The 115,343-nt window shown below is 66.1% G+C and carries 87 protein-coding genes (1 of these 87 cut by a window edge); 42 read left to right on the top strand and 45 right to left on the bottom strand.

Features of this window, described 5'->3' with window-relative positions; genetic code table 11:
* The 4 genes from LJ737_RS09495 to LJ737_RS09510 form a co-directional block, all read left to right on the top strand.
* A protein-coding gene (locus LJ737_RS09495) for a helix-turn-helix domain-containing protein (RefSeq protein ID WP_227765043.1) crosses the window boundary here: on the top strand, positions 1-245 show its 3' end. The gene continues 958 nt to the left of window position 1, outside the view; the window shows 245 of its 1,203 coding nt (coding positions 959-1,203); the start codon falls outside the window, past its left edge; the stop codon is at positions 243-245.
* A gap of 145 nt (positions 246-390) precedes the next feature.
* Entirely contained in the window at positions 391-954 is a 564-nt protein-coding gene (locus LJ737_RS09500) for a hypothetical protein (protein ID WP_227765045.1), read from the top strand.
* 40 nt (positions 955-994) lie between these two features.
* Positions 995-1,573 (top strand): YceI family protein, encoded by a 579-nt coding sequence (locus LJ737_RS09505; protein ID WP_227765047.1) that lies wholly within the window; start codon positions 995-997, stop codon positions 1,571-1,573.
* Positions 1,574-1,679: 106 nt separating this feature from the next.
* Complete coding sequence (locus tag LJ737_RS09510) at positions 1,680-2,084, top strand: DUF3224 domain-containing protein (RefSeq protein ID WP_227765048.1); 405 nt, start codon at positions 1,680-1,682, stop codon at positions 2,082-2,084.
* Between the two features lie 15 nt (positions 2,085-2,099).
* Here the strand turns inward: LJ737_RS09510 and LJ737_RS09515 are convergent, their stop codons facing one another.
* Positions 2,100-5,639, bottom strand: a complete 3,540-nt coding sequence (locus LJ737_RS09515) for a PAS domain-containing protein (RefSeq protein WP_227765051.1) — start codon at positions 5,637-5,639, stop codon at positions 2,100-2,102.
* A gap of 139 nt (positions 5,640-5,778) precedes the next feature.
* The gene (gene proC, locus LJ737_RS09520) at positions 5,779-6,597 is read right to left on the bottom strand and encodes a pyrroline-5-carboxylate reductase (protein ID WP_227765053.1); all 819 of its coding nucleotides are present in this window, start codon (positions 6,595-6,597) and stop codon (positions 5,779-5,781) included.
* Between the two features lie 150 nt (positions 6,598-6,747).
* Between proC and LJ737_RS09525 the strand changes: the two genes are divergently transcribed.
* Positions 6,748-9,786: an ATP-binding protein gene (locus LJ737_RS09525; RefSeq protein ID WP_227765054.1), complete on the top strand. Its 3,039-nt coding sequence runs from the start codon at positions 6,748-6,750 to the stop codon at positions 9,784-9,786.
* Between the two features lie 154 nt (positions 9,787-9,940).
* Here LJ737_RS09525 and LJ737_RS09530 read toward each other — a convergent pair whose 3' ends face one another.
* Positions 9,941-10,681 (bottom strand): LytR/AlgR family response regulator transcription factor, encoded by a 741-nt coding sequence (locus tag LJ737_RS09530; RefSeq protein ID WP_227765056.1) that lies wholly within the window; start codon positions 10,679-10,681, stop codon positions 9,941-9,943.
* 166 nt (positions 10,682-10,847) lie between these two features.
* Between LJ737_RS09530 and LJ737_RS09535 the strand changes: the two genes are divergently transcribed.
* The 3 genes from LJ737_RS09535 (at position 10,848) to LJ737_RS09545 (ending at position 12,120) form a co-directional block, all read left to right on the top strand.
* Positions 10,848-11,174, top strand: coding sequence for a hypothetical protein (locus LJ737_RS09535; RefSeq protein ID WP_227765058.1), 327 nt, complete (start codon positions 10,848-10,850; stop codon positions 11,172-11,174).
* Between the two features lie 78 nt (positions 11,175-11,252).
* Positions 11,253-11,669 (top strand): carboxypeptidase-like regulatory domain-containing protein, encoded by a 417-nt coding sequence (locus LJ737_RS09540; protein ID WP_227765060.1) that lies wholly within the window; start codon positions 11,253-11,255, stop codon positions 11,667-11,669.
* Between the two features lie 49 nt (positions 11,670-11,718).
* Entirely contained in the window at positions 11,719-12,120 is a 402-nt protein-coding gene (locus LJ737_RS09545) for a hypothetical protein (protein WP_227765061.1), read from the top strand.
* A 95-nt stretch (positions 12,121-12,215) separates the two neighbouring features.
* On the opposite strand, the gene LJ737_RS09550 is transcribed toward LJ737_RS09545, so the two are convergent.
* The 6 genes from LJ737_RS09550 to LJ737_RS09575 all read right to left on the bottom strand — a co-directional run bounded on the left by LJ737_RS09550 (position 12,216) and on the right by LJ737_RS09575 (position 18,135).
* Positions 12,216-12,929: a DUF421 domain-containing protein gene (locus LJ737_RS09550; protein ID WP_227765063.1), complete on the bottom strand. Its 714-nt coding sequence runs from the start codon at positions 12,927-12,929 to the stop codon at positions 12,216-12,218.
* A gap of 115 nt (positions 12,930-13,044) precedes the next feature.
* Positions 13,045-14,346, bottom strand: a complete 1,302-nt coding sequence (locus LJ737_RS09555) for a T9SS type A sorting domain-containing protein (RefSeq protein WP_227765066.1) — start codon at positions 14,344-14,346, stop codon at positions 13,045-13,047.
* Between the two features lie 183 nt (positions 14,347-14,529).
* On the bottom strand, positions 14,530-15,534 hold the full coding sequence (locus LJ737_RS09560; protein ID WP_227765068.1) for a pectinesterase family protein: 1,005 nt from the start codon (positions 15,532-15,534) through the stop codon (positions 14,530-14,532).
* Positions 15,531-16,481: a pectinesterase family protein gene (locus LJ737_RS09565; protein ID WP_227765069.1), complete on the bottom strand. Its 951-nt coding sequence runs from the start codon at positions 16,479-16,481 to the stop codon at positions 15,531-15,533. Before LJ737_RS09565 ends, LJ737_RS09560 begins: the two co-directional genes overlap by 4 nt.
* Positions 16,478-17,314 (bottom strand): rhamnogalacturonan acetylesterase, encoded by an 837-nt coding sequence (locus LJ737_RS09570; protein ID WP_227765071.1) that lies wholly within the window; start codon positions 17,312-17,314, stop codon positions 16,478-16,480. The genes LJ737_RS09565 and LJ737_RS09570 overlap by 4 nt, the downstream gene beginning before the upstream one ends.
* Positions 17,315-17,355: 41 nt before the next feature.
* The gene (locus LJ737_RS09575; RefSeq protein ID WP_227765073.1) at positions 17,356-18,135 is read right to left on the bottom strand and encodes a rhamnogalacturonan acetylesterase; all 780 of its coding nucleotides are present in this window, start codon (positions 18,133-18,135) and stop codon (positions 17,356-17,358) included.
* Positions 18,136-18,397: 262 nt separating this feature from the next.
* On the opposite strand from LJ737_RS09575, the gene LJ737_RS09580 reads away from it, so the two are divergent.
* Both LJ737_RS09580 and LJ737_RS09585 read left to right on the top strand, forming a co-directional pair.
* A complete protein-coding gene (locus tag LJ737_RS09580) occupies positions 18,398-18,868 on the top strand; it encodes a hypothetical protein (protein ID WP_227765075.1) in 471 nt (156 codons plus the stop codon).
* Between the two features lie 74 nt (positions 18,869-18,942).
* Complete coding sequence (locus LJ737_RS09585; protein ID WP_227765077.1) at positions 18,943-19,740, top strand: CPBP family intramembrane glutamic endopeptidase; 798 nt, start codon at positions 18,943-18,945, stop codon at positions 19,738-19,740.
* Between the two features lie 179 nt (positions 19,741-19,919).
* Here LJ737_RS09585 and LJ737_RS09590 read toward each other — a convergent pair whose 3' ends face one another.
* The gene (locus tag LJ737_RS09590) at positions 19,920-20,873 is read right to left on the bottom strand and encodes an aldo/keto reductase (RefSeq protein WP_227765079.1); all 954 of its coding nucleotides are present in this window, start codon (positions 20,871-20,873) and stop codon (positions 19,920-19,922) included.
* A gap of 211 nt (positions 20,874-21,084) precedes the next feature.
* Here LJ737_RS09590 and blaOXA point away from each other — a divergent pair, with 211 nt between their 5' ends.
* The 3 genes from blaOXA to LJ737_RS09605 all read left to right on the top strand — a co-directional run bounded on the left by blaOXA (position 21,085) and on the right by LJ737_RS09605 (position 25,369).
* Positions 21,085-21,909 (top strand): class D beta-lactamase, encoded by an 825-nt coding sequence (gene blaOXA, locus LJ737_RS09595; RefSeq protein WP_227765082.1) that lies wholly within the window; start codon positions 21,085-21,087, stop codon positions 21,907-21,909.
* Between the two features lie 89 nt (positions 21,910-21,998).
* On the top strand, positions 21,999-23,639 hold the full coding sequence (locus LJ737_RS09600; RefSeq protein WP_227765084.1) for an N-acyl-D-amino-acid deacylase family protein: 1,641 nt from the start codon (positions 21,999-22,001) through the stop codon (positions 23,637-23,639).
* Positions 23,640-24,226: 587 nt separating this feature from the next.
* Positions 24,227-25,369 (top strand): serine hydrolase domain-containing protein, encoded by a 1,143-nt coding sequence (locus tag LJ737_RS09605; RefSeq protein ID WP_227765086.1) that lies wholly within the window; start codon positions 24,227-24,229, stop codon positions 25,367-25,369.
* A gap of 111 nt (positions 25,370-25,480) precedes the next feature.
* Here the strand turns inward: LJ737_RS09605 and LJ737_RS09610 are convergent, their stop codons facing one another.
* Complete coding sequence (locus LJ737_RS09610) at positions 25,481-26,833, bottom strand: alpha-amylase family glycosyl hydrolase (RefSeq protein ID WP_227765088.1); 1,353 nt, start codon at positions 26,831-26,833, stop codon at positions 25,481-25,483.
* 323 nt (positions 26,834-27,156) lie between these two features.
* On the opposite strand from LJ737_RS09610, the gene LJ737_RS26905 reads away from it, so the two are divergent.
* Positions 27,157-31,599, top strand: a complete 4,443-nt coding sequence (locus LJ737_RS26905; RefSeq protein ID WP_262907874.1) for a GEVED domain-containing protein — start codon at positions 27,157-27,159, stop codon at positions 31,597-31,599.
* 99 nt (positions 31,600-31,698) lie between these two features.
* Here the strand turns inward: LJ737_RS26905 and LJ737_RS09625 are convergent, their stop codons facing one another.
* The 8 genes from LJ737_RS09625 to LJ737_RS09660 all read right to left on the bottom strand — a co-directional run bounded on the left by LJ737_RS09625 (position 31,699) and on the right by LJ737_RS09660 (position 42,918).
* Positions 31,699-32,178: a DinB family protein gene (locus tag LJ737_RS09625; protein ID WP_227765090.1), complete on the bottom strand. Its 480-nt coding sequence runs from the start codon at positions 32,176-32,178 to the stop codon at positions 31,699-31,701.
* A gap of 32 nt (positions 32,179-32,210) precedes the next feature.
* Positions 32,211-33,554, bottom strand: coding sequence for an alpha-amylase family glycosyl hydrolase (locus LJ737_RS09630; protein ID WP_227765092.1), 1,344 nt, complete (start codon positions 33,552-33,554; stop codon positions 32,211-32,213).
* A 218-nt stretch (positions 33,555-33,772) separates the two neighbouring features.
* On the bottom strand, positions 33,773-34,945 hold the full coding sequence (locus LJ737_RS09635) for an acyltransferase family protein (RefSeq protein WP_227765094.1): 1,173 nt from the start codon (positions 34,943-34,945) through the stop codon (positions 33,773-33,775).
* A gap of 849 nt (positions 34,946-35,794) precedes the next feature.
* Complete coding sequence (locus tag LJ737_RS09640) at positions 35,795-36,919, bottom strand: acyltransferase family protein (protein ID WP_227765096.1); 1,125 nt, start codon at positions 36,917-36,919, stop codon at positions 35,795-35,797.
* 459 nt (positions 36,920-37,378) lie between these two features.
* Positions 37,379-38,500, bottom strand: a complete 1,122-nt coding sequence (locus LJ737_RS09645) for an acyltransferase family protein (protein WP_227765098.1) — start codon at positions 38,498-38,500, stop codon at positions 37,379-37,381.
* A 398-nt stretch (positions 38,501-38,898) separates the two neighbouring features.
* Positions 38,899-39,354 carry a hypothetical protein gene (locus LJ737_RS09650; protein WP_227765099.1) on the bottom strand — a complete coding sequence of 152 codons (456 nt, stop codon included), beginning with the start codon at positions 39,352-39,354 and terminating at the stop codon, positions 38,899-38,901.
* A gap of 12 nt (positions 39,355-39,366) precedes the next feature.
* Positions 39,367-39,810, bottom strand: coding sequence for a hypothetical protein (locus LJ737_RS09655; RefSeq protein WP_227765101.1), 444 nt, complete (start codon positions 39,808-39,810; stop codon positions 39,367-39,369).
* Between the two features lie 6 nt (positions 39,811-39,816).
* Positions 39,817-42,918 (bottom strand): TIM-barrel domain-containing protein, encoded by a 3,102-nt coding sequence (locus LJ737_RS09660; RefSeq protein WP_227765103.1) that lies wholly within the window; start codon positions 42,916-42,918, stop codon positions 39,817-39,819.
* A gap of 375 nt (positions 42,919-43,293) precedes the next feature.
* Between LJ737_RS09660 and LJ737_RS09665 the strand changes: the two genes are divergently transcribed.
* From LJ737_RS09665 to LJ737_RS09675, 3 genes are all read left to right on the top strand, one after another.
* Entirely contained in the window at positions 43,294-44,001 is a 708-nt protein-coding gene (locus LJ737_RS09665) for a phage tail-like protein (RefSeq protein ID WP_227765105.1), read from the top strand.
* A gap of 192 nt (positions 44,002-44,193) precedes the next feature.
* The gene (locus tag LJ737_RS09670; RefSeq protein ID WP_227765107.1) at positions 44,194-45,426 is read left to right on the top strand and encodes a BamA/TamA family outer membrane protein; all 1,233 of its coding nucleotides are present in this window, start codon (positions 44,194-44,196) and stop codon (positions 45,424-45,426) included.
* Positions 45,427-46,016: 590 nt separating this feature from the next.
* Entirely contained in the window at positions 46,017-46,571 is a 555-nt protein-coding gene (locus tag LJ737_RS09675) for a YceI family protein (protein ID WP_227765109.1), read from the top strand.
* Between the two features lie 32 nt (positions 46,572-46,603).
* On the opposite strand, the gene ggt is transcribed toward LJ737_RS09675, so the two are convergent.
* On the bottom strand, positions 46,604-48,424 hold the full coding sequence (ggt, locus tag LJ737_RS09680) for a gamma-glutamyltransferase (protein WP_227765111.1): 1,821 nt from the start codon (positions 48,422-48,424) through the stop codon (positions 46,604-46,606).
* A gap of 143 nt (positions 48,425-48,567) precedes the next feature.
* On the opposite strand from ggt, the gene LJ737_RS09685 reads away from it, so the two are divergent.
* Entirely contained in the window at positions 48,568-50,670 is a 2,103-nt protein-coding gene (locus LJ737_RS09685; protein ID WP_227765113.1) for an OmpA family protein, read from the top strand.
* A gap of 165 nt (positions 50,671-50,835) precedes the next feature.
* Here LJ737_RS09685 and arsS read toward each other — a convergent pair whose 3' ends face one another.
* From arsS to LJ737_RS09710, 5 genes are all read right to left on the bottom strand, one after another.
* Positions 50,836-51,882: an arsenosugar biosynthesis radical SAM (seleno)protein ArsS gene (gene arsS, locus LJ737_RS09690; protein WP_227765267.1), complete on the bottom strand. Its 1,047-nt coding sequence runs from the start codon at positions 51,880-51,882 to the stop codon at positions 50,836-50,838.
* Between the two features lie 127 nt (positions 51,883-52,009).
* Positions 52,010-52,861, bottom strand: a complete 852-nt coding sequence (locus LJ737_RS09695; RefSeq protein WP_227765115.1) for an SDR family oxidoreductase — start codon at positions 52,859-52,861, stop codon at positions 52,010-52,012.
* Positions 52,854-53,861, bottom strand: coding sequence for an NAD-dependent epimerase/dehydratase family protein (locus tag LJ737_RS09700; protein WP_227765117.1), 1,008 nt, complete (start codon positions 53,859-53,861; stop codon positions 52,854-52,856). The genes LJ737_RS09695 and LJ737_RS09700 overlap by 8 nt, the downstream gene beginning before the upstream one ends.
* Positions 53,861-54,553: a TIGR04283 family arsenosugar biosynthesis glycosyltransferase gene (locus LJ737_RS09705; protein ID WP_227765119.1), complete on the bottom strand. Its 693-nt coding sequence runs from the start codon at positions 54,551-54,553 to the stop codon at positions 53,861-53,863. Before LJ737_RS09705 ends, LJ737_RS09700 begins: the two co-directional genes overlap by 1 nt.
* An 11-nt stretch (positions 54,554-54,564) precedes the next feature.
* A complete protein-coding gene (locus LJ737_RS09710; protein WP_227765120.1) occupies positions 54,565-55,659 on the bottom strand; it encodes a BamA/TamA family outer membrane protein in 1,095 nt (364 codons plus the stop codon).
* Between the two features lie 121 nt (positions 55,660-55,780).
* On the opposite strand from LJ737_RS09710, the gene LJ737_RS09715 reads away from it, so the two are divergent.
* The 4 genes from LJ737_RS09715 (at position 55,781) to LJ737_RS09730 (ending at position 60,667) form a co-directional block, all read left to right on the top strand.
* Positions 55,781-56,593, top strand: coding sequence for a DUF547 domain-containing protein (locus LJ737_RS09715; protein ID WP_227765123.1), 813 nt, complete (start codon positions 55,781-55,783; stop codon positions 56,591-56,593).
* Between the two features lie 118 nt (positions 56,594-56,711).
* A complete protein-coding gene (gene arsM / locus LJ737_RS09720; RefSeq protein WP_227765125.1) occupies positions 56,712-57,680 on the top strand; it encodes an arsenosugar biosynthesis arsenite methyltransferase ArsM in 969 nt (322 codons plus the stop codon).
* A gap of 66 nt (positions 57,681-57,746) precedes the next feature.
* Entirely contained in the window at positions 57,747-58,394 is a 648-nt protein-coding gene (locus tag LJ737_RS09725) for a DUF6134 family protein (RefSeq protein ID WP_227765126.1), read from the top strand.
* A gap of 209 nt (positions 58,395-58,603) precedes the next feature.
* Positions 58,604-60,667 (top strand): alpha amylase C-terminal domain-containing protein, encoded by a 2,064-nt coding sequence (locus LJ737_RS09730; RefSeq protein WP_227765128.1) that lies wholly within the window; start codon positions 58,604-58,606, stop codon positions 60,665-60,667.
* Between the two features lie 266 nt (positions 60,668-60,933).
* Here the strand turns inward: LJ737_RS09730 and LJ737_RS09735 are convergent, their stop codons facing one another.
* Both LJ737_RS09735 and LJ737_RS09740 read right to left on the bottom strand, forming a co-directional pair.
* Complete coding sequence (locus LJ737_RS09735; protein ID WP_227765130.1) at positions 60,934-61,422, bottom strand: YdeI/OmpD-associated family protein; 489 nt, start codon at positions 61,420-61,422, stop codon at positions 60,934-60,936.
* Between the two features lie 12 nt (positions 61,423-61,434).
* On the bottom strand, positions 61,435-62,586 hold the full coding sequence (locus LJ737_RS09740) for a glycosyltransferase family 4 protein (protein ID WP_227765131.1): 1,152 nt from the start codon (positions 62,584-62,586) through the stop codon (positions 61,435-61,437).
* Between the two features lie 232 nt (positions 62,587-62,818).
* Here LJ737_RS09740 and LJ737_RS09745 point away from each other — a divergent pair, with 232 nt between their 5' ends.
* On the top strand, positions 62,819-65,293 hold the full coding sequence (locus tag LJ737_RS09745) for a glycoside hydrolase family 31 protein (protein ID WP_227765132.1): 2,475 nt from the start codon (positions 62,819-62,821) through the stop codon (positions 65,291-65,293).
* Between the two features lie 230 nt (positions 65,294-65,523).
* On the opposite strand, the gene LJ737_RS09750 is transcribed toward LJ737_RS09745, so the two are convergent.
* From LJ737_RS09750 to LJ737_RS09760, 3 genes are all read right to left on the bottom strand, one after another.
* A complete protein-coding gene (locus LJ737_RS09750) occupies positions 65,524-66,642 on the bottom strand; it encodes an esterase/lipase family protein (protein ID WP_227765134.1) in 1,119 nt (372 codons plus the stop codon).
* A gap of 196 nt (positions 66,643-66,838) precedes the next feature.
* On the bottom strand, positions 66,839-67,786 hold the full coding sequence (locus tag LJ737_RS09755; protein ID WP_227765137.1) for a T9SS type A sorting domain-containing protein: 948 nt from the start codon (positions 67,784-67,786) through the stop codon (positions 66,839-66,841).
* Positions 67,787-67,945: 159 nt separating this feature from the next.
* Positions 67,946-68,728, bottom strand: coding sequence for a rhomboid family intramembrane serine protease (locus LJ737_RS09760; protein WP_227765138.1), 783 nt, complete (start codon positions 68,726-68,728; stop codon positions 67,946-67,948).
* A gap of 133 nt (positions 68,729-68,861) precedes the next feature.
* Here LJ737_RS09760 and LJ737_RS09765 point away from each other — a divergent pair, with 133 nt between their 5' ends.
* The 5 genes from LJ737_RS09765 (at position 68,862) to LJ737_RS09785 (ending at position 71,850) form a co-directional block, all read left to right on the top strand.
* The gene (locus tag LJ737_RS09765) at positions 68,862-69,221 is read left to right on the top strand and encodes a hypothetical protein (protein ID WP_227765140.1); all 360 of its coding nucleotides are present in this window, start codon (positions 68,862-68,864) and stop codon (positions 69,219-69,221) included.
* A 122-nt stretch (positions 69,222-69,343) separates the two neighbouring features.
* The gene (locus LJ737_RS09770; protein WP_227765142.1) at positions 69,344-69,556 is read left to right on the top strand and encodes a hypothetical protein; all 213 of its coding nucleotides are present in this window, start codon (positions 69,344-69,346) and stop codon (positions 69,554-69,556) included.
* Between the two features lie 33 nt (positions 69,557-69,589).
* Entirely contained in the window at positions 69,590-69,811 is a 222-nt protein-coding gene (locus LJ737_RS09775) for a hypothetical protein (RefSeq protein WP_227765143.1), read from the top strand.
* A gap of 85 nt (positions 69,812-69,896) precedes the next feature.
* Positions 69,897-71,162 (top strand): serine hydrolase, encoded by a 1,266-nt coding sequence (locus tag LJ737_RS09780; RefSeq protein WP_227765146.1) that lies wholly within the window; start codon positions 69,897-69,899, stop codon positions 71,160-71,162.
* A 19-nt stretch (positions 71,163-71,181) separates the two neighbouring features.
* On the top strand, positions 71,182-71,850 hold the full coding sequence (locus tag LJ737_RS09785) for a M15 family metallopeptidase (RefSeq protein WP_227765148.1): 669 nt from the start codon (positions 71,182-71,184) through the stop codon (positions 71,848-71,850).
* A gap of 148 nt (positions 71,851-71,998) precedes the next feature.
* Here the strand turns inward: LJ737_RS09785 and LJ737_RS09790 are convergent, their stop codons facing one another.
* On the bottom strand, positions 71,999-74,428 hold the full coding sequence (locus tag LJ737_RS09790; RefSeq protein ID WP_227765150.1) for a glucuronyl esterase domain-containing protein: 2,430 nt from the start codon (positions 74,426-74,428) through the stop codon (positions 71,999-72,001).
* Between the two features lie 573 nt (positions 74,429-75,001).
* Between LJ737_RS09790 and LJ737_RS09795 the strand changes: the two genes are divergently transcribed.
* Positions 75,002-78,208 carry a serine hydrolase domain-containing protein gene (locus LJ737_RS09795; protein WP_227765151.1) on the top strand — a complete coding sequence of 1,069 codons (3,207 nt, stop codon included), beginning with the start codon at positions 75,002-75,004 and terminating at the stop codon, positions 78,206-78,208.
* Positions 78,209-78,477: 269 nt separating this feature from the next.
* Here the strand turns inward: LJ737_RS09795 and LJ737_RS09800 are convergent, their stop codons facing one another.
* The gene (locus LJ737_RS09800) at positions 78,478-78,972 is read right to left on the bottom strand and encodes a DUF2059 domain-containing protein (RefSeq protein WP_227765154.1); all 495 of its coding nucleotides are present in this window, start codon (positions 78,970-78,972) and stop codon (positions 78,478-78,480) included.
* Positions 78,973-79,230: 258 nt separating this feature from the next.
* Here LJ737_RS09800 and LJ737_RS09805 point away from each other — a divergent pair, with 258 nt between their 5' ends.
* The 3 genes from LJ737_RS09805 (at position 79,231) to LJ737_RS09815 (ending at position 83,396) form a co-directional block, all read left to right on the top strand.
* Positions 79,231-79,902: a hypothetical protein gene (locus LJ737_RS09805; protein WP_227765156.1), complete on the top strand. Its 672-nt coding sequence runs from the start codon at positions 79,231-79,233 to the stop codon at positions 79,900-79,902.
* Positions 79,903-80,091: 189 nt separating this feature from the next.
* Positions 80,092-81,486, top strand: coding sequence for a T9SS type A sorting domain-containing protein (locus LJ737_RS09810; protein ID WP_227765157.1), 1,395 nt, complete (start codon positions 80,092-80,094; stop codon positions 81,484-81,486).
* Between the two features lie 272 nt (positions 81,487-81,758).
* Positions 81,759-83,396, top strand: coding sequence for a 3-(methylthio)propionyl-CoA ligase (locus LJ737_RS09815; protein ID WP_262907879.1), 1,638 nt, complete (start codon positions 81,759-81,761; stop codon positions 83,394-83,396).
* 303 nt (positions 83,397-83,699) lie between these two features.
* Here LJ737_RS09815 and LJ737_RS09820 read toward each other — a convergent pair whose 3' ends face one another.
* The 6 genes from LJ737_RS09820 to nagB all read right to left on the bottom strand — a co-directional run bounded on the left by LJ737_RS09820 (position 83,700) and on the right by nagB (position 93,619).
* The gene (locus LJ737_RS09820) at positions 83,700-84,878 is read right to left on the bottom strand and encodes an acyltransferase family protein (protein ID WP_227765159.1); all 1,179 of its coding nucleotides are present in this window, start codon (positions 84,876-84,878) and stop codon (positions 83,700-83,702) included.
* Between the two features lie 181 nt (positions 84,879-85,059).
* A complete protein-coding gene (locus LJ737_RS09825) occupies positions 85,060-86,247 on the bottom strand; it encodes an acyltransferase family protein (RefSeq protein WP_227765161.1) in 1,188 nt (395 codons plus the stop codon).
* Positions 86,247-86,648: a hypothetical protein gene (locus tag LJ737_RS09830; RefSeq protein WP_227765163.1), complete on the bottom strand. Its 402-nt coding sequence runs from the start codon at positions 86,646-86,648 to the stop codon at positions 86,247-86,249. The genes LJ737_RS09825 and LJ737_RS09830 overlap by 1 nt, the downstream gene beginning before the upstream one ends.
* Positions 86,649-86,767: 119 nt before the next feature.
* A complete protein-coding gene (locus LJ737_RS09835; protein ID WP_227765165.1) occupies positions 86,768-88,084 on the bottom strand; it encodes a RagB/SusD family nutrient uptake outer membrane protein in 1,317 nt (438 codons plus the stop codon).
* Positions 88,085-88,109: 25 nt separating this feature from the next.
* Positions 88,110-91,352 (bottom strand): SusC/RagA family TonB-linked outer membrane protein, encoded by a 3,243-nt coding sequence (locus LJ737_RS09840; protein WP_410779948.1) that lies wholly within the window; start codon positions 91,350-91,352, stop codon positions 88,110-88,112.
* Between the two features lie 344 nt (positions 91,353-91,696).
* Positions 91,697-93,619, bottom strand: a complete 1,923-nt coding sequence (nagB, locus tag LJ737_RS09845; RefSeq protein ID WP_227765167.1) for a glucosamine-6-phosphate deaminase — start codon at positions 93,617-93,619, stop codon at positions 91,697-91,699.
* 352 nt (positions 93,620-93,971) lie between these two features.
* Here nagB and LJ737_RS09850 point away from each other — a divergent pair, with 352 nt between their 5' ends.
* The 3 genes from LJ737_RS09850 (at position 93,972) to LJ737_RS09860 (ending at position 100,067) form a co-directional block, all read left to right on the top strand.
* The gene (locus tag LJ737_RS09850) at positions 93,972-97,079 is read left to right on the top strand and encodes a SusC/RagA family TonB-linked outer membrane protein (protein WP_227765169.1); all 3,108 of its coding nucleotides are present in this window, start codon (positions 93,972-93,974) and stop codon (positions 97,077-97,079) included.
* A gap of 105 nt (positions 97,080-97,184) precedes the next feature.
* Positions 97,185-98,729, top strand: a complete 1,545-nt coding sequence (locus LJ737_RS09855; RefSeq protein WP_227765171.1) for a SusD/RagB family nutrient-binding outer membrane lipoprotein — start codon at positions 97,185-97,187, stop codon at positions 98,727-98,729.
* A gap of 51 nt (positions 98,730-98,780) precedes the next feature.
* Positions 98,781-100,067 carry a hypothetical protein gene (locus tag LJ737_RS09860; RefSeq protein ID WP_227765173.1) on the top strand — a complete coding sequence of 429 codons (1,287 nt, stop codon included), beginning with the start codon at positions 98,781-98,783 and terminating at the stop codon, positions 100,065-100,067.
* 109 nt (positions 100,068-100,176) lie between these two features.
* On the opposite strand, the gene LJ737_RS09865 is transcribed toward LJ737_RS09860, so the two are convergent.
* From LJ737_RS09865 to LJ737_RS09880, 4 genes are all read right to left on the bottom strand, one after another.
* Positions 100,177-101,991: a glycoside hydrolase family 10-like protein gene (locus LJ737_RS09865; protein WP_227765174.1), complete on the bottom strand. Its 1,815-nt coding sequence runs from the start codon at positions 101,989-101,991 to the stop codon at positions 100,177-100,179.
* Positions 101,992-102,125: 134 nt separating this feature from the next.
* Positions 102,126-102,569, bottom strand: coding sequence for a BLUF domain-containing protein (locus LJ737_RS09870; protein WP_227765177.1), 444 nt, complete (start codon positions 102,567-102,569; stop codon positions 102,126-102,128).
* 192 nt (positions 102,570-102,761) lie between these two features.
* Positions 102,762-103,601 carry an alpha/beta hydrolase gene (locus tag LJ737_RS09875; RefSeq protein WP_227765179.1) on the bottom strand — a complete coding sequence of 280 codons (840 nt, stop codon included), beginning with the start codon at positions 103,599-103,601 and terminating at the stop codon, positions 102,762-102,764.
* A gap of 388 nt (positions 103,602-103,989) precedes the next feature.
* Positions 103,990-104,163, bottom strand: a complete 174-nt coding sequence (locus LJ737_RS09880; protein WP_227765181.1) for a hypothetical protein — start codon at positions 104,161-104,163, stop codon at positions 103,990-103,992.
* A gap of 474 nt (positions 104,164-104,637) precedes the next feature.
* On the opposite strand from LJ737_RS09880, the gene LJ737_RS09885 reads away from it, so the two are divergent.
* The 4 genes from LJ737_RS09885 to LJ737_RS09900 all read left to right on the top strand — a co-directional run bounded on the left by LJ737_RS09885 (position 104,638) and on the right by LJ737_RS09900 (position 108,609).
* Complete coding sequence (locus tag LJ737_RS09885; protein WP_227765183.1) at positions 104,638-105,237, top strand: hypothetical protein; 600 nt, start codon at positions 104,638-104,640, stop codon at positions 105,235-105,237.
* Between the two features lie 119 nt (positions 105,238-105,356).
* Entirely contained in the window at positions 105,357-107,360 is a 2,004-nt protein-coding gene (locus LJ737_RS09890) for a galactose oxidase-like domain-containing protein (protein WP_227765186.1), read from the top strand.
* A 185-nt stretch (positions 107,361-107,545) separates the two neighbouring features.
* Positions 107,546-108,181: a flavin reductase family protein gene (locus LJ737_RS09895; protein ID WP_227765188.1), complete on the top strand. Its 636-nt coding sequence runs from the start codon at positions 107,546-107,548 to the stop codon at positions 108,179-108,181.
* Positions 108,181-108,609 carry a DoxX family membrane protein gene (locus LJ737_RS09900; protein WP_227765190.1) on the top strand — a complete coding sequence of 143 codons (429 nt, stop codon included), beginning with the start codon at positions 108,181-108,183 and terminating at the stop codon, positions 108,607-108,609. Before LJ737_RS09895 ends, LJ737_RS09900 begins: the two co-directional genes overlap by 1 nt.
* Positions 108,610-108,786: 177 nt before the next feature.
* Here the strand turns inward: LJ737_RS09900 and LJ737_RS09905 are convergent, their stop codons facing one another.
* Positions 108,787-109,503 (bottom strand): 3-ketoacyl-ACP reductase, encoded by a 717-nt coding sequence (locus LJ737_RS09905; RefSeq protein WP_227765192.1) that lies wholly within the window; start codon positions 109,501-109,503, stop codon positions 108,787-108,789.
* A gap of 198 nt (positions 109,504-109,701) precedes the next feature.
* Between LJ737_RS09905 and LJ737_RS09910 the strand changes: the two genes are divergently transcribed.
* Positions 109,702-110,961, top strand: coding sequence for a tol-pal system protein YbgF (locus LJ737_RS09910; RefSeq protein WP_227765194.1), 1,260 nt, complete (start codon positions 109,702-109,704; stop codon positions 110,959-110,961).
* A 3-nt stretch (positions 110,962-110,964) separates the two neighbouring features.
* On the opposite strand, the gene LJ737_RS09915 is transcribed toward LJ737_RS09910, so the two are convergent.
* Positions 110,965-111,387 carry a hypothetical protein gene (locus LJ737_RS09915; RefSeq protein WP_227765196.1) on the bottom strand — a complete coding sequence of 141 codons (423 nt, stop codon included), beginning with the start codon at positions 111,385-111,387 and terminating at the stop codon, positions 110,965-110,967.
* Positions 111,388-111,758: 371 nt separating this feature from the next.
* On the opposite strand from LJ737_RS09915, the gene LJ737_RS09920 reads away from it, so the two are divergent.
* Together LJ737_RS09920 and LJ737_RS09925 are read left to right on the top strand one after the other, a co-directional pair.
* Positions 111,759-113,045 carry a fibronectin type III domain-containing protein gene (locus tag LJ737_RS09920; protein WP_227765198.1) on the top strand — a complete coding sequence of 429 codons (1,287 nt, stop codon included), beginning with the start codon at positions 111,759-111,761 and terminating at the stop codon, positions 113,043-113,045.
* A gap of 206 nt (positions 113,046-113,251) precedes the next feature.
* Entirely contained in the window at positions 113,252-115,060 is a 1,809-nt protein-coding gene (locus LJ737_RS09925) for a DUF885 domain-containing protein (protein WP_227765199.1), read from the top strand.
* A 79-nt stretch (positions 115,061-115,139) separates the two neighbouring features.
* On the opposite strand, the gene LJ737_RS09930 is transcribed toward LJ737_RS09925, so the two are convergent.
* Positions 115,140-115,304 carry a hypothetical protein gene (locus tag LJ737_RS09930; protein WP_227765202.1) on the bottom strand — a complete coding sequence of 55 codons (165 nt, stop codon included), beginning with the start codon at positions 115,302-115,304 and terminating at the stop codon, positions 115,140-115,142.
* Between the last annotated feature and the right edge of the window lie 39 nt (positions 115,305-115,343).

The following is a 115,343-nucleotide window of genomic DNA, read 5'->3' on the forward strand; positions in this document are numbered from 1 at the left end:
ACACCGACCTGCCCACTCGGCTAATTTCTTTTACCGTCAACCAGGGCTTCGGCAAGTCCTTCAACGACTTGGTCAACGGCTACCGCGTGGCCGAGGTGCAGCGCCGCCTGACCCGCACCGACGACGCCCAGCGCCTGACCCTGCTCGGCATTGCCTTCGAGAGCGGGTTCAACTCCAAGACTACCTTCAACCGCATTTTCAAGCAGGTTACCGGCGTGGCACCGAGCGAGTTTGGCAAGCAGTGAGTGGATGACGTTCAGGGTTATCCGCTCACCACCAGCTACAGGTCCCAAAATATGTTTTGGGACGTTCCACTTCCGCCGCTGGGGCGCTTCGGGCTGGCTGAGCGGGCACTTTTGGGTCGTTGTTTAACCCCAATCGAACCCGCTCATGAAGCACCTGATTTTCATCCTGCTGCCCGCCTGGGGCCTGCTCTTAGGGCAGTGCGCCCAAGCCCAAACCACGCCCGCCACCCCGGCCGCCAGCGGCTGGACCGACCACTCGCGCGTCCTGCCCGACAAGCTGCGCCGCGTGCCGGTGGGCCTCTCGCTCTGGCACGCTCCCAACCCCAACTACCCCGAGCCCAACCCTGAGCGGCCCGGCGGCTACGTGTGGAAGCACCAGACCACGGTGCGCGCTGACGTGGCCGACCTGGAAATCGTGGAGTGCGGTAGCTTTATCTGGTACAGCGCCGCTGGCTGGCAGCAAAATATGCGCGAGACGCCCGCTGAGTTTGCCGAGCTGTTTCAGTGCCCCGGTGGCCGCCTGCAGCAGGGCCGCAGCTACACTTTCCCCCGCAATTACCGCTACGCCGACAGCGCCCAGCGCCTTTACGGCGGTGATGCGCTCTGGTACATCTTGGCCAAGGACAAACAGGGCCGCCTTTACAAGGGCATGGGCCTGATCGAAACCGAAGCCGACGTACAGCCGGCTGCGCCTACCGCCGGCCGCTAGGCAGCTTCCTGTTTTCCGTCAGCCTTATTCCGTGCTCGTCATGAACACTCGCGTGTTTCCCGTTCTGCTGGCCTGCCTGACGCTGGCCGCTCACCCCGCCACCCAGCTCTACCACGCCCAGCCCGCCGCCAGCCGCCTCACCTGGACGGGCCACGCCGAGGTGGGCAGCTACGCGCCCAGCGGCAGCCTGCAGCTGCGCGCCGCCACGTTTGGCTGCGCGGGCAGCCGCCTGCGCAGCGCCCGCGTTACCGTCGATATGGCCAGCCTGCGCCACGACAACGCCCAACTGCAGGAGCACCTGCGCGGCACCGACTTTTTCGACGTGGCCCGCTTTCCCACGGCTGAGTTTCGCCTGCAGGCGGCCACGGCCACCCAGGCCACGGGGCTGCTCACCATTAAGGGCGTCAGCCAGCGCGTCACGTTTCCCTACACCCTCGGGCCCGGGGCGGCTGGCGAACTGCGCCTGCGCGGTACCCTCACGCTCGACCGCACCCGCTTCGGCATCCGCTACAACTCGCGCAGCTTCTTCGCCGACCTCGGCGACCAAGCCATTCGCAACGATTTTCAGCTGGACTTCGACGTGCTGGCGGTGGATGAAAATCAGGGGGCTAGGCGCTGATTGCTAATGCGTCGCCATTGATTTGCTATTTTTATTAGTAAGTGCATGGCTATATATTTTAGTGCGCGTATCTTGCAGCCCTGACCACGCTAACGGGACAACGGCTATGAACGAACGCGCTTTGAGTACCCTGGAGCTAGAGGCTTGGCTGGAGCAAGCCTGCCACGAAATCGACGGGCAGCCGGTGCTGGCCCGTGCCAGCGCCACCCAGCAGTTTCGCGGCGACATTGAGGGCACCGGCCAGCTGGAAGTGCTGCTGACCTACCACGCCGACGGTTCGGCCAGCTCGGTGGGGCTGGAGCGGGTGGTGGGCCGGGTGGGCGGCCGGGCGGGCACGTTCGTGCTGGAGCACACCGGCTGCGTGGAAGACGGCGTGGCCAAGGCTCAGCTGGCCGTGGTGCCCGGCTCCGGCACCGACGACCTCGACGGCCTGCGCGGCCGCGGCTGGTTTGTGCGCCGGCCCGGCCGCGCCGCCGCCCTGACCCTGGACTACGAATTTTTGGAGCAGTAAGACCGTCGCTTTTGGCTACAGCGTCGGTTCTTCTGCCTTGACGGAGCGGGGCGCCGCCGATTGGGGCCGGGCCACGAGCGTACCGGGCAACTGCAGCCGGAAGGCGGTGCCCTCGTGCACCACGCTCGCCACGCTGAGCGTGCCGCCGAGCTGTTGCACGATGCGGTTGACGAGGTAAAGGCCGATGCCCGAGCCTTCCACGTGGTCGTGGAAGCGGCGGAACATCTGAAACAGCTCCCGGCCGTGGCGCTCCAAATCGATGCCCAAGCCGTTGTCCTGCACCAGCAGCACCGGTTCGTTGTCGACGAGCTCGGTGCGCACCAGCACCACCGGCGGGCGGTCGGGGTGGGCGTACTTGAGCGCGTTGGAGAGCAGGTTGTAGAGGATGCTCTGCAAGTTGGGCCGCACAAACTGCAGGGTCGGCGCGGCGTCGAAGTCCAGCGTGAACGTGGCCCCGGCCACGGCCGCCGCGGGTTGCAGGCTGCGGATGATTTCCTCGGTGAAGGCGCGCAGCTCCACCGGCTCGGCGGGCAGCTGCTCGTGGCGGCGCTGCACCTGCACCACGTCCGAGAGGTCTTCCACGGTGTCGTGCATCTGGTGCATGGCCCGCTCAAACATGCCGCGCAGCTCGTGGGCGGCCGGGTCGTCGAAGCGGGCGGTGCGCATGAGCTCCTCGAAGATGCCGGCCATGTTGTTGACGGGCTGCTTCAGGTCGTGGGAGGCGGTGTAGACGAAGTTGTCCAGGTCCTCGTTGATGCGCCGCAGCTGGGCATTCTGGGCCTGCAGCTGCTGCTGGGCCTGCTTGAAGTCGTGGATGTCGGTGCTTGTGCCAAACCACTTCACGACCTCACCCGCGGCGTTACGCATGGGCATGGCCCGGTGCAAAAACCAGCGGTACTGCCCGTCCTGGGCCGAAAGCAGCCGGCTTTCCTGTTCGTAATCGGTGCCGGAGCGCATGCTCGTGAGGTACTTGCCCACCACCACGGCCACGTCGTCGGGTGGCACCAGCTCGGTCCAGCCAAAGCGCAGGGAGTGCTCCACCGGCACGCCCGTCAGCTCCTGCCAGCGTTGGTTGAGGTAGTCGATGCGGCCGTCGGGCTGGGCCGTCCACACCACCTGCGGTATGCTCTCGGCCATGAAGCGGAACCGCGCTTCGGAGCGCAGCAGCTCGTCGCGCAACTCCTTCTGTTCGTGGTTGTCGACCACGGTGCCGTACCAGCGCACGGCCTGCCCGTCGGGGCCAAGCTCGGGCACGGCGCGGCACACCTGCCAGCGGTACTGCCCGTCGTGGTGGAGCAAGCGGTACTCAAACTCCAGCGGCGTGTTTTGCGCAATGGCCCGCTCGTAGGTGGCGTAGGCGGTGGGCCGGTCGTCGGGGTGGATGAGCGTGGGCCAGACGGCGTCGGCATCGGTGCCGGGCGGGAAACCGGTGAGCTGGTGCCATTGCGGGCTGAAGTACTCCAGCCGCATGTCGGGGGTGAGGATAAAGGAAATGGCCGGCAGCGCCTCGGTCATGCGGCTGAGCTTGACGGCGTGGCGGTTCACCTCGGCCTGCAGCTCCTCGGTCCGCTGCCGGGCCCGCACCTGCTCCGTCACGTCGAGGGCGAAGGAGAGGATGCCGCGCGAGGCCGGCCGGTTGTCCACTTCGGGCAGCAATTGGTAGCTGAAGTTGAAGTAGCGCGTTTCCAGCTGTCCGGTGTCGGGGCTGAGCAAATCAACGCGCTGCTCCAGGGCCACGAACGGCTCCCCGCTCTGGTACACGCGGTCGAGCACCTCGACAAAGCCCTGCTCGGCAATTTCCGGCTGGGCCTCCACCACGCGCAGGCCCAGTTGCACCCGCTGGCCCACCAGCGCCTGCATTTGCGGTGAGATGTACGTGTAGCGGTGTTCGGGGCCTTCCATGGTGTTGATGATGGCCGGCAGCGTGCGCAGCATGCGTTGCAGCTGCTCGTCCTGCTGCTCCAGCCGTTGCTGCAGCCGCTTCTGGTCGTCGATGTCGACGCTGGAGCCGTACCAGCGCTGCACTTGGCCCTGCGCGTCGAACAGGGGCACGGCGTGGGTGAGCACCCAGCGGTAGTGGCCGTCGTGGCGGCGCAGGCGGTACTCCCCGCTCCAGGGCCGGCGCAGCAGCCGGCCCTCGGCAAACAGCTCGCGCATGCGCGGCGCATCGTCGGGGTGCACCGGTTCGTCCCAGTGGGTGAGGGCGCGCACCGCGTCCTGGCCGGTGTAGGCCCGGCGCTGGGGGTTGACGTAGAGCATGCGCCCCTCGGCATCGGTGATGTACACGTAGAGCGGCAAGGACTCCACCAGCAGCCGGAACTGCTCGTTTTGCTGGCGCACCTCTTCCTGCAGCTCGGCGGCGCGCTGCTGGGCCTGCACCCGCGGCGTCACATCGACGCCGAACACGAGCACGCCCGTCGACTGGCCCTGCTCGTCGGTGAGGGGTTGAAATACGCCGTCGAAGTAGCGGGGGTGCTCGGCCGAGGCCGCCGGCGGCGCACTGACGGGCATTTCGTTGAGCACGTGCGGCTGCTGGGTGCGGTACACCAGGTCGAGCACCTGGGCCAGGCCGCTGGGCTGTAGGTCGGGCAGCACCTGGGCGGCGGGCCGGCCTAGCTCCGCGTCGGGCCCGAGCAGGTCGCGGCTGCGCTCGTTGACGAAGGTGTAGATGTGCTCGGGTCCCTGCAGGGTGGCCACGTAGGCCGGTAGCAGCTGCAGAATCTGCTGCAGCTGGCGGTCCTTCTCGCTCACCCATTGCTGGCTGAGCTTTTGCTCGTGGATGTCGGTGCCGGTGCCTACCCAGCTGGAAATGCGGCCGTCGGCGCTGCGGCGGGGCACGGCCTGCACCAGCAGCCAGCGGTACTCGCCGTCGTGGCGGCGCAGGCGGTATTCCACCTGGTAATCGGTACCAGTGGCCAGCGCCTGCTGCCAGGCCTGGTTGACGTGGGCGCGGTCGTCGGGGTGAATGTCGTCGAGCCAGCCCCATTCCCGGGCCTGGTCCAGGGTGCGGCCGGTGAAGCGCAGCCAGCCCGGGTTCTGGTAATCGGCCGTGCCGTCGGCGCGGGTGGTCCAGAGCATCAGGGGCAGGGCTTCGAGCATGAAGCGAATCTGCTCCTGGCTTTCGGCTAGGTCTTGCTGCGCCAGCCGGGCGCGCTGCTCGGCCAGGTGGCGCTCCGTTACGTCCTCGGTTTGCTGCAGGATGTAGCGCAACTGGCCGTCGTCGCCCACGATGGGGTAGTGCTTGGCTTGCCAGTAGCGCTCCTCCAAGCCGCCGCCCAGCGCGGCGGGCCGCTCCAGGTCGTAGCGGATCAGCGGCATGGTGTGCGGCTCGTGGTGGTGGCGCACATGCTCGATGGAAGCGCGCAACACCGCGGCCTCGTTGTGGTCGGCGGCCGGGAAGGCCTCGAACAGCGGCCGGCCGGCCACTTCGGCGCGGCTTTTCAGGGCCACGGCCGCGTGCTGCTCGGTGTTGTCGACGATGGTTATGGCTTCGTCGGGGGCCAGCAATAAATAATTGCCCGGCAGGTGCCGAAACAGGGCCAGGTAGTCAGACAAAGCAGTGGGAGGCACCATAAAAGACCGGCGAAGCGGGCAAGGACGGGGAGGAGCGCGGCGCGGTCAGCCCCAAGGGGGTGGCCGAAGATAAATGTACCGAAAAATTGCCGCGTCGGGGCCGGGGCGGGCCGCCGGCTGCTCAGCCCTCGTGGTAGAGCTTGCCCGCTTTGTCGGCCGACACCTTGATGCCCTTGATCAGAGCCGAGCTAAACCCCTGGTGCTCCATCTCGTTCAGGCCCGCAATGGTGCAGCCCTTGGGCGAGGTCACCTTGTCGATTTCCTGCTCGGGGTGCGAGGCCAGCTGCAGCAGCAGGTCGGCAGCGCCCTTGGCCGTTTGGGCGGCCATTTTCAGCGCGTCGTGGGCGTGAAACCCGATTTCGGTGCCGCCCTGCGAAGCCGCCCGGATGGCCCGCAGGAAAAACGCCACCCCGCAGGCGCACAGGGCCGTGGCCGAGGTCATCAGTTCCTCCTGAATGCGCACGCTCACGCCCACCGTGTTGAAGAGCCGCTCCACCAAGTCCATATCGGCGGCCGGCGCGTCGTCGGTGGCCAGGCAGGTCATCGACTGCCCGATGGCAATGGCCGTGTTGGGCATGGCCCGCACCACCCGCACGGGCAGCTGCAGGCGCTGGCGAATGGCCGCGCAGCTCACCCCCGAGGCCACCGACACGAGCAGGTGGCGCGCCGGGTCGAGGGCCGGGGCAATGAGGTCGAGTAGCTGGTCGAGCTGCTGCGGGAGCACGGCCAGCACCACCAGGTCGGCCTGCTGCAGAGCGGCGCGGTTGTCGGCCGTGACGCGGTAGCCGACCGCGGCCAGCGGGGCCAGGGCGGCCACGTTGCGGCGGGTAAGGGTAATGGCCGCGGGCGCAGTCAGGCCGGCTTTTACCAGGCCCTTGGCCAAGGAAAGGCCGATATTGCCGCTGCCCAGAATGGCAATGCGCGGGGAAGTGGTGTCCATAGGCTACAATAGTAGGGGAGAGGACGGGTTCTTTCGCAGGGCGTTGCGCGTCGTTCGCCCAGCAAAACCCATCATTGAGCGAGAAACAGCCGGCCACCCCCGGGCCGGCGGCTAATTTCGAAGGATTGCATTGCTACTGATTGCCCCAACATGCCTATTCCGACCGCCGAGGAGTTGATTGAATTACAAGCCGCGCTGGCTCGCGCCGAAGCGCGCAGCGTTGAGTTAGCGGCTGCCCTTCACCAGGCCACCGACCACGCCGCGCAGGCCGAACAGCAGCTGCGCATCCTGGCTGGCCACCTGCCCGTGGGCATGTTGCACGTCGGCCCCGACCAAGTAGTGCGCAGCGTCAACGCGCTGTACTTCGCCCTGCTCGGCATCGACGGCGACGCGGCCGACTGGCCGGGCCGCCCCGCCGCCGGGCTGGTGGAGCTGGTGGGCCGCCACCACACCGGGGCCAACGGCCAGCCCCTGGCCACCAGCGCCGACGACACGCTGGTGCTGCCCGACGGGCGGGTGTTGCGCCGCGCCCAGCGCCCCTTGCCGGGCGGCGGGTACCTGGAGCACCTCTACGACATCACCCGCGAGGACCTCGACGAAGGCATGCTGGCCGCCGCCAGCATCCCCGAGCAGAGCCCGTACCCCATGATTCGCTACGCCCTCAGCGGCGAAGTGCTGTACGCCAACCCCGCCGCCTGGCGCCTGCGTCAGCGCCTGACGCCCGACGAGCAGCAGGCCGCCCGCGTGCAGTACTACCGGATGGCCGCTGAAGCTGTGCAGGCCGGCGAGGACCGGCAGATGGAGCTGCAGATCGGGGAGCGGCAATACATAGCCTACGCCGTGCCGTTTGCCGCCGCGGGCTACTACAACCTCTACCTGCTCGACATCACCGAGCGCCACCACGCCCAGGCCCAGTCGCGCGCCAGCGAAGCCAAGCTCGACGCCCAGCAGCGCTTCACCCAGCACATCCTCGACTCCATCCCGAACACGGTGATGGTGCGCACGGTGGCCGGGCACGAGCTGTTCTCGAACCGCGCCTTCCGCGAGCTGATGCAGCAAAGCCTGCAAACCAACGAGGCCATCATGGCCGAGTACCGGGCGGCCTGCGAGCGGGTGCTGCGCACCGGCCGCGACGAAGCCCTGAACGTGCCCTTTACCCTGCACAGCGGGGAGGTGCGCTGGCTGCACGTGGAGCTGCGCCGCTTGCCCCGCCCCGAAGAGGAAGCGGCCATTCTCATCGTCTCGACCGACGTAACGGACCTGACGGAAGCCCAGCGCGAGCTGACCCGCAATGAGCGGCGCTACAACGAGCTGATGGACTACGCCCAGGCCCTGATCTGGACCCACGACCTCGACGGGCGCCTTCTCTCGGCCAACCCGGCCCTGAGCGCCATGCTCGGCCTCGGCACCCAGGACATCACCGGCCGCCCCCTGCAGGATGCCATCGACGACGACCGGCGCACGGCCGTGGTGGAGTACCTGCGCCTGATCCGGGAGCAGGGCGAGTATGCCAGCGTGGTGAAGCTGCGCGACCAGCAGGGCGGCCTGCACTACGTGCAGCAGTACAGCCGCTTGGTCGACGAGCCGGGGGAGGAAGCCCACGTCATGGCCTTCGGCCACGAAATCACCGAGCGGGTGCTGGCCCAGCGCGCCACCCAGCAGGCCAAAGAAGCCGCCGAAGCCGCCGCAACGGCCCGGGCCAACTTCCTGGCCAATATGAGCCACGAAATCCGCACGCCGCTCAACGGGGTGCTGGGCATGGCCACCTTGCTGAGCAAAACCCCGCTCGACGGCCGCCAGACCCAATACCTCGACGTCATTCGCTCCTCGGGTCAGCACCTGCTGGGCGTCATCAACGACGTGCTCGACATTGCCAAAATCAGCTCGGGCAAGGTGGAATTTGAGCAGCGCGTGTTCAACCTCTGCGACTCCATGGGCGCGGCCATTCAGCCCCTGGTGCTGCAGGCTGCCCAGAAAGGCCTCACCTTCAGCGGTACCCCGCTGCGCACCACCTGCTCGTACCCCTGGGTGCTCGGCGACGCGCACCGGCTCAACCAGATCCTGATCAACCTGACGGCCAATGCGGTGAAGTTCACCGACGCCGGCGGGCACATCGACGTGGTGGGCGAGCTGCTGAGCGAAACCGACAGCACCATCACCGTGGAATTTCGGGTGAAGGACAGCGGCCCGGGCATTGCTCCCGAGCGCCTGGAGCGCATCTTCGACTCCTTCACGCAGGCCTACGCCGACACCTCGCGCAAGCACGGCGGCACCGGCCTGGGCCTGACCATCTCGCGCGCCCTGGTGGAGCAAATGGGTGGGCAGCTCGCCGTGACGAGCACCCTGGGCCAGGGCAGCACCTTCGCCTTTCAGGTGACGCTGCCCAAGGCCGACCGCGCCCAGCTGCCGGCGGCTACCGCCCCGGCCACGCTCGATACCGGCGCCCTGCAGGGCAAGCGCGTGCTGCTGGTGGAAGACAACGAAATCAACCGCGACGTGGCTCGCCTGCTGCTGGAAGAGTGGGGCGTGGTGGTCGACGAGGCCGTGAACGGCGAAGCCGGGGTGCAGCAGTTCTACGCTCAGCCCTACGACGCGGTGCTCATGGACATTCAGATGCCGGGCATGAACGGCCTCGACGCCACCGCCCGCCTGCTGCAGCACCCCGACCCGCAGCGCGCCCGCACGCCCATTGTGGCGCTGACGGCCAACGCCTTCCGCGAAGACAACGAGCTGTACTTGGCCGCCGGCATGACGGCCACCTTGGCCAAGCCCTTCGAGGAAGCCGACCTTTACCGTACCCTCGTGCAGGTGCTCCACCGGCCGGCTGCGCCCGCCGCCCCGGCCTACGACCTGCAGCCCCTGCGCGACATGGCCCGCGGCAAGGAAGCCTTCGTGACCAAGATCATCCGCTCCTTCCTCCTCAACATGCCCGACAGCCTGCAGGAGCTGCAGGCCGCCGCCGCCGCCGCCAACTGGCCGGCCGTGGCCCGCATCGTGCACCACATCAAGCCCAACCTGACGGCCCTGCGCGTGCCGGGCACCGAGGGCCCGGTGGCCCAGCTGGAGCAGTTCCGCCACGACGTGCCCGTGCACCTGCCCGACGCGGAGCTGCGCGCCGCGGCTGCCCAACTGGCCGAGGCCGTGCAGCGCGCCCTGCAGCAGCTGCCGCAGGAGCTGCCGGCGGAGTAGGAGAAGGGCCGGCTTGCAGCAGCACCGCGGGCCTGACGGCCGGCCGGCAATTTGTGGTGAGCCGCCAACCGCTGAGTCTTCCCAAAACGGCGACGCCCGCACTAGTTAAGGTGCGGGCGTCGCCGTTTTGGGGAAGACCTGAAACCGTGGCGTCTTACAGCCCGCGCAACTGCTTCATAAACTCCTCGGCGTAGGATTTGCCCACCGGCACCTCGTAGGAGCCGAGCTGCAGCATGTTGTCCTGCACCGCGTCGATGCGGCGGGTGTTGACGATGTAGGAGCGGTGCACCCGGCGGAAGTGGGCGAAGGGCAGGCGCTCCTCCAGGGCCTTGAGGGTGATGTAGACGATGTGCTTCTGCGTCTCGGTGACCAGGATGGAGTACGTCGACATGGCTTCGATGAAGAGCACTTCGTTGAAGTCGAGCCGCAGCAGCTTGTTGTTGACTTTCACGAACAGGTGCGAGTCCTCCACGTTCAGGGCCGAGGCGTCGGCAGCAGGGGCCGCGGGGGCGGCCGCGCGGCGCTGCTCGCGCACGCGGTCCACGGCCTTGAGGAAGCGGCCGTAGTCGACGGGCTTCACCAGGTAGTCGGTCACGCGCAGGTCGAACGCGTCGACGGCGAAGCTGGGGTGGGAGGTGACCATGACCACGTCCGGGGCGGGCGAGGGCAGCAGCGGCACCAGCTCCAGGCCGCTGAGCACGGGCATTTCGATGTCGAGAAAGAGCACGTCGACGGGCGGCTCGGCCGCGCGCGTGAGGGCCAGCGCGGCGCGGGCGTCGGGCAACGAAGCCACCAGCTCCAGGTTGTCGGTGAGGCTCACGTAGTGCTCCAGCGTGAGGCGGTTGATTTCGTTGTCGTCGACGATAACGACGCGCAGGATGGCGGAAGAGGGCATAAGGTGCAAGAGGTGTGGGGCGCGCAGCGGCTTGGCAGAGCGGGCGCCGTCATTCGCATAGAGATACGAAGCTCCGGGCAAAATATCCAACTCGGCTATTGAGGCGAAACTAAGTTTGAATCGAATCAAGTACGCAGCTTTTCGATAAACCCCCCGTTCTCGCCCGATGAAACAGCTTCTACTCCTGCTTGGGTTGCTGGCCGTCCTCGCCACATCGGCCGCCGCCAAGCCGCGCCGTCCCGGCCGGCCCGCCGTGCAGCCGGCCGCAGTCGACTCGGTGCAGCAACGGGCGGCTTGCTACACGCAGTACCTGACCGATGCGCTGCGCCTGAGCAGCCGGCAGGCCCTGGCCGTGCACCGCTTTGCCGCCGAGCAGGCCCACGCAGCTGCCCCGGCCGCGGCTTGGCAGCGCTTCGACGAGCAGATGCTCGGCATTCTCAGCCCCGGTCAGTACAATGCCTTCGCGTGGCTGGCCGGGCGGCTGCCCCGCTAGCCGCCGAACTGCCGCCCGCCGCCCGGCAGCACCTCGTTTGCCCCGCTTCTTCCTCCGACGCTTCCACCACACCTGATTATGCGTCTTGTCCTCTTGCTCGCCGGCGCCCTGCTGAGCGTTGCCGCCCTCGGGCAAGGGCGCGCCAGCGGCCCGGGCCGCACCCAGCCCGCCGCCAAACCGGCCGCGCCCCCCGCCAAAGCCGCTCCGGCCCCGCCCGCCGCCCCCGAATCGTTTGCCGTGACCGTATCGGGCAGCATCACCGACGGGGAGGGGCTGCCGCTGCCCGGCGCCACCGTCTGGAACCCGACCACCCGCGAAATTCTGGCCGTGACCAACTCGCAGGGCGAGTTCACCCTGAACCTGCCCACCAACGCCGCCGTGACGCTGGTTTGCGGCTACGCCGGCTTCGGCGACCAATCCATCAAGCTGAGCCGCCCCCACCGCCACAACGACTTCGTCATCAGCCTAGAGCGCGTGGCGCCCCGCCCGCACTAGCTCCGGCTGCTTCCTGCCCTTTTTCCACACCACTTGCCGCACGCACACCATGCAACGTAACCGCCGCATCCTCCTCGCCCTTTCCTTCACCGCCCTGCTGCTGCCCGGCCTGAGCTTTACCAGCTTCGGGGCCAACGAGCCCGTGCTCAACCCCGGCGCCAAAGACGCCGCCGGCCAGGGTGCCCTCTCCATTTCCCTCTACCTGACCGACGCGCTGCACCTCACGCAAGCCCAGGCCCAGGCCGTGCGCGAATGCACCCGCCACGAGCTGGAGCAGCTGGCCACCACGCCCGGCGCCGCCAGCCCGGCCGACGCCCCGCTGCAAGTGCAAAAGGAGTACGAGCTGGCCATGGCCCGCATCCTGAACCCCGAGCAGTACCGCGCGTTCCAGCAACTGGAACGTGGTCCGCTGGTAATATCCACCGTGTCGCGGGTGCTGGCCGCCCGGTAAGGTAGAGCTGCCCGCCAAACAAGGGGTCGGGGGCTCGTGTCGTTCTTTATCCGGACGACACGGGCCCCCGACCCCTTGTTTGACTGTCACCTGCGCTACGCCTGGCGGCGCGCGGTGCAGGCGGGCACCCACGCGTCGGCGCGGCAAACGGGGCAGGGGCGGACGCCGCCGCGGGGCAGCGCCAGCACGTGGCCGCACTGGCAGCAGGCGTGCTGGCCTTCTTCCTCCACCCGGCGGCGCTCCTGCTGCAGCCGCTCAGGCCAAATGGGCAGGCCGGGGCGCACGTCGTCGTCGGCGAAAAAATAGGCGCTGATGTTGCCGGTGGCTTCGATGTAGGCGCGCCGCACCTGGCCCAGGTGCTCCACCTGCTGCTGGCGCAGCTCCCCGAACAGCTCCTTCTGCGTCAGGTTCTGGCGGCGGAAGTTGGGCATGTTCACTTCGCCGTCCGCCACCAACAGCACTGGCGCGCCCTCCAGCCAGTCGCTGAAGCGCGGGTACCGTTCGGTGAGGCGGTTGAAGAGCAGGTACAGCCCCGATATGAGGGCAAACACCACCGCCACGTGGGTTAGCGGCACGTCGTCGTAGAACATGGCGTCGCCGGCGGCCGAGCCCAGGGCCAGGATGATGCTCAGCTCGAAAATGCTCAGCTGCCGCACGCCGCGCCGGCCCGTCACGCGCAGGGCCGCGAGGGTGAGCAGGTAGGTGATGACGCAGCGTGCGGCTACTTCGAGCAAAAACAGCGGCGGGGCATCGGCCCAGAGCAGGCGTTGCCAGTCGAAAGGTGTGATGGGAGCTTGCAAAAACAGCATGGCGGCGGGCAGGCTGGCGGGTCCGCCCAAGCGGCGGCCCCAATAAAAACGCGGCCCCCGAACGACGGGAGCCGCGTAGTCTTACGAAGCTCAGCGGTAATGGGCTGCGTCCCAGCTATTGTTTGACGAAGCGCTGCACGGTGGTGCCCGCCGCCGTGCGCATCCGCAGCACGTAGAGCCCGGCGGGCCAGGCCTGCACGTCCCAGGTTTCGGCGAGGGTGCGGCCCTGGGGCCGGACCTGGCGCCGCGCCACCACCTGCCCGAGGGCGTTGACGACCTCCAGCTCGACGGGCAGGCCCGGCGCCGGCAGGTCCGGGGCCGTGAGCAGCAGGTGCCGGCTGACCGGGTTGGGGCTGAGCGTGAGCTGCAGCGGAGCCGCGGCCGGGGCGGCTGCCGTCACGGTGCCGGGCGCGTAGTAAAAGGAGAGGAGCAACACGACCGGCGCGGGGTTATAGTCCTCGTGCCGCGTCCATTGGTAGCGCAGGTGGTGGTCGGCGCTGTAGCGAAATTCGCTGGAGTCCTGGTGCAGCACGGACGACGAGGCCACGAAGTTGCCGTGGGCGTCAAAGCGGCCCCGGTAGGGCGTGGCGGCCTGCCAGCCGCCGGGGTGCAGGAACTGCGCAGTCCGGAATACCACGGTATCAGTGCCGCTAGTCGTAAAGCGCACGGTGTCGCGGGCTTCGGAGGCCGTCACGCCGCCGTAATCGGTCCAGCGGCTGGCGTTGAGCCGCCGCAGCGGCCAGTTGCGCCAGTTGTAGCGGTGAACCTGGCGGCGCAGCACCCAGCTGCCGTTATCGTATTCTTCCTGCACGCTGCTCTGCCAGCGGCCGTTTTGCAGCGCGAAAGTAATGCGCCCCACGGGCTGGCGGGGTTGCCCGCCCAGCTGCATGTAGTACACCATGCTGGTAATGGTGCCGGCCGCGTCGTAGGTGTAACTGCTCTCGAAGAGGTTAGTCTGCCGGCCGTCGTTGGCTTCGTTGCGGGTCAGGTTGCCGTGCGCGTCGTAGGCGTAGGTAAAAGTGTAGGTGACGGGCGGCGCCGGCGGCGCGTTTTCCCACCGCTCCATCGTGACGCCAACGAGCTGGTTGTTGGCGTTGTACGTGCTGTTTTGCCGGTACTGCAGCTGGCCGCTGAGCGAGTCGGTCCCGACCAAGAAGGCAAGCTGGCCCGCGGCGTTATAAGTGTACCGATACAGCGTAATGCCGCCCGTAGCGTAATGGAACGACACCCAGGCCGGCCGCTGGTTCATAAAATTGTTCGCCGACCACTCGACGGGACGACCCGTCACCATCGGCGGCACGACCTGCGGAACCGCCCACAGGAGGTTCGGCCTGCTCACGCCGGAGATGGTAGTGCCCTGCGCCAAGGCGCCGTAGCCAAGAACCTGCAGACTTAGTAAGAGTAACAGGTGCTTCATAAACAACTGGAACGAGGAATGAAGCCAGCCCTGCGCAATAACCGTACCTCCGGAACCGCCCCGCTGCGCCTGCGCACCGGCGCGCAGGCGCAGCGGGGCGGTGCGGTGCAGGCAATGCCCGAAAACAAGGCCGCCGGCCGCCGCAGCTGCGGGGCCGGCGGGACCGAGTTGCCGAAAAGCAAGTTACCGGGCTGGCGTGGGGTTCCAGTCGCCGAATACTTTCTGCGTAGTGTACTGCCGCGCCTCGCGGCGCGTCAGCTGCCGGCTCCAGGCCGCGCGCTGCCCCGTCGGCGCGCCCGGGCCCGTCGAGTGGTACTCGGCGTAATAGGCCGTCTTTTCGTTGTCGGGCTGGCCCCAGTTGTGCCAGCCCTCGGGCCGGATGTGGGCGCCCAGCTCGCAGCCGATAAACACCGTGCGGGCGTGGGGGCGCCAGGGCCGGCCCAGGTACACCGTGGTGGCCGCCGGCGCCGCCGTCAGCCGGCAGTGCAAAAACACCAGTCCAAAGGCCTGCCGGGGCGTGGTGGAAGCGGCGGTGACGTAGGAGTTGGACTTGCTATGGATGACGCAGCGCTCAAACACGGCCGTGGCCGCGCCGAAGATAAAGTCGGTGGTGCCCTCGATGTAGCAGTCTTGGTAGAGCTGCCGGCTGTTGTCCTGGGCCAGAAACAGCGTGTCCTGGTGGCCCAGCAGCCGGCAGTTGCGCACCTGCGCCCGGTCGCCTTCCACGTGCAGGGCCACGGCCTGGCCCACCGGCCCGGCCGCGTTTTCGATGGTGAGGTTTTCGGCCCGGAAGTCGTTGCCCTGCACCCGCACCGTGGACGAGGTGTAGGTCGTGTGCTTTTCGGCGTCGCCGGAGTAGTCGCTCCAGCTGATGACCACGCCCTGCTGGCTCTCCCCGAGCAGGGTAATGTGGGTTTTCTGGGACGGAATCAGCAGCTTCTCGCGGTAGGTGCCGTTTTTGAGGAAGATGACGGCCTCCACCTGCATAAAGTCGCGCACGGCCATGACGGCCTCCTGCACGGTGCGGTAGTCGCCCGTGCCGTCGGCGGCTACCACCAGCCGCACCGGTTGGTTGAACGAGGGCGGCGCGGGGGCTTTGGCCGCGGGGGCGGGCGTAGTCTGGGCGCGCAGGGCCGGGCCGCTCAGCAGCAAGGCCGCCGTCAGCAGGGGCCAAAAGAGCTTGCTCACAGGTCGAGTTTGGGGTTCCAGTTGCGGAATACGTGCTCCACGGTGTACTGCCGGGCTTCCTCGTCGCTGAGCTGGTGGCTCCACATCACGCGTTTGGCCGGCTGCGCCCCGGGGCCGCGGTTCTGGTACTCGGCGTAGCGGGCGGTCTGCTTGTTCGACTCCTTTTCCCAATGGTCCCAGCCCAGGGCGCCAATCTGCGGGCCCAGCTCGCAGCGCAGAAACACCGTTTTGGCGTAGGGCCGCCAGGGCCGGCCGAGCAGGAAGGAGCCCGCCGGAGCGTCGCCGCTCACGCGGCAGTTGTTGAACACGTAGCCGTAGCGCACGCTGTCGGGGGTAGAGGCGGCCGTCACGTAGCCTTTCTGCTTGCAGAAAATGGTGCAGCCCTCAAACCACGCCGTCGAGGAGCCGAAGATGAAATCCACCGTGCCCTCGATGTAGCAGTCCTGGTAGTACTGGCGCGAGCCGTAGCCGTAGGTATACAGCGTGTCCTGGAAGCCGAGGAAGCGGCAGTTCTTGAAGCGCATCCTGTCCCCAGCTACCCACAGCGCCACGGCCTGGCCCACCGGCCCCGAGGAGTTCTGGAAGGTCAGGTTTTCGGCCGTGAAATCGGTGCCGTAGAGGTAGCAACTCGCCGAGCCCGACGTGCCCTTCTCCTCGCCGAAGATGTTTTTCTTCTGGTTGTAGTCGTCGTAGGTCAGGATGGTCCGGTCCCGGTCCTCGCCGATAAGGCGCACCAGGTTTTTGGAGCCGGCCAGGATGAGCTTCTCCTTATATGTCCCCCGCTTGACGAAGATGGTGGTGACTTTCTTGCGGAAGTCGGGCACGGCGTTGAAGGCTTCCTGCACCGTGCGAAACTGCCCGGAGCCGTCCTGGGCCACCACGAAGTCGTAGGCCAGGGCCCGGCCCAGCGTAAGCCAGCTGAAAACGAGAACGAGGAGGTACTTCACGGCGTGGTCGGTTGAGCGTCTTTGGCACCGGCGGCGGGCGGCACGGCGTTTTTGGGCAGGGGCTGGGCCATCCGCTCCGAGAGCAGCGGCAGCTGCTGCGCTTTGATTTCACCCACAACCAGCTGGGCCATCTTGCGCGCCCCCAGCTCCGAAAAGTGCGTGTTGTCCTGGCGGCCGTAGGGGTAATTGGGATGGTCGCCCGGGGCCAGTTGCAGAAACAGCAGCTTGGAGTTTTCCTCGCCGAACTGCTGCAGCAGCTCCCGGCTCAGCTTGTCGAGGTCGATGAGCGGCACGCGCTCGGCTTTGGCTAGCTCGGCGGTGGCGGCCGAATAGGCCACGTGGGTTTCCTGCTGGCGGCCGTCCTTGAACTTGCGCCGCGTCACCGGGGTGATGAGCACCGGGTAGGCCTTTTTGGCGCGCGTTTCCTGCACGAACTTCAGCAGGTTGCGGCGGTAGTCGGCCGGGGAGGTGTAGCGGTCCGGGTGCGCTTCCGATTCGTCGTTGTGGCCGAATTGGATCAGCACGTAGTCGCCGGGCTGCAGGGCGTCGACGATGGGCTGCCAGCGGTTTTCGGCCAAAAAGGTGCGGGTGCTGCGCCCGTTCTGGGCGCGGTTGTCCACCACCACCGTCGTGTCGAAAAACGTGCCCAGTGGCATGCCCCAGCCGGTTTCGGGGAAGGTCTGCCGCACTTTCTGGGCAATGGTGGAGTCGCCGATGAGGTAGAGCTTGAGCTTCTTGGGCGGGGCGGGGGGCGCCGTGAAGGCCGCCAGCAGCAAGAGCAGCAAGCTCAGCGGCCAGAAGCGGCGCAGCAGGACGCGGTGGTGGGTGGGCATAGGGAAACGGAATGGAGATGACGCGCTGGGCAAACCGGCGGTTACTTCGCCTGCGCGTCGACGGTCTTTTTCGACTCGCGCTTGACGATGCGCTCGGCCAGTTCCAGCCTGAGGGCGCGCACGTCGGCCAGTACCAGCTCGGCCATGCGGCGGGCGCCCAGCTCCGAGAAGTGGGTGTTGTCGTCGCGGCCGTCGGGGTAGTTCGGGTGCTCCCCGGGCACGAGCTGGTTGAAGAGCAGCTTGGAATTTTCGACCCCAAACTGCTGCAGCAGGGCCATGCTGGTCTGGCTCAGGTCGATGAGCGGCACCTGGTTGGCGCGGGCCACTTTGCGCACCAGCTCGGCGTAGGCGGCGTGGGTGTCCTCCACCTTGCCGGCGGCGTCGAACTTGCGGCGGGCCACCGGCGTGAGCAGCACCGGCATGGCCTTCTTGGCCCGGGTTTCCGTCACGAAGCGCAGCAGGTTCTGCTGAAACTCGGTTTCGGTGGTGTAGCTGCGCTTGGTGGGCACCTCGTCGTTGTGGCCGAACTGAATGAACACGTAGTCGCCCGGCTTGAGCGCGTCGACCACGGCCTGCCAGCGGTTTTCGGTGATAAAGGTTTTGGTGCTGCGCCCGTTCTGGGCGCGGTTGTCCACGGCCACCGTCTCGTCGAAGAACACGGCGAAGGGGGTGCCCCAGCCGGTTTCGGGGTAAGCCTTGACCTCCTTCTGGGCCATGGTGGAGTCGCCGACGAGGTAGACCTTGATGGACGTGGGGGCCGGGGCGGTGAAGGCGGCCAGGAGCAGCAGGAGCAAGGCGCCGGCCGCAAAACGAATACGCATAGTGCAAGCCAGTGAGCGAGAAAAATGCAAGCACCCGCGGCGCCAACCCGCCTGCCCGAAAGCAGCGGCCGGCGCCGGGGCATTTCACTCACCACCCGATAGTTGGGGCTTTCCCGGGCGGCGTGCAAGCGGGCCCGCGCATTTTTCTGCGCAATCGTTATCGGGAACGTTGCCATCTTTAGCGCGTAGTAGGGCGCAACCCACCGGCCCACCGCCGCGTCTGTGGCCGAAGTTGCCGCCCCGTTTTTCCGCGCTATTGCTAATGACTGCTTCTTCTTCCTCTTCAGCCGCCCCCACGCAATACTTCGATAATCCCGCCGGAACTATCTGGTATTATCCCGCGGGCTACCTCCGTCTGGATTGGCACCGCACGCCCGGCCGCGAGGCCAACGTGCGCGACCTATACAAGGCTACCGCCGAGGCCTTGAAGCAGTTCGGCGTAACCCGGATTCTCTCCGACCACCGCCACATGCCGCCCATTTCGCCGCCCCTGCAGCGCTGGCTGGCCGAGCAGTGGGTGCCCGATACCGCCCGCGAAACTGGCTACAACCGCGGGGCCGTGGTGCAGGCCTTTAATCTGTTCAATCGCATGGCTACCAATCAGATAGTCACGCAGATGACCAACACCAACGTGCCGGTCGCCGTCGATTACTTCGACAGCGAGGAGGCGGCGGAACGCTGGCTGCTGAGCGACGACGCTCCCCAGTCCGGGGCCGTCGGCAGCGGGGTGTAGTGCCGGCGCGCCGGACAAATAATCGACTAGATCTATATTCGCGGTCTACGCTTACTGCTAACGTTCCGCGACTCGTGCTTACCACGTCTGCGCCGCGCCCCGTGCGGGCGGGGCAGCGCCTTTCGCCCGTGCTGGGTTTTCTGCTGCTGGCCGCCACTTACCACGCGGCCGAGTACACCATGCGCTTTCACCAGCAGGTGGTGCTGTTTCTAATTCTGATGCTGGCCGTGGTGGGCGTGGCCTACGCCGTGGCGCGGTGGCAGGGCTTGGGCGGGCTCAGCGCCTGGGGGCTCGGTGGCGGGCGCCGCGGTGCCATACTGCTGGGCGCGGGCCTGCTGATTGGTCTTGCGGGCAACCTGCTGGCCTTTGGACTGCGGCTTGGGTTGGGCATTGAGGTGTTGGGGCCGTGGCCCGCCCCGGCCGCGCTGGCCCAGGGCCTGCTGCTGTTCGGGCTGGGCACGTTGCTGCCCTCCCTGGCCGAAGACATTCTCACCCGCGGCTACCTGTGGCGGCATCTGAGTGGGCGGCTGCAGCCCGGCGCGCTGGTGCTGGCGTCGGCGGCAGTGTACGTGCTCAACCACGTGTACGCCCTCGGCAGCGGCCCGGCCCAACTCACCTACCTGTTCGTGTTGGGGGTGAGCTTTGCCATTCCGCTGGTCGTGACGGGCAATCTGTGGTACGCCGTGGGCGCGCACTGGGCCGGCAACATCGTCTACCGCCTCGGCCACGACGTGCTCAGCGTCGCCGACGGCCCAAATCCGTTTTCTGGCCTCTGGGCCCTGACCATCTGCATGGTCCTGCTGATTCCGGTGCACTTGCTGGTGGCCCGCACGCTCGGCCGCCGGCTGTTCAGTCGACAGTTCAGGGCCTAACGCCGGTGCTGCGCCCGGCTAGCCGGCCGGGCCGCCGGCCGCGGGCCTAAGCAATGGCACAAAAAAGCCTCCGCTAGCAACTGACGGAGGCTTTTTTGTGCAGTCAACGGGCCGGCGTGCTTGGTGGCGCAGACCGTACGCTAGCAAGAGGCTCTGGCGGACTATTGTGCGCTGCTGCCCTAGGAGGCGCTGGCCTGCTCCAGGGCGCGGAGGTCATCGGCACTAAGCTGCAGCTGCAGGGCCGGCAGCAGCTCCTCGATCTGTTCGGGCTTGCTGCCCGAGGCAATGGGCGCCGTCAGGCCGGGCTGAGCCATGATCCAGGCCAGGGCCACCTGCGCGGGCGTAGCTTGGTGCCGGGCCGCCACTTCGTCGACGGCCGCTAGAATGCGCAGGCCGCGCTCGTTCAGGTATTTCTGGCCCACGCCGCCGCCACGGGCGCTTTTCTGCAAGTCGGCTTCGGAGCGGTACTTGCCGGTGAGGAAGCCCGCCGCGAGGCCGTAGTAGGGAATCACGCCCAGGCCGTACTGCTGCACCACCGGCAGCAGCTCCCGCTCGAAGTCGGCGCGGTCGTAGAGGTTGTAGAGCGGCTGCAGCGTCTCGTAGCGGGGCAGGCCGTGCTGCTCGCTGGCCTGCAGCGCCTCGGTCAGGCGCTGGGCCGAGAAGTTGGAGGCCCCGATGGCGCGCACCTTACCCTCCTTGATGAGCTGGGCGTAGGCCTCCAGCGGCTCCTGCACCGACACCGTCGGGTCGTCCTTGTGCGACTGGTAAAGGTCGATGTAATCGGTTTGCAGGCGCTGCAGGGAGCCTTCCACGGCGCGCAGGATGTAGTCTTTTTTCAGGCCCTTGTTTTCCGCGTTGACTTCCCAGCCGACTTTGGTGGCGATGATAACGTCGTCGCGGCGGCCGCGCTGCTTGAGCCACTGGCCGATGATGGTTTCAGATTCGCCGCCCACGTGCCCGGGCACCCACACCGAGTAGCCGTCGGCCGTGTCGATGGCGTTGCCGCCGCCGGCCACGAAGGCGTCGAGGATGCGGAAGGACGTGGCTTGGTCGGCCGTCCAGCCGAAGACGTTGCCGCCGAGCACGAGCGGCGCAATGCGCAGGCCGGAGCGGCCCAGTTCGCGTTGTTGCATGGTTCAGGAGGGTTGGTAGGAGTGGCTATAACTCCCCGAAGGGCGCTTGGGTTTGGACTTCGGTCCCTCCGCAGTCGTGCGGGCTGGCCGTGCGCGGGGCATCCACCGATGGCGGAGCCGCCGGCGCCGCTGCGTGCCCGAGCGGTGCGCGCCAGCGCGCAGTCGGCCCGAACGCGGTAACTTGCCAGTCCCAACCCTGTCCGCTTGCGCCATGCTAGTTCGTCTTTGCCTGCTGCTGTTGACGTTGCTGAGCCTGCCGGCCGCACCGCCGCTGGCCGGATCCGGCCCGACCGAGCACAACTTTCAGCCCCTATTCGACAAATACGGGCTGCGCGGCTCGCTGCTGCTCTACGACGCGGCAACGGGGAAATTCACGGCCTACAACCCCAAGCGCTGCCGGCAAGGCTTCATCCCCGCGTCCACGTTTAAGATTCCCAACACGCTCATCGGCCTGGAAACCGGCGCGCTGCGCGACACGGCCGACATCTGCAAGTGGGACGGCGTCAAGCGCAGCTTCCCGCAATGGAACCAGGACATGACCTACGCCCGGGCCCTGCGCGTGTCGTGCGTGCCCTGCTACCAGCAGCTGGCCCGGCGCGTGGGCGTGGCCCGCTACCACGCGCAACTACGCCGCATCGGCTACCCCGGCATGCAAGTCACGGCCGCCACCCTCGACACGTTCTGGCTGGGCGGCCCCTCGCGGCTCACTTCGTTTGAGCAAATCGAGTTTCTGCGCCGCCTGCACGCCGAACGACTGCCCGTAGCCCTTCGGCACCAGCGGGCCGTGAAGCAGTTGCTGGTGCTCCAGAAAACGGCCGCCTACACCTTCTGCGGCAAAACCGGCTGGCGCTTCCGCTCGGCCCAAAACCGCGACATCGGCTGGTTTGTGGGCTGGCTCACGCGGGCCGACGGGCGCACCGTGTTTTTCGCCCTGAACGCCGAAACCCAGCCCGACCACGTGGCCGACGAGCGGTTTCAGACGGGGCGCCGCGCCATTGTGGAGCAGGCCCTGGCGGAGCTGGGCTGGCTGGGGTAGCTGCGGCCCTGCCACCGCGGGCCCCGTTTGCGGCTCAATAAGGGAGCTAACCTCGTCGTTTTCGGCGGCGAATTGCCTAATCTGCGTGTATGAAGCTTTTGTTGCGGCTGCGCTTTCTGCTGATGCTACTCGCCCTGGCCCCGCCGGCCCGGGCCCAGCAGCCGCGTGCCGACGTGCTCATCCGCCACGGCCGCCTCTACGATGGCACCGGCAACGCCTGGACCTACGGCGACGTGGCCGTGCGCGCCGGCCGCATCGTGGCCGTGGGCCGGCTGCCCGCCGATTACCCGGCCGACACGGTTATCGACGCCACCGGCCTGGCCGTGGCCCCGGGCTTTATCGACGTGCACACCCACATCGAGGACGACGACGTGCGCCAGCCCACGGCCGACAACTTTCTCTACGACGGGGTGACGACGGTGGTGACGGGCAACTGCGGTTCCTCCCGCCTGGATTTGCGCCGCTACTTCCGCCTGCTCGACAGCACCCGCTTGTCGGTAAACGTGGCGTCGTTGGTGGGCCACGGCACGGTGCGCAAGGCCGTGATGGGCCGGGCCCGCCGCGCCCCCACGGAAACCGAGCTGCAGCGCATGGAAACGCTCATCGACTCGGCCATGCGGGCCGGGGCGGTGGGGCTGTCGTCGGGGCTGATTTACGTGCCGGGCACCTACAGCCGCCTGCCCGAGCTGGTGCGGCTGGCGCGGGTGGCGGCGCACTACCGCGGCCTCTACGCCACCCACATGCGCAACGAGAGTGACAGCGTGGCCTTTGCCGTGCTCGAAGCGCTGCGCGTGGGCCGCGAAGCCGGCCTGCCGGTGCAGATTTCGCACCTCAAGCTGGGCGGGCAGCAGAACTGGGGCCGCACTGCCGAGCTGCTCAACCTCATCGAAACGGCCCGGCGGACCGGGCAGGAAGTGACCATCGACCAGTACCCCTACACGGCCTCGTCCACTTCGCTGAGCACCCTGCTGCCCGACGACGTGCAGGCCGACGGAGCCGACTCGCTGCGCGCCCGCCTGCTGCGGCCGCGGGTGCGCGCGGCGGTGCTGCGCAGCATGGTGCGGCGGCTGCACGCCCGGCAGCTGCGCCATTTCAGCTACGTGGTGGTGGCCAACTTTCCGCCCGACACCACGCTGAACGGGCTGAGCATCGAGGAAATCAACCGGCGGCGCAAACGCCCGCACCACGCCCGCGCCGAAGCCGCCACCGTGCTGGAGCTGGTGCAGCAGCACGACGCCAGCGCCATCTTCCACGGCCTGAGCGAAGACGACGTGCAGCAGATCATGCGCTACCCCCACAACATGGTGGCCAGCGACGCGAGCATCAGGGTGTGGCGGGAAGGTGTGCCGCACCCGCGCGGCTACGGCTCCAACGCCCGCGTGCTCGGCCGCTACGTGCGCGAGCTGCGCGTGCTGCCGCTGGAAGAAGCCATTCGCCGCATGACTTCCCTGCCGGCCCAAACCTTCGGCCTCGCGGGCCGCGGCCTGCTGCGCCCCGGCTACGCCGCCGACCTGGTGGTGTTCGACCCGCTGACCGTGCAGGACCGCAGCACCTTCGCCCAGCCGCACCAGTACTCGGTGGGCATGCGCTACGTGCTCGTCAACGGGCGCGTGACGGTGTGGGAAGGCCAGCACGTGGGCACCCGCGCCGGGCAGGTATTGCGCGGGCCCGGAGCCACGCAGCACCTGCCCGGCGCTCCGGCTGGGAAAACGGGTGAGTCGCGGCGCTAACGTCCGTATAAGCTTACGCTGCCCAGGCATCGTTGGCCGATATGTGTTTGATAACGTCAGGCGTGGCTGTAAGAAGGCGTGATGAAGCCGGTTGGGGCGTCGACCAGCAACTTGCGCCGGGTCCCGGTCTGTAGTTCCATCACAAGGACCAGGGCCTGGGCGAACCCGTCCCCGGCAAAGGCCTTTCTGCAGTCGAAACGGTGGAACTGACCGGCATCAGCCTATCCAGCGTCAAGAGCTACTGCAAGCACCTGCGCGCCGCACTTACGTAAGCGTACGGCTCTTTTTGTCCTTATTGAAGGTGCCTTTGGAATGGGACGAAGGATACACTACTACCCCAATCTTCCTGTGACTAGTGTAGCGTTTTTACTCAATCGATACGCACGAAGACACCAGAGCAAGGAAAGCAAACAGTAGGATAAAATTGCCTTTTATTTGCTGCCCGTATCATCTAATGAATAGTACTGTTCATTCTTTCTACCTATTTCGTGCTTAGAACCCTCACTATCCTGCTATCATGCCTTGTTTGCGGGCTGGCTACGCCAGGAGTCGCGCAGTCCGCCCACCGTCGCGCCGCGCAGGATTCCTTGACGGCCGAACTGGAGACGTTGCGGAGCCAGGGCCATTTCAACGGCTTCGGGGTGGCCATCGTGACTGATCAGGGGGCGCTCTACCAACACGGCTTTGGCTACGCCGACGCAGAGGCGCGTACGCCCTACGATGTGCACACCCGCCAGCCCATTGCGTCGGTGAGCAAAACGGTGGTCGGGCTAGCCCTGCTCAAGGCCCAGGAACTCGGCAAGCTCACCCTGGACGACCCCATCAACCAGTATTTGCCCTTCCAGGTCGTGAACCCAGCCTTCCCCGACGTGCCGATTACGCTCCGGCAGTTGGCGAACCACACCTCCAGCATCCGCGACAACGACTACTACCTGAGCAATAACCTCTACCTCAAGCCCGGCCAATCCCTCACGGGCTTACCGCGGACCTTTCGGGAAGAGCAAACGTTTATCCCGGCGGATTCGGCGGTGGCCCTGCCCGTGTTTCTGCAAAACGTGCTGACCCCGCAGGGCAAGTGGTACCAAGCCACGAGCTTTCTGGCCCGTCGGCCCGGCGAACGGTACGAGTATTCCAACGTAGGGACCTGCCTGGCGGCGTACGTGGTGGAATTGGCCACCGGCCAGCCCTTTCCAGCTTTTACGGCCCAATATCTTACCCGACCGCTGCGCATGCGGGCGTCGGGGTGGAATGTTGGCAACGTCGATTTCGCCCAGTACGCGCGGCCGTACCAAGCCCCTGCGGTGCCCTTGCCCTATTACGCGCTGACCACCTACCCCGATGGCGGGTTGGTCTCGTCCGTGGCCGACATGAGTCGGTACTTACGCGAGCTAATTCGGGGCTATAAGGGTCAGGGCACGGTGTTGCGACCGGCAAGCTACCGCGACTATTTTCGCCCCCAGCTGACGGCCAACAATTTCGAGGAGCGCAACGAGCGCAACCCCTTCAGCGAATCCTACAACGTGGGCGTGTTCATGGGCTTTGGCTACACCGGCTTCATCGGCCATACCGGCGGCGACCCCGGCGTGGTGACGCTGCTGTTTTTTGACCCCAAAACCGGCATTGGCCGGCTGTTGATGATGAACACCAACTTATCCAGTAGGGCTTCGGAAGTCGCGATGTATGCCATTTGGAACACGCTGGCTAAATACGAGCACCGGTTGGGTCGATGATGAGTAAACAAGTTCAAGGCGAAAAGAGCGCCTTGGCGCTAGCCGTACGGTTTCGGTCAGTTACAGTGAAATGGCGTAGCGTAATTTTATCCCCCGCTGCTGCAAGAAGGCCTACAAGACCACTCGCTCCAGCACCCGCCAGCCGTGGCCGGGCACGGGCAGTGCCTCGCCGGTGGCGAATAGCAGCGGCTCACCGCTGAACACGTCGCGCCAGGTGCCGGCGGCTTCTTCGGGCAGGGTGACGTCGGCGCTGGCAGAATCAATGTTGATGGCGCAGAGCACGGCGGCCGCACCCTGCTCCCGCAGGAAGGCGTACTGCTGGGGGCCGCAGGCGAGGCGGCAGAAGTGGCTCGTTACGTCGCCATTGCGCAGGGCGGGGTGGCGGCGCTTGAGCTGCAGCAGGCGGGAGTAGAAGTCTTGTAGCGGGTAGTCCTGCCAGTCGATGGGGTCGCGGTCGAAGAACCGCAGGCGCTTGCGCAGGGCGGCTTCCTGGCCCGAATACACCAGCGGCATGCCGGGCAGCAGCACGGTGAGCACGGCGAAGGGCAGGGCCAGGGGCCCCAGCCGCTCGTACTCGGTGCCGTCCCAGCTGTTCACGTCGTGGTTGCTGGTGAAGTGCATCAGGTACACCGAGGGCGGGTACTTGGCCCGCTCGGCCGCTAAGTATTCATCGATGGCGTGCAGCGGCGCCTGGCCTTCGGCCACGTGGTCGAGCAGGTAATGCAGGCGCAGGCCGAAGGACATATTAAAGGCCTTTTCCAGCAGCTTGGTGTCGGAGTTGAAATTCTCCCAGCTCAGCCCGCCCGAGGGGTACAGCTCGTCCCACTCGGCCAGCATGAACACGGGCTTCACCGCGTCCAGCTCCAGGCGCGCTTCGTCCCAGAAGTCGGTGGGCACGAGGCCGGCCACGTCGCAGCGGTAGCCGTCTACGTCGGCCTCGCGCAGCCAATAGAGCAAGGCGTCGGTCATGTAGCGGCGCAGCGCGGGCTGGCGGTAGTCCAGGGCCACCACGTCGGACCAGTCGGGCACGGGCGGCAGCAGGTTACTGGCTTCGTCGCGCTGAAACCAGTCGGGGTGCTCGGTCACCAGCGGGTTGTCCCAGCTCGTATGGTTAGCCACCCAGTCGAGCAGCACCTTCATGCCCAGCGCGTGGGCCGTCTGCACGAGCTGACGCAGGTCGTGGAGCGTGCCGAACTCGGGGTTGACAGCGAAGTAATCCTGCACGGCGTACTGGCTGCCGAGCGCGCCCTTGCGTCCTACGTGCCCGATGGGGTGCACCGGCATCAGCCACACGATGCTTACGCCCATGGCGGCTAGCCGCGGCAGGTGCGCCTCGAACGCCCGGAACGTGCCTTCGGGCGTGAATTGGCGGGTGTTGACTTCGTAAATGGTGGCAGTGGCCGCCCACTCGGGGTGGCGCACCTGGAACAGGTGTTGGTCGGGGTGCGGCGGTAGAGCAGGCACGGCAGCGGCGGTGGGGAAGAAGGAAGAAACGAGCTGCGTGTACGCAAAACCGGCCCGGCAGGCCAATCGGGGGCGCGGCCCGGCGTCTAGTAACCAAAAGGAAAGCAGGCAGGCGGGCGGATAAATGTCGAGCTGTGTAAAACCTATGCCTGCGCGTGGTATTTTGCCCGGAATAATGTTAATAGATCGATATATGAATATTATATAATTAAGTCTTGTTCTTTTTCGTGATGTATCCGCTGCTTGCCTAGGAGTACCCTTGTTCCGACCCTGATTCCCACCCACTTCCATGAGTCAGTCCTTCACCCAACAACCCTCCTTACATGAAGCACCCGTTTACGCTTTTCCTCAAGCTGATGCTGCTCGCCCTGGCCCTGGGCACCGGCTTCACCTCAGGGGCCCAGGTATCGTATAGCCCGGTGGCGCTGACCCCCAGCAGCTACACCGCCGACATCGTGGCCAACGGCACCGGCCAAACCAAACCCCAGAATTCGACTACCGCCGATACCGACGGCGCCTATTATTACCTGATGGCGGTGGACTACACCACCTCCGCCGCGCCCTCCACCACCCACACCACGGGCCTGCCCATGAGCCGCACGCTTGCCAGTGCCGCCACCGCGGGCCTTTCCTTTGCCCTCGCCGACTACACCGCCAACAACGCCCTGCGCCTGGCGGCCAACGGCTCGACCGGAACCCTGGCCTTGGCCTCGCCGCAGGCCGCCGCCGAGGTGTACGTGCTGCTCACGGCCGGCAGCGGGCCCAGCTCGGCCAACCTGACGGTGAAATTCACCGACGGCAGCAGCCAGGATTTCGGCGCGCAGGCCGTGCCCAACTGGTTTCTGGGCGGGGCCACTCTGGCCGACAACGCGGCTGTGGCCTTCAACATCGGCGGGCGCGTGCAGAGCAACGCCACCGGAACGACCAACACCATTCAGAACAACGCCCCGGACCCGCGCCTCTTTCAGCTCAAGCTGGCGCTGGCGGGCGGCAACGTGCAGAAGCTCATCGAGAGCGTGCAAGTGACCAAACTGGACGGCACCGGCGTGATTGACGCCATGGCCGTGAGCGTGGGCTCGTACCCGGTGTGTTCGGCCGCGCCCGGTTCCCTGCAGGCAGTGGCCACCACTTCTTACGGCGGCAGCACGGCCCTGACCACGGCCTGCGCCTCCACCAATATCTACCTCGCGCTGACCGGTCTTCCGGCCCAGGCGGGCTACACCTACCAGTGGCAGCAGTCGGCCGACGGCAGCAACTTCGCCGACATCAGCGGGGCTACGGGTGCCGCCTATACGGCCACCGGCCAGCTGGCGGCCACGTACTACCGCGCCGTGGTAAGCTGCGCCTTCGGGGGAAGCAGCGTGGTATCGGCGGCCGTGCCGCTCACCCAGACGTGCTACTGCACGCCGCCGGCCCGCAGCAGCAGCAGCACCAGCTACACCAACGTGACGGCGGTGACGCTGCCGGGCGAGCAGAGCACGCTCAGCCACGCGCCGGGCACCATCAGCGGCTCGCCCTACTACGCGCTGTACCCGGCCAGCACGGCCACGCTGGTGGCGGGTAGCAACTACACCCTCACGGTGACGGTGCCGAGCAGCGCCCGGGCCTCGGCCTGGGTGGACTTCAACCAGAACGGCAGCTTTGAAGCCGGCGAGTTTTTTGTGCTGCGCACCAGCGGCGGCGCCATCTACGGCACGTCTACCGCCAACGCGCTGTCGGCCAGCATTGCCGTGCCCGCGGGGGCCACGGCCGGCACCGCGCGCCTGCGCATCCGCACCGACCTGCGCAGCAACACGGTGCTGGATACCTACTCCAACGTGTGCACCGCCACCCAGTACGGGCAGACGATGGACTATTACCTCACCCTGACGGCCCCGGTGGCCTGCTCGGGCACGCCGCCCAGCTCCGCGGCCACGGCCTCGACCAGCGCGGCCTGCCCCACCACGGGCTTTACCCTGGGCCTGACGGGCATTGCACCGGGCACCACGGGCCTGAGCTACCAGTGGCAGAGCCGGGTGAGCGGCACCAGCGCCTACACCAACCTGGGCACGGCCCAATCCACGCCCGCCTACGCCGTGAGCAGCCAGGCGGCCACCACGGACTACCGCGTGCTGGTCACGTGCACCAACAGCGGCCTTGCGCTGGCCTCCGACCCGGTGACGGTGACGCGCAACTACCTCAGCTGCTACTGCACCCCCACCGGCGTGCCCACCAACGAGTACATCACCAACGTGACCTTGCCGGGCAGCAGCGGCTTCGCCAACAGCAGCACCAACCCCGCCACTTCGCCCACCGGCTACAGCGACTACACCGGCCTGGCCAGCGCCACTACCACGCTTTACCGGGGCGTGGCCTACGTCAACGGGGTAAGCGTGTCGGTGCGCTCGAACGACACCGGCTCGACCGGCGGCATGTGGATCGACTACGACCACAGCGCCACCTTCGAGGCCAGCGAGTTTATTCCGCTGGGGTCTTCCGATGCCATTGCCACCATCGTCACGTTCACCAAGGACCTGACCGTGCCCCTGACGGCCGAGCTGGGCCCGACGCGTGTGCGGGTACGCTGGCGCAACGACCCCTTCGGCGGCACCGACGCCTGCTTTGCGCACGTGAACAGCACCACGAACTGGTACGGCGAAACCGAGGACTACCTCGTCACCATTGCCGACGCGCCCACCTGCACGGCGCCCCCGGCCACTGTGGCCGCCACGGCCTCGGTGAGCAGCGCCTGCGCCAACGGCTCGTTCAGCTTGGCCACCAGCAGCATCCCGACCAGCCTGGGTGGCTACACCTACCAGTGGCAGAGCAGCCCGGCGGGGGCCGGCGCCTTCGCCGACATCAGCGGCGCCACCACCAACCCCTACACCGTGACGGGCCAAACGGCCGCCACCGACTACCAGCTGATAGTCAGCTGCCAGTACGGGGGCACGCCGGTGACGTCGAACGTGGTGGCGGTGGGGCAGAACAGCTTCGACCAGTGCTACTGCGCGCCCGCGTCGACCAACGGCTGCGCCACCTACGGCGCCATTGCCAACGTGAAGCTCGGCACGCTAGACAACAGCTCGGGCTGCGCGGGCAGCACGTACACCGCCTTTGCGCCCACCGGCGCGGCCACCACCAGCCTAAACCTGGGCAGCACCGTCCCACTCACGCTGACCCTGGCCAACGCCAATTCCTATCGCTACGCCGTCTGGATTGACTTCAACCACAACGGCTCGTTCGACGCGACGGAGTTTGTGGCCAGCGGCACGCCCTCGACCAGCCTTACCACCACGGCCAGCATCGTGCTGCCGGTGGAGTCTGCCACGGTGCTGAGCGGGGCCACGCGCCTGCGCATCCGCACCAACGCCGGCAACGCGGCCTACGGCAACTTTGCCGCCGGCGACGCCTGCTCGGTGACCTACGACGGCGAAACCGAGGACTACACCATCACGCTGCTGGGCCAGACGCCGTGCAGCGGCGGGGCACCCACGGCTACGGCCGCGGCCAGCGTGGCCAGTGCCTGCGTCAACAGCCCGTTCACGCTTACGGCCGCCGTGCCCGGCAACGTGACGGGCCTGAGCTACCAGTGGGAAAGCAGCCCGGCCGGCGCCGGTACCTTTGCGCCCATCGGCGGGGCTACGGCCGCCACCTACGCCGTGCCGCGCCAGGAGGCTGCTACCGACTACCGCGTGCAGGTGACGTGCGCGGCCAGCGCCCAGACGCAGCCCTCGAACACCGTGGCGGTGGGCCAGGTCGACTTCCTGACCTGCTACCCGACGCCCGTCGTGGGCGACGGTACGAACGAGTTTATCCGCAGCGTGAGCGTGAACGGCAGCAGCGGCTTTACCAACACCACCGACGCCAACGCCAGCGGCGGCTACGCCGATTTCACCGCCAACCAAGCCATGACCACCACGCTCAGCCGCGGCAGCAGCTACCCGCTGCGCGTCATCGTGAAATCGAACAACGGCGGTTCGCAGGGTGCGCTCTGGATTGACTACGACCACAGCGCCACCTTCGACGCGGGCGAGTATTTCCGCTTTGGCCGCTCCAACCTCAACGGCTCGGCCGGCGCGTCGGTCACGCTGGACACGACCCTGACCATTCCGAACAACGCCACGGTGCACCTGGGCCCGACGCGCCTGCGGGTGCGCTGGCGCAACGGTGCCATTGCCGCCACCGACGGGCAGACGGCCGGTGCCACCGCTTGGTACGGCGAAACCGAGGACTACCTCATTACCCTGGCCGACGCCTCGCCGCTGCCGGTGGAGCTGCTGCGCTTTACGGCCACGCCCGGCCCAGCGGCCGTGCGCCTGGCCTGGGCCACCGCGACCGAGCGCAACAGCAGCCGCTTTGAAGTGGAGCGCCGCCTCGACGAGGCCGGTTTCCAGCGCATTGCCACAGTTGAAGCCGCCGGCACCAGCACCAGCGTCCGCAGCTACGCGCTGACCGATACCAACCTGCCCGCCGCGGGCAAACGCGCTTATTACCGTCTGCGCCAAGTGGATCAGGACGGCACGGCCAGCTACTCCGAGGTGCGCGCCGTGGCCCTGGGTACCGCCGGCCTCACGCTCTACCCGAACCCCACCGCCGCCGCGGCCAAGCTTACCGGGGCCGAGCCCGGCGCCGTGGTACAGGTGCTCGACGTGCTGAACAAAGTGGTCCTCACCGTGCGGGCCGACGCCGCGGGCACGGCCCAGCTGCAGCTGCCGGCCACCCAGGCCCGTGGGGTGTACCTGGTGCGCACCGGCCCGCACACCGCCCGCCTGCTGCTGGAGCGGTAAGCCCCGGCGTAGCCACGCGCATACAACAAAGCCGCCGAGCCCGGAGCCCGGCGGCTTTGTTGCGTTACTGCCGTTGTGCGTTTGCCCGGCGGCTCCGGTTCAGGTTCGAATTACGTCGGTGTCCACGGGCAGGTAGCCTAGCTGCCGGCTCATGCTCAGCACTTGGCCTTTGTGGTGGAATTCGTGGGTGAGCACGTGGGTGAACAGCTGCAGCGGCGTGAGCGGCAGCGGTTCGGGCCGGCGGGTCACGGTCAGCCATTCGGCCTGTTGCTCGTGGCCGGCGGCTCGGGCCAGAAACTCCGTTACCAACTCATCGACGCGAGCAAAGCAGGTGCGCAGGGCGGCCACGTCGGGCACGGCAGCCGGCTCGAAATAGCGGGGTGGAAGCTGCCGCGCCACCACGCCCAGCCAGTGGTAGTAGGTGTTGGCCATGTGCACCAGCAAGTCGCGGATGCTGCTGTTGTTGAAGGCCGGCAGCGGGGCTACCAAGTGCGCCGGCGTGAGGCTGGCGCAGTAGTCGAGCAGCACGCCCCGGGCGCTTTGGGTGAGGGCGTATTGCGCGCGGAGCAAGTCGTCCATGCAGGGGAAGAAAGTGGCAGAGAGGGCGGCGCTCAGTTAGTTTGGGGGCCACGCTCCAGCACGCGGTAACTGTGCGGCGGCAGGGGCAGGGCAGCGCCGGGTGCCAGCGTGAAGGTTTGGTCCACAAACACATCCTGGTAGGCGCCGCCCCAGGCGGCGGGCACCGGCAGCTCGCGCAGCTCCGGGCCGAGGTTCACGGCCACCAGCACGGCCTCGGGGCCGGCTGGGCGGTGGCGCACGAAAGCGTACACGTTTTGGTCAGCGGTGGGCAGGCGGGTAAACTGCCCGCAGGCGTCGCCGTTGGCCAGGGCGGGGTTGCGCTTTTTGAGCTGCAGCAGGCGGGTGTAGAAATCCTGCAGCGGGTAGTTGTTCCAGGGAATCGGGTCTTTGTCGAAAAACTTCAAGCGCTTCTGCAGGGCCGCTTCCTGGCCCGAATACACCATCGGGATGCCCGGCAGCAGGGCGGCCAGCACGGCTTGGGGCTGCACGTTGGGGCCCAGCCGCTCGTACTCGGTACCCGTCCAACTGTTGATGTCGTGCGAGGAGGTGAAGTTCATCAGGTACACGCCCGCCGGGTACTTGCGGCGCTCCGCCCGCAGGTAGGTATCGATGGCGGCCACGGGCTGCTGGCCGCGGGCCACGCTGTCGAGCAGGTAGCGCAGGCGCAGGGCGTAGGTGGCGTCGAAGGCTTTTTCGAGCAGGCGGGTGTTGGGGTCGAACTGCCCGGGCTGCAGAAAGGGTGGGTCGTGCAGCTCGTCCCATTCGGCCAGCATAAACACCGGCTTAAGGTGCTCCAGCGCGGCGCGGGAGCTGTTCCAGAACTCGGTGGGCACGAGGCCGGCCACGTCGCAGCGGTAGCCGTCCACGTCGGCCTCGCGCACCCAGTAGAGCAGGCTTTCGGTCATGTATTGGCGCAGCGCGGGCTTCGTGAAGTCCAGGTCAATAACGTCCTGCCAGTCCGATACCGGCGCCACAAACTGGCCCTGGGCATTTTTGGTGAACCACTCCGGATGCTCCCGGGCCAGCTTACTGTCCCAACTGGTGTGGTTGGCCACCCAGTCGAGGATGACGTGCATGCCCCGCCGGTGTGCTTCGGCTACCAAGTGGCGCAGGTCGGCCAGCGTGCCCATTTCGGGGTTCACGGCGCGGTAGTCCTGTACCGAGTAGTAGCTGCCGAGCGTGCCCTTGCGGTGTGCTTGGCCGATGGGGTACACGGGCATCAGCCACAAAATGCCCACCCCCATTTTCTGCAGCCGCGGCAGGTGCGCCTCGAAGGCCCGAAAGGTGCCTTCGGGCGTGTACTGCCGGATATTGACCTCGTAAATGCTGGCCTGTCGCGCCCAGGCCGGATGTTGGGTGGCGAACGGGGCCGCCACGGGCGGGCAAGCTGGGGCGGCGGTCCTGTCGGCCGGCTGCGACTGGCAGCCCGATAGCAGAGCCGCGGTCAACAGACCGGCCAAGGGCACAAGGGGAGTGGGGCGCATGGCTTAAACATACGCATTTGCCCGAGGGCTGCGCCCTGCCGCGCTGGGGATGCTGGCCTGTGAACGACTATCTGAATTGAGTAACCTGGCCTAACGGCGCCAGAACGCAATTACGATTTGGCAATCAGCTTTTGGGCAGGCTTTTCAATAAAGTAATACAAGGCAATGGACACCACATTTAACAGTAGAAACATGATGTAGTAGTTGGTGGTAATATGGTCTTCAATGAAATTGCTGAAAATACCCATGTGCACCAAATAAAAAGCGTAAGAGCTTTTGCCCAGCAGATCGAAGGTTTTGGATTCAAACAGCCGGCTAATCCAGGTGCGCTCGTATACCAAACCATAAAACGTGGCTGCCACCCCGATAGGAAGTATTAGATTGTTGATGGCAATGGTGGTATAATTAAACCAGCCCGAGCCGTCGACTGGGGACTGAATGAGGGCTAGCCCGATTAGGCACAGCAGGATCCACCCAAATCCGAGCGCGGTAAACAAGCCGTTGAGGCGTTGCTGATACGTGTATTTGTTTACAATCAATGCCAAGCCCATGCCGCACACGAATTCAACGCAACGCCCGAAGAACGTGTAGTTGAACAGGAAGCGGTAGTCGCCAAAAAAGCCGCTGAAGCGGTCGGGTGAGCCGATGAGCGCGACCAGCAGCAAGCCCGGCAGAGCAATTAGAAACGGAAAAAAGAAGATGCTCTTGCGGTTGCGCGCCAGCCAAAGCAGCAGGAAAGGGGCCGCGATGTAGAAGCACTCTTCGACAGTTAGCGACCAACCTTGCTTAATGCCCGAGGCTTTGATATCGATGAAGAAGCCCCGGATAAACGTGATATTGAATATCGGCACCAGAATTTTGGCGGCGCGGCTATACGTCGGCCAACCGTCCGAGGCATTGGGCTGCAAGTGCAGCGCCGAAACAATAAAGGTGCAAATCGTTAATAGGAAATACAGGGGGTAAATGCGCGCCACTCGATTGCGCATGTAATTAATAAACCACTTGGTGGAAATAGTAATTCGATCAATGTAGCGCGCTGTTATTAGAAAGCCACTTAATACAAAAAAGATGGTTACCCCAATGTGGAACTCCTGTACAATATCTCCGAGAAAATTAACTGAGACGTCGTTGGTGCGGAGGGGGTTGAAATGGTGGAAAAACACCATGTAAGCAGCCAACGCCCGAATGCCCGTTAGGGCTGGATAGTATTTCTTCGGCTTTGCCTTGGTTACAGAAGATCCGGCTGGTAAGACGACGGGCTGATCGAGTTGGGGTTGTTGCAAGTCGGTAACGGTTAGCGACGAAGGGATGATTAGGTTAGCTGAAAAACCCTCTCTAGCGACTGTAGCAGCAATTGACCGAGAGGGAATGGTCAGTAAATCAGCTAGCAAAAGTACCGCATTTCTTTTAACCCAAGCTGCTGGTTCAAGCCCTTTTTGTTACGGGCGACGTCCCTTGCCTGCTGGCCGTGTTGCTGAACGGTCCTGGGCTATCAATAATGCGAGAAGGTCCGTTCCGGACCTTCGGGCATGTTCTGTCGGATATTTACCTCGTAGATACTGACCTGTCGCGCCCGGGCCGGATGGGGAGGGTGAACGAAGCCGCGAATCGAAACTTGGCAGCAGAACCGTGGTCCGCAGGCCGGCCAAAAGCAGAAGGATGCTGCAGGGCTTGGACTGAACATGCGGATAATGCCTTTCGCTAAGTAGATCTCATAGTAGTTTAGTTCAGGCGCCTTAATGAGATTTTTGCTTCGGTAGATAAATGCTAAATATTTAATTATTTTTGTAATTAGCTAGTAATTAGATGAATTTAGGTAGATTGTATAAAAATTTGATTTTAGTTCAAAGATTAATAAACATTGATTGTGTATTTTATAGGTTACCTGATTTTTGCATAAAAATTATTATAATGTCATGCTTATACAGGTGGGTGATGAGCCAAAATTAAAATTTGCTAACATACTTTCAGATTGGTTTTGGTTATATTTTTTTATGATATTTTATTGTGAATGCCTTCGCATTAGATCTGATAAGCGTCAAAAGCATGATGGGTTGAGTATCTCTGTGCAGCTGAATCATATTTTTTAGTCACTCAGCTAGGCGTTGGATGGAATAATTCGGCAGGTTACGCTAATGCCTAGTTACTGTTTCGGCGGCATAAGGTACCCGCAGCCAGCGGTTCAGCGGTTGCTCTACCAGGTAGTACAGGGCAATTGCCAACAGGTTCATCAGGCCAAATACCACCCAGGAATTGGTGCTCACGTGGCCCTTTACACACTGCTGCAGCACGCCGATGTGGATGAGGTAGAATACGTAGGAGCTTTTGCCGAGTACCTGCAGCAGGCGCGTGCTCAGCAAGCGACGGAGCCAGGTGCCTTCGGTGAGCAAGCCGGCGTAGAACAGCACGATGCCGCCGGGCAGCACGACGTTGTTGAGCACCACGCCCCAGGGCGTTTCCTGCCCGAACTCGTCGGCGGGGCCGCGCACGGCTACCAGCGCAGCCACCACGGCGGCCAGCAGCAGTAGGCCGGCGCCGGTGAGCAGGCCCCGGGCCGGGCGCAGTTGGCCGCGGCGAAACCACAGGGCTAGCTGCACGCCCGCAAAAAACTCCACCGCCCGGCCAAAGAAGGTGAAAAGCAACATGAACAGGTAATTGCCAAACAGGCCGTGGTGCTCCAGCCGCCCCAAGGTATTGACCAGTACTGCGCCTACGCCTAGCAAGGCCAGCGGCAACAGCCACAGCAGGCGCGGGCGCCGGCGCAGCAGAGCAAAAGCCAGGGGGGCAAACAGATAGAAGCACTCCTCCACGGTCAGCGTCCAGCCCTGCGGAATGCCCGTGTACTTGTAGTCGTCGAAAAAGCCGCTGAGAAAAGTGACGTTGAAAAGCCAACTGTAAAACACGCTCGGCCCCTTGCTGAGGAAAAGGACAGCGTAGGTCAGCGTGGTCAGCAGAAAAAACATGGGGTAGATACGCGCTACCCGGTTGCGTAAATAGCGGCCCCACCAGCGGCCCGTCCACTGCTCGGTGCCGAAGTAGCGCAAGGTGATGAGGAAGCCGCTGAGCACGAAGAACAGCGGTACGCCCACGTGAAACTCGCGCAGCGCGTCGTCCATCCAGGTGCCCACGGGGTACGGATTGTAGTGGTGCAGGCACACGAGGTAAGCCGCCAGGGCGCGCACCCCCGTGAGGGCTGGCAGGTAAGTGCGGGCGGCGGTAGCGAAGGACGGAGAGCCGGCAATGACAGGAGCAGACATGGACGCGAGGACAGTAGCGTAACCGGCAAGATACGAGCCACCGCCGGGCTTGGCGACGCCGCGCAGGCGCGGTACCTGTATCTTAAATTGATCGGCAGGTACCAACTGCGGGAAACCAAGGTGCGGGCAGCACTCAAGCTGCTCAGCCCAATTGATGCGCAGCGGCGGAACCGAGCTCTGCCCGCTTGTGGATCAACAAGCGGGCAGAGCCAGTGAGGGCCAGTAGCCTGACACAATCCCACCCGCACTGCCTCGGCGTGGCGGAATCGAATTGCCGTGATGGCGAAGGCCGGTTTCTAGCCCGTAATTAAATGAATAGAAGGGCACAAGCTCGGCTGAGTTTGTGATTTGTGAGGGCCCGGAGCCCACTCGCCGTTACCGCTGTGCATACTGTCTATAGCTGCTGTCAGTATAGCTATTCAAAAAATAAGCTACTTTTTGTGATGTTTTTATTAAATATTATTTATTGGAAGGCGCTCTAAATATTTTGTTTAGTGGTTGTTCTATCGAATAATATAATCCAATGGCTAATAGGTTGAGTAGTACGAACTGCACTGGTATGCTAGTGGTAATGTACCGATTGATCAAGTATTGCAATAGTCCCATGTGTATCAAGTAAAACACGTAAGAGCTCTTGCCCAGTAATTGGAACAGACGAGTGCTTAGTAACGTGCGCAGCCACGTGTTTTCCGTTAGCAAACCGGCATACCACAGCGCCACTCCAAGCGGGAGTATTACATTGTTGACGAAAATGCTCATAGGCGATACTAAGCCATACGTGTGGGGGCCGCGTACCAAGATCATTAACACGATAAGCGCCAACAAGGCTACCGTGCCCGCTAGGGTAAGGAGGCCACGTTTGGGACGTAACAGCCCGCGTCGATACCATATTGCCAACTGAATTCCCGTAAAAAATTCAATAGCTCGGCCAAAAAAAGTGTAAAGTATCATGAACTTGAAATTGCCAAAAAGCCCATGAAAATGTAGTGGCGCTAATACAGCAACCAGCAAGCAGCCAAAACCAATCAGTCCCAAAGGCAATACCCACAACAGCCGAGGCCGACGGTGGAGTATAGCAAATGCTATTGGCGCAAAAAGGTAAAAACATTCCTCCACCGGTAGCGTCCAGCCCTGCATCACCCCGGTGTACTTGTAATCATCGAAAAAGCCGCGTAAAAAAGTGATATTTACTAGCCACGTACTCAATACACCTAGCCCTTTGTGTAAAAACTCGACGGCAAAGGTTAAAGTAGTCAATAGAAAAAACATCGGATAGATGCGCGCCATCCGATTGCGCATGTAGTTTTTCCACCAACGCGCATTCCAGCGCTGCGTTCCATAGTACCGTAGCGTTATTAAAAATCCGCTCAATACAAAAAAGAACGGTACTCCTACATGCAATTCTAGGAGCACATCGTGCAGAAAGCCAGTTATGCCTTGCCCAGCTTCAAGCGTATTTGAGTGGTGCAGGTATACCAAAAAGGCCGCAATGGCCCGTACGCCGGTTAGCGCCGGCAAGTAATTACTAACAACCTGACGTGCAGAACCAGTTGTTGAGGGAGGAGATACAACAGGAGACAAACCGGTTATCCTGAAAGTGAATTAATCGTTAAGAACTTGCTAATTACGGCAATTCTTGACCAAGCGCGGGTGCAGTCCAGTATTTCCATGGTAAATATCCAAATAAATCACTGTAAAATTGTTATTTATTGTGTAAAGTTTAAATTTAACATATAAAATATTACATTAAATAACCTGCAATAACTGCGCCTTGGCTACTTAAGCACGTGTCTGGTATTTGACAAGCCATTTCGCCCGGCATGCTGGGTGCTGTCAATGCATGACTTAAGCTTGAGGTTTCCAATACGATTTGAGTGCATACAAGAACATTGGTTAGCCACGCAGTATATGCGAGCGGACATCGTTGTTGGGCCTGATAGGGCTGTTCCATCTAGGTATTGGCAGGGCTGCCCGCCGCGCTAGCGAAAGTCGCGCAGGCGCTTTTTGCTCAGCTCGTAGCTCAGAATGGCCGGGATGTAGAAGGTCACATCGGCCAGCAGCTTGGCCAGCAGCACGCCCCCGGCAAAGTGGCCCAGCCACAGCGGCAGGTAGTACATCAGGGCCGGCCGGATAACGAAGGAGTCGGCTAGCTCGGCCAGGCCGAACTCTACCAGCAGGGCGCGGACGTTGCGGCCGAAAGTGGGCCAGCCGTAGGCGAGGCCGGCGGCGCGGCGCTGCCGGCGGGCCCGGTGCATGTCGGTGAGCAGGATGGTACCGAAGTAAAACACGTTGCCGGCCCAAGTGCCCACCAGCGCCGCCGTTACGCGGCTGCTCGTCAGCCACAGGGCCAGCGCAGCCCCGGCCAGGGTGGCCAGCAGCGAGAGAATTTCGGCCGGCAAGTAGCGGCGCAGCCATTCGCGGAGTTTGCGTTTCACGGGCGGAGCATTTCAGAGCGCGAACCAGCCCACTACGAAATACAGCAGCAACAGGACCGCAAACGCCGCGGCCAACGGCAGCACCGCCCGGCGCGGCACCAGCAGCAACAGCAACAGGGCCACGGCGGGCACCACCACGCCCACCAGCAGCGACACCTTCACGTAGCCCAAGCCGGTGTAGCGCCCAGCTAGCTCCAGCACCCGGATGTTGTAGTCGTAAAACCAGCGGCTGAGGGGTGCAAAGCGGCGGCGCGCCATCGTCAGCGCGCCGACCAGCAGGGCGGCGCCCAGCACCAACGGACCACCGAGGCGCGGACGGCGCAGGGCCAGCACCAGCAGCCAGCTCAGGGGCGTGAGCAGGCAGTACACCAGGATGTTGAGCTCCGGGTAGCTCAGGCCCGTAGCGCGGCAGGTAGCCACGAACACCCGCACGATGTCGTCGAACAGCTGCTGCATGGCGGCTCAGGGCTGGTCAGGCAGCACCACCAGGCGCTGCCGCTGCCCGGCCAGCTCGGCCCAGTACACGCCGCCGGGCAAAGGCCGGTTCTGCGCGTCGCGGGCGTCCCATGGCAGGGCATGAGTCCCGGCCGTGCCGTCGGTGGCGAAGGTGCGCACCGTGCGGCCCCGGCTGTCGACGAGGCGCAGGGCGGGCGCGTCGGTGAGTTGGTGCACGGTGTAGCGCAGCGTAGTGCGGCCGCGGACGAGGCGGTCGGTGGGGGCTTCCAGCGTCAGCGCGTCGGGGTCGGCGTGGCGGGCGGGCGTGGTGTCGAGGCGCAGGCCCTGCACCGTCAGGCTGGCGCGGTCGGCGGCAGCAGTCAGCGCAACGCGCAGGCGCAAAGCGCGGGCAGGGGCGTCGTATTGCCAGTCGCTGGCGGGCAGGGGGTGGCCGGCCAACAGCACGGCCGTGGGCGGGGCCGCCACCCGCGGCAGCAACAACTCAAGGACTTGCCGCTCCGGCTGCGCGGCGCCGCCGCGGGTAGCCGTAAGGCGGGCCTGCGAACCGACCACGACTCCCTGCAGGGTCAGCAGCTGAAAGGCCGCGGGCGAGGCCGTGCGGCCGTCATCGTCGTACACGGTGAAGGAGGTGGTGCCGGCGCCGGGGTCGGCGAAGTACTGCACGAGCAGGGTGTCGGCGCGGTACGCGGCGGTGCTCGGCCGGGAGCGCGTCAGCGGCACGAAGGCCCCGGCGCGCACCAACAGGGGCAGCTGGGCCAGCGGGGCGGGGCGGCCCACCGTCTGGCCGCCGGGCAGGGTTTCGTGGGAGTGGAAGTCAATCCAAGAGCCGGCGGGCAGCACCACGTTGCGGCGGCGCTGCCCGGGCTGCAGCACCGGCGCCACCAGCAGGTTGGGCCCGAGGAAAAACTGGTCGTTGACGTCGGTCAGCGCCGGGGCGTTGTCGCGCAAGAAGGCCTGGTGCTTGTTGGCCCGCAGCTTCTCGGCCCCCCAGGCGCTGGAGGCGGTGGTGTTCCAGTTCCAGGTGGGTGCGGCGGGCTGACGGGCGCGGTCGGCGTCGGGGTGGGCTTCGGCGCGCTTGGCCGCCGTGTCGGCCTGCCAATTGCCCGTTTCCTGCCAGGCATCGGCCAGACCCGCCGCCAGCTCCTCGGCCGATAGGCCCTGCTCGGCCTCGGCCTGCACCGCCGTGAGGCCGAAGTTCATGGGCCGGGTAAGGGGCGTGCCCGTCTGGCTGTTTTCCCAGGCCAGGGAATAGAGGTAGGGCAGCAGCTGGTAGCGCAGGCGCACGGCCGCGCGCACCCGCTCCTGCGTGGCGGGCGGCCACCAGTAGGGCTCGGGGGCAATGTCGCCGCCGCCGTGGGGGCGCAGCACCGGGCCCAGCGCCGCCAGCTGCAGCCAGCGGGTATATAGCTCGGGGTCGGCAATGCCCTGGGCAAAGCCGCCGGCATCGGAGTGCATGTAGCCCACGCCGCCCAGGCCCATGCTGAGCATGATGGGCACCTGCGCCTGCAGCCCGGCCCAGGAGCGGCTCACGTCGCCCGACCAGGGGAAAACGCTGTGGCGCTGCATGCCGGCCCAGCCCGAGCGGGCGAGGTTGAAGAGGCGCTCCGCGGGGTACTGGCGCTGGTAGCCTTCGCTCAGGATGCTGGCCCACATCTGCCCGTAACCGTTGTGAATGCGGCGCGTGGGGCCCGCGTCGTACACCATGTCGGCGGGCTGGTTTTCCGGCTCGCCGAGGTCCGTCCACCAGCCCTGCACGCCGTCCTGCTTCAGCCGGTCGTACTGCTGCCACAGCCACTGGCGGGCGGCGGGGCGGTACATATCCAGCAAGGTGGCGGGCCCGGCCCAGAAGGATTCCACGGTGTAGGGCCGGCCCTGGGCGTCGCGCCCGACCAGCCCCTGGCGGCGCACCAGTGCGTCGTGGCGGGAGGCGCGCATCACGTAGGGCTCCGAAATCAGCACGGTTTTGATGCCGAGCGAATCGAGGCGGCGCGTCAGGCGCCGGGGATTAGGAAAGCCCACGGGCTCCCAGCGAAAGTCGCCCTGCTGCCGGGTGCCGCCAAACCAGTAGAGGTCGAGCACAAGCGCGTCGAGCGGAAAGCCGGCCTGGCGCATGCGGCGGGCCACCTGGTACATTTCCTGCTCCGACTTATACCCGAAGCGGCTCTGAATCAAGCCTAGGCCCCAGCGCGGGGGCAGGGGCTGGCGGCCGGTGAGGGCGGTGTAGCGGCTCAGGATTTCGGCGTAGGAGTCGCCGGCCACGATGAAATAGCCCAGCGTGGTCAGCCCCTCGCCGCGGTATTCGAGCACGTTCTTGTTGGTGGCGCCCAGGTCGAGGGTGCCGGCCGTGTGGTGGTCGAAAAAGAGCAGGTAGCCCCGGCTGCTGAGCACCGTGGGCAGGGTCACGTTCAGTGTCGGTTCGCCGTTCTGGTAGCCGTAGTGGGCTTCGTTGTAGAGCGTGAGGCGGCGCCCGCGGCGGTCCAGCGGCAGGGCCCGGGAACCGGTGCCGTAAAGGTGCTCGGCGGGCTGCAGCCGAAACGAGACGCCGGTGCCGCCCGCCCCGCTGAGCTGCTCGAACGCGCCGCCGGCCTCGGCGGCCACCGTTTCGCCGTCGGCGCGCTGGTAGCTGACGCGCAACGGGTTTTTCTGGATGACGACGGTGTAACAGTCGTGGTGCAGTTCGAGGGCCGCGGGGGTGTCGAATACCCCGGCGCAGACATCCGGCCCGTACCGGGCCAGCGCAGCCTCCGGCGCCGGTCCGTCGCAGCCCGGCCGGCAATTGTGCGAAGCTGCCTGGGGCGCCTGCACCACGCTCAGCGAGGAATCGGGCCGCAGGGGCTGGCCGGCGGGGTAAAACTCCACCCGCACCACGCCCGCGGCCCAGGGGCGCACGCGCAGGGTGCCGCCCTCCGTGCTGCGGATGGTGAGGATGCCGCGCTGGTACAAGTGGCTGCGGTAGCGGCCGAGGGCGCGCACCGGCGCGGGCGTTTCCGGCCGGCCAAACGGGTCTTGGCCGGGCGGACCGCCGCCTTCGCGCTGGGCCAGGGCGGGCCGGGCGAGGGCGGAAAGCCCCAGGCACAGGGGCAGCAGGTGGCGGACGAAAGCGGGCATCGGCGGGGCAGGGGAGCGGTAGCGCCGCAAAATAGGGGTTTGGCCACGGCCGCGGCGCCCGGTTTCCAGAGCGGCTGCGTCGCTTAGAACGCACCCCTAAGCGCGGGCTGGAGAGGTTAGGCGGCGGTCAGGCGGAGTCTGAGCGAAGTTTCCGCTCCGCCGAGCAGTGGAAGTACTACCGGTCATCAGCGCGCGAAAGGGTATAGCCTTCGCTCGACCGGACCGACTAACGGCGTTTTCAGTGACAACCCCCACGCTCTGATCGGGCGGCTGCCCGGCCCGGAAGCGCGGCAGGACGGGGCGTGACGGCAGCGGAGCTGGCAGGAAGTAGGACATTTTTATAGTTTCGCAGGATTCGATTGTTAATCTGCGGCTATGAAGCACTACCTGTACTGCCTGCTCGGCCTTAGCCTGGGCGCCCCGCTGGCGGCTCACGCCCAATCCGTCGGCATCGGCACGACGGCCCCGGCCAGTTCGGCCGCCCTGGAAGTGAGCAGCACCAGCAAAGGCTTGTTGCTGCCGCGCCTGAGCACCGCCCAGATGAACGCCCTGGCCGCCCCCGTGCCGGGGCTGCTGATTTACAACACCACCCTCAACAAGTTCTACGGCTACGGCCTCGGCACCAGCCCCAGCAGCTTTGGCCAGCCGGTGCAGAACATTGGCTTGGCCTCCATCACGCCTGGGCAGAGCTTCACCGCGCCGGCCAGTGGCGGGCTGAGCGAAATCGGCGTGTATTTCTCCAACGGCAGCTCGTCGACCCTGGTGGAGACGGTGACCTGGAGCGTGTACGCCGGCGCCGGCACCGCCAGCGTGCCCCTGCTGACGCAGACGCAAGAGGTGATTTTGCTCGGGAGCAGCCCGCGGTTGGTCACGTTCACGCTCCCGGCCAATAGCGTAATGCTGACGGCGGGGCAGCAGTACACCGTGGCCTTGCAGTACGCCAACGCCGCGCTGCAGCCCATGATTGCCGGGGCAAATCCGTATGCCGGGGGGACGTTCTACTCGGGCGCCACCCCAAGCGCCGCCCTGGATCTGGCGTTTACCGTCAGCTACCTGCCGCTGCAGTGGGTGCCGCTGCACTAGCCCAGCAGGCCGCCCCGACGGCCGCGGCAAGGGCCTGAACTGGGGCTGCTCGGCCGCGCCGCCGCTGGCCCGCCCGACCGGAAGGCGTCGCCGGGACGTAAAACTTCGGCCCGCCGGCCTAAACCTTTTGCCCGAGCTGGCTGTCCTACCAAGCTGACGAGCCCCGCGGGGCCGCCCGAAGACCGAGCGTTTATGCGAATTTTCCAGTGGTGGGGGCTGATGAGCGCGGGCCTGCTGGCCGGCGCCCCGGCCGCTGCACAGTCCACCGAGGCCGAGCGGCTGGTGGTGCCCGACAGCCTGCACCGGCCCACGCCGCCCGAAACCGACCTGCCCGATGTGCTGCGGCGCGCCTTTCCGCGCCTCATTCCCGCCCGCGACACCACCCCGCCCGCGCCCGGCCACAAGTACATCGTGGTGCTGCCCGTGGTGAGCTACTCGCTCACGACGCGCGGGCTGGTGCAGCTGACCAGCAGCACGGCCTTCCGGGAAGAAGACGCCAATATGTCGAGCCTGGTGGCGGCGCTGACCTACACCCAGAACCGGCAGCTGATTCTGAACGCGACGCCCTCCATCTGGACCACCGGCAACCGCTACAACCTGGTGGGCGACTGGCGCCTGATGCGCTACCCGCAGGCCACCTACGGCCTGGGCATGCACAACCGCCCCGCCGATGCCGTGCAGATGAACTACGACTACCTGCGCATCTACCAGAGCGTGCTGCGGCAGCTGCGCCCCAACCTCTACGCCGGCCTGGGCTACCAGCTCGATTACCACTGGGACATCCGCAGCGCGCGCAACGAGCAGCCGGTCAGCAGCGTGTCGGAGTACCGGCGCGGGGTGCGGGGCCGTTCCGTGTCGTCGGGCCTGGCCCTGACGGCTCTCTACGACTCGCGCGGCAACGCCATCAACCCGCCGGCCGGCGGCAGCTACCTCAGCCTGCAGCTACGCCCCAACTTCCGCCAGCTCGGCAGCGACGCCGCCTACCAGTCCCTGCTGGTGGATGTGCGCAAGTACCTGCGCCTGCGCGAAGGTTCGCGCAATGTGCTGGCGCTGTGGTCGTACAACGCCTTCGTGTTCGGCAACGGCGCGCCCTACCTCGACCTGCCGAGCACCGGCTGGGATATGTACAACAACACCGGCCGCGGCTACATCCAGGGGCGCTTCCGGGGGCAGGGCCTGCTCTATACCGAGGCCGAGTACCGTTTTGGCATCACCCGCAACCGCCTGCTCGGCGGGGTGGTGTTCGTCAACGCCCAGAGCGCCTCGGAGCCCGGCGGGCACCGCTTCGAGCAGGTGGCGCCGGCCGGCGGCGTGGGCCTGCGCCTGAACATGAACAAGCTCTCCCGCACCAATCTTACCGTGGACTACGGCATCGGCCGGCAGGGCTCCCGCGGGCTGTGGTTCAACTTCGGGGAGGTGTTTTAACCTGGGCAGTAAGCACCCGGAACGGCCTGCCAGGCGCAGCCGGAGCCGCGCTACTTATGGCAATTCCCGTCGTCAGCATCATGCGGCAGCGGGGCTTCGACAAGCGGAAGCCCGAACGAGCCGGGCGGCCTAGAAGCCTCGGGTTGGTTTTGGGGGTTACTGTTCGCTGACCCTGGGTGGCCTGCGCAGTTAATGTGCTTGTTTGCTTTGCATTCAGCCGGCGCAGTAGAAAATGCGACGGCCGCAGGCAACCCCGCCGGCCGCCCTGGCGAGTACGGAGACAAAGTTGCTTGCGGGAGCCGCAATTTCGGGCTGGCGTGCTGCCGGTTCGGCCCGGGGTGGCGGCTCCGGCGAAGCCACTGGCCTTGGCCAGTTCGGTGAGGTGCGCCGGCAGCGGCACCTGGCAGCTTGCCTGTTGTCCCGAGTGCACCGGGGCGGCTTTCTGGCGGCCGACCGGCGCACCGGTGGGCGGCTCCCCTTTCCGTTCACGGCTGTTTCCGGGCGCACGGTGCCCGGCCGCTGCTGCTGTGCCTAGGCCTGCGGGCTCCGGCGTAGCAACAACGCGGGCCTTGTTTCCTCTCTACCCCAACATGAAAAACCTCACGCGGCTGCTGCTCGTGCTGCTGGGCCTGACGGGCGCGGCGGCCCAGGCCCAAACCAAGTTTCAGACCCAGGCGGGCACCATCAGCTTTTTTTCCTCCACGCCCATCGAAGACATTGCCGCCAAGAGCACCCAGGCCAGCGCCGTGGTCGACGCCGCGACTGGGCGCCTGGCCTTCAGCGTGCCCATCCGCTCCTTTGCGTTTCGCAACGGGCTGATGCAGGAGCACTTCAACGAAAACTACCTCGAATCGGAGAAATACCCCAAAGCCACGTTTACCGGCGCGGTGCTGGGCTGGAATCCCGCCCTGCTCGCGGCCGCCGGCCCGCACGCCGTGCAGGTGGAAGGCAACCTAACCATCCACGGCGTGACCCACCGCGTGCGGGTACCCGGCACCCTCGAGCAGCAGGGTACGCGCCTGCTGCTCAATGCGCGCTTCAGCGTGCAGCCCGCCGATTACCACATCGAAATTCCTGCCTTGGTGCGGGACCACATTGCCAAAACGGTGGAAGTGAACGTGGCGGCCAACTGCCTGGGCCAGTAAGCCGCCCGCCGACCCGCGCGGCGGACACCGGGCTAGTAGCCCGCCGCCGTGTCGTCGCCGCGCGGGTCGGCGCCGCCGCGCAGGGTGCCGTCAGGCAGCCGCTCGATGGCGTCGATGCGGCCCCAGCGGCCGCGTGGGTTTAGCTTGTAGCCCCGGCGCGTCAGCTCGGCTTCGGCGGCGGGCGCGAGGGCCCCGGCTTCCACGTCGATGTAGTCGGGCAGCCACTGGTGGTGCAGGCGCGGGGCGGCCACGGCCTGCTGCGGGTCTTGGCCGTAGTCGAGCACGTTCAGCGTGGCCTGCAGCACCGAGGTGATGATGGTGCTGCCGCCGGGTGTGCCCACCACCAGCCGCAGCTGGCCTTTCTCCGTGATGATGGTCGGCGTCATCGAGGAGAGCATACGCTTGCCGGGCTGGATGGCGTTGGCCGTGCCGCCGGTCACGCCGTAGGAGTTGGGCACGCCGGGCTTGGCCGAGAAGTCGTCCATTTCATTGTTCAGCAGAAAGCCTGCTCCGGCCACCACCACTTTCGAGCCGTAGGCCCCGTTGAGCGTGGTGGTGCAGCTCACCGCGTTGCCCGCAGCGTCCACGATGCTGTAGTGCGTGGTCTGGTCCGACTCGTAGCCCGGCAGCCCGGCGCCGGCCGCCACCTGGGCTGAGGGGGTGGCTCCGCTAGCCGGCGTGACGCCCGCCATGCGCTGCTTCAGGTAATCGGGCGCTAGCAGCTGCGCCACCGGCACGCGGCCGAAGTCCGGGTCGCCGAGGTAGGTGGCGCGGTCGGCGTACACGCGCCGCTCGGCTTCGGTGATGAGGTGCACGGCATCCGCGGAGTGCCAGCCGAGCTTGCGCAAATCGTAGGGCTCCAGCATCTGCAAGAGCTGCAGCAGGGCCACGCCGCCCGAGGAAGGCGGGGGCATGCTGATGACTTCGTACTGGCGGTAGCGCCCGCGCACCGGCTCCCGCCACCGGGGCTGGTACTGGTCGAGGTCCTGCTGGCTGATCAGGCCGTGGCCGCGCTGCATTTCGGCCAGTAGCAACTTGGCCGTTTCGCCTTGATAGAAGCCGGCGCGGCCCTGGTCGCGGATGCGGCCGAGCGTGGCGGCCAGAAAGCGGTGCCGAATGGTGTCGCCGGGCTGCCAGGGCCGGCCGGGGCGCACGTACGCGTTGGGCAGCGTGCCAAACTCGGGCACTTTCACTTCCGCGTGCAGCGTGGGCGACACGTCAGTGCGCTCGTAGCGGCTGCCGGTCTGCACTTCCGTGGTGATGAACGTGGTACCGTTCAGCCCCTCGGCTTCCCTGGGCGTCAGCGCCAGGCCCTTGGCCGCCAGCTCCACGGCCGGCTGCACCAGCTCGCGCCAGGGCAGCTTGCCCAGCTTCTGATGCAGGGCCCACATACCGGCTACCGTGCCCGGCACGCCCGCCGCCAGGTGGCCCAGGGTGCTCCGGTCCGGCACCACGTTGCCCTGCTGGTCGAGGTACATATCCCGCGAGGCCTTGGCCGGGGCCGTTTCCCGGAAGTCCAGCGCCCCCACCGCGCCATCGGCCCCGCGGTACACCACGAAGCCGCCGCCGCCGATGTTGCCGGCCGCGGGCAAACTCACCGCCAGCGCAAACTGCACGGCAATGGCCGCGTCGTAGGCGTTGCCGCCCCGGCGCAGCACCACCAGCCCGATGCGCGTGGCCTCGGGGTGGGCCGATACGACCATGGCCTGCCGGGCCGTGACGGGCGCGGCGGCCGGGGGCAGGGGAGAAGCAGTGGACGTGACGGTGGCAGCCGGGGCCGCGGCGCGCTGGCAGGCCGGAGCCAGCCCGAGCAGCGCAATCAGCCCGAGCGGGAGCAGGGAACGGTGGAGCATATGCAGCCAAGATACGGCCGTCGGTGTTGTTGGTCGTAGAACTTCGGCAGAAGCCAATGCGGCCTTGTCAGCGTGCTACAAAACGGCCCGCGGACGGCTGCGCCGCTCGGCGGCAGCTCCTGCCTTCGATATTTGCCCCGGAAATGCGCCACCGTTACTGCCCGCCGTTGTTTGCTCTGGCTTCGCTGATCTGGCTGCCCGCCGCGGGCAGCGCGGGCCAGGCGCTGCCGCCCAACCTGCTGCTCGACGACACCTTCGACGACAACCGCCAGGGCTGGCGCACCGGCCGCACCGACAACGGCACCTTCAGCCTGGAAGGCGGCGCCTACCGCTTGCAAAACCAGCAGGCCGTGAGCCTGACCTACCAGCAGCTGCCGCTGAACACCGCCGCCGATTATGCCTTGGAAGCCACCGTGCAGCAGCGCGGCGCGGGCCGCGGCGGCCTGTACTGGGCCGCCGCCGACGAGGACAACGGCAACGTCTTCGCCCTCGAAAACGACGGGCGCAGCGTGGTCATCGGGCGCTGGCAGAAGGGCAAGTGGGAGGAGCTACACCCCGCCGCGGCCCTGCCCGCGGCCGCGGCCGGCGCGGCCCACGTGCTGCGCGTGCTGGTGCACAACGGCGCGGCCAGCTATATCGTCGACGGCCAGGAAGTGTGGACGCAGTCGGCCGCCCGCACCTTCGGCACCGGCGTGGGGCCCTACGCCAGCCGCGCCACCGAGCTGCGCCTCGACCGCCTGCGCGCCTGGCACGTGGCCCGCATCCGCCTCGCCCCCGACGTGCCACTGACCCTGGAGCGCACCGCCCTGGGCGCGGCCATCAACGAGCCGCGCACCCGCGAAACCAACCCCCGCGTGAGCCCCGACGGCCGGCAGCTCTACTTCGCCCGCGACGTGCAGCAGGGCGAGGCCCAGAACCTCGACATCTTCGTGGCCCAGCGCCAGCCCGACGGCCGCTACGCGGAGGTGCAGGCCATCGGCCACCCGCTCAACAACGAGGGCAACAACGCCGTGGAAAGCATTACGCCCGACGGCAACACGGCCCTGCTCATGAACCTCTACGCCCCCGACGGCCGCAGCCGGCCCGAGCGCGGCGCCTCCCTGGCCCGCCGCCGCCCCGACGGGCAGTGGGGCGTGCCCGAGCCGGTGCGCTTCCGCGCCCTGCCGCCCGCCGCCCAGCGCGCCGACTACTTCCTGGCCGCCGGCGGCACCACCATGCTGCTGGCCCTCGATGCCCCGAGCCACCCGCAGAAATGCGACCTGTACGTGAGCCACCTCACCCCGCGCGGCGACTGGACCGAACCCAAGCCCCTGGGCCCGACCATCAACACGCCCGGCGACGACTACGCGCCCTTCCTCGCCCCCGACGGCAAGACCCTGTACTTCGCCTCGGGCGGCCACCCCGGCTTCGGCGGCGACGATATTTTCGTTTCGACGCGGCTGGACGAGACCTGGACCAAGTGGAGCGAGCCGCTCAACCTCGGCCCGGGCATCAACACCCTGCAGGACGACGGCTACTTCTCGGTGACGGCCGCCGGCGACTACGCCTTCTTGGTGGGCAGCAACGAGCAGGGCGACTACGACCTGTTCCGCGTGACGCTGCCGCCCGCGCTGCGCCCCAAGGCCACCGTGCTGCTGCGCGGCCGCGCCGTGGATGCCCGCAGCGGGCAGCCGCTCCCCGTAGCAGCCGACATCAAAGTGGAGCTGCTGCCCAAAAACACGCCCGCCGGCCAGGCCACGGCCGCTACGGCCGGTAAGTTTCAGCTGACGTTGCCCGGCGGGGCCAGCTACCAGCTGCGCGCCTCCGCCCCCGGCTACCTGCCGATGACGCAGGAGCTGGACCTCACGACCAGCACCCAGTACGGCGAAATCAGCCGCGACCTGCCGCTGACGCCTCTCTCGGCCGGGCAGCGCATGGCCCTGAACAACCTGTTTTTCCAGCAAAGCAAGGCCGATATCCTGCCCACCTCGCGCCCCGAACTGGACCGCCTGGTGCAGGTGCTCAAGGACAACCCCGAACTGCGCATCCGCCTCGAAGGCCACACCGACAACCAGGGTGACCCGAAACTGAACGTGAAGCTCTCCGAGGAGCGGGTGCAGCACGTGCAGCAATACCTGGTGGCCCAGGGCATTGCGGCCGAACGCCTGCAAACCATCGGCTACGGCGGCGCGAAACCCGTGGCGCCCAACGACAACGAGTACAACCGCCGCAAAAACCGCCGCGTCGAACTGGTGGTGCTGGAGTAGCAGGCGGACCGGCCTTGTGGCTTTTTAGTAATAGAACGTCATGCTTCGACTGCGCTCAGCATGACGACCTTTTGGCGCTGTTCTCACGTCATCCAACGTCAGCCTGCGAGATGTCTCGACAAGCTCAACATGACGTTCTGCTCGTAACTCGGACCGAAACAGCCCCTACGCAGTGGTGCCGCCACAGCTGGAGCCGGCGCCGGCCGTGCAGCCGTAGCAGTGCTGGTTGACCACCACGGCGCGCTCGGCCAGCCGGGCCGCGTCGAAGTCGCGGATGTGGCGCACGGGGCTGGCCACAGTCAGGTCGAGCATCTGGTTGAAGTCGCAGTCGTAGAGTTGCCCGTCCCAGCCCACCGAAACGGTGCTGCGGCACATAACGCCGGCGGCGGCGCCGGGGTTGAAGGCCGTTACCAGCTTTTCCATGTAGCCCGCGTAGTTGCCCGATTCGATCAGGTAATCGAGGTAGCGGCTGACGGGAATGTTGGTAATGGCGAAGAGCTGGTTGAACACGATGCCGTGGTCCTTGAGCAGGGCCCGTTTGAAGTCCCGCTCCAGCCCGGCCTGCGACGACGGCATAAACGCCCCGGCGGGGTTATACACCAGGTTCAGCGTCAGGCCGCTGCCTTCCTGCCCGTAGCCCACGGCGTTGAGCATTTTCAGGGCCCGGATGGAATCCTCAAACACCCCGTCGCCGCGCTGCCGGTCGGTTTTGCTGGCGTTGTAGAAGGGCAGGGAGCTGACCACTTCCACGCCGTGCGCCCGGAAAAACTCCGGCAGGTCGTGGTACTTCTTGTTGGCCACGATGATGGTCAGGTTGCAGCGCACGATGATGTGGCGGCCCAGAGCGTGAATCTGCTCCACAAACCAGCGGAAATCCGGGTTCATCTCGGGCGCCCCGCCCGTCAGGTCCACCGTCGGAATGTCGCTTTGGGCCAGCGCATCCAAGCAGAGCTGCATGGTCGCGCGGGTCATGATTTCCTTGCGGTCCGGCCCGGCGTCGACGTGGCAGTGCTTGCACACCTGGTTGCACATCTTGCCCACGTTTACCTGCAGCACCGCCGGGGTCAGGGGCCGCAGCGGAAACAGCCCGGCCTCGCGCATTTTGTGGGCGAAGGGCGGCAGGTGGGCGCCCTCGGCCTGGTCGGGCCGGAGCACGGTGAGCTGGTAGGCCGGGTCGGCGAGCAGGCTGCCGGTGGCTTTGAGGGACTTGATCATGGAGAAAAAAAGGCTGCAGCCAGGGGCGCGGCACTGGCAGGTACACGATAGGAACTGCCGGTGGGCCGCTCCCGGCTGCTACTACCTACGCAATCCGGCCGGTTGGCAGATGTGGGCGCGCTGCTTATTCGTACAAGTTACGCAGCCGGCGCAGACTCCGCCGCACCACCCAGTCGCCGAGGCCGGGCAGCAGCGTGTGCACCAGCACGATAAGCCTACCCAGGGCCGAAATAACCGTGCGCTGCCGCCGCTGCTGCACGTGCCGCACGATGATGCGGGCCACCTCGGCCTGGGTTTTCTGCCAGCGCGGGGGGCGGTGGGCAATGGGCACGGGCTGGCCCTGGGCGTCGAGCACGCGCTTGTCGGGGTCGTTTTGGGTGAAGCCGATGTGCACGACCCCGACGTGCACCCCCGTCTCGGCCAGCTCCAGGCGCAGGGTGTGGGCCAGGTTGGCCAGGGCCGCCTTGCCCGCGCAGTAGGCCGAGCCCGAGGGCATGCCGTTCAGCGCCGAAATCGACGAGATGAACGTGACGCTGCCGCGGCTGGCCACCAGGTGCGGCAGCGCGGCCTTGAGCGGAAACACCGAGCCGTACACGTTGCTGTCGAGCACCCGGCGGAACACCTCGGGCTGCATGTCGGCGAAGTAGGCCCGCTGCGAGATGCTGGCGTTGGTGATGAGAATGTCGAGGCGGCCAAACGTCGCCAGCGTCGCGGCCACCAGCCGTTCACAGGCCGCGTAGTCGGTCACGTCGGCCACGCAGCCGGTCACGCGCAGCCCTTCGCCCCGGAGCAGCGCCTGGGTGCGGGCCAGGCGCTCGGGGCAGCGGCCGTTGAGCACCACGGCGGCGCCCAGCTCGCCCAGCACCCGCGCCGTCTCGCGCCCGATGCCCGACTCGGAGCCGGTGACAAGGGCCACGCGCCCGGCCAGCGGACCGGGGCGGCCGGCGGTTGGCGCCGTGGTAAGTAGATCAGACATAGCCGTGGGCAGAAAACCAGGCGTCAGCGTCGGCTACGGCCTGGGCAATGGGCGTTTGGGGCAGGGCCAGCTCGGTGCGGGCCTTGGCGGCGGTGAAGTAATGCCCGTCGTTGGCCACGGCAACCATGGCCGCGTTCAGCGCCGCCGGGCGGCCGGTGAGGCGGGTTTTCAACTCGCAGAGGCGGCCGTAGAGCGTGGCCAGCGCCGGCGGCAGCGGCCAGCGCGGCGGCGCCACGCCCAGCACCCCGGCCATCAGGTGAAAGGCCTCGCGGAAGCTCAGGTTTTCGTGACCCAGGATGTAGGATTCGCCCTGGCGGCCCTGGGTAAGGGCGTTGACGGTGGCCACGGCCACGTCGCGCACGTGCACGTAGTTTTTGCCGCCGGCGGGGTAGGCGGGCAGCTCGCCGCGGCGCAGCGCCAGCAGCAGGGCGTTGGAAGTGGGCTTGGCGTCCTGGGGGCCGAGCATGAACGTGGGGTGCACCAGCACGGCGGGCAGCTCGTCTTCGGCCGCGGCGCGGCGCACCAGCGCGGCGGCGGCCAGCTTGCTTTCCTGGTAGTCGAGGCCGTAGCGGGGGCCGGCGAAGGAGCGGGTTTCGTCGCCGGGCTGCTGCCGGGTGCCAAACGCGAAGTCGATGGCCGTGCCCACGTATACCAGCCGCCGCACCCCGGCCCGGCGGGCCAGGCCCAGCACGGCCTCGGTGCCGCCGTAATTGGTGGCCCACACGGCTGGGTGGCGGGCCGGGTTCACCTGGGCCAGCGCCGCCGCGTGGATGATGTAGCCGCAGCCCGCAGCGGCCTCGTGCAGGCTGGCCGGCTGCGTCAGGTCGCCCTCGGCGCACTCGATGGGCAGCGCGGCCAGCGGCGGCAGCGGGCCCGGGCCGCGCTGGGCCTGGCCCGGCCGCAGCAGGGCCCGCACCGGGTAGCCGCGGCCGAGCAGTTCCTGCACGAGGTGGCGGCCCAGAAAGCCGTTGGCGCCGGTAACCAGGACGAGCGGCAGCATCAGCGGTAGTTCAGCAGGGCCTGGTAGGTGCGGGCAATGCGCCGGGGCTGCACCTTCAAGAAGAACATGGAAAAGGCCGTCAGGTTGGCCAGCTGCACCCGCAGCCAGCCGTTGGTTTCGTACTTGCGGGCCGACACGAGCACGTCCTGCGGCACGATGTAAAACGGGGCTACCCGCCGGATGCGCCGGATGATGTCGAAGTCCTCCATGATGCAGTAGTGCTCATCGAAGCCGCCGAGCTGCTCGAACAGGGCGCGGGTGATGAACAGGGTCTGGTCGCCGCCGCGGCTCATCAAGCCCGGAAAGCGGGTGCCGTAGCTGTTGAGGCGCAGCAACGGGTGGGGCGAGTCGAAGCGGAAACGGTAGCAGCCGGCCGGAAACCCGTCGCGCACGGCCCGGCGGATGGTGGTGACGTAGCCGGGGTGCACCCGTACGTCGGCGTGCACGAAGTAGAGCAGTTCACCGCGGGCGTGTTGGGCGCCGTGGTTCATCTGGGCGGCGCGGCCGGGCCGGGGCGCGGGCAGCACGGTGGCGCCCGCCTGCCGGGCCGCCTCGGCCGTGCCATCTGGGCTGGCCGCGTCCACCACGATGATTTCCACCTCGCCGGTCGGGTCGTGCTGCCGGAGCGTGCGCACCAGCTGCCCGATGTGGGCGGCTTCGTTGTAGGTGGGAATGATAACGCTGATGTGCATGGGGCAGGAAGTTAAAACGCTTCGCCGACGGTAAGATACAGCCCGCTGGAGTGGCGGCCCAGGCCGTAGTCGACGCGCAAATTCAGGTGCTCCCGGCGGTTCAGGGTGAAGCGCAGGCCCGCGCCGTAGGCCGTTTTGGGCTGGTTGAGCCGCAGCAGCCGGGCGTCGTCGCCGAGTGCGCCCACGCCGCCGAAAGCCACGGCCCCGAGGCGGCGGTACACGTCGAGGCGCAGCTCGGCCTGCAGCAGGGCGGTGTGCTGGTCGCGGTAGCGGCCCTCGTAGTAGCCGCGCAGGCGCCGGGTGCCGCCCAGCAGCGAGAGGGCATTGAACGGGGCCGTGCCGCTGGTAAAGCTGGCGACGTAGTTCAGGGCCAGCACGGCGCGCCGGCCCAGCGAATGGTAGCTGGCCACGTCGGCGGCATAGCGGCTAAACCGGGTGGTGGCCCCGCCCGGGCCGGCCCCCACGGCCCGCTGCCGGGGCATAAGGGTGATGTCCGCCACCAGCCCGCGGCGGGGGTAAATCACCCGGTTGCGCGCGTCGTAGAAAATGCCGAGGCCCCCGCCCGTGAGGCGGCTGCCCCGGCTGCCGGCCACGGCGCCGCGGGCCAGCAGGCCGCCGGCCTCGGTGGCGGTCAGGCGGTAATCCTCGTATTGGTAGCGCAGGCCGGCGTAGAGCCGGCCCCGTCCGAGCCGGGGCCACACCCGCCGGAAGGCATTGAGCCGCACGCGGGGAAAATGGACGCCGTACAGCTCGCGGGGCGCCGACTGCGGGCCCGCGCCGAAAAAGTAGTAGGTGTAGCGGTAGTAGCCGGCCTCGCCGTAGGCGTAGTAGCGGTTGTGGTCGTAGAACAGCTGAAAGGGCAGGTAGAGCAGCAGCTGGCGGTTTTGGGTGTAGGCCGCGCCCACCGTAAGCTGCGAGGGCCGCGCCAGCGAGTCGCCCGCGTCGCGGGCGAAGCGCAGGGTAGCCGTGACGGCCGCGCCGTAGGCCAGGCGCGTTTCGGGCGTGTAGTACACCAGCGGCAGCGGAATCAGGGCCAGGCGCCGGGGCCGCGCGGTGTCGGCGGGGGCCGCGGCGGCAAAACCCAGAAACGCGGCGGTCAGCAGCATGGTGCGGGCGGCGCGGGAAAACCTCTACGGTACGCGCCGGGTTGATGCCTACGAAATTACCGGCGCCGGAAGTTTGCCGGCCCCACATCTTTTTGGCTTGCTGCCTTCGTATGTCCGCTCGATGAAACGCCTTACCACCACTTTGCTGCTGGCCGCGCTGGTCCTGACTGCCGGCACGCTGACGGCCCTGGCCTTGGCCGGCGGCCGCCTCAACCCCGTGCCCACCCCGGGCTACGCCGCCCCGGCCGTGAGCACGCCCGTCGACCACGCGGCCTACGACCGGCTGCTGAAAAAACACGTCAACGCCCAGGGCTTGGTGGATTACCAGGGCTTCAAGGCCGACGAAAAGGTATTCAATCAGTACCTGGCCCAGCTCAGCAAGAACCCGCCGGCCGACAGCTGGAGCAAGCCCGAGCAGATGGCTTACTGGATCAACGCCTACAACGCCTACACCATCCGCCTCATCCTCGACCACTACCCGGTGGAAAGCATCAAAGACATTGGCTCGAAGATTAAAATCCCATTCGTAACCACGCCCTGGGCGGCCAAGTTCTTCAGCATCGGCGGCGAGAAAATGAGCCTCGACAACATCGAGCACGGCATCCTGCGCAAGAAATACGACGACCCGCGCGTGCACTTCGCCCTGGTGTGCGCCTCCATTTCCTGCCCGCGCCTGCGCAACGAAGCCTACACCGCCGCCCGCCTCGACCAGCAACTCGACGACCAGGGCCGGGACTTTCTGAACAACCCCGCCAAGAACAAGGTCGGCAAGTCCGCGGCCCAGCTCTCCAAGTACTTCGACTGGTACAAGGGCGACTGGGAAAAAAACGGGCAGTCGGTGGCCAAGTGGGTGAACCGCTACGCCAGCACCAAGATGGACGCCGACGCCAGCGTGAGCTACCTGGACTACAACTGGAACTTGAACCGCCAGTAAGTCCCGCCGCGGCGCCCCGAAGCCACTTGACCTGAGCGGAGCGGCTGCTGCTGGCCGGCCCCTGGCTCGGACCCATACCCTGATTTTCTACTGTCTTTTCATACCCCCGCCTCTTCGGATGAGCTATTTAGAAACCACCGCCGACGTGTACCGCCAGGCGGCCCAGGAGCCCCAGGTGGGCCTGTGCTGCACCACCAACCCCGTGTGGCAGCTGCCCGGCCTGAGCATTCCCCAGCGCATGCTCTCCATGAACTACGGCTGCGGCAGCACCGTGAACCCGCGTGACCTGACGGGCAGCCCCACCGTGCTCTACGTGGGGGTGGGCGGCGGCATGGAGCTGCTGCAGTTTGCCTACTTCAGCCGCCGCTCCGGGGCCGTCATCGGCGTCGACGTGGTGCCCGAAATGCTGGAGGCCTCGCGCCAGAACATGCGCACGGCCGAGGAGCAGAACGAGTGGTTTCGCCGCGAATTCGTGGATTTGCGCGCCGGCGACGCCCTGCACCTGCCGGTGGAAGACGCCAGCGTGGACGTGGCCGCCCAAAACTGCCTGTTCAATATCTTCAAGCTCGACGACCTGAAGCGGGCCCTGCAGGAAACCTACCGCGTGCTCAAGCCCCACGGCCGCCTCGTCATGTCGGACCCCACCTGCGAGCAGCCCATGAGCGAGGAGCTGCGCGCCGATGAGCGCCTGCGGGCTTTGTGCCTCACCGGCTCTTTGCCCCTGCAGCAGTACCTAGATTTGATTACCTCCGTGGGCTTCGGCACGGTGGAAGTGCGGGCTCGGCGCGCCTACCGCGTCCTCTCGCCCCAGCACTACGCCACCGACGAGCTGATTTACATCGAGAGCGTGGAGGTGTGCGCCATCAAGGACCCCATGCCTGCCGACGGCCCCTGCATCTTCACCGGCCGCACCGCCATTTACTACGGCGGCGAGGAACTCTTCGACGACCAGAAAGGCCACGTGCTGCTGCAAAACCAGCCTTTGGCCGTGTGCGACAAAACCGCCAAGGCCCTGCTCGCCCTCGGCCGCGACGATATTTTCGTTTCGCCCTCCACCTACCACTACGACGGCGGCGGCTGCTGCTAGCCCGCGCCCCGCCGGCCCCGGTCCGCTCTACCGAGCCGGGGCCGGCGGGGTGAGTCCGTTCTTGCCATGAAGCCGACCGACCTGCTGTGCTGGGGCGGCCTGGGCCTGGCTGCCACGCCCGCCCCGGCCCAAAGCCCGCCGCCCGCCGAGGTGCGGCGCTACGGCATCGAGGTGGCCGGCCTGCGCGTGGGCACCATGACGGCCACCCGCCAGCCCCAGAACCAGGCCGACGTGGTGTACACGCTGGTCAGCGACGTGCAGGTGAATTTCTTGGTGTACCACCTGGTGGTCTACTACAAGGTGGTGAACCGGGTGCGCAACGGGCAGCTGCTGCTGTCTACGGTGGAAGCGCACACCAACCAGGGCAACTTTGCCTCGCGCACCGAGTGGCGCGGCGACCATTACGACATCGTGGCCGACCAGTACAAGCACCACTACCGCAGCACCGAGCGGCAGCCGATTACTTACACCGTCACCGACCTGTTTTTCGGCCCGCCCGGCCCGGCGCAGCCGCGGGCTTACGCCGAGTACTTCGGCGACTATTTCACCCTGAGCCCGGCCGCCGGCCGGGGCTACCACGCCCGCCGGGCCGGCCGCGAAGACGACTACCAGTACCTCAACGGGCAGCTCACGACCATCGTCAAGAAGAACCCGGTGAAGAACTTCGTCATCCGGCGGCTTCCCGACGCAGACGCCCAAGCTAGGCCTCGGTAGAGCCCGGAACGGGCCGTGCCCGCCGCGAAAATGACTGCCCGCTCCTGTGGCGGCGGCGCGCCGCATTTTTTCTGATCGGGACAGAAAGGCCCGGGGCAAGGCGTTAAATCGATTGCGCAGCGGCGGGCCCTAGTGACAGTAGGAGCGGGCCGCGTTATCAGTTACCGGCGCGGGTTACATTTGCCTGAAACCAAACGCTTCCCGTGCCCATGGAAACTGCCGCCGCCGATACCCAGACCACGCCCGAAGAAGCCGCCACGCCGCACCTGCCGCTCGTCCAGCACGACCCCTGGCTGGCCCCCTACGCCGACGTCATCCAGCGCCGCCTCGACCGGTTTCACGCCCGCCGGGCGGAAATCGTGGCCCAGGCCGGGGCGCTGACCAAATACGCCTGCCGCCACCAGCAGCTCGGCCTGCACTACGACGCCCGCCGCCGCGGCTACTGGCTGCGCGAATGGGCCCCGGCCGCCCACGCCGTCTTTGCCGTCGGCGACTTCAACCAGTGGGACCGGAGCTACACCCCGCTCACCCGCCGCGACGACGGCGTGTGGGAGGTGTTCTTGTCGGAGCAGACCTTCCCCAACCTGACGCCCGGCTCGCGCTACAAGCTGCACGTGCACGCCGCCAACGGGCAGCGCGACCGGCTGCCGGCCACCGTGCGCCGCGTGGTGCAGGACGAGCATACCAAGGACTTCAGCGCTCAGATTTGGCGGCCCGAGCAGCCGTTTCAGTGGACCGACCAGCAGTTCCGCATCAACAACTACGTCAAGGAGCCGCTCATCTACGAGGCCCACGTGGGCATGGCCCTGGAAGAAGGTCGCGTGGGTTCCTGGCGCGAGTTTGCCGACCAGATTCTGCCCCGCATCCAAGCCGACGGCTACAACGTGGTGCAGCTCATGGCCGTGGCCGAGCACCCGTACTACGGTTCCTTCGGCTACCACGTGGCCAACTTTTTCGCGCCCTCGGCCCGCTTCGGCACGCCCGAGGACCTCAAGTACCTCATCAACGAGGCGCACCGCCGCGGCCTGGCCGTGGTGATGGACATGGTGCACTCGCACAGCGTCAAAAACGAGGCCGAGGGCCTGGGCAACCTCGACGGCTCGGGCGCCCTGTACTTCCACGAAGGTCCGCGCGGGCAGCACCCGGGCTGGGACTCGCTCTTGTTCGACTACGGCCGGCCCGAGGTGCAGCAGTTTCTGCTGAGCAACCTGCGCTACTGGCTCGAAGAATTCCACTTCGACGGCTTCCGCTTCGACGGGGTCACGTCAATGCTCTACCATCACCACGGCGAGGGCACGGCCTTCACCGACTACGCCCAGTACTTCGGGCCCGAGGCCGACGAGGACGCCATTCTCTACCTGCAGCTGGCCACTTCTTTGGTGCGCGAGTGCAAGAAATCGGCCCTGCTCATTGCCGAGGACATGAGCGGCATGCCCGGCCTCGCGCGGCCCGTGGAGGAAGGCGGCCTGGGCTTCGGCTACCGCCTGGGCATGGGCTTGCCCGATTACTGGATCAAGACGCTCAAGCACCAGCGCGACGAAGATTGGAGCATGGGCGGGCTCTGGCACCAGCTCACCAACCGCCGCGCCGGCGAAAAAACCGTGGCCTACGCCGAAAGCCACGACCAGGCCCTGGTCGGCGACAAATCCCTCTCGCACTGGCTGCTCGACGGGCGCATCTACTCGGGCATGTCGCGCCTGCAGGAGGCCGACCTGATTACCGCCCGCGGCGTGGCCCTGCACAAGCTCATCCGCCTCGTTACCCTCGGGGCCGGCGGCGAGGCCTACATGAACTTCATCGGCAACGAGTTCGGCCACCCCGAATGGGTCGACTTCCCGCGCGAGGGCAACAACTGGAGCCACCACTACGCCCGCCGGCAGTGGAGCCTGGCCGACAACCCCGACCTCTACTTCCACAGCTGGCTGCTCTTCGACCGGGCCATGATTCAACTGGAGCGCCGCACGCGCTTCCTGGCCGCGCCCACCCGGCTGCTGCACGCCGACGAAGACAACAAGGTGCTGGCCTTCGAGCGCGCGGGCCTCGTGTTCGTCTTCAACTTCCACCCCGAGCGCAGCCTCAGCGACTACCGCTTCTTCGCCGGTCAGCCCGGTAGCTACACCCTGCTGCTGGGTTCCGATCAGGCCGAATTCGGGGGCTACGCCCGCATTGCCGCCGACGTGAAGCACTTCAGCCAGCCCGACGAGCACGGCACGCCTTTCCTGAGCCTGTACCTGCCCAGCCGCACCGCCCAGGTACTGCAGCGCGGCAAGTAAGGCGCCTTGCAGACTGCAGCGGTTCACCTGGCAGTCATTGCGAGCGAAGCGCGGCAATCCTTCCTCTCGCGGCACGACGCTGCAGCTGGCAGAAACCGAAAGCCCGTCAGAACGAAAACAGCACCGCCCGAAACCGGAGTTACCGGTTTCGGGCGGTGCGTTTTGGGTCGTTGCTACTACTAGAGGAAAGATTACTTCGCTTCGCTCGCAATGACTACGGGGTGAGCCATCTGACTGCGGGCTGAACCGTTGTGGGCGAAGCGGCTCTAGCTGCGCTTGCGGCCGGCCTTGATCATTTCTACGGCTTTGCTGATGCGCTCGTAGCGCGTTTCCGTCTTCTTGGCCGACTCGATCCAGCGGGTGTACTCGCGCTGGTGGGTGTAGGCTAGCTCGTCGAAGCGCTGGCGGATGCCGGCTTGGTTGAGGGCTTTGGCAAAATCTTCGGATACTTCGGCCATGCGCGGCTCGGTGTCGCGGGCCAGGGCCACTTCCACGGTGTTGCCCCAGGTTTTGCCGATGGCCCCGCGGATTTGCTTGGGCACGCCCAGCAGGTGCTGCCCGTCGCCCATGGGCGTGAGGGAGCCGCGGTAGGGAAAGCCGTCGAAGGTGACGAGCACTTTTACCTGGGCGCGGGTGCCGTAGGCCTCCTTCACGTCGAAGGGAATGATGACGAACACGCCGCCGTTTTCGCTTTCGAGTTCCAGCTCGGCGGTGAAAGTGTGCTCGGGGGTGAAGGCGGGGAAATCGGAGGGCATTGCGGGAAAAAATTAACGGAGAAAGTGGGAATCGAGCACCAACGCGGCGGCCAGGTTGGGCGCGCCGGTGGGCAGCACGAATACGCGGGCGGCCAGCTGCCGGTAGCGCTGGCGCAGCCGCTCGGCGGTGGCTTCGTCGGGCACCAGAATGCGGTCGGCCTGGGGCAGGGTGATGCGCTCCAGGGCTTCCATCCAGCCGCGCTCGGCGGCGCTGCTGGCCAGTTCGGCCGCCAGTTGCGCCACCTGCAGCACCAGCGGGCGGCGCGTGAGCTGGCGCAGTTCCACCCCGGCCAACCAAGTGGGCCAATCGGGTGCAAAGATGACCTCAAAAGTTGACTCGTACGCCAGCCGGGCGGCGTTGCGGGCGTACTGGATGATGCGGAAGTTCAGATCGGGCGCCTCGGCCGGCGCCGCCGGCAAGGCTGGATCAACGGCATCTTGGCCCGGGTGGTCCTCGGCCGCGGGCTCGGGCAACAGTTCCGATTCAGCGGCCGAAGTAGGAGCCAGGTCGGTCGGCAGAACGGGCAGTTCGTTCGCCGCGGGCAGGGTAGGTAGCTCGCTGGCCGGCGCGGCGGGGGCGGTCGGGTCGGGTGCGGCAGTTACCGCGGCAGCGTCGGTGGCCGCTGGCGTGGCCACACGGGCCGGCGCTCCGGCGGCGGGGGCCACGGCAGTAGCCGGCGGGGCAGCCAATGCGGCTACCGGCACGCGGTAATCGGGCACCGGGGCGTGCCGCAGGGCGCTGTCGGCGTGCTGCGCCGCACCGATGTAGGGCGGCGCCGGGGCGGTGAAGGCGGGCGCGCCAGGAGCTTTCACCTCGCCGTTTGCTATGGAATGGCCAGTCAGGCTGGGTAGGCCCTCGGCCGGCGCCTCGCTGCGGCCCGCGTAGGGGGCCGCAGGTACGGCCACGGGCTGCGGCGGGCCCGCGTCTCGGCCCACGTAGGGAAACGCCGGCGCTCCCTGGCCCAGCCGCGGGAGCACGGCCGGCAAGGGCGGGGCCACGTCGAGGGAACGGCCGCGCGGTGCCTCGGCATCAGCAGCCAGCGGAACCGCCGTCCAGAGCTCAGTGGCGGTGGTGGCGGCAAGCTGGCGAGCGAGGGGCAGGGCGGCGGACGCCGCGTCCCAGCCCAGGAGCAGCACGGACGACGGGGCGGTGGGCATCGGCATGGAACGGTGTACGTGGGCCACGAACCTACGGCCGGGGGCGCGGGCAAGCAAGCCCGGTGCCCGGAAACCCGGCGAAACCGGCCGAAACCAAGGGAATCTTGTGAAAACCAGGGGAAACGCCCGGTGCTCGGTACAAACCCTGGGAAACCTCCGTATTTTGCGGCTTCCTTCCGCCGGAACTACCCCGGCGGAAGTTTTTTTTCTCTCCGCACCTACTTGCTCCCCTGAACCCATGGCCGACGCGTCCATTCAGGATAACAACTACATGATCAACGACCTGGCCCAGAAGGGCCGCCAGGAATTCTTTCCGGGCCAGGTCATTCGCGCCGAAGTCGTGCCGGGCACGGCCGACTTCCGCTTCACCTGCGACAACGGCGTGGTGCTGCTAGTGCAGGTCATCAGCGACAAAATCCTGCGCTTCCGCTACAGCACCGACGGCTACTTTGCCCCCGACTTCAGCTACGCCTTCGAGCGGGGCGCCCCGCAGCGCCAGCCCACCACCATGCTGGAGTTCGTGGAAAAGGACGACCACTACCGCCTCACCACCGGCCGCGTCATCTGCATCGTGGGCAAGGAAAACGTGCACGTGCGCCTCTTGAACCGCTCCGGCATCGTGCTGCTGGAGTACGAAAAGGGCTTCCACTGGGAGTACGACTGGGAATCCGGCAACGACATCGTCAAGATGAGCCAGCAGGTGCAGCCCGGCGTGCACTACTACGGCCTCGGCGACAAGCCCGCCAACATGAACCTGCGCGGGCAGCGCTTCTGCAACTGGGGCTCCGACACCTACGGCTACGAAAAAGGCTCCGACCCGCTCTACAAGAACATTCCCTTCTTCCTGGGCCTGCACCAGAAGCTGGCCTACGGCCTGTTCTTCGACAACTCGTTCAAAAGCTACTTCGACTTCGCCGCCGAGCGAGCCGACGTGACGAGTTTCTGGGCCCACGGCGGGGAGATGAACTTCTACTTCATCTACGGCCCCACGCTCACCGAAGTCACCCAGGACTACACCAAGTGCCTGACGGGCACGCCCGAGCTGCCCCCGCTCTGGGCCCTGGGCTACCACCAGTGCAAGTGGAGCTACTACCCCGATTCGCTGTTCAAGGGCATCGGCGCCGAGTTTCGCAAGCGCCGCATTCCCTGCGACGCCCTGTACCTCGACATCGACTACATGGACGGCTACCGCTGCTTTACCTGGCACCCGGAGCACTTCCCCGAGCCGAAAAAGATGGTGCAGGAGCTGGCTCAGGACGGCTTCAAAACCATCGTCATCATCGACCCGGGCATCAAAATCGACCCGAACTACCCCGTGTGGCAGGAAGGCTTCGAGCAGGGCCACTTCTGCCGCCGCGCCGACGGGCCGCTGATGAAGGGCTCGGTGTGGCCTGGCCTCTGCCACTTCCCCGACTTCACCAGCCCCCGGGTGCGCGAGTGGTGGGCCACGCTGTTTGAGGGCTTGATTCAGGACGTGGGCGTGCGCGGCGTGTGGAACGACATGAACGAGCCGGCCGTGTTCGAAAAGGGCACCTTCCCCGACGACGTGCGCTTCAACTACGACGGGCACCCGGCCTCGCACAAAAAGGCCCACAACGTGTACGGCATGCAGATGGCCCGCGCCACCAACGAGGGCGTGAAGCGCTTCTCGTACCCGCGCCGGCCCTTCACCATCACCCGCAGCACCTACGCGGGCGGGCAGCGCTACTCCTCGGGCTGGACCGGCGACAACATTGCCTCCTGGGAGCACCTCTGGCTGGCCAACATCCAGTGCCAGCGCCTGAGCATCTCTGGCTTCTCGTTCATCGGCTCCGACGTGGGCGGCTTCATCAACACCCCCGACGGCGAGCTGTACGTGCGCTGGGTGGCGCTGGCGGCCTTCCACCCGTTCTTCCGCACGCACTCCTCGGGTGACCACGGCGACCAGGAGCCCTGGTCCTTCGGCGAGGAGTTTGCCGACCTGGCCCGCCACTTCATCGAGCTGCGCTACAAGCTGCTGCCGGTGATGTACACCGCCTTCTGGCAGTACGTGCAGCACGGCACGCCCATTCTGCGCCCCCTGGCCTTTATCGACCAATCGGACGCGCAGACGTACCAGCGCATGGCCGAGTTTGGGGTGGGCGACCATCTGCTGGTCTGCCCCATCACCCAGGCCGGCGCCGACGGCCGCTGGATGTATTTGCCCAAAGGCCGCTGGTACTACTGGTGGACCGACGAGCAGAAGGATGGCGGCGCCGAAGTGTGGGCCCCCGCCGGCCTGGAGCGCATACCCGTCTACGTGCGTGCCGGCGCGGTCATCCCCGCCCGCCCCGTGATGCAGTACACCGACGAGCAGCCCGTGACCGAGCTGACCCTGCACGTGTACCACACCGAGGGCGTGGAGGCCAGCACCCTCTACGACGACGGCGGCGAGGGCTACGGCTACCAGCAGGGCCAGGCCACGGTGCGCACCTTCACCAACACCGGCACCGTGATGAGCCTGAAGCTGCAGCAGCAAACCGAAGGCGACTGGGTCCCGAGCTGGACTTCTTACCGCGTGGTGCTCCACGGCCTGCCCGTAGCGGCCGAGCAGCTGACGGTAACCGTCGACGGCGAAACCGTGCCGGTACGCCTGGCGCCCTCCGCCACCGGCGGCCAGGAACTGCCCCAGGTAACAGTGCCCGCCGACTTCCAGGAGCTGATGGTGCGCACCACGGCCCCGGCGAAGAAATAAGGGGGGCTGGTAAGCTACGAGAAGCCCTCCATTATCCTGAGGCGTAGCTGAAGGACCTTCCTCGCACCCTGCACCTACTGAGAAGCGCAGCCACCAACGCCCTGCTACACGGGCCTCGGTGGCTGCGCTTCGGTATTACTGCGGTCTTTGGAAAGGCGTTTGTGCTTCGTCGGCCGCGGTGGGGCGAGGTGGGGAAGGAAGCGCCTTCGGCTACGCCACAGGATGACGGGCTAGTTCTCGCAGCTTGCCTGACCCGTTTGTTGGCTGTCCGCTGCCAGCCGCGTCCGGATGTACTCGTACACGTCCGCGTCGGCGAGCAGGGTGCCGTGGTGCTGGCGCGGGAAGATGCGCACGAGCACCTGCTCGGCCCGGCGAAACACGCTGCCGGTGGCCGAGCCGCCGCCCACCAACCCATCGCCGAAGTACTGAGCCAGGGCCGATTCGGCGTTTTTTAGCAGTGAGGCGGCCAGCACGTGGTACTGCACGCCGGGCAGCGGCGGCACCGGGGTACGCGGCGGCACGAGGTCGTCGGCGTGCGGATTCTGCCAGTCCTCGTCCACCAAGCGGGCGTGGCGCAGGTCACGGATGCCCGCGCTGCGCCGGTCGATGGTGTCGGCCAGCAGGCGGGCCAGGCGCAAGTCGAAGCGGCGCAGGGCCAGGCTGGTCAGAAAGCTGTTCTGCTCCAAGAAAGAGCCTTCGTTCGGCACGCCCAGCAAGAACACCTGCCTTAGGTGCGCCAGCCACGGGGCCGCGGCGGCCGTAGTGGCCTCGGCTTCGCGGGCCCAGCGCAGCTCTTCGTGGGCGTAGTAGCCCGCCGAGCGAATCACCAAACCGCCCATGGAGTGGCCGACGAGCGTGAGGTCCGTCACGGCTTCGGGCCAGGCCTGCACCAACTGGGTGAGCAGCTGGTGCAGGGCGCGGCCGTTTTCGCTGATGTGCAGGCCGGTGTTGTAGCGCACGTACAGGCAGCGCACGGCCGGCAGGTCCTCGGCCAGGCGCGGCCCGTAGCGCAGCAGCCCGGCCGGACCGGTTTGCCAGATGTGTTCGTCGCCCATCAGCCCGTGCACGAACACCACCGTGGGCCGCGGCCCGTCGGTCAGGTTCAGGTCGATGGCGGGCACGTCGGCATCCTGGCGGCGGAAGCTCAGGCGGATGGCGCGCTGGTCGCCGCGGGCCGCCAGCTGGTCGCCGATGGCGCCGTTGAGGGCGGGCAACAGGAAGTGGCGGTAGCTGCGGCCGGTTTGGCGCAGCGCGTCAAGGCCCGCAAACGGCGCCGTGGCCGCCCGCCGCAGCGCGCCGGTGGTGCGCTGCCAGCGCGAAGACTTGGGGGCGGGTGAATCCGGTTTCATCGGGGGTGAAGGTAGCAGTTGCCCAACCATAGCCCGATACGCAGCCGCCGGACAAAGCGCCGGGCGGCCGCCGACAAGCGCACTGTGCCTCCGGCCGCTTCGCCCGCTCACATCTTTATGTAGCGGCAAAACCAAAAAACGCCGCCCGGCTTGCCGGGCGGCGTCTTCGCGGATGGAATAAGGCAGGGCGTTGGCGTTATTGCACCACCAAGCGGCGCGTTACGGCGCCTTGGGCGGCTTCGAGGCGGAGCACGTACACGCCGGCGGGCAGGCCGTGCAAGTCGATGCGGCGCGAGCCGGCTTCGGAGCTACGGCCCTGGCGCAGTACGGTGCGGCCCAGGGCGTTGGTCACGGTGTAGGGCGCGCGCAGTACGGCCGCGTCGGTGCGGGCATCAAGGGTGAAGACGCCGTCGGGGCTAGGGTTGGGGAACGGGGCCAGCTCGGGGTTGCGCCGGGCTTCCTGGGCCGCCGTGGCCACCGAGCCCACCGTGGTGAAGTCGTCGAGCGTGAGCACGTTGCCGGCCGTCAGGTTGCCGTCGAGGGCGCCGGAGAAGGCAATGACGTGGATGGAGTCCGGCGCGAGGTTGCTCACGTACTGCAGCGGCACTTGCAGCTGGGTGTAAGTGGGTTTGGCTTCGAGCAGGTAGGTTTCGCCCAAGGCCAGGATGGTGGAGCGCCCGTTGATGTAGCGGGTCAGAAACACCAGGATGGACGCCGAGTCCTGCGCCACGTTGTTGCCGGTGAGCTTGTAGTGAACCTGCAGGGCCTGCGGGCGGCTGGTGAAGGGCATGCCCGCGCCGTCGCTGGCGCCGCCGGGGTTGCCGCTGACGTGGATGCGGGTGCCCAGAATCAGAATGCCCGGGTAGAGAATGGGCGTGCTGAAGATGTTGATGGCCTTGGTTTCCAGGCGGGCGGCAAACGAGCCGGTGTGCGCGTCGGGGGACTTGGTAACGGCGCCTACCACCAGCGGAATGGGGAAGGAGGCCTGCAGCAGGTCGTCGGTGTTCTGCCAGTTCTGGGGCCGCTCGGCGGCGCCGGCGCCGGTCCAGGTTTCGAAGCCACCGTTGGGAATGGGCGCCGACTGGGCCAGCGCCGCCGTGGCGGCGCTGGCGAGTAGGGCCAGGGAGAGTAGCAAGCGTTTCATAGCGGTAGGGGTGAACGGGGTGTTTGTCTGCCGCAAAGTTCCGCTGCCCCCGCCCCGCGCACAATCACATCTTCGGGGGAGAGGAAGTAGGAGGCCAAGAGCTGTTAGCCCGATAACTTCTGCCCTCAGCCCCTGGCTAACGCCCAAGCCCAATACCGCCTACCCCCTTGCCCGCATGCCCATGCTCAGGGGCCAGGCCAGCACGGCCCCGGCCAGCAGCCCGCCAATGTGGGCGGCGTGGTCGATGCCGGGCTGCAGGCCGGTGGCGAAATTGGCCCCCACGATGTAGAGCGTATGCACAAACAGCGCCGCCCGCGCCGAGCGGCTGAGCCGGGCCGCGTTGGTGGCCGTAAGGGTGAGCATGGCTCCGTACAGCCCGAAAATAGCTCCCGAGGCGCCCACGCTGTTGACCCAGCCCGCGTGCCAATACAGGCTGGCCAGGCTGCCGCCCAGGCCGCTGAGCAAGTAGGCCAGCAGCAGCCGGGTGCGCCCCACCAGTGGCTCCAGCAAAGCCCCGATGACGAGCAAGGCGTAGGTGTTGAGCAACAGGTGAGCCACGCCGCCGTGCAGCACGCAGGCCGTCAGCAGGCGCCACCACTGCCCGCGCGCCACCAGCGGGGTGAAGTTGGAGCCCCAGGCAATGAGGTCCTGCCCGCTGGGCTGCAGCGCATCCACGCCCGAGGCCACCATGAGCAGAAACACGAGCAGGTTTAGCCCGGCCAGGCTCAGCGTCACGGCCACGCTGCCCAGGCCGGGCACCGCCGTGGCCGGAGCCGGCCGCGGGGGCGGCTCCGGCGCGGGTACCTGCCCGCGGCGGCGCAGCTCGGCCCAGGCCGCCTCCACCAGCGCGGGCTGAAACGCGCCCGGGTGCTGGGTGAGGTAGAGCAGCTCCGCGTCGGTTTTGCGGGCGAAAGCGTCGGCCAGGGAAGAGCTGGGTTCCATGCCGTTGGGGCCCTCCACAAGCCTGCCAAGCCGCCCCGCTGCGCCAACTTGGCAAGCCCGGCCGTAGGAACCGCCCCGGCAACCTGCCGTATAGCCAGTACCATTCTTTCGCACCCAACCCCACACCACGGCCATGACACCCGACCCGATCCAAGACGAGCCCTACAACCAGGAAAGCAACGCCCGCCCCACCGGCCGCCAGTACGAGGCCGAAGCCACCGCCTCCGGCCAGCCCAGCAGCGAGCAGGAACGCCAGCCCCAAGGCCGCTTTGGCATGGGCGACCGGATGAACGTGCAAACCGGCGACAACGCCGACGACAACTCCGGCAGCGGCGGCAACGTGAACGGCAACCCCACCAAAGGCCACAACGTGGCCCGCGGCACCCACTACGACGCGCCCGGCAACGCCGCCGAAGGCGACGTGGGCGGCAGCACCGCCTCGGCCGGCACCGGCACCTCAGCCGGCCAGCCCGGTCAGGTCCCCGGACTATAATTCAACGGTGAAGTGGTGAAGAGCGAAGTTGTGAATTGGCCAAATACCCTTTCACAATTTTACCCTTCACCACTTCGCCAATTGACTTTGCCGCACTTCACTTTCCCACACCACCCACTGCTATGAACAAAGGACAAGGCAATTCGACCAACCAGGAGAGCAGCGGCGCCGATAAAGTCGGCGTGGCCAACAGCGGCCAGAACCAGTTTCCGCTGAAAAAAGACGCGCAAGACGCCACCAAGCGGCAGGATAAGCAGCAAGGCCCGGCCAGCGCCGGCTCGCAGGTGCGCGACGAGGCCAAGCAGCTGCGCCGCAACGACAACGCCACCGATTAAGGTCGGCTTTCCCCACCCACTCCCACCTGCATCATGAGCCAGAACCAAAAGAACTCCGACCAAGGCGCCAAAGGCAGCAGCCAGCGCGGCGGCCGGCTTTCGGCCGACCAGCAAAACCAGGGCGGCGGCCAAGACAACGAAAAGCGCCACAACCAAAGCCAGCCCAAGGGCGAAACCACCAAGTACCCCAACGGCGGCCTCTCGCGCAGCTCCGCCAACGACGGCGGCACCATCGAGGACAGCAACAACCGCTAGGCAACGGTGAAATTGTGGAGGGTGAAGTGGTGAATAGGAGCACATCCTTTCACAACTTCACCCTTCACAATTTCACCCACAACCAATGCGCCGGTTTTTTGCCCTTGCCCTGCTGTTGAGTGCCGCGCCTCCGGCGGCGCAGGCGCAGCTAGCCAACCCGCTGAAGCAGCTGCTGCGTCGCGACACGGCGGCCGTGATGCGCCAGGTGCTGCACAATCCGGCCGCTTACCGGCTGCAGATTGTCTATACCCAGATTCAGCGGGATGAGCAGGGACGATCCTCGTTTAAGTCGTTTACCTACCGGCTTCGGCCCAAGGAGTACTTCTACCCGGCCAGCACCGTGAAGCTGCCCACGGTGGCCGCGGCGCTACAGAAGCTGCAGCGCCTACACCTAGAGCGAGAAATGCCGCTGCGCATCGACTCGACCTTTGCCGGTCAAACCCGCGTGCTGCTCGACAGCACCGCGCCCGGCCGGCGGCCCACCATCGGGCAGTACGTGCGCAAGATTTTGCTCGTCAGCGACAACGACGCCTTCAACCGGCTCTATGAATTTGTCGGGCAAGCGGAGCTGAACCAGGACCTGAGGCATTGGGGCCTGCCGGGCACCCGCATCATTCACCGCCTCTCGGTGGGCGACAAAGAGCCCGGCTCGCGCCACACCAACTCCTTCACGTTCTTTGCCGATTCGACGGGCGCGGCGGTGCGCTACCAACAGCCCGCCGCTTTCAACGATGCCCCGCTGCCCGTGCTGCCGGCCGTGGCGCCGCGGGTGGGCCGGGCCTATCTGAGCGGTGAGCAGCGCATCGAGCAGCCCCTGGATTTCAGCGACAAGAACTTTTTCCCGCTGGCCGAGCAGCAACAGGTGCTGCGGGCCCTGCTGTTTCCGCAGTTCGTGCCGGCTACGCAGCGTTTCGACCTTGCGGCCGCTGACTACGCCTTCCTGCGCAAGTACCTGCGCCTGCCGCCCCGCCAGAGCCGGTACCCGCGCTACGATGCCGCGCACTACCCCGACAACTACGCCAAGTTTCTGCTCGTGGGCGGGCCGCCGGCGGCCTTGCCCGAGGGCGTGCGCATCTACAACAAAATCGGGCAGGCCTACGGCTTCCTCATCGACAACGCCTGCATCGTCGACTCGCTGCGCGGGGTGGAGTTTCTGCTTTCGGCCGTCGTGTATTGCAACGAAGACGAGGTGCTCAACGACGACCACTACGACTACGACACCGTGGGCCTGCCCTTCCTGCGCCGCCTGGGCCAGCTGGTGTACCAGTACGAGCTGACGCGCACCGATGAGCGCCGCCGCCAGCAGGTGCGGACGTATTGGGCGGCGCAGCAGGAGCGGGCCGAACCCTGAGCGGCGGTAACTTGCCCCCATGCCCGCCCGATTTTTCGTTCTGCTTAGCTTCTGCGCCTTGGCCGCTACCCCGCAATCCGGTCCCGCCCGCGTCACCGAGCCCGCCGAGTACCGCCGGCAGGTGCACCAGGACCCGCGCCAGGAGCTGGTCGACCTGGCCCGCTTCATTCCCGGCCTGCGGCTCGACATCCGCTACGCCACGACCCACAACCTCACCGGCCAGCGCATCTATCCCGAGGCCGCCGCTTTCCTGCGCCGGCCCGTGGCCGAAGACCTGCGCCGCGCCCAGCAGACGCTAGCCCAGCAGGGCTACGCGCTCAAAATCTACGACGCCTACCGGCCCTACGCCGCCACCGTGCGGCTCTACGAGGCCCTGCCCGACCAAACCTACGCCGCCCCGCCCACCCGCGGCTCCAAGCACAACCGCGGTTGCTCCGTCGACGTGGGCCTGGTCGACCTCAACACCGGCCAGGACGTGGCCCTGCCCACCGACTTCGACGCCATGACGCCCGCCGCCCACTCCGACTACCAGCAGCTGCCCGCGGCGGCCCTGCAGCACCGCGCCATCCTGCACCGGGCCCTGCAGCAGCACGGCTTCAAGAACTACGCAGCCGAATGGTGGCACTTCGACCACGAGGGCTGGGAGCAATACCCGTTGCTTGATCTGCCCTTCAGTGCCCTGCGCTGAGCGTCTAGGATAGCATTAGCGGGTATTTCAGCGTCATCCTGAGCAAAGCGAAGGACCTTGCCCCGTTGAACGAGTCCGTTCTAACGGGGCAAGGTCCTTCGCTTTGCTCAGGATGACAGACGACTAACAGGCCTGACAACCCATCGGCCTACTGCAGCACCACGCGCTGCGTGTCGACCGAGTCGCCGGTGAAGCGCAGCAGGTACACGCCGGGCTTCAGCTGCCCGCGCGGGATGCGGAGTGTGCTTTGCTGCTCCACGCGCACCTGCCGGAGCACCCGACCGGTCACGTCCAGCACCTCGATGCGGCGCACGTGCGTGGGGTTGGCGGCCAGCTTCACGGTCAGGTAGTCGGTAGCCGGGTTGGGGTATACCTCGATGCCCTGCCTGGCCAGCGGATTGGTTGCGGCCGTCACGGCGCAGTTGCTGGCCGCGCCGCCTTTGCCGCCGATGGAGGCCGTGGAAGCGGCCACCACAAACTTGTCGAGCTGGGTGTTGCCGGCCGTGTGGTAGGCCAGGGTGAGCGTGTGCGGGCCCACCGTCAGCGGGGTTTCCTTCATTTTCAGCCAGCGCCAGCCGGCCGTGGCGCCCACCTCCTTCACGCTCACGTCGTCGATGTAGTACGTAGTGGCTACCTGCCCCATGTCGAACAGGAACGTGGTGGAGGCCAAGGACGCGGTGATGGTCCAGGTTACCTGCTGCCAGGCGGTGCCGATGGTTTGGTCGGCCTGGTACTGGGGGGAGCTGGGGCCGGTGGAAAGGCGGATGGAGCCGCCCGCCGCGGCGGCCCGCACCCAGTACGAAATCTGGTACTGCTTGCCGATGGTGGTGGGGAAGGCCGCGCTGGTCACTTGCACCCGCCACTGGTTGCCGGGCTGCGCGGTGGGGTTGACCACCTTCATCGAGCCGGTGCCGCTGTGGGCGTCGGCCGCCACGGTGTTGGCCGTGATGGTGGCGCCGGTGGCGTTGAGAGTGGTCCAGCCGGTCAGGCCGTTTTCAAAACCGGGGTTGGTGGCCAGCTGGCTGGTCACGGCCTGGAAGGCTTCGTTGTCGACTTTCAGCCAGTAGCCGTACTCCTCCGTGGCCGGCACGTTGATGCGGGCCATCAGGCTGTAGGTGCCAGCGCTGTCGGCCGTAAAGGGCACGGTCAGGTAGGCCGAAGCCGCGGTGGGGGCGGCGCTGGGGCTGCTGAGGGTGGCGGGCACCCGCACGTAGGAGCCGCCCGAGGCCGAGGTATCGGCCACGGTGCTCCAGTCGGCGCCGCGCGTGCCGCATTCGGCTTCCAGCCAGTAGCGCTTGCCCAGGGGCTCGGCGGGCAGCACTGGGTTGCCGGTGCCCCACCAGCGGTACCAGCGCTGGTGGTCGAGCTGCCCGAAAGGGTGCACGGTGATGTTGGTGTTGGCGGCGGTGTTGCCGAGCATAAATTTCTCCACGAAGGCCTCGATGGCCGGCTGCTGGGTGCTGGGTACCGCGCAGTGGTTGTGCCCGCCGTCGATGTAGAAGCCGAACCGGTCGGCTATGCCGAAGGTGTTCCAGACCACGTGCGCGGCCCGGGCCGAGACGTAGGCCGAGGGGTTGGCCAGCCACTCAAAATCGGTGTTGGCCGTCACCAGCAAGGCCCGCGGCGCAATCATGGCCATCAGCTCGTGGTGGTCGTGGGGCAGCTTGGCCACGTTGGTGCCCTGAAACTGCTGCATGTCGTCCTTGAACCAGCGGTAGTCCGTGGCACCGAGCTTTTCCACTGCGCCCAGCGTCTCCGACACGCGCCAGGCCGGGGCCCCGCCGCCGCCCGATTCCTGGGCAATGGTCAGGGCAATCCGCTCGTCGAAGGCGCCCGAAAACAGGGCCATCTTGCCCGCGTAGGAGCAGCCCGTCACGGCCAGGCGCTGCCGGTTGATGGGCAACTGCGCCTGCACCAGCTCCAGCCCGTCGATAATGCGGCTTACGCCCCAGGCCCAGGCGCTGTACTGCCCGGAATTGGCGAGCGTCTGCGAGGGGTAAAGGCGGTAGTAGGGGTCGGTCAGGGCCGGGTTGCCGTAGGTCGTGACCTGGTTGTGGTTGTACTTGATGGTGGCAATGTTGCGGCTGGTAAACACCGCGGCCGGAATGCTGCCCGTGCCGCTGTTCATGCCGATTACGGCTGGAAACGGCCCGGTGCCGGTCGGCAGCGTCACTTCCGAGGTCAGCGTAAGCGTCTGCCCGTTTTCGGTCACCACCACCGTCAGCGTGCCGGTGCCGGCCGTGGTGCCGGCGGCGTAGCTGGCCGTAATGTTCTGGGGGCGCGGGGGCTTGGTGCCGATTTCGTAGTTCTCGATTTCGGCCCGGATTTCGTTGCGGCGGCACTCCCAGTCGCTAAAAGCGGTGGAGCGCGCGGAATTGTCGGACTTCATAAACGGGTCCGTCAGCGGCTGCACCACGGGCAGTTGGCTGAAGCTGGGCAGCACCGGAGCCGCGCAGCTGGCGCCGGTATTTTCGACGCTGTAGACCAGCGGCGGCGTCTGCTGCGCCGCGGCGCGCAGGCCCAATAGGCTCAGGACCAGGCACAGGGCTCGGGCAGCCATGGTAGATGTTTTCTTCATTGTACAATGGGAATGGGTAAGAAAAGAGCGGCGGTAGGCGCCAAGCAGGGGCGGCGCAAGAGGCGGGAGTAGGGTAGGGCAGTGGGGCAATAGGCAGGACAACTAGGAAGGGCTGAAAAAGCAGCGGGCGGCCGGCCCGCGAGAAAAGCTACGGATTGGAAAAATTAAATTATGTGGATAAGTATGCGGGGCGCTTTGTCTGACCGATACGCTTCGCGCTGGGCCACATAGGGCAGCCTTGAGGGGAATATAAACGCGCTGCCAGCCCGCGCTAGTGGTCTTGCGAGTGTTGTTTAAATGAAAGTATCACAATCGTTTCCGCAAACGATTGTATACTTGGTGGCGCCGAAAACTGCTATTTCGCCCGGGTGCTTGGTGGCCGTTGGCACTGGGTTAATTCGCAGGATGGTTTTGTCGCAGAATAATCTAATTGCTCCGCTGCTTCGGCAGGCCTACTCGTGGTGTGAGGGCCGGGCAAGCAGAGTGACCGTCACAACGGTTGCGTATGAGCTGCCGCAGCCCTCACCTTCATCATTCCGTAACTTCGCCGCCGCACCCAATTCCCCATCCGCCTTGCGTTTCCCCGTCAAGACCTGCCTGCTGTTGCTGCTGTGCCTGATGCCGCTGCTGCTGCCGGCCCAGCACCGCCGCAAAGCCGCGGCCAAGAAGAAGCCCGCCGCCTCCGCCGCGGCCCGGCGCCGTCCCGCTCCCAAAGCCGCTACGGCCGCCAAGCCGCGCCCGGTAGCCGCCCCGGCCAAAAAAGCCGCAGCTGCCAAGACTCAGGCAGCGGCCAAAGCCGCCCCGGCGGCCCAGCAGCCGGCGTTTCTGCAGTATCTGCACTCGCGCTGGGTTGATTCGGTGATGCTCACGCTCACGCCCGAGCAGCGGGTGGCCCAGCTGTTTATGGTGGCCGCCTACTCCAACCGCCAGCGCATCGACGAGGACTCGATTTCGACCCTGATCCAGCAAAGCGGCATCGGCGGGCTCATCTTCTTCCAGGGCGGGCCGGTGCGGCAGGCCAAGCTGCTCAACCGCTACCAGGCCCAAAGCAAAGTGCCCCTGCTGGTGGCCATGGACGCGGAGTGGGGCCTGGGCATGCGCCTCGACAGCACCATCCGCTTTCCCTACCAGATGACCATGGGCGGCGTGCGTGACAACCAGCTGCTCTACGAGATGGGGCAGGAGCTGGGCCGGCAGATCCGCCGCATCGGCATGCACGTCAACTTCGCCCCGGTGGTCGACGTGAACAACAACGCCGCCAACCCCGTCATTGGCTTCCGCAGCTGGGGCGAGAACAAGCGCGGCGTGACGCAGAAAAGCCTGGAGTACATGCGCGGCATGCAGGACGCGCAGGTGCTGGCCGTGGCCAAGCACTTCCCCGGCCACGGCGACACCGACGCCGACTCTCACCTGGCCCTGCCCATCATCCGCGCCGACCGCCGCCGCCTCGATTCCCTGGAGCTGGTGCCCTTCCGCGCCCTGATGAGCCGGGGCCTGGGCGGGGTGATGATTGCCCACCTGAACATTCCCGTGCTCGACAGCACCGGCACGCCCTCCACGCTCTCCAAGCGCATCGTGACGGACATGGTGCAGAAGCAGATGGGCTACCAGGGCATCCTCTTCACCGACGCCATGAACATGAAAGGCGTGACGAGCAAGTACCCGCCCGGGGAGGCCGACGTGCGCGCCATCCTGGCCGGCAACGACATCCTGGAATTCTCCAAGGACGTGCCCAAGGCCCTGCGCGCCGTGCGCGCCGCCATCGACTCGGGCCGCATCAAGCAGGCCGACATCGATATGCGCTGCCGCCGGGTGCTGGCGCTGAAGCAGTGGTCGGGCCTGAACCACTACCGCCCCATCGAGCTGAAGAACCTCACCGCCGACCTCAACAACCCCCACGCCCAGCACATTGCCCAGCGCCTGCAGGAGCTGAGCATGACCGTGCTGCGCAACCAGAAGAAGCTGCTGCCCCTGCAGCGCCTCGACACCCTGCGCATTGCCACGGTGCTCATGGGCTACAAGGACACCACCGACTTCCAGCGCATGGTGGCCGACTACGCGCCCGCCGGGCACTTCAACATTTCGCCCACGCCCACGCTCGACGAGCTGGCCCGGCTGCGCGAGCAGTTGAAAGGTTACAACCTGCTGCTGGTGGGCCTGCAGAACCTGGGCCGCAACCCGGCCACCTCCTTCGGCATCTCACCCGAGGAAAACGTGCTGCTGCGTGAGTTGGCCGGGCTCAAGAAAAAGATGGTCGTGTCGGTGTTCGGCAACGCCTACGCCGTGGCCAAGCTGCGCGACCTGAACGCGGCCGACGCGGTGGTGCTGGCCTACCAGGAAAGCAAAAACGCCCAGGAGCTGGCCGCGCAGGTCATCTTCGGCGGGGTAGGGGCTACGGGCAAGCTGTCGGTATCGGTGCCGGGCAGCCCGTACAACTACGGCGCCGGCCTCACCACGCAAGGTGGGATGCGCCTGCGCTACGCCCAGCCCGAAGCCGTGGGCATGAGCAACCTGCTCGAAGCCCACGTGGATTCTTTGCTCAACGGCGCAATGGCCGCCCGGGCCTTCCCCGGCGGGGAGGTACTCATTGCCCGCCGCGGCACGGTGGTCTTGCGCAAGAGCTTCGGCAAGCACACTTACGACGCCGGCGCCCGCCCCGTGCGCAGCACCGACCTCTACGACCTGGCCTCGGTGACGAAAGTGGCCGCCTCCACGCCCGCCCTGATGAAGCTGCAGGACATGGGCAAGTTCAGCCCCGACCAGACCATGGGCAGCTACTTCGACTTCCTGAAAGGCTCGAACAAGCAGGACCTCAAGCTGCGCGACGTGCTCACCCACCAGGCCCGCCTGAAAGCCTGGATTCCGTTCTGGCAGCAGTACACCCGGCCCAAGGGCTTCTTCGCCCGCCTGTTCGGCAAGTACCCGCACGACCCGATCAAGACCGCCCCGGGTGAGGTGCTGCCCATGAGCCCGAAGTTCTTCAAAGCCGACTCCTCGGCCCGCTTCCCGCTGAAAGTGGCCAACGGCATGTGGGGCCGCAAGGACCTGCCGGAGCGCCTGCGCAAAAGCATTGCCGAGTCGCCGCTCAACGATAAGCCCGGCTACGTGTACTCCGACCTCTCCTTCTACCTCTACCCGCAGCTGGTGCAGCAGCAGACCGGCAAATCCTTCGAGCAATTTTTGAGCGAGGAGCTGTACCGCCCGCTGGGCGCCACCACCCTGGGCCTGCACCCGCAGTGGCGCTTCCCCCAGGCCCGCATCGTGCCCACGGAATACGACTCCTTGTTTCGTAAGCAGCTGCTGCACGGCACCGTGCACGACGAGGGTGCAGCCCTGCAGGGCGGCCTCTCGGGCCACGCCGGCCTGTTCGGCTCGGCCAACGACCTGGCCAAGCTGGTGCAGCTCTACGCCTGGGAAGGCCAGTACGGCGGCCAGCAGTTGCTCAAGGCCGAGACGGTGCGCGAGTACACCAAGTGCCAGTTTTGCCCCGACAACCGCCGCGCCCTGGGCTTCGACCGCCCCGCCAACGACCCCAAAGTCAACACGGCCAAGGACGCCTCGCCGCGCAGCTACGGCCACACCGGTTTCACCGGCACCTACTTCTGGGTGGACCCGCAGTACGACGTGATGGTCATCCTGCTCACCAACCGCGTGAATCCCACGCGCCGCAACAACAAAATCACCGAGCTGAGCGTGCGCAGCAAACTGCTGCAGCTGGCCATCGACGCGGTGAAGTCCGAGCGGCCCCAGGTAGAATCGACGGTGCCTAAGGAGGAATAAGGACGAAAAGGAGCGGACAAATAAGAACGTCATCCTTATCTGGCGTACGCCCAAGCGAAGGACATTCCTCAATCCCAGCACCAACCGAGAAGCGCAGCCGCCAACGCCCCATTGTGAGGGCTTGGTGGCTGCGCTTCTGTGTTACCGGAAAAGCGTCGGCACTGAGTAGGCAGCGGCGGGGCGGGGTGCGAGGAAGGCCCTTCGCTTGGGCGTACGCCAGATAAGGATGACGGACGAGCTAATCAGTGGCCGATCAGCTACTTACCGCTCTACTCCTTCATGGTGCTCGTCATCTTGCTCTCAATGCTTTTCTGCAGCTCGGGCAGGTGCTCCTGCAGCCGGCGCTGGCCCAGCTCCATGCCGGCCACCATCAGCTGGCTTTGTTTGCCGGTGAATTTCTGGCCGGTGGAGGAAGCGTAAAACTTCTTCAGCTCCTTGAGCTCCTTTTCGCTGAACTCGCGGGCGTAGAGGTCGGCCATGTCGTCCTTGAGCGAGGCCCAGCTCATGTATTTGTTTAGAAAGCTGCGCATTTCGGGCTCCACCGCCTTCAGCTCGGGCCGTTGCGTGAGCTGGGCCGTTACCATCTGATCGAGAGCGCTGGTGGTGGTTTGCTCCATCTGCATGGCTACCAGCAGCTCCTCGGCGGCTTTGCGCTGGGCGGCGGGTACGGGGGCAGCGCTGGGGGCAGCGGCGGCCGTGGTTTGGGCCGTAGCGGCCGGCGCGGCCAGCAGCAGGCCAGCGGCAAGAGCGAGTAAGTATTTCATAGCAAGTGCGTACGGGTTTTTTGGCGCTGCGGTCGTGCCCGCACGCAACCATTTGGCCCCAGCGGCTATCTGTAGCAGTGAAGGCGGCAGCGGCGGGGTACTCACTACCAAGCCGCTGCCGTTGTGCTTATCCGCCCCGTGCCGACTCACTACCACATGCTTATGCTATTTACAAGCGCTGTACTTCGGCCCATCTTTGCATCGTTGGCCGGCGCTACTGCCCGGTCTGCTTCGCCCCCGACTACGCCATTGCCCGCTATGAACTCAATGCTACCCACCTGGCTGCGCCGCCCCGTGCTGCCCACTGCCCTGGCCGCCGTGCTGCTGTTACCCGGCTGCGGCACCGGGCTCTTCCCCGAGCCCGAGGGGCAGGAAACGCCCGAATACCAAATCAGCCAAGCCGAGCAAGCCTGGGCCACGCCCTACCGCCTTGGCGACGAGTGGCGCTTCCGCAACGCCGCCGGCTACGAACGGCGCTACCAGGTCAAAGGCCTGGCCGACCAGCAACTGCCCGGCATGGCCGCCGGCTCGCAGCGCGTGCAGTACTACCGGCAGGGCCTGAGCGCCCGCCTGGAGCGCGTCGATTCCGGCTACGTAGCCCGGCCGGGCCAGCAGCAGTACCTGGCCCAGTTCAGCATGAAGGCCGCCGTGCCCAAGAGCGCCGAGCCGCTGACCGTGGAGCTGACCTGGGGCCCCAGCCAGCTGCGCCTGCCCGCCGCCGCGCAGCCCGGGGCCCTGCCCGCCGATGTGCGCCTGCTGCCCGCGGCCACGCTGGGCACCCGGCAATACCAGAATGTGTGGGAGTACACCAGCCTGCTGACCTCGGCCGCCCGCGTGCCGGCCGGCGCCGTGCGGCAGGTGTACTACACGAAGGAAAACGGTGTCGTGCGCTTTGTGGAAGCCAACGGCACCGTGTGGGACCGACAGTGACCCCTGCGGTTCCACAAATTGGTGAGTGAAAATGGTGAAGCAGGCGGTTCCCTTTGGGGCCGCCCGCTTTGCGTTTAGGGGCGTAGCTTTCCAACGTTGACTCACTGCGTTAACTTTGGCGGGCATCGGGTACGGCGACGCATTTTATTCGGGGCGCCGGATTGTTATCATCCTTTTTCACATCGATTTATGAGCCTTTCTACTTACTGGGAGCCTGCGCGCAAGGGTCTTGGCTTTGCCGCCGGGCTGATGCTGCTGGGTGCCGCGGCCCAAGCGCAATTCGTGCCGGCGGGCACGTACGCGTCGGTGCACAACTACGTGACCCTGGGCGACACCAACGGCGACGGCCGACTCGACATCGTTACCTGTAACTCCCTCGGCACCGTCGATGTGCTGCTGAGCGGAAGCTCGGGGTTTGCGCCGGCCACCACTTACACCACGCAGCTCAGCAGCTGCGGCACGGTGGCCGTGGGCGACGTGACTGGCGACGGCCGCGCGGATTTGGTTGCGGGGGACTTCACGGAAGGCTGGCTGGCGGTGCTGCCGGGCCAGGCCGGCGGCTTCGGCACCCCGACGCGCTACTTCGTGGGCAACAGCAGCCGCATTGCCACCGTGGTGCTGGGCGACGTAACCGGCGACGGCCGCGCGGACATCGTGGCCACCGATTACATCACGGGCAACATCGTGGTGCTGCCCGCGCAGGCCGGGGGCGGCTTCGGCACCATCAGCACCTACACCATTGCGGGGTTGACGCGGCCCATCGGGGCGCGGCTGGCGGACTTGAACGCGGACGGCCGGCTGGACATCGTCGTGGGCGGCTCGCAGGTGATAGGCGTGCTGCCGGGCCAGGCCGGCGGCGGCTTCGGCACGCCCCGCACGTACATGATTGGGACGAACGACGTGGCGGACTTCGCGCTGGCGGACGTGAACCAGGACGGCAGCCTCGACATCGTGGCGCCGGGCCTGGGCAGCGTGCAGCTGTACCTGCTGCAGGCGGGCCAATTCCTGGCCTACGGCTACTACCCGGCAAACGGCCTGCCCAACGTAACGGCTGTGGCCGACGTGAACGGCGACGGCCGCCCGGATATGTTGACGAACGATTCCGGGACGCGTGACATCGGCACCCTGCTGGGGCAGCCGGGCGGCGGGTTCGTCAACGGCAACTCCTACACCAACTGGCCGCGGGCAACCGGATCGGCCAGCTACAAAAGCCTGGCCGTCGGGGACGTGAATGCGGATGGCAAGCTCGACATCGTTTCGGGCAACATGCTCAGCAACGAAGTGGGCGTGTTGCTGAATACCAGCGTGCTGGCCGCCCGTCCGGGCGCGGTCAGTCAGGACTTGGCGCTGTTTCCCAACCCGGCCCGGCACGCCGCCACGCTGCACCTGCCCGCGGGGATGGGCGCGCAAGCGGCAACGCTCACCGTGGCCGATGCCCTGGGCCGCGTGGTGCGCACGCGCGCCCTGCCCGCCGCACCGGGCTGCCAGCCCACGCTTGACCTGACGGGGCTGCGGCCCGGCGTGTACACGGTGCGGGTGCAGGCCGGTGCCCGGGCCGCCGTTCAGCGCCTGACGGTGGAATAACCGCAAGGGCTCCTGACGGCAATAGCGCTGGTAGCGGCGCCGCAAAATCAAACCGCAGAGCCGGCCGGGAACTTCCTCCACGTGCAGCTGGAGTAGTTCCTGGTTTTTATGTTCTGCCCAAAGGAAGGAGCAGCCGGCTTGGTTCAGCGGCAAGGGGGCCGCCCAACTGCCGGAAGCCCCAGCCGCGCCGCTTGGCGGCTTGGTGCGACGTGGGCAAAATCCGTAGCTTACCCGCTACTGCTCCGGATTCCCACCTTTTCCTGCTGTTTCCTATGCTAGGACTGATGATGCAGACGCCGCTGCGCATTGCGGCCCTGCTCGAACACGCCGCCAAGTGGCACGCCGATACCGAAATCGTGTCGCGCAATACCGAGGGCGGGCTGCACCGCTACACCTACCGCGCCGCCCACCAGCGGGCCCAGCAACTGGCCAACGCCCTGCTCGCGCTGGGCATTCAGCCCGGCGACCGGGTGGGCACGCTGGCCTGGAATAACCACCGCCACTTCGAGCTGTACTACGGCGTGTCGGGTCTGGGGGCGGTGTGCCACACCATCAACCCGCGCCTGTTCGCCGAGCAGCTCGTCTACATCATCAACGACGCCCAGGACCGCCTGCTGTTTTTCGACGCGACCTTTCTGCCCCTGGTGGAAAAACTGGCCCCGCATTGCCCCTCGGTGGAACACTGGGTGCTGATGACCGACCGCGCCCACATGCCCGCCACGTACCAGCTGCCCGGCGACTTGCTCTGCTACGACGAGCTGCTGGACCGCGAAGCAGCCGCGTACGAGTGGCCGGTGTTCGACGAACATACGGCATCCTCGCTCTGCTACACCTCCGGCACCACCGACCAGCCCAAGGGCGTGCTCTACTCGCACCGCTCCACCTTGCTGCACAGCTACGCCGCCTCCCTGCCCGACTGCTTCAACTGCTCCGCCCGCGACGTGGTGCTGCCCGTGGTGCCCATGTTCCACGTCAACGCCTGGGGCATTCCGTACATGGTGCCGCTCAACGGCTGCAAGCTGGTGCTGCCCGGCCCCGGCCTCGACGCGGCCAGCCTCTTCGAGCTGTTCGAAAGCGAAGGCGTCACGTTTTCGGCCGGGGTGCCCACTATCTGGTTTGGGCTGCTGCAGTTCATGCGCGAAGGAAAACGGCAGTTCCGCACGCTGCGCCGCATGATAGTGGGCGGTGCGGCCTGCCCGCCGGCCCTGCTGCGGGCCTTCGACGAAGAGCTAAGCGTGGAAATTCGCCACGCCTGGGGCATGACGGAAACCTCCCCGCTGGGCACCGTCAGCACGCTCAAGACCAAGAACCTCACGCAGCCCGCCGAGCAACAGCAGGCCCTCAAAAACAAGCAGGGCCGCGTCATCTTCGGCGTCGACATGAAAATCGTGGACGACGCGGGCCGGGAACTGCCCCACGACGGCGAGGCCTTTGGCGACTTGCTGGTGCGGGGCCCCTTCATCGTGGGCGACTATTACCACGCCGCCCAACCCGGCCAGCTGACCGCCGACGGCTGGTTCCGCACCGGCGACGTGGCCACCATCGACGCGGACGGCTTCATGCAGCTCACCGACCGCTCGAAGGACGTCATCAAGTCGGGCGGGGAGTGGATTTCGAGCATTGCCCTGGAAAACCTGGCCGTGGCCCACCCCGCCGTGGCCGAAGCCGCCGTCATCGGCCTGCCCCACCCGAAATGGAGCGAGCGGCCCCTGCTGGTGGTCGTGCGCAAGCCCGGGCAGGACGTATCGCGCGAAGAGCTGCTCAGCTTCTACGAGGGCAAAGTGGCGCCGTGGTGGGTGCCTAGCGCCGTCGAGTTTGTGGAGCAGTTGCCCCACACGGCTACCGGCAAACTGCTCAAAACCCAGCTGCGCAAAGATTTCGCCGGCTACGAGTTCGAGACAAAAGGCTGACAGAGAAGTCGGCGCACAGCTTCGCCATAGTCAGTGTGGGGACTACGGCAGCACTGGCAGTCATTGCGAGCGAAGCGAAGCAATCTTTCCTCCAGGAGCACGACGCTGCAGCTGGTAGAAACCAAAAGTCTGTCAGAACCGAAACAGCACCGCCCGAAACCGGTAACTCCGGTTTCGGGCGGTGCTGTTTCGGGTTGTGCTAGTTGTGCCGTTTGTGCTGCGAGAGGAAGGATTACGTCGTCCTTCGTCCTCGCAATGACAACGAGGCGAGCCGGCGGCTTGAAACGAGGGCTAAAGCCGTACTCAGATTTTGATGAAGATGCGGCGGCGGTACAGCTCCCAGGCCAACAGGCCCCAGACGGTGGTGTAATCGAGGGCGTAAAATAGGGCCGCGTGCTGGGGATTGGCAAAGTGGGGCAACACTTGGGTTTGAAACAGCCAATTGCGCACGGTGTCGGTGGTGCCGTTGGGCATGGTGACATCGTAGGAGCTGAGCAGCTTGTCGACCAGCTCGGAGAGGAAGTAGATGGTAATGGCGTTGGTGCCGAACACCAGCAGCGGGGCGAGGCCGCGGCGCCACTGCTGCACGTCGAGCAGCCAGTACATGGCGGCCAGCAGGGCGCCGGCAATGCCGCCGGAGTAGAGCACGAAGGAGCTGGTCCAGAGCTGCTTGTTGATGGGAAACCAGCTGTTCCAAATAATGCCCAGCACGAGGCAGAGCAGGCTGGCGGCGAACAACCAGGCCACGCGCGTGGCCGCGTCGAGGTCGGTGCGGCGCAGCCAGCGGCCGGCGAATACGCCCAGCAGGCCGGTGCAGATGGACGGGAACGTGCTCAGAATGCCCTCGGGCTCGAAGGAGTAAAACTCGTCGTAGAGGTGGCGCTGGGTAAGCACGAGGCGGTCGAGCCAGGTGCCGATGTTGGTAAGGCGCTCCAGGTTGGCGGGCCCCACGCCGGGCACCGGCACCAGCTGCAGCACCAGGTTGTAGGCCACTAGGATAAAGGCGAAAAGGCCGAGCTGAGTGCGCCAGCGCGTTTTCAGAAAGAGCAGCGAGCAGGCCATAAACACCAAGCCAATGCGCTGCAGCACGCCCATGATGCGAAACGACGTGAAGTAGAATTTCGGCGTCAGGTCGATGAGCATGCCCAGGGCAATAAGGATGAGCGTGCGGCGTAGAATGGTGAACAGCACCCGCCGCTGCCGGGCCGGGTCGTGGCGGGCGCGGTCGAGGGCAAAGACCAGCGAGACGCCCACGATGAAGAGAAAGAAGGGAAAAACCAGGTCGGCGGGGCGGCAGCCGTGCCACTCGATGTGGCTCAGCGGAGTATAGTAGGGGAAGGCACCCGGGAAGTTCACCAGCAGCATCACGATGACCGTGAGGCCGCGGAAGGCGTCGAGGGAAACCAGGCGGCCAGGGCCGGAGGCTTCGGCCACGGGCGTGGTGTGGGTGGTGGCGCGGGCGGCCTCGTCAACGGATTGCATAAGCGGCAACATAGGCGCGGCAGCGGGGGTAAGGCGTACCGCCGGCCGGCGTAATTATTTTTTAGATCGGGTAAATGGCGTTGCCATGAGGCGCGGCCGGCGTCAGCATAGCCGTGCCGGCCTTACGCGAACTGAAAGTTCGCGTTACAACGCGCCAACCGGCGCCTCGGCTTAGGGCGGCTCAGACCTTGATGATGATGCGGCGGCTGTACATCCACCACAAAATGCCCAGCCAGATCAGTATCAGCGTCACGGCGCCGGCGAGGGAGGCGTTGCGCGGGTCGGCAAACACGGGCACGAACAGGGTCTGGTACAGCCACTCCTTCAGGCCGGTATCGGCCGCCTTGCCCGTGGGGTCGGGCATGCGGATGAGGCTGAGCGTGCGCGGAATCAGGCCGGAGAGGAAGAACACGGTGATGGCGTTGACGCCGTAAACGAGAAAGGGCTTGATCCAGCCGCGCCAGCCCTGCACGTCGCAGAGCCAGTAGAGCAGGGCCAGGCCGCTCACGGCCATGCCGCCGGTGTAGAGCACGTAGGAGCTGGTCCAGAGGCTTTTGTTGACGGGAAACCAGCTGTTCCAGATCAAGCCGAGCACGATGAGCAGGGTGCCGTCGACGAACAGCCACACCACTTTCTCGGCCGGCTGCACGTCGCGCCGCCGCAGCCACTGCGCCGTGACGACGCCCAGCAACCCGGTACCCACGGCCGGCACGGTGCTCAGCAGGCCTTCAGGGTCCCAGGTTTTGCTGCTTTTCCAGAGGTGGGCCGAGGTGAGCAGGGTGCGGTCGAGCCAGGCGCCGAGGTCGTGGCCGGGCAGCAGCTCGGCGCTGGCGTAGCCCGGGGCGGGCACCAGCTGCAGCAGCACGTTGTAGCCGACGAGCAGGCCGGCCAGCGTCCAGAGTTGGGTGCGGCGCGAGGTGGTCAGAAACAGCGCCGAACAGGCAAAGAACACCAGCCCGATGCGCTGCAGCACGCCCAAGATGCGCACCGTGGCGAAGTCAAACTTGGGGTAGAGCGAGAGCAACAGGCCCAGCCCGAACAGCACCGCCGCCCGCCGCGCCACCCGCAGCAGCGTGGGCCCCAGCGGCTCGTGGCGCTGCTTCACCCCGTCCAGCGCGTACACCAAGGACACGCCCACGATGAAGAGGAAGAAGGGGAAAATCAGGTCGGTGGGCGTGCAGCCGTTCCACGGTGCGTGTTCCAGCGGCTCGTAGATGTGGCCCCAGTCGCCGGGGTTGTTCACCAGGATCATGGCCATGACGGTGATGCCGCGGAACACGTCGAGCGAGACGAGGCGGCCCGGCTGCGAGGCCTCGGCCAGCGGCTGGGTGTGGGTGGTGGCTTCGGCGGCCTGGGTGGTGGATTGCATCAGCGTAGTAGGGTGTTGAGCTCGGTCCAGCCGTTGTCGTAAGCCGGGCCGGCAAGCAATTTAGCAGCTCGTTGCAGCGCGCGGCTCTCCGCTTCGTCAAGTACCTGAAGCTGAATCCGGTTTTCGGGCCCGAAGTGGCAGTAGCAACGCACCGAGAAGGGGTCCTGCGGGTCGAATTTTACGACCAGAAACCAGGTGCCGCTGCCGAAGCTGCCGCGGGGATTGAGGCTTAACCGACAGTCCGTGATATAGCTCCGCTGCTGCGTAACGGCTTCGATATCAGTCAGCAGAGCGTCCATCAGCGCCGCAGCCTGCGTCCAGCAGTACTGATGCCGGGCGGCGGCGCGTGGCTGGGCGTTAAGGCCTTCGTGAATCAGCGCCAAGTGAGTGTACGTCTGCATGCAGTACCGGTAAAACGAAGGCCTATTACCCGGGAAAAGCCCGAGCCGGCAACGTAGCCGCTTCGAATAACGCAAAACTCCCCGCCTCGGCGGGAGGCGGGGAGTCGGCAAGCGGCGGGTCAGATGGCCGGGTCGGTGGGCGTGGAGGGGTTGTTTTCGCGCTCCACGCGGGGGTAGGGGAGAAAATTGCGGTTGCGTTCGGCGTTGGGGGTGCCCGGTCCGGGGCGGCCGAAGCGGCGGCTGTCGTCGAGGCGGAAGCCCTGGAACGCCAGCTCCACCTGCCGGTTGCGGTAAATATCGAGCAGCACCGCGTCCTGGGTGAGCGGGCCGGTGTAGGGGCTCAGGCCCGCGCCGGGAGGCGCCGTGGGCAGGCCGGTGGTGGTCGTGGTGGCGGGGGCGAAGCTGGTGCGCACCCGGTTCAGCTCGGTCACGGCGTTGGGCAGGTCGTTTTTGCGGGCGTAGGCCTCGGCTCGGATCAGCAGCATCTCGCCGGGCACGTACACCGGAATGGGCGCGCTGTTGGCGGTGTAGAAGCCGGTGCCGCGGTTTTGGGTAGACGTGGGCGCGGCGCGGGTATAGAACGGGATGCGCAGGTCGCCGGCTTCGGGGGCCAGCGCGGCGGGCAGGCCCAGGTTCCGGTCGGTGGGCTCAAACACGTTGCGGTTGGTGAAGGTCACCTCCGCCAGCGGGTTGCGGGTGTTGTCGTCGAAGTTGAACACCGAGCGGCTGGCCAGGTCCACGCGGCCGGCGGCGGCAATGGCTTTGTCGTAGTCGCCGGCCAGCAGGCTGTAGCGCGCAATGAGGGCCTGCAACGTGTTAGCCAAGTTGATGCCGGGCACAATCTTGCTGTTGAAGTCGGCCGAAACCGGCGTGGTGGCCAGCGTGGCCGCCGCCGTTTCCAGCTGCGTCACGGCCGATTGCAGCAGTTGCACCCGCGGGACGAAGGGCGCGTTTTCGGCCACGGCCAGCGGGCCCTGCTCGAAGAACATGGCCTGCGTGCCCAGGGCCAGCGCCCGGAAAATGCTGGCGTAGGCAATGATGCCGCTGCGCGTGCCCGCGTCCGGCGCGTTGCCCACGTTGGCCAGCACCAGGTCGGCGTTGGCCTTCACCAGCTGGGTCTGCGTCCAGAGGTTGCGCACCACCACGTTGCCGTTGGTGACGTTGCCCGCGCCCAGGCTCACGTTGTACTCCTCGATGTTGCCCACGTTGATGACCGTCAGCTCGCGGGTGGTGAGCCCGCCCGCGGCCACGATGTTGTAGAGCGGGCTGAGCGCCCCGCCGGTGGTGAAGCGGTATTGCAGGCCGTTGCACACGGTAATCAGCCCGTCGGAAGTCGAAATAACCTGCTCTTGGCTGGCCGTGCTCGGGTTCAGGTAGTCCTTGTTGCAGCCGCCCAGCAGCGCTAGGGTAAGCAGCAATGATGCGTATCGTTTCATGGCAAAAATCGGAACGAGTCAGGAGTTAGAAGGAGGCCGCCAGCTTCAGCTGGTAGGTGCGCGGGATGGGCACGTTGCCGAAGTCGATGGCCCGCAGCAGGTCCGACGAGCCGCCGGCGCTGGTTTCCGGGTCAAAGCCGTTGTAGTTGTCCCACGACACGAGGTTGCGCCCCACCAACGATACGCTCAGGCTGCTGATGAGCGGGCTGATCTTGGGCAGCTCGTAGCTCAGGGCCGCCTCGCGCAGCTTCACGAAGGAGCCGTCGTCGATGCGAAACTCCTGGGTGTTGTAAATGGCGAAAATGTAGCCGCGGGGCAATTCGCCGCGCAGCTCCTTCTCGGCCAGGTCGCCCAGGCCCACGCCCTGCCGGGTGCGCTTGTCGGCGTTGAACACGTCCACGCCCTGCACCGCGTCGAGCAGCAGGTGCAGGCTCAGCTTTTTGTAGCTCAGGTTGGTGCTAAACGAGCCCGTCCATTTCGGGTTGGGGTTGCCGATGAGCACGTTGGCAATGGCCGTGCCGGTGGCGTAGCTGGGCTGGCCGTTGCCTTCGCGCGCCGGCACAAAATCCACCGAGCCCACGGCTTGGTCGCGGGTGCGCTCGTCCTGCGGGAAGCCCTGCGGGGTGAGCAGCAACGAGCCGTCGGGGTTGCGGGCGTAGCCCGAGCCGTAGAACACGCCCACCGGCTGTCCGGCCAGCAAGTACACCGGCGCCCCGGCCACGTTGTCGATGGAAATAGCCTGGATGTTGCCGTTGGTGCCGGGCAGGTCCAGCACCTTGTTGCGGTTGCGGTTGTAGAGCAGCGTCACGTCCCAGCTGAAGGTGCCGGTGCGCACCGGCACGGCCGTCAGCTGCAGCTCCAGGCCCTTGTTTTCCAGGGTCGCGACGTTGTTGGTGATGGAGGCCCCGCCGGAAGACGGCGCCAGGTTGCGGCGCACCACCAAGTCCTTGGTTTTTTGGCGGTACACCGTTGCGCCCAAGCCCAGCCGGTCGCCCAGGAAGCCCAGGTCCACGCCGCCTTCGATTTCGGCCACGCGCTCGGGGCGCACGTCGGGGTTGGCAAACTGCGAGCCGGGCAGGTAGGTGTTGCGGCCCAGGAAGCCCACCGGCTGGTACTGGTAAAACCGCTCGTAGCTGCCGATGCCGTTCAGGTTGCCGGCCTCGCCGTAGCTGGCGCGCAGCTTCAGCGCGTTAAAGGCCTTGGCGTAGTTCGCGTTTTGCCAGAACGCCAGATCCGACAGCACCAGCGAAGCGCTGACCTTGGGGTAGAGCTGGTTGGTGGAGCCCTCCGAGAACTTCGACGACCGGTCGCGGCGCACGGCCCCGGTCAGAAACGCCAGGTTGCGGTAGCCCAGCGTGCCCTGCACGTAAGCCCCGCTCAGGTCGAACTGGTCCAGGTCGTAGCCCGCCGTCACGGTGGTGCTCGACGCCCCGCTGACCGTGGCGATGAACGGCGCCAGGTTCTGGCCCTGGGTGCGGGTAATTTCCTGGCGGCTGTACTGGTAGCTGTAGCCGGCCAGCAAGGAAAGCTTGAACGTCTCACCCAGCATCCGCTCGTAGCCCAGGTTCACGTCGGAGTTGAGCAGCAGGGCGTTGGCCAGGCCGTTGGCGGCGTAGCCGAAGGGGTAGCGCTGGGCCGGCAGGCCGGCCACCGCCTGGTAGGGGTAGGGCCGGATGTAGCTCTGGCCCACCTGCGAGTACACGTCGGCGCCGAGCACGTAGTCCACCGAAAAGCCCTTGAACGGGTTCAGGTTCACTTGCACGTCGCCGATGGTGCGGCTCACGCGCTGGGTAAACTTCATGTCTTCGATGGTGGAGAGCGGGTTGACGCGGCTGGGCTCCACGGCCAGCAGGTCGCCCTTCACGTCGCGCTGGTTGATGTCGTAAATGTTGTTGGTGATGTTGACCGAGTTGATCGGGCTGTAAAACACGTTGCCGTTGGCCTTTTCGTTGGCGAAGCTGTTGCTGTAAGCCAGCCCGGCCGTCACCTTGGCCCACTTCGCCAGGCGCTGGTCCACGCGGGCGCGCAGGTTGTAGCGCGTGAAGTCGGTGCCGCGGATGATGCCCTGGTTTTTCAGGTAACCGCCCGACACGTAGTACTGCGTGCCCTCCGAGCCGCCCGTCAGCGAAACGCCGTTGTCGGTGCCGTAGCCGGTGCGGAAGATGTCGTCGAAATAGTTGTAGCGCGTCACGTCCACCAGGTTGGAGGCCAGGGTCGTGTTGGTGTTGGCCCGGTTGATGACGGTGGTCGTCACGCCCGGCTGCCCGGCCAAAGAGCCCACCGCGCTGATGGGGTAGAGACGGAAGGTGTTGAGGACCGGTCGGCCCTGGTTGTCAAGCGTGGTATAGGTATCGGCCCCGAACTGCTTGCCGTAGGTATTCACCGGCACCATGTGGCGCAACTCGTTGATGTTGAAACTGGTGTAGGCCGACACGCGCACCTGCCCGCTTTGCCCGCGCTTGGTGGTGATGAGCACCACCCCGTTGGCCGCCCGCGAGCCGTACTGCGCAGCCGCCGCCGCCCCGTTGATGACATTGATGCTGGCAATGTCGTTGGGGTTCAGGTCGGCCAGGCGGTTTTGGCCCGTGTTGGCCACGCCCACGTCGTTGGTTACCGCCAGCTGCGACACGTTCACGCTGTTGTTGCTCACGATGACGCCGTCGATGACGTACAGCGGATCGGAGGGGCCGGCCAGGGAGTGCACCCCGCGCAGGCGCACCGACAGGGAGCCCGCCGGGTCGCCGGAGTTCTGCACGATCTGCGCGCCGGGCACCTTGCCCTGCAGCGAGTTGAGCACCTGGCCCGAGCCGCTCTGCGTCAGATCTTTGGCCTGCACCGTGCTGATGGCGTTGCCCAGCTCCCGGCGGCTCACGCTCACCGTCGAGCCGATAACCACCACGTCGTCGAGGCTCTGGCGGGCTTCCGTCAGCGCGGCGTCGGTAGTGACGGTGCCGCCGCCGGCGGGCAGCGTGAGCGGGCGGCTCAGGCTGGCGTAGCCGATGATGGAAAACTGCAGGGTGTAGCTGCCCGGCGCCACCTGCGCCGTGAAGCGGTAATTGCCGTCGGCGTCGGTGCTGCCGCCCTGGGTGGTGCCGCCCAGCAGCACGGTGGTGCCCGGCAGGCCCTGCCCGCGCGCGTCCGTCACGCGGCCCTGCAGCGTGTACTGCGTTTGGGCGCCCGGCTGGGCCGCCGCCTGCAAAGCCAGCACAAGGCACATCAGCAGCCAGCCCCAATGGAGCGGCCTCGCCAAAAAGTAGGTGTTGCGCATAGTGGGAATCGGGAAAATGGGGTGTGAAAGGAATGCCTGAATAATGTACAAGATTTTAGCAGATAAAAAATCAAATCCTGCCGCCGCAGCCTTTGCCGGAGCGCCGCCCCGTGCCGAATTCGGTGCTCCGCAGCGCGGCCAGTTGCTTGCCCGGCCTTGTCGGGGCGTTGCGGCCTGATAATCTGCCGTTGGGCCGGCCGCGGGGCCCGCGCGGCGGGTCGATTCAGCCGCCACTAAAAAGCCGGCCCGGCAGCCGGCCCGCTCCCGAAAGAACGAACCTGCAACCGGGCCGGCCGTGATTAGCGCTGTCGAGCGGGCTACTTCACATTATCCAACAACCAACGTTAGTACTGCCAGCGCACGAAGGCCTCGATGCCCTCGTATTCGGGCAGGCCCAGCTGGTCGTAAATTTTGGCCGTGGTGCGGTTGCGCTCCTCGGCCCGCTGCCAGAACTCGCGCTGGTCGGCCCCCGGAAACAGCGGCCGGTCTTTCTGCGACTGGTGCTTGAAGATGGCCCGGCGCTTGCGCGTGAGCTCCTGCGGCGAAAGGGGCACGGCCATTTCGATCTGGTCGATGTCCCACTCCTGCCAGGCGCCGCGGTACAGCCACACCCAGCAGTCTTGCAGCCAGTCGGTACCCTGGGCCTTCAGGCGCTGCACGGCCTGCATAATGGCCGCCAAACACACCCGGTGCGTGCCGTGCGGGTCCGACAGGTCGCCGGCGGCGTAAATCTGCTGGGGCCGGATGCGGTTCAGCAGATCGACGGTAATCTGAATGTCTTCCTCGCCCAGCGGCTTTTTGCGCACCCGGCCGGTTTCGTAGAAGGGCAAGTCCAGGAAGTGGGCGCGGGTGTCGGGGTCGAGGCCGGCGTAGCGGCAAGCGGCCTTGGCCTCGCCGCGGCGGATGAGCCCCTTGATCTGCTGCACCTCCGGCGTATCGACCTGCCCGGGCGCCTTGCTGCGCAACGACTCGGCCACGCGCTGGTACATCTGCTCGGCGGGCTGCTCGCCGGGCAAGCGCAGGGCTTGGTCGTAGTCGGCCACGAAGTCGGCGAAGCGGATGGCCTCGTCGTCGAACACGGCGATGTTGCCGGAGGTCTGGTAGGCCACGTGCACCTCGTGGCCCTGGTCGACGAGGCGCAGCAGGGTGCCGCCCATCGAAATGACGTCGTCGTCGGGGTGAGGGGAGAAGATGAGCACGCGCTTAGGGAAGGGCGCGGCGCGCTCCGGGCGGCTCGTGTCGTCGGCGTTGGGCTTGCCGCCGGGCCAGCCGGTGATGGTGTGCTGCAGTTCGTTGAACACGCGGATGTTGATGCCATAGGCCTGCGTGTCGGACGTAGCCAGCAGGTCGGAGAGGCCGTTTTCGTTGTAGTCCGCGTCGGTGAGCTTGAGAATGGGTTTTTGCAGGGTGCGCGCCAGCCAGGTCACGGCCTTGCGCACGGTGGCCGCGTCCTGCCAGTTGCTGCTCAGGCCGGCCAGCCAGGGCGTTTTGCGGCGCGTCAGCTCGGCGGCGGCCGCGTCGTCGAGCACCACCTGCACGGCCGGGTGCTGCTGCAGGTAAGTGGCCGGCACCGAGTCGGTCGGCTCGCCTTCCACGGTGCGCTTCACCACGGCGGCCTTGCCTTCGCCCCAGGCCATCATAATGATCTGGCGCGCGTCGAGGATGGAGCCCACGCCCATCGTGAGGGCCCGGCGCGGCACGTTTTCCTCGCCGTAAAAGTCCGAGGCCGCGTCGGTGCGGGTGATGTGGTCGAGGGTAATCAGGCGGGTGCGCGACTGGGCGCCGGAGCCGGGCTCGTTGAAGCCGATGTGGCCGGTGCGCCCGATGCCGAGCAGCTGCAAATCGATACCGCCGGCCTCGCGGATCTGCTCTTCGTAGCGGCGGCAGTACTCGTTCACGTCCTCGGGCCGCACGGTGCCGTCGGGAATGTGCACGCTGCCGGCCGGGATGTCGATGTGGTCGAACAAGTACTCGTGCATGAAGCGCACGTAGCTCTGCAAGGAGTCCGGCGCCATCGGAAAGTACTCGTCGAGGTTGAAGGAAACGACGTTCCGGAAGCTCAGCCCTTCCTCGCGGTGCAGGCGCACCAGTTCCTCGTAGACGCGGGTGGGGGTGGAGCCGGTAGCCAGCCCGAGCACGGCCGGGCGGCCGGCCGCGGCTCGCTCGCGGATCAGGTCGGCAATCTGCCGGGCCACGGCTACGGAGGCTTGTTCGGAATCGGGGTAAACCTGGACGGGGACGCGCTCGGCGCTGGCGACGGGGTGCATAGCGGGCTGGGGGTTGGAAAGTGGGAGGGGAGCCGCCAAGGTAGCGGCTTTTGCCAGGGGCTGTCAACTTGTACCCAGCAAAGTTTCGCCGCGGGTGTTACCTTGACTTATCATGAAGGTCCGGTTAACTTTAATCCCGCTTTAAAGCCATTTGGCGCCGGGTTTCGGCGCTACACCGGGTACTTAAGACGGCAACAGCAGCCTGATTCATCGCTGATTTCCCCTATATGTCAGTCTTTTGCCCGGATTTCTTCAATTGCCCTCCCTCAGCCTGAATTTGTATCCACGCGCGGCTATATAGCCGCGCGTGTACTGTCTTGGCCCCTTTTCTCCCACTCTTTTCCCTATTTCAATGACAAAACTTCTATGGTCCTTAGCCCTGCCCGGCCTCGTGCTGGCGCAGCCGGCGCTGGCCCAGCAAACGCGCACCGTGACGGGCACCGTCACGGCCGCCGCCGACCGCGCCCCGCTGCCCGGGGTGAACGTGGTGGTGAAGGGCGGCACGACCGGCACGCAGACCGGCCCCGACGGCCGCTTCTCGCTGCAGGTGCCCGAGGGCGCCACCCTCGTGTTTAGCTTTATCGGCTACGGCTCAGTGGAGCGCGCCGTGGGCGCCGACAACACCTTCGACGTGGCCCTAACGGCCGACGCCAAAAGCCTCGATGAGGTGGTGGTGACGGCCTTCGGCATCAAGCAGGAGCGCCGCGAGGTAAACTACGCCGCCCAGCAAGTCACCAGCAAAGACATTATCGAGTCGCGCCAGCCCAACGTGGTCAACGCCCTGCAGGGCAAGGTGGCGGGCGTGCAGATTACCTCCGCCGGCGGCGCGCCCGGCGAAGGCGCCAGCATCGTCATCCGCGGCGGCTCCTCGCTCGACGGCAACAACCAGCCTTTGTTCGTCATCGACGGCATCATCATGGACAACTCGTCCTTCGTGGAGTCGACGGCGCCGGGCGGGGGCTCGGGCTTCAACGGCGTGCTGGGCCGCTCCACGGCCAGCCAGAACCGCGCCGGTGACCTGAACCCGGAGGACATTGCCTCCATCACCGTGCTGAAAGGCCCGGCCGCCGCGGCCCTTTACGGCCTGCGCGCCGGCAACGGGGCCATCATCATCACCACCAAGAAGGGGCAGAGCGGGCGCACCAGCATCAGCTACCGCACCCAGTTTTCGGTGGACGAAGTGAGCCGCCTGCCCAAGCTGCAAAACCAGTACAAGCAAGGTACCGGCGGCATCTTCGACCCCACCACGCGCCTCTCCTTCGGGCCGCGCTTCGGGGCCGACGAGACGGTGTACAACAACGTGGAGGACTTCTTCCAGAAAGGCCACGCTTGGCAGCACTACCTGACCATGTCGGGCGGCTCGGAAAAGGCCACCTTCCTGGTCTCGGCCTCGCGCGTGGACCAGACCGGCGTGGCGCCCACCAGCCAGTACGACAAGTCGACGGTGCGCCTCTCGGGCACGGTGCAGTTTTCGCCCAAGATCAGCGCCTCGGGCTCGGCTCAGTACCTGAACTCGGGCGGGCGCACCCCGCTGCAGGGCCCGGGCCTGTTCGGCGGCACCGGCGGCTACCTGGTGAGCCTGCTGAGCTGGCCGCGCAACGACGACGCGCGGGTGTACCTGAACCCAGACGGCACCCGCCGCCGCCTGCTGGGCGCGGCCACCGCCGCCACCGACGCCGACAACCCCTACTTCACCGTTTACAAAAACCCGCAGACGGCGCGCACCAATCGCATGATCGGCAACGCGCAGCTGACCTACGCGCCGGCGCAGTGGCTGTCGTTGAGCTATAACCTGGGCACCGACTTCTACAACGAGAAGGACCGCTCGGTGCGGGCCGTGGGCACCTCGCAGCCCAACAACCAGAACGGCGGCGTAGGCGAAACGCAGATTCTGAGCCGCCTGGTCAACTCCAACTTCCTGGCCACCTTCAAGCGCCAGTTCGGCGAAGACTTCGGGGTGACCTTCCTCTACGGCAACACCATCGAGGCCGGCAAGCGGGAGACGACCGACAACCTGGGCCTGATCTTCCAGAACCCGGACTTCGTGTCCATCAACAACACGGTCAACCGCAACACGATTATCACCACGTCGGAGCGGCGCATCATCGGCAACTTCGCCCGTCTGAACCTGGACCTGTTCCGGCAGCTGACTTTGGAAGTGCAGGGCCGCTACGACCGCACCTCCACGTTGCCCAACGGGGATAAAATCTACGGCAAGGGCTTCCCCTACGGCTCGGTGGCCGCGGGCTGGGAATTCACCCGCACCCTGGGCCTGGACCAGAACCCGGTGCTGAACTACGGCAAGCTGCGCGCCTCCTTCGCCGACGTGGGCAAGGACACCGAGCCTTACCGCATCCTCTCGCCGCTGGCCCAGAGCACCTACATCGGCGGCGGCTTCCGCAACGGCTTCTTCGGCTCGAACCCCCGGCTGAAGCCGGAGCACCAGCGCGGCGTGGAAATCGGCCTGGACCTGCAGTTTCTGCAGAACCGCCTGGGCCTGGACCTGAACGTGTACCGCCAGCGCACCAACGACCAGATCATCGGCCCGCGCGTGAGCCAGGCTGCCGGCTTCATCCTGCAGTACATCAACGGCGGCACGGTGGAAAACAAGGGCATTGAAGTGGCGCTGACCGGCTCGCCGGTGAAAACCAGCAACGGCTTTAGCTGGGACGTGCTGGCCAACTTCACCCTGAACCGCAACAAGGCAATTTCGCTGCCCTACCCGCTGACCGAGGTGTATCAGTCCGACGCCTTCGTCATCGACGTGGCCCGCGGCGGCGCCTTCCCCGGCCGGCCGCTCTCCGGCATCAGCGGCATCGACTTCAAGCGCACGCCCAGCGGCGCGCTGCTCATCGATGCCAGTGGCTACCCGGTGGTGAATACCAACGTGTACAGCTACATCGGCGACCGGGCCCCGCGCTTCACCACGCAGATTACCAACACCTTCGCCTACAAGGGCCTGTCGCTGGCCTTCCTCTTCGACTTCCGCAAAGGCGGGCTGGTGGTCAACGGCAACGACTGGTTTGCCACCCGCCAGGGCCTGAGCGAGCGGACCGTGGACCGCTACAAGCAGGTGGTCTTCGACGGCGAGGTGCTCGGGGCCGACGGCAATTACAGCCCGAACACCAAGCAGGTGGAACTGACGCAGGGCTACTACACCACCATTCTGGGCGGCACGGCTCAGGCCTTCGTGGAGGACGCCTCCTGGACGCGCCTGCGCTACGCCACGCTCACCTACGCCATTCCGACCTCCCTGCTGGGCAAAACCGGCTCGGTGATTAAGGGCGTGGAGCTGTCGGTGACGGGCCGCAACCTGCTGCTGCTCACCAAGTACTCCGGCGTGGACCCCGAAGTGGCGGCGGCCGGTGCCGGCGTGCGCGGCGGCGGCTCCAACGGCTTCGACTTCGGCAGCGTGCCCGGCACGCGCGGCGTGGACATGGCCCTGCGGGTCAATTTCTAAAAGGTGCAGCGGTGAGATTGTGAAATGGGGAAGCCAGGCTACTGAACTAACGCAGTGCTCGGCGCCATTTAGCAGTTCAACCGTGTCACAATTCGATTTCAACTGATGAAAAAATACCTTCTCTTCCTGGGCCTGGCGCTGGGTGGGGGCGTGCTCACGTCGTGCGACAAGTTCTTCGACGTGAACAACGACCCGAACAACCCGACCACGTCCTCGCCCAACTTCCTGCTGCCCGGCATCATTTCGCAGGGCATTCAAACGCAGATGTTCACCTCGCTGACGACGACCTACCTCACGCAGTACACCGTGCGCAAGTCGGCCATTTCCAGCACCGATCAGTTTTACCTGAGCAACGCCAACAGCACCAACACCTTCAACTACACCTACTTCTACTCGGCCGGCAACATCCCGACCATGAACGAAGCGGCGGAGAAGGAAGGCTCGCCGGTGTACATCGGCGCGGGCAAGATCATCTACGCCATGGACCTGGCCCACTGCACCGACATGCTGGGCGACATTCCCTACACCGAGGCCTTCCAGGGCGGGCAGAACTACACGCCCAAGTACGATTCGCAGGAGAGCATCTACGCGGCCATCAACCAGCTCTGCGACGAGGGCATTGCCATCATGCAGCGCCCGGCCTCGGAAAGCTTCCGCCCGCTCTACATCAGCTCGCCGAGCGTGAGCGGCGACATCCTCTTCAAGGGCGACCGGACCAAGTGGATCAAGTTTGCCAAGGGCCTGAAAGCCCGCCAGCTCAACCACCTCTCGAAGAAGAGCACCTATAACCCGCAGCTGATTCTGCAGCTTGTCAGCGAGAGCATGAGCAGCTCGGCCGACGACGCGCAGCTGCAGTACGAGACGGCCGTGGCCCCGCTGACGGGCACCACCAGCATCTTCGGCCCGACGCGTAACAACTACTCGGCCTCGACCTTCTCCACCAACATCATCAAGTACCTGAACGGCAACGTGGCCGGGGCCGCCTTCCCGGGCGTGACGGACCCGCGTCTGCCCATCATGGCCACCACCATCAGCACCGGCGTCGACCCGGGCGTGACCAACACCGCCGGCAACACCCTCAACGGCGCTACCGACTTCTACTCCAGCTGGTACGCCCGCGAGCTGGGCTACTTCGAGGTGCTGACTTACCACGAGCTGCAGTTCATCAAGGCCGAAGCCGCTTTCCGCTCCGGCGACCTGAACACGGCCTTCACTGCTTACAAAGAGGGTATTTCGGCCCACATGAAGAAAATCGGGGTGGGCGGCACCAACGCCAACCCGGCCGTGACCTTCCCCACCATCACGCAGGCCCAGATCAACGATTACCTGGCCAGCGCAGCCGTGGCGCAGTCGGCCTCGCAGCTGACGCTCAAGCACATCATGGAGCAGAAGTACATTGCCATGTTCCTGAACCCGGAGTCGTGGTCGGACCTGCGCCGCATGGACTTCAGCCCCACCATCTACCCGAACCTGAAGTACCCGGCCGGCGCCTACTCGGCTCTGGCCACCAAGCCCGACCCCAAAGACCGGTGGCCGCGCCGCATGCTGCCGGGCGCTACCGAGGCCCTCTACAACCCGCAGGAAGTAGCCAAGCTGGGGGCCAACGACGCCGACTACATCAGCCGCCCGCTGTGGTGGGACATGCCCTAAGGGCGCGGTCTGCTTTCGGCTTCATTTCCCACCTCCATTGCTGATTCTTTCATGAATTTCCATACCCTTTTGCGCCGCAGCGCCCTGCTGCTGGCCGGGCTCGGGCCGGTGTTGGCCGGCTGCGAGTCCGACATCGACAAGTACTACGAAGAAGTGGGGGGCCAATTCCCCACTTTCCTGGCCAACTCCTTCGGCACGGCCACCAAGTATGCCGCCGGCGAGACGTTCACCTTCGAGGTGCAGTTTGCCCAGCAAACCGCGCCCGTGCGCGAAATCCGCATCATCCAGCGCATCGAGTCCAACCCCGACTCCACGGTGGTGCAAACCATTCCGTACCGGGCTGCCTACTCGCGCCTGAAGCGCGCCGACACGCTCGTGGTGAGCTACACGGTGCCCGCCGCCGCCAACAAAACCCGGGTGCGCGTGCACGCCCAGGTGGTGGCCGACAACGGCCAGACCAAGGCCCGCACCATTGCTTTCCGCATTGCCGAGCCCACGCCGACCATCAGCATTGCCGGCTCCAGCAACGTGACGGCGCCCGGCACCAGCACACCCGTGCCCGCCGACGTGGTGCGCTACAGCCTGCTGCTGAACCAGAACGGCATCACCACCTACCCCGAGCGGCCCGAACTGCCCCCGGCGTCCACGGCCATCCTCTACAAGGACCTCGACAGCCTGATTACCTACGTGCGCGTGGGCTCGACGGCGGAGCGCCGATTGCTGCGCCAGCGCCTGCCCGCCTCCGGGGCCCAGAGCGGCGCCCAAACCACGGTGAACGTGGACGTGCCCACGCCCGCCGGCTCCAGCGGCCAGCCCGTGACCTACCGCTTTGAGGTGAAAACGCGCTTTGCCGGCACGCCGAACTTCCGCGCTACCTCGGCCACGGCCACGGCGTTTACGCCCGGCACGCCCACCAGCCTGGCCGCGCCGCGCACCGTCTCGCTCACCTACACCGGCACCACCGGCGGCGACCTGGCGGCTTACAACCTGACGACCTTTGCCGCCGTGCCCGCCAGCGGGGCTGCGGCGGATAAGGACGTGGCCATTACCAGCACGGCCAGCAACGCCGTGCGCCTGCAGGCCCTGAACACGACCAAGTTTGTGCGCCTGACCTCGGGCGGCGCGGCGGCGTATACCGCGGCCACGCTCAACAGCATCCGCCAAGCCTACCTGACCGCGGCGGCCGCCAACCAGGTAACGCAGCTCGACAACGTCGTGCCCGGCGACGTGGTCATTGCCCGCCTGCGCGGCGCCGACCAGTACGCCATTTTCACCGTTACCGCCGTCAACCGCACCGCTGCGGCGGTGGTGGTGACCATGGACGTGAAGGCGCTGTAAGGCCGCTTCGTACGCAAGCAAAAAGCGCCGCCCGGGCTTCCGGGCGGCGCTTTTTATTTAAGGGCATTATACGCCGCGGCTCCGGGCTGCTGCCCGGAGCCGCGGCGGCCTACCGGCCAAATAGTCGCCGGAAAAAGCCCTTCTTGGCGGGCTGCTTGGTTTTGGTCTTGATGGTGATGTTGTTGCCCTGCGTGGTCGTCTTGGTCATGCCTGGCCGTTCCTTGGTCACCGTCGAGGGCAGGGTCACGGCGGGCGCGGCCCCGGGTTCGGGCGTGGTCGGGATGGGCGTCGCGGGCGGTTCGGCGCGGGCAACGACGGGGCCGGCCACCGAACCGATGGTCGTCACGCGCAGCGGGCCGCTTTCGTTGTGCAGGCGGTCGAGGGCCGTCACGTAGTAGGCGTACTCGGTGCCGTAGCGGGCGGCCGTGTCCACAAACGCCTCGGTGCCGCGCCGGCTGCTGGGCTGGATGGCGAGGATGTGGCGCGGGTCGTCGGGCGTGGGCTGCTCTCCGCGGGCAAAGCGGTACACCACGTAGGCGGCCGCGGAGTCGCCGTCGGCGGCGACCGGGCCGGGCTGCCACATCAGCGTGACAGGCCCGCCGCCGCGGGTGAGGGTGAGCTGCTGCACCGAGCGCGGCGGCACGGCGTCTTTCCAGGGCATGGTGGGCAGCAGCGCCGGGTACCGAAACAGGTTCTGCCGCAGCGAGTCAGTGGTCTTGAGCGGGTTGCTCAGCACCGATTTGCCCGAAAAAAACACGCTGCCGCTGATGTCCTGCGGGTAGGAGCGGTTCAGGCGCACCTGCCGCGGCAGCTCGCGCGGGTTGCGCCAGGTCGTGTCCGACTTGGTGCTTTCCAGCATGCGGTAGGCGCCCTGCCCGATGTAGAGGTGCCGGTCGTAGCGGTTGCGGCTCCACCACTCCAGCAAGGTGGCGTAGGAGGCGGCGCGGAAGTTAGTGCTCCAGTACAGCTGCGGCAGCACGTAGTCGACCCAGCCCTGGCGCAGCCACTCGCGGGCGTCGGCGTAGAGGCCGGTGTGGCCCTGGAAGGCGCGCGTGTCGGAGCCCTCGGGGTCCTCGTTGCTGTTCATCCACACCCCGAAGGGCGAAATGCCAAACTTCACCCAATGCTTTTCGGCTTCGATGGCGTTGTGCACCTGCTCCACCAGCTGGTTCACGTTGCGGCGGCGCCAGTCGGGCAGGCTCAGCCCGTCGGGGTTGTACTGGGCAAACGCCTGCTCATCGTGAATGACCTGCTTGGCCTCGGGGTAGGGATAGAAGTAGTCGTCGAAGTGTACCCCGTCGATGTCGTAGCGGTGCACCACGTCCACGATGACCTCGGTGATGTAGTCGCGCACCGCGGGCAGGCCGGGGTTGTAGAGCAGCTTGCCGGAGTAGCGCAGAAACCACTCCGGGTGGCGGCGGTAGGGGTGGTTGGGCGCCAGGCGGGCCGTGGTGGTGTCGGTGCTGGCGCGGTAGGGGTTAAACCACGCGTGGAACTCCATGCCGCGCTTGTGGGCCTCCTCCACGAGGAAGGGCAGCGGGTCCCAGCCCGGGTCTTTGCCCTGGCGGCCGCTCAAAAACTTGCTCCACGGCTCCAGCGCGCTGCGGTAAAACGCATCCGACGCGGGCCGTACCTGCAGGAAAATGGCGTTGATGCCGGCGCGCTGGTGGCCGTCGAGCATCTTCACGTACTCGCGGCGCTGCTGCTCGGGCGTCAGGTCGCGCCGGCTCGGCCAGTCGATGTTTTCGACGGTGGCCACCCACACCCCGCGCAACTCGCGCTTGGGCGGGGGCGAGGGAATGGGCGTGGTGATGACCGCACCCTTAAACGACTTGACCGGCGGCGTGACGGCCGAAGGCTGCGCCGCGACCGAACCCGAACCAAACAGCGCCAGCCCGGCGCCCAAAAGCAAACGACAACGCATCAACAAAACTCCTGGCCCGCGCCAGCCGCCGGCCCGAGCTGACCGGCCGCGCCGGGCCCACGTGCAAAGTACGGACTTAACCGGCGTACCCGCACCACGCCGGGGCGCCGGGTTGGTAGGTAAGCGAGCCGGCTTTAGCTGGCCCGGGCCGTTTCGTCTTCGTCCCAGGGCCGCACGAAATAGCGCAGCGCTTCGAGGCGCAGCACGTCTTCTTCGCTGAAGCGGCCGGGCGGCAGCGCCCACTGCTGCAGCGGAATGTAGCCGGCGGCGTAGGCCAGCTCGTCGGTTTCTTCTTCCCAAAACGCCATGTGCCACTGCGCGAAGCGGCGGTGCGGGATGGGCTCGTCGGCCAGCTTAACGACGCCGTGGTGGCGCGGGTCGCGGGCTATCTGCGCGTAGAGGTAACGCACGGCGGCTTCTTCGCCCTCCAGAATCTGGGTGATGCGCCCGCCGTCGTAGAGCAGGATGCCGGTGAGGTGGTGGCGGGCGTTGCGCAGCCGGGATTGGCGCAGCAAGTCGCGCAGCTCGGGCGTGGTGAAGGGCTGAGTAGCGGTGCTAACGTAAATAATGTGGTGCATGAGCGGGTAAAGCCGGCCCTGCATACGGCCCCGCTACCGGCGAGGTTGACGGCCGCCCGCTCCGGGACTGGCCCGGGCGGCCGTCAACCGGCCCGCCGCCGGCGTGGCGCTCAGCGGGTTTGCGCCCGAAATGCGGCGGGCCGTTGCCGCGGCTGCCGCCCCCAAAAAAGTACCTGCTAGCTACTTAGTCGCTCATTGCACACCGGCCAGCTCCGGCACGGCCGCTTCAGTCGACTCCGGAGCCAGCTCCTGCTGTTCAAGCCAGCCGAGCACGTAATCGGCGACTTCCTGCCAGCCGGGCTGCCCGAGGATGAAGTGGTTGCGGCCGGCAAACTCCTTGAACGCCGTGACGCTGCCGGCGTACCGGGCGTAGCGGCGGTAATTGGAGGCGTTCAGTGAGGCGGGCATGATGTGGTCACGCTCACCGGCCACCAGCAGCAACGGCACGTGCGGCCGCTGAAAGTCCACGTGGGCGGCGCGGGTCAGCGCGTCGCGCGAAATGCGCTTGGACTCGGGAATGGTCAGCTGCTCGTAGGCGGCGCGCTGCTCCTCCAGCTCCATGCCGTTGACGAAGGCGTACTGCCACTGCCGGAACGACATCATAAAGGGCTTGTTGACATCGGTAAACAAGCCCAGCGGCCCCCAGGTAGCGCGGTAAAACGACCATTTGAACGTGAACACGCCCTGGGGCGCCACCGAGTCGATGGCCACGCCAGCCGCGGCTAGGTCGCGCTGCAGCAGCAGTTGGGTGAGCAGCCCGCCGTAGGAGTGGCCGATGAGGATGGGCTTTTCGGGCAGCGCCTTGATGATGCCCGCAAAGTGGTCAACGAGCTGGGGCAGGCGCAGCGCAGCTAAGTGCGGGTCGGGGTGACGGCCCCGAAGCTCGGCCACGGTGGCGTCTTTGTAGAGCCAAGGCGGTACCAGGCAGGCGTAGCCGCGGGCTTCGAAGTAGCGCTGCCACTCGTCCCAGCAGTGGTGGCTGACGAAGGCGCCGGTAACAAACACGATGGTGCGGTTGCCACGGTTTTCCATGATGCGTGCGGGTAAAAGGGTGAAAAAAGAACTTCTTGATTCAGCGGCCCTTAGCCAAAAGCGCAACAGCCGCTCGGTCCGCCGATGGGGCAGCGGATGCAACGGGTGGAAAACAGGGGAGAGTAGGGGAGCCGACCGCCGCCGGAGGGCGGCATGGGCCAATGGACAGCAAGCCGACCACACTAAGGGCTTCGGCGCCAAGCAGAAGCTACAAGGTAAATGATCAGGGGGTTACGCGCAAATATTATGGTGATTTAATATTATGATAGTGTGCATAGGACTCACGGCCGGTGGCACCTGCCGGGCCACGTCAAGGGCGGGCCGCCGCGGCACAAAAAAAGCCCGGCACGAGGCCGGGCTTAGCATGTCAGCGGAAGGGTAGCGGGGACTAGCACCAGCGGCGCATAGAGCGGGGCTGCGACGCGGGCTGGGTGCGGTCGGGCTCGGGCTCCTGGCCGGGCTGCTGCGAGCGGCGCGGACGGGGCGAGCGAAGCGGGTCGGAGGGCCGGGCGGGGGGCAGACCCTGGTGGGCGGCGGGAGTGGGCACGGTTTGCTTAAACATAGCGGTATTCGATGAAGCCGCGGCACCCCAGCGGCGCGGCGGCTACCTGTATACGAAGGGCAACGCACTAGGTACGTTGGAGTTGGAAAATTTCCGCAATTCCTCCGATAACGCCGACTAAACACTGGCTATGCCGCCGCCTGTCACAACCAGGGCCCGATTTGGTCCGGCAGAACTGGGTCAGTAGGTAGCTGAGTGGGAAGAACATATTAGCGGGAGCAAATACTGCCGGGCTCGGAGGCGAAAAAGCTCGTCACAACGGCGGGTGATTGTTCCTTTTGCCGGGCCGGCCGGGCCGGTATCCTTGCAGCATCTTCTGCTTTCGAGCAAGTTTTTACCAGCGCCCTGCCGCCTCTGATTTATCCGGCGCGGGCCGTGGTCTTATGCTAGGCTTAGGGTAGCCCGGTTGGCTTTGCCGGCCCCGGCGCCATTTGCACATATGTTTCATTTTTTCCATCCCTCTTCCCCAACACGATGAAAAAACTACTACCCCTAACCCTGGCCCTGGCCCTGGGCTGGACCGGTGCGGCTTTCGGCCAAGCGCCCGGCGCGGCCAACGGCGACCTGGTGAGCCCCGGCTCCAACTCCTGGATTCTGCACACGCCCGACAACGACGGCCGCTCCACGCTCTACCTGGCGCCGAGCTCCAACGGCAACGGCGCGGCCTGGGATTGGAACCGGCAAACGCAGTTCCGCAACACCGGCAACGTGCAATTCTCCGGCAAGGTGGGCATCGGCCTCGACCCGGACTACATCGGCACGCTCAGCCTGGCCGTGGAGGGCACCATCGGCGCCCGCGGGGTGCACGTACGCGCTTTCGGCGCCGCCTGGCCCGACTACGTGTTTCTGCCCACGTACCGCCTGCGGCCCTTGGGCGAGGTGGCGCAGTTCATTGCGCTTAACCACCACCTGCCCGACGTGCCTTCGGCGGCGGAAGTAGAGAAGAACGGCATCGACGTGGCGGCCATGGACGCCGTGCTGCTGCGCAAGATTGAGGAATTGACCTTGCACATGATCGAGCTGCAAAAGCAGAACGAAGCGCTGCAGGAACGGCTGCGCAAGCTGGAGCACTAAACCCGCTCGTGGGGCAGCGGCCACGTACGCGCCCGGTTTGCGCCGCTGAATCGATTCGGCGGCGCGGCGGCGCGGGCGTAGCGCCCTGCCCTGGTTTTCACTCCAAGCCACTTTGTGCAATGAAAAGATTAGGTATTTACCCGCTTCTGCTGGTGGGCGTAGTCCCGCTGGCGCGGGCGCAGAACCCCGCCATCGAGGGCTGGAACCTGCAGGCCAGCAGCTACCAGGGCAGCTCCCTGCACGGCTACGACCAGGTAGAGCTGCAGCCCGGCTTCTCCGTCACCACCTCGGGGTTCGACGCGCGCGTGGTGCCGCAGAACACCGCCGCCGGTTCCTGGAGCGAGCCGCTGACGTGGCCCTTCGTGGGCATTCACACCAGCGTGCTGCCCAACGGCAAGGTGCTGACCTGGCAAGGTCACCTCGACGATGACTTTTTCACCGGCACCAACCTCGGAACCCGCGTCTTCCTGTGGGACCCGGCCGTGCCCCAAACCCTGACGCAGTTCGACAACAGCTGGAGCAACGTGTTCTGCAGCGGCCACACGCTGCTGCCCAACGGCAACTTGCTGGTGGCCGGGGGCCACAGCCACCTCGGGGCCGGCGGCTACGTGGGCCTGGACCACACCAACATCTACAACTTCAGCACCAACAGCTGGCAGCAGAACGTACCCAGCATGGCCGACCGGCGCTGGTACCCCACCACCACTACCCTGGCCAACGGGGAGGTCCTGGTGGTGGCGGGCCAGATCAGCGGCGGGCAAACCAACCCGATTCCGGAAGTGTGGACGGGCGTGAACTGGCGCAGCCTGACCAACAGCTACAAGTTGCAGCCCGACTACCCGTGGATGTACGTGGCGCCGGGCGGCGGCGTGTTCGACGCCGGCCCGCAACCCGAAACGTTTTACCTGAACACGGCCGGCTCGGGGGCCTGGAGCGCCAACGTGCGCCCGGCCAGCAGCCCGGGCGTCAGCCGGGGCTGGGGCACGTCGGTGATGTACCTGCCGGGCAAAATTCTGAACATCGGCGGCGACAACGGCGGGGTGATGAACAGCACCGAGCTGATTGACATAAACGGGTCGGCGCCGACGTTTACGGCTGGCCCAACCATGGCTTACCCGCGCTTCCACGCCAACGCCACGCTGCTGCCCACCGGGGAAGTGCTGGTGACGGGGGGCACCAGCTCGTCGGGCAGCACCAACGACATTTACGCGGTGTTGCCGGCCGAAATCTGGACGCCGCCGTCGTCGGGCTATCCGCTGGGGTTCTGGACCACGGTGGCGCCCATGCGTACGCCGCGCCTCTACCATTCCACGGCCGTGCTGCTCCCCGACGGGTCGGTGCTGTCGGCCGGCGGCGGGCAGGGCGGCAACTACCCCACCCACACCGACGCGGAAGTGTACCGGCCGCCGTACCTTTTTGTGCGGGCCGCCAAGCCCGCCATTACCAGCGCGCCGGCGTACGCGGCGTACGGCCAGACCATTGCCGTGCAGCTCAGCAACCCGGGCTCGGTGCAGCGGGCGACGCTGGTGCGTTTGTCGTCGGTGACGCACTCGTTCAACATGAACCAGCGCTTCAACGAGCTGGCATTTGCCGCCACCGCCAACGGCGTCAACGTGACCATTCCGCCGAATGCCAACGTGTGCCCGCCCGGCCATTACATGCTGTTTTTGCTCGGCGGGGGCGGCATGCCTTCGCGGGCCCACATCATCCAGATCGGGCCCGACAACATCGTCATCGGCCCGCCGGTGGAAGTGGCGCGGGGCGTAGCGGTTCACCCGAATCCGACCTCGGGCCTGGTACAGGTGCAGGTTCTGGACGAGGAAGGCAAATTCGCCGTGGTGGAAACCGGCGGCCACGACCATAGCCACCACAGCGTGCAGGGCACCGCCATCAACGACCAGTCGCTGCCCTCGGCGGTGCCGTTGCCGGCTGCCCTGCCCGAAAACGCTTCGGACGTGCGCGTGTACAACACGCTGGGCCAGGAAATTCGCAACGTGACGCTGCGCCACCCGGCCCCGCAACTGTACGAGCTGGACCTGGGCCGCAACCCCGACGGCGTGTACATCGTGCGGGCCATTACGCCCAAGGGTGTCAGCTCGCAGCGCGTGGTGCTGCACAAGTAGCCTCGCTGTTCCGAATCCATACCCAAAAGCCCGGCCACTCGGCCGGGCTTTTTTGGTGGGGGCATGGCCGCTGCCAACCACGCAACGGGCCAGCTCACCGCCCGGCTCCACGGCCGAATTAACCCCGCGCCGCGAAACATTGCGCGGGGCCCGGCGGTAGTGCTGCCAGCCACCGCTTCACCGCCATGCACCACTTCACCGCCGCCGACATCCGCGGCTTCGACAAGCTGTACCGCCTCAACCTCGTCAACGCCGTCACGGGCTTCAAGCCGGCCAACCTCGTGGGCACGGCCGATGCCGCGGGCGCCACCAACGTAGCCATCTTCAGCTCGGCCCTGCACTTGGGCTCTGATCCGCCGCTGCTGGGCCTGGTGACGCGCCCGGCCACTGTGCCGCGCCACACCTACGAGAACATTCAGACCACCGGCTGCTATACCCTTAATCACGTGCACACCGCTTTTGTGGACCAGGCCCACTATACCTCGGCCAACTTCCCGCGCGAGCAGTCGGAGTTTGAGGCCTGCGGCCTGACGCCCAGCTGGCGCGACGGATTTGCGGCGCCTTACGTGGCCGAAAGCCAGCTCAGCATCGGGCTGCGGCTGGTGGAGGAGCTGCCCATTCGGCTCAACGGCACGGTGCTGCTCATCGGCGCCGTCGAGCACGTGTACGTGGCGCCCGCCGGCCTGCGCCCCGACGGCACCCTGGACCTGGCCGCGCTGGACGATGTGTGCATCTCCGGCCTCGACAGCTACTACCGCGTCGAGCCGCTGGCGCGCCTGGCGTACGCCCGGGCCGGGCAGGGGCCGCAGCGGTTGTCCTAGTGTCGTTTCCCGCCAAGCGCCTGCTGATGAACCTGACCAACGCGCAACTCGCCTTCGTTTTGGGCCGCCTGCTGATGGGTGTCAATTTTCTGATGCACGGCTTGGCGCGCCTGCCCAAGCTGGCCGCGTTTCGGGCCGGCCTAGTAAAGAGCTTCGCCGATACCTGGCTGCCCGGGCCGTTGGTGGGGGCGTTTGCCACCGTGCTGCCCGTGCTGGAGTTTAGCGTGGGCCTGCTTCTGCTGCTGGGCTTGTTTACGCGCTGGGCCCTGGTGGGCGGGTTGCTGGTACTGCTGGCACTGGTGTTCGGCTCCAGCCTGCGCGAGCAGTGGGACACGCTCGGCACCCAGCTCGTGCACGGCCTGTTTTTTTACCTGCTCCTGCTCCACGCCGACCAAAACCGCCTGTGCCTGGACCGCACTAGCCGGTAGACCAGCTGGCCCAACCAGGCCCTGCGGGCATTACTCAAAAGTTCTGCTGCTTTCTAGCCTTCCTTCATCGGCAGGTGGCGCCGGCCGAAACAGGATGCACCAGCCACGCAGCCCAGCTAAAAGAAACACTGCCCGGCTGGCAGCCAGGCAGTGTTGCGTATTGCTTGGTAGGCCCGCTTACGGGTTGGTGCTCCAGAGTCCGGCTTCTTTCACGAAGACGCGCCGGTTCAGCTTCAATTGCGAGATGATTAGCTCCGCCAAGTCCTCGGGCTGCATCACTTTGTCGGGGTTGCCGTCGGTCAGCTTCAGCTCCTGGGCCAGGGGCGTGGCCACGGTGCTCGGCGTGAGAGCCGTCACGCGGATGTTGTGCTTGCGCACCTCCTGCATCAACGACTCCGACAGGGCCAGCACCGCCGCCTTGGAGGCGCTGTAGGCGCTGGTCACGGCCGCGCCGCGCTGCCCGGCCGTAGAGCTGATGTTGACAATGTCGCCCGTTTGCCGCTCTATCATCTGCGGCAGGACGGCCCGGGTGGTGTAGTAGGTGCCCAGCACGTTTACCTGGATGATGGTTTCCCAGGCCTCGGGCGTCAGCTCTAAAAACTTGCCGAAAGCGGCCGTGCCGGCGTTGTTGATGAGAATGTCGAGGGGGCCGAGCTGCTGCTGCACCTGCGCGACGGCGGCTTCCACGGCGTGGCGGTCGGCCACGTCGGCCGTGACCACGGCGGTTTGCACGCCCAGGGCCTGCAGTTGCTCGGCCAACTCGCGCAAAGGAGCCTCGCTGCGGGCCAGCAAGCCCACGTTGACGCCTTCCTGGGCCAGCGCCACGGCCACGGCCCGGCCGATGCCCTGGCCGGCGCCCGTCACCAGGGCGTTTTTTCCGCGCAAATTTTCCATGTGAAAAGGGGAGAAGGGTGAAATAACGAGCCTGTATAACTGCGCGGAAGGCCGCGGGTTTCGGCGGCCGCAACTTGCTTTTCGCCGGAAGCCCGACCATAATGCAGCCCGAACCCCCCGGCGGCCGTATGTTAGCTGCGCTGAACCGGCCGGCTTTCCCGCTGCGTTATTCCGCTGTCGGCCGTTGTCCCCTCGTCTATGCTCTCGATGCTGCGCCCCGCGGGGCTCTGGTTGTTTTTGGTCCTCGGATTCGTCGTTCTGGCCCGCCGCGCGCACGCCCAGGTGGACACCACCCGGCAGCCGGTGCGCAACATTCAGCTCGAAGGCGTGGAAGTGCTGCCCGACGCGCTCAACTCCAAAAACTGGCTGCTGCTCAACAAGGACATTCAGCTGGAGCTCGACGGGGCCGTGCGCAACCTCTACAATTTCAAGTTTGACCGGGCCGAAAAGCAATTCCGCTCCTTGCGCCGGCGCTACCCCCAGCACCCCATGCCCTACTTCCTGCTGGGGCTGAGCCAATGGTGGAAAATCGTGCCGAGCAACGTGCAAACCAAGCTCTACGACCGGCCCTTCTTCGCCTACATGGACTCGGCCATTGCCAAGGCCGAGCCCCTCTACAAAGCCGATAACCAGAACTACGAGGCCTGCTTTTTCCTCTCGGCGGCCTACGGCTTCGCGGCCCGCCTGCACGCCGAGCGCAGCAACTGGGGCAAGGCCACCATCTACAGCAAGGAGGCGCTGAACTACCTCGCCAAAAGCCAGGAAGCCAACGGCCTGAGCCCGGAATTTCTCTTCGGGCAGGCGCTGATGAATTACTACGCGCCCTGGATTTCGGAAAACTACAAGCTGCTGCGCCCGGTGCTGCTGTTCTTCCCCAAGGGCAACAAGCAGCTGGGCCTGCAGCAGCTGCGCAACGTGGCGGCCAACGGCTTCTACACCGCGCCGGAGGCCAAGTTCTTCCTGATGAAGATTCTCTACAACGACGAGAACGACCCGGCCGCGTCGTTGCCGGTGGCCCGCAGCCTCGTAGCCACCTACCCCGACAACGCCTACTTCGAGCGGTTTTGCGCCCTGGTGTGCTACAACCGCGGCGAGTATGACGAGTGCGAAAAGCTCAGCCGCGACATCCTCGACAAGCTCAACCGCGGCCTGCCCGGCTACGAGGCCGTGAGCGGGCGCTACGCCACGTTTTTTCTGGGCTGGCTGCACGAAAACCGCTACGACGACCTGGCCAAAGCCCAGGACTACTACCAGCGTTGCGTCGTCTTTGCCGAAAGCACCGGCGAAACCGGCCCCGGCTTCTACGTGCTGGCCAACCTGCACCTGGCCCGCTTGGCCGCCGACCGCCGCGACGTAGCTACTGCCCGCCGCTACTTTGCGGTGGTGGAAGACAAAGCCGACCGTAAATCGGGGGAGTACCGCGAGGCCCGCGAGTACCTCAAGCAGCACAAAAAGTAGCAGCTACTGCGCCTGCAGCCACGCCGCCGCCTCGGGCAGGGTGGCGAAGTAGCGGAAGGTGAGCAGCCCCGTCGGCAGCTGGGCCCCAATCGACTGGGCGGCCAAGCGGCCCAAGGGCGCGTGGTTTTCGACCACGGCGCAGTGCGAGTAGCCCGCCTCTTGCACGGCGCGCGGAATCCACTCCTGCGCCACCCACTCGCTGACGTCGGCCGGTAATGGCGGCCGCTGGGTATGGTCGCTGAGTACCTTGTGCAGGCCGAAATGCTGCAGCGCCCGCAATGCCTGCTCGTACACGGCGCGCAACTCGTCGGGACTGGTTTTGGTCGCGCTCCAGGCGAGATGCAGGTAATCCGTGCCGAGCGGATGGCTGATGACGGCCGCGGGATTGTGATAATACCGGGAGACGGGGCCTGAGAGGGGAGACATGCTCGAAAGATACACTGCCCTGATCCCGACGCGCAACGCACCTATGGGTGAAAACTAGGGCCACCCGCATGCCTTGGGCCTCTTTGCCACTCAAAACGGAGTGCCTGAAGCCTCGTTTTGGGAATTGAATTATTGCCGCCAGGGGCAAAAAGCTGCTTACGGACGAGGCAGAATGCTTGTATACTCAGCATTGATAAACAGGGTTTTAAAAATATTTAGTATGTAAACTGCTGAATATTCAAATTGCAATATTCTGTTAAAATAACCAAACCCTGTTGGCTTCGGCTTGCGTATCAAGCCCAAAATGAACCAACACACTCCTCGCATTATGCAACACCTCGACACCCATTTCCTTCAACCCATGTACTTCCATGAACTCGACCATACTCCGCATTGCATTTTCGGCCCTGACCCTGACCGCTGTTGCTTCAGCCCAGGCTCAGACCACTTACACCTCGCGCCCGAGTGGGGGTAACTGGAGCGACCCGAACACCTGGACCATTACCAGCGGCTCGGGCCCGCAAGTGCCCACCAACGTGACGAGTCGTACCGGCGACGAAATCAGCGACAACATCATCGTTATCAACTCCAACGTGGTGCTGGACCAAGACTACAACGTCAGCGGTGACCACGCCAAGCTGATCATCACCGCCACCGGCGCGCTGACCGACGGTAACAGTCCCAACTCCATCAACTTCGGGCAGCAGCAGGGCGCCGACATGGTGCGCCTCGACCTCGACGGCCGCCTCGACGTCAACAGCATCAGCTTCTACAAGGCCGACGCCGACATTGCCGCCACCGCCGAGCTGAACACCAACTGTAACATCGCGCTGGCCAACCAGTCGGACCTGGTCATTGCCCCCGGCGCCACGGTCGACATCGACGGCAACCTGATGGTGCGCCAAGGCAACCCCACCATCACGGGCTCGGGTACGCTGATGATCAGCGGCTGCGTGCTAACCAACAACAACGGCTCCCTCAACGGCTTGTTCGGGCCCAACCTGAGCGTCTGCGTGCAGGGCACGCCGAATAACTGCTCCACCGAGGGCATGAACTGCAGCACCCGCGTGCAGGACTACATCACCATCAACGCCTGCCGCAGCACCCCGCTACCGGTGCAGCTCACCAGCTTCACGGGCAGCTACCTTGGCCGGCAGGTGCAGCTCGACTGGGTAACGGCCCAGGAGAAAGACGCCGAGTCGTTTACGGTGGAGCGTTCGGTCGACGGCAAAAGCTTTGAAGCCGTGACCACGGTGCGCGCCGCCGGCACCTCCACCACCCGCCGCGAGTACCGCTACCTCGACGCCACCATGCGCCCCGGCCTGAACTACTACCGCCTTAAGCAGGCCGACTTCGACGGCACGGTGGCTTACTCGCAAGTAGTGTCGGTGCAGGCCGGCGCGGCCGAGCAGGCCCTGCAAGCCTACGGCCGTAGCGGCGCCCTTATCGTGGAAATGCGCACCGACGCCCAGTTCCGCGCCCTGCGGGTGATGGACAGCATGGGCCGCCTGCTGCACAGCGAGGTGATGCCCGACGGCGCCAGCGGCCTGGTCACGCGCCAGATTCCGCTGCGCACCAGCAGCGGGGGCGGGGTATACATCGTGCAGGCCGTGACCAGCAACGGCACGGTGAGCCGCAAGTTCTTCGTGCAGGAATAACTCCACCCCAGCGTCCACCCTGGGCAAGCCCGCCGGCCTCGTGCTGGTGGGCTTTTTTTATGAGGCGAGCGGGGCCGAGGCGCAACCAACCGACCTGGCGGGCGTTTTTGCGCCACCGTCGCCGAAACCTGGTACTGGCGTGGGGCAACTCCTCCAAAACAGGCTAGTTTTAGTGCGCGCAATTGCACTCCCACTTTCTTCCTTGCATGAACCACCGCTACCTCGTTGCCAGCCTGCTGGCCGGCTCCCTGCTGATGAGCTGTTCGCAGCAGGCCACTACTTCCGAAACCCAATCGGGCGCCACCCAAACCGCTTCCGACGTGAAGGACCTCGGCACCTTGCTCGACCAGTACTGGGAAGAAAACGCCAAGCTCTTCCCGCTCAACGCCACCACCAACGGCGACAACCGCTACAACGACCAGCTGCCCAACGACGGTACCGCGGCCTTCCGCAAGCAGCTGCGCCAGTACTACCAGAAGTACCTCGACCAGCTGCAGCAGTTCGACCGCGCCAAGCTCGCGGACAACGACCGTATCAGCTACGACATCTTCAAGTACGACCTGCAGATGAACCTGGAAGGGCTGAAGCTGAACACCTGGATGATTCCGTTTCAGCAGTTCTGGGGCCTGCCGCTGAGCATGGGCCAGTACGGCGCCGGCGGTAGCGTGCAGCCCTTCAAAACGCCCCAAGACTACGACAACTGGCTGGGCCGGGTGCGCGGCTTCTCGGTGTGGGCCGATACGGCCATCAGCAACTTCCGCCGCGGCATGCGCGCCGGCGTGGTACTGCCCCGGCCGCTGGTGCAGAAAATGATTCCGCAGATGCAGCAGATGGTGGTGACCGACCCCACCAAAAGCGACTTCTACGGTCCGATCAAAACCCTGCCGGCCTCCTTCTCTGAGGCCGACAAGCAGCGCATCACGGCGGCCTACCGCACGGCCATCATGAACGAGCTGGTGCCGACGTACCGGCGCCTGGGCGAGTTCCTGAAAACCGAGTACTTGCCCAAGGCCCGCACCAGCACCGGCATTTCGGCCGTGCCCGGCGGGCCGGCCATCTACCGCTACTACGTGCGCAACTGGACGACCACCGACAAGCCCGAAGGCGACATTTACCAGACGGGCCTGAGCGAAGTCAAGCGCATCCGCGGCGAGATGGAGCGCGTGCGCCAGCAGGTGGGCTTCAAGGGCGACCTGAATGCCTTCTTCAACTACATGCGCACCGACAAGCGCTTCACGCCTTACAAGAGCGACGCGGAAGTGCTCAACGCCTTCCGCGCCATTCAGGCGCGCATCACGCCCAACCTGCCCAAGCTTTTCGGCCGCACGCCCAAGACGCCGTTTGAAATCCGGCAGACGGAGGAGTTCCGCGAGGCTTCCGCGTCGGCCGAGTACCAACAGGGCACGCCCGACGGCTCGCGTCCGGGCATCTTCTACGTGCCGATCATCGACGCGAAGACCTTCCGCACGACCTCGGGCATGGAGTCGCTGTTTTTGCACGAGGCCATTCCGGGCCACCACTACCAGATTTCGCTGCAGCAGGAAAACACCGACCTGCCGAAGTTCCGCCGCTTTGCCTGGTACGGGGCCATGGGCGAAGGCTGGGCCCTCTACACCGAAAGCCTGGGCAAGGAGCTGGGCCTTTACACCGACCCCTACCAGTACATGGGCGCGCTCGGCGACGAAATTCACCGCGCCATCCGCCTCGTGGTCGACGTGGGCATGCACACCAAGGGCATGACGCGCGAGCAGGCCATCAAGTACATGATGGACAACGAAGCCATCGACGAGCAGGGCGCCACGGCCGAAATCGAGCGGTACATGGCCATTCCGGGCCAGGCGTTGTCGTACAAAATCGGCCAGCTCAAGATTCAGGAGCTGCGCGACAAATACGCCAACCAGCTCGGAGCCAAGTTCAAGATTCAGGACTTCCACGACGAGCTGCTCAAGGACGGCGTGATGCCGCTGGCCGTGCTGGAGCAGAAAATGGACGCCTGGGCAGCCAAGCAGCAGTAATTTCGCCGCCTACTTACCAACGCAAACGGCCCCGCAACCAATGTTGCGGGGCCGTTTGTCTGTGTGGCCATGGGGGCCGCTATTCGCTGGCACCAGACTCGGGCACGCGCGGCGGGCGCGGGGTGCGCCGGTAGCGGTGGTAGTGGCCGGTGACGGGCGCCGTAGGTTGGTACGGGGGGCGGTAGCCGCCGCCCGTTGCCTGGAAACGGGAATAGGATCGGGGTTGGGAGGATGCGGTGTTCATGGTAAACTGGGGAAGTTTCAGGCATTTTTACGCCGCCAC

The sequence above is a fragment of the Hymenobacter sp. 15J16-1T3B genome, from assembly GCF_020711235.1.
In the GTDB taxonomy this organism is placed as follows: domain Bacteria; phylum Bacteroidota; class Bacteroidia; order Cytophagales; family Hymenobacteraceae; genus Solirubrum.

Excerpts from the sequence above, each read along its gene's own strand:
- LJ737_RS09500 (WP_227765045.1), top strand. The coding sequence starts at position 391 with ATGAAGCACCTGATTTTCATCCTGCTGCCCGCCTGGGGCCTGCTCTTA.
- LJ737_RS09505 (WP_227765047.1), top strand. The coding sequence starts at position 995 with ATGAACACTCGCGTGTTTCCCGTTCTGCTGGCCTGCCTGACGCTGGCC.
- LJ737_RS09510 (WP_227765048.1), top strand. The coding sequence starts at position 1,680 with ATGAACGAACGCGCTTTGAGTACCCTGGAGCTAGAGGCTTGGCTGGAG.
- proC (WP_227765053.1), bottom strand. The coding sequence starts at position 6,597 with ATGGACACCACTTCCCCGCGCATTGCCATTCTGGGCAGCGGCAATATC.
- LJ737_RS09525 (WP_227765054.1), top strand. The coding sequence starts at position 6,748 with ATGCCTATTCCGACCGCCGAGGAGTTGATTGAATTACAAGCCGCGCTG.
- LJ737_RS09530 (WP_227765056.1), bottom strand. The coding sequence starts at position 10,681 with ATGCCCTCTTCCGCCATCCTGCGCGTCGTTATCGTCGACGACAACGAA.
- LJ737_RS09535 (WP_227765058.1), top strand. The coding sequence starts at position 10,848 with ATGAAACAGCTTCTACTCCTGCTTGGGTTGCTGGCCGTCCTCGCCACA.
- LJ737_RS09540 (WP_227765060.1), top strand. The coding sequence starts at position 11,253 with ATGCGTCTTGTCCTCTTGCTCGCCGGCGCCCTGCTGAGCGTTGCCGCC.
- LJ737_RS09545 (WP_227765061.1), top strand. The coding sequence starts at position 11,719 with ATGCAACGTAACCGCCGCATCCTCCTCGCCCTTTCCTTCACCGCCCTG.
- LJ737_RS09550 (WP_227765063.1), bottom strand. The coding sequence starts at position 12,929 with ATGCTGTTTTTGCAAGCTCCCATCACACCTTTCGACTGGCAACGCCTG.
- LJ737_RS09555 (WP_227765066.1), bottom strand. The coding sequence starts at position 14,346 with ATGAAGCACCTGTTACTCTTACTAAGTCTGCAGGTTCTTGGCTACGGC.
- LJ737_RS09570 (WP_227765071.1), bottom strand. The coding sequence starts at position 17,314 with ATGCCCACCCACCACCGCGTCCTGCTGCGCCGCTTCTGGCCGCTGAGC.
- LJ737_RS09575 (WP_227765073.1), bottom strand. The coding sequence starts at position 18,135 with ATGCGTATTCGTTTTGCGGCCGGCGCCTTGCTCCTGCTGCTCCTGGCC.
- LJ737_RS09580 (WP_227765075.1), top strand. The coding sequence starts at position 18,398 with ATGACTGCTTCTTCTTCCTCTTCAGCCGCCCCCACGCAATACTTCGAT.
- LJ737_RS09590 (WP_227765079.1), bottom strand. The coding sequence starts at position 20,873 with ATGCAACAACGCGAACTGGGCCGCTCCGGCCTGCGCATTGCGCCGCTC.
- blaOXA (WP_227765082.1), top strand. The coding sequence starts at position 21,085 with ATGCTAGTTCGTCTTTGCCTGCTGCTGTTGACGTTGCTGAGCCTGCCG.
- LJ737_RS09600 (WP_227765084.1), top strand. The coding sequence starts at position 21,999 with ATGAAGCTTTTGTTGCGGCTGCGCTTTCTGCTGATGCTACTCGCCCTG.
- LJ737_RS26905 (WP_262907874.1), top strand. The coding sequence starts at position 27,157 with ATGAAGCACCCGTTTACGCTTTTCCTCAAGCTGATGCTGCTCGCCCTG.
- LJ737_RS09625 (WP_227765090.1), bottom strand. The coding sequence starts at position 32,178 with ATGGACGACTTGCTCCGCGCGCAATACGCCCTCACCCAAAGCGCCCGG.
- LJ737_RS09640 (WP_227765096.1), bottom strand. The coding sequence starts at position 36,919 with ATGTCTGCTCCTGTCATTGCCGGCTCTCCGTCCTTCGCTACCGCCGCC.
- LJ737_RS09655 (WP_227765101.1), bottom strand. The coding sequence starts at position 39,810 with ATGCAGCAGCTGTTCGACGACATCGTGCGGGTGTTCGTGGCTACCTGC.
- LJ737_RS09660 (WP_227765103.1), bottom strand. The coding sequence starts at position 42,918 with ATGCCCGCTTTCGTCCGCCACCTGCTGCCCCTGTGCCTGGGGCTTTCC.
- LJ737_RS09665 (WP_227765105.1), top strand. The coding sequence starts at position 43,294 with ATGAAGCACTACCTGTACTGCCTGCTCGGCCTTAGCCTGGGCGCCCCG.
- LJ737_RS09670 (WP_227765107.1), top strand. The coding sequence starts at position 44,194 with ATGCGAATTTTCCAGTGGTGGGGGCTGATGAGCGCGGGCCTGCTGGCC.
- LJ737_RS09675 (WP_227765109.1), top strand. The coding sequence starts at position 46,017 with ATGAAAAACCTCACGCGGCTGCTGCTCGTGCTGCTGGGCCTGACGGGC.
- ggt (WP_227765111.1), bottom strand. The coding sequence starts at position 48,424 with ATGCTCCACCGTTCCCTGCTCCCGCTCGGGCTGATTGCGCTGCTCGGG.
- LJ737_RS09685 (WP_227765113.1), top strand. The coding sequence starts at position 48,568 with ATGCGCCACCGTTACTGCCCGCCGTTGTTTGCTCTGGCTTCGCTGATC.
- LJ737_RS09695 (WP_227765115.1), bottom strand. The coding sequence starts at position 52,861 with ATGTCTGATCTACTTACCACGGCGCCAACCGCCGGCCGCCCCGGTCCG.
- LJ737_RS09700 (WP_227765117.1), bottom strand. The coding sequence starts at position 53,861 with ATGCTGCCGCTCGTCCTGGTTACCGGCGCCAACGGCTTTCTGGGCCGC.
- LJ737_RS09705 (WP_227765119.1), bottom strand. The coding sequence starts at position 54,553 with ATGCACATCAGCGTTATCATTCCCACCTACAACGAAGCCGCCCACATC.
- LJ737_RS09710 (WP_227765120.1), bottom strand. The coding sequence starts at position 55,659 with ATGCTGCTGACCGCCGCGTTTCTGGGTTTTGCCGCCGCGGCCCCCGCC.
- LJ737_RS09715 (WP_227765123.1), top strand. The coding sequence starts at position 55,781 with ATGAAACGCCTTACCACCACTTTGCTGCTGGCCGCGCTGGTCCTGACT.
- arsM (WP_227765125.1), top strand. The coding sequence starts at position 56,712 with ATGAGCTATTTAGAAACCACCGCCGACGTGTACCGCCAGGCGGCCCAG.
- LJ737_RS09725 (WP_227765126.1), top strand. The coding sequence starts at position 57,747 with ATGAAGCCGACCGACCTGCTGTGCTGGGGCGGCCTGGGCCTGGCTGCC.
- LJ737_RS09730 (WP_227765128.1), top strand. The coding sequence starts at position 58,604 with ATGGAAACTGCCGCCGCCGATACCCAGACCACGCCCGAAGAAGCCGCC.
- LJ737_RS09735 (WP_227765130.1), bottom strand. The coding sequence starts at position 61,422 with ATGCCCTCCGATTTCCCCGCCTTCACCCCCGAGCACACTTTCACCGCC.
- LJ737_RS09740 (WP_227765131.1), bottom strand. The coding sequence starts at position 62,586 with ATGCCGATGCCCACCGCCCCGTCGTCCGTGCTGCTCCTGGGCTGGGAC.
- LJ737_RS09745 (WP_227765132.1), top strand. The coding sequence starts at position 62,819 with ATGGCCGACGCGTCCATTCAGGATAACAACTACATGATCAACGACCTG.
- LJ737_RS09750 (WP_227765134.1), bottom strand. The coding sequence starts at position 66,642 with ATGAAACCGGATTCACCCGCCCCCAAGTCTTCGCGCTGGCAGCGCACC.
- LJ737_RS09755 (WP_227765137.1), bottom strand. The coding sequence starts at position 67,786 with ATGAAACGCTTGCTACTCTCCCTGGCCCTACTCGCCAGCGCCGCCACG.
- LJ737_RS09760 (WP_227765138.1), bottom strand. The coding sequence starts at position 68,728 with ATGGAACCCAGCTCTTCCCTGGCCGACGCTTTCGCCCGCAAAACCGAC.
- LJ737_RS09765 (WP_227765140.1), top strand. The coding sequence starts at position 68,862 with ATGACACCCGACCCGATCCAAGACGAGCCCTACAACCAGGAAAGCAAC.
- LJ737_RS09770 (WP_227765142.1), top strand. The coding sequence starts at position 69,344 with ATGAACAAAGGACAAGGCAATTCGACCAACCAGGAGAGCAGCGGCGCC.
- LJ737_RS09775 (WP_227765143.1), top strand. The coding sequence starts at position 69,590 with ATGAGCCAGAACCAAAAGAACTCCGACCAAGGCGCCAAAGGCAGCAGC.
- LJ737_RS09780 (WP_227765146.1), top strand. The coding sequence starts at position 69,897 with ATGCGCCGGTTTTTTGCCCTTGCCCTGCTGTTGAGTGCCGCGCCTCCG.
- LJ737_RS09785 (WP_227765148.1), top strand. The coding sequence starts at position 71,182 with ATGCCCGCCCGATTTTTCGTTCTGCTTAGCTTCTGCGCCTTGGCCGCT.
- LJ737_RS09790 (WP_227765150.1), bottom strand. The coding sequence starts at position 74,428 with ATGAAGAAAACATCTACCATGGCTGCCCGAGCCCTGTGCCTGGTCCTG.
- LJ737_RS09800 (WP_227765154.1), bottom strand. The coding sequence starts at position 78,972 with ATGAAATACTTACTCGCTCTTGCCGCTGGCCTGCTGCTGGCCGCGCCG.
- LJ737_RS09805 (WP_227765156.1), top strand. The coding sequence starts at position 79,231 with ATGAACTCAATGCTACCCACCTGGCTGCGCCGCCCCGTGCTGCCCACT.
- LJ737_RS09810 (WP_227765157.1), top strand. The coding sequence starts at position 80,092 with ATGAGCCTTTCTACTTACTGGGAGCCTGCGCGCAAGGGTCTTGGCTTT.
- LJ737_RS09815 (WP_262907879.1), top strand. The coding sequence starts at position 81,759 with ATGCTAGGACTGATGATGCAGACGCCGCTGCGCATTGCGGCCCTGCTC.
- LJ737_RS09820 (WP_227765159.1), bottom strand. The coding sequence starts at position 84,878 with ATGCAATCCGTTGACGAGGCCGCCCGCGCCACCACCCACACCACGCCC.
- LJ737_RS09825 (WP_227765161.1), bottom strand. The coding sequence starts at position 86,247 with ATGCAATCCACCACCCAGGCCGCCGAAGCCACCACCCACACCCAGCCG.
- LJ737_RS09830 (WP_227765163.1), bottom strand. The coding sequence starts at position 86,648 with ATGCAGACGTACACTCACTTGGCGCTGATTCACGAAGGCCTTAACGCC.
- LJ737_RS09835 (WP_227765165.1), bottom strand. The coding sequence starts at position 88,084 with ATGAAACGATACGCATCATTGCTGCTTACCCTAGCGCTGCTGGGCGGC.
- LJ737_RS09840 (WP_410779948.1), bottom strand. The coding sequence starts at position 91,352 with ATGCGCAACACCTACTTTTTGGCGAGGCCGCTCCATTGGGGCTGGCTG.
- nagB (WP_227765167.1), bottom strand. The coding sequence starts at position 93,619 with ATGCACCCCGTCGCCAGCGCCGAGCGCGTCCCCGTCCAGGTTTACCCC.
- LJ737_RS09850 (WP_227765169.1), top strand. The coding sequence starts at position 93,972 with ATGACAAAACTTCTATGGTCCTTAGCCCTGCCCGGCCTCGTGCTGGCG.
- LJ737_RS09855 (WP_227765171.1), top strand. The coding sequence starts at position 97,185 with ATGAAAAAATACCTTCTCTTCCTGGGCCTGGCGCTGGGTGGGGGCGTG.
- LJ737_RS09860 (WP_227765173.1), top strand. The coding sequence starts at position 98,781 with ATGAATTTCCATACCCTTTTGCGCCGCAGCGCCCTGCTGCTGGCCGGG.
- LJ737_RS09865 (WP_227765174.1), bottom strand. The coding sequence starts at position 101,991 with ATGCGTTGTCGTTTGCTTTTGGGCGCCGGGCTGGCGCTGTTTGGTTCG.
- LJ737_RS09870 (WP_227765177.1), bottom strand. The coding sequence starts at position 102,569 with ATGCACCACATTATTTACGTTAGCACCGCTACTCAGCCCTTCACCACG.
- LJ737_RS09875 (WP_227765179.1), bottom strand. The coding sequence starts at position 103,601 with ATGGAAAACCGTGGCAACCGCACCATCGTGTTTGTTACCGGCGCCTTC.
- LJ737_RS09880 (WP_227765181.1), bottom strand. The coding sequence starts at position 104,163 with ATGTTTAAGCAAACCGTGCCCACTCCCGCCGCCCACCAGGGTCTGCCC.
- LJ737_RS09885 (WP_227765183.1), top strand. The coding sequence starts at position 104,638 with ATGAAAAAACTACTACCCCTAACCCTGGCCCTGGCCCTGGGCTGGACC.
- LJ737_RS09890 (WP_227765186.1), top strand. The coding sequence starts at position 105,357 with ATGAAAAGATTAGGTATTTACCCGCTTCTGCTGGTGGGCGTAGTCCCG.
- LJ737_RS09895 (WP_227765188.1), top strand. The coding sequence starts at position 107,546 with ATGCACCACTTCACCGCCGCCGACATCCGCGGCTTCGACAAGCTGTAC.
- LJ737_RS09905 (WP_227765192.1), bottom strand. The coding sequence starts at position 109,503 with ATGGAAAATTTGCGCGGAAAAAACGCCCTGGTGACGGGCGCCGGCCAG.
- LJ737_RS09910 (WP_227765194.1), top strand. The coding sequence starts at position 109,702 with ATGCTCTCGATGCTGCGCCCCGCGGGGCTCTGGTTGTTTTTGGTCCTC.
- LJ737_RS09915 (WP_227765196.1), bottom strand. The coding sequence starts at position 111,387 with ATGTCTCCCCTCTCAGGCCCCGTCTCCCGGTATTATCACAATCCCGCG.
- LJ737_RS09920 (WP_227765198.1), top strand. The coding sequence starts at position 111,759 with ATGAACTCGACCATACTCCGCATTGCATTTTCGGCCCTGACCCTGACC.
- LJ737_RS09925 (WP_227765199.1), top strand. The coding sequence starts at position 113,252 with ATGAACCACCGCTACCTCGTTGCCAGCCTGCTGGCCGGCTCCCTGCTG.
- LJ737_RS09930 (WP_227765202.1), bottom strand. The coding sequence starts at position 115,304 with ATGAACACCGCATCCTCCCAACCCCGATCCTATTCCCGTTTCCAGGCA.